Origin of the sequence: Halomonas tibetensis, assembly GCF_042643535.1 — a bacterium.
In the GTDB taxonomy this organism is placed as follows: domain Bacteria; phylum Pseudomonadota; class Gammaproteobacteria; order Pseudomonadales; family Halomonadaceae; genus Halomonas; species Halomonas tibetensis.
In genome coordinates, this window is the sequence record NZ_JBHRSQ010000007.1 from 280,285 (window position 1) to 391,611 (window position 111,327).

At 62.7% G+C, this 111,327-nt stretch carries 112 protein-coding genes, 1 tRNA gene and 1 pseudogene (2 of these 114 cut by a window edge); 71 read left to right on the forward strand and 43 right to left on the reverse strand.

The features are described from left to right. On the forward strand, positions 1-179 hold the 3' portion of the coding sequence (locus ACFODV_RS04145; RefSeq protein WP_379755063.1) for a DUF6482 family protein. 124 nt of this gene lie to the left of the window's left edge; 179 of the gene's 303 nt are visible here — the last part of the coding sequence; its start codon lies beyond the left edge, outside the window; it ends in the stop codon at positions 177-179. Positions 180-251: 72 nt separating this feature from the next. Here ACFODV_RS04145 and ACFODV_RS04150 read toward each other — a convergent pair whose 3' ends face one another. Next, positions 252-647: a thiol-disulfide oxidoreductase DCC family protein gene (locus ACFODV_RS04150; protein WP_379755066.1), complete on the reverse strand. Its 396-nt coding sequence runs from the start codon at positions 645-647 to the stop codon at positions 252-254. Then, positions 644-2,239, reverse strand: coding sequence for a cryptochrome/photolyase family protein (locus ACFODV_RS04155; RefSeq protein WP_379755069.1), 1,596 nt, complete (start codon positions 2,237-2,239; stop codon positions 644-646). Before ACFODV_RS04155 ends, ACFODV_RS04150 begins: the two co-directional genes overlap by 4 nt. Positions 2,240-2,363: 124 nt before the next feature. Here ACFODV_RS04155 and hemH point away from each other — a divergent pair, with 124 nt between their 5' ends. Beyond that, complete coding sequence (gene hemH / locus ACFODV_RS04160) at positions 2,364-3,464, forward strand: ferrochelatase (protein ID WP_379755072.1); 1,101 nt, start codon at positions 2,364-2,366, stop codon at positions 3,462-3,464. A gap of 23 nt (positions 3,465-3,487) precedes the next feature. Here hemH and ACFODV_RS04165 read toward each other — a convergent pair whose 3' ends face one another. From ACFODV_RS04165 to ACFODV_RS04190, 6 genes are read right to left on the reverse strand one after another with little or no spacing between them, the layout of a single operon-like run. Next, a complete protein-coding gene (locus ACFODV_RS04165) occupies positions 3,488-3,943 on the reverse strand; it encodes a Na+/H+ antiporter subunit G (RefSeq protein WP_379755075.1) in 456 nt (151 codons plus the stop codon). Positions 3,944-3,953: 10 nt separating this feature from the next. Further along, entirely contained in the window at positions 3,954-4,223 is a 270-nt protein-coding gene (locus ACFODV_RS04170) for a K+/H+ antiporter subunit F (RefSeq protein WP_379755078.1), read from the reverse strand. Beyond that, positions 4,217-4,714: a Na+/H+ antiporter subunit E gene (locus tag ACFODV_RS04175; RefSeq protein WP_379755080.1), complete on the reverse strand. Its 498-nt coding sequence runs from the start codon at positions 4,712-4,714 to the stop codon at positions 4,217-4,219. Before ACFODV_RS04175 ends, ACFODV_RS04170 begins: the two co-directional genes overlap by 7 nt. After that, the gene (locus ACFODV_RS04180) at positions 4,711-6,252 is read right to left on the reverse strand and encodes a monovalent cation/H+ antiporter subunit D (protein WP_379755083.1); all 1,542 of its coding nucleotides are present in this window, start codon (positions 6,250-6,252) and stop codon (positions 4,711-4,713) included. The genes ACFODV_RS04175 and ACFODV_RS04180 overlap by 4 nt, the downstream gene beginning before the upstream one ends. Then, complete coding sequence (locus tag ACFODV_RS04185; protein ID WP_379755086.1) at positions 6,249-6,590, reverse strand: Na+/H+ antiporter subunit C; 342 nt, start codon at positions 6,588-6,590, stop codon at positions 6,249-6,251. Before ACFODV_RS04185 ends, ACFODV_RS04180 begins: the two co-directional genes overlap by 4 nt. Next, positions 6,590-9,400, reverse strand: a complete 2,811-nt coding sequence (locus ACFODV_RS04190; protein WP_379755089.1) for a monovalent cation/H+ antiporter subunit A — start codon at positions 9,398-9,400, stop codon at positions 6,590-6,592. The genes ACFODV_RS04185 and ACFODV_RS04190 overlap by 1 nt, the downstream gene beginning before the upstream one ends. Before the next feature lie 381 nt (positions 9,401-9,781). Between ACFODV_RS04190 and ACFODV_RS04195 the strand changes: the two genes are divergently transcribed. From ACFODV_RS04195 to rloA3, 13 genes are all read left to right on the forward strand, one after another. Next, complete coding sequence (locus ACFODV_RS04195; protein WP_379755593.1) at positions 9,782-12,112, forward strand: putative monovalent cation/H+ antiporter subunit A; 2,331 nt, start codon at positions 9,782-9,784, stop codon at positions 12,110-12,112. Continuing rightward, entirely contained in the window at positions 12,105-12,536 is a 432-nt protein-coding gene (locus ACFODV_RS04200) for a Na+/H+ antiporter subunit B (protein ID WP_290787982.1), read from the forward strand. The genes ACFODV_RS04195 and ACFODV_RS04200 overlap by 8 nt, the downstream gene beginning before the upstream one ends. 30 nt (positions 12,537-12,566) lie before the next feature. After that, positions 12,567-12,914: a Na+/H+ antiporter subunit C gene (locus ACFODV_RS04205; protein ID WP_290794044.1), complete on the forward strand. Its 348-nt coding sequence runs from the start codon at positions 12,567-12,569 to the stop codon at positions 12,912-12,914. After that, positions 12,911-14,488 carry a Na+/H+ antiporter subunit D gene (locus ACFODV_RS04210; protein ID WP_379755093.1) on the forward strand — a complete coding sequence of 526 codons (1,578 nt, stop codon included), beginning with the start codon at positions 12,911-12,913 and terminating at the stop codon, positions 14,486-14,488. Before ACFODV_RS04205 ends, ACFODV_RS04210 begins: the two co-directional genes overlap by 4 nt. Beyond that, positions 14,485-14,958, forward strand: coding sequence for a Na+/H+ antiporter subunit E (locus tag ACFODV_RS04215; protein ID WP_379755096.1), 474 nt, complete (start codon positions 14,485-14,487; stop codon positions 14,956-14,958). The genes ACFODV_RS04210 and ACFODV_RS04215 overlap by 4 nt, the downstream gene beginning before the upstream one ends. A 21-nt stretch (positions 14,959-14,979) precedes the next feature. Continuing rightward, the gene (locus tag ACFODV_RS04220) at positions 14,980-15,249 is read left to right on the forward strand and encodes a monovalent cation/H+ antiporter complex subunit F (protein ID WP_379755099.1); all 270 of its coding nucleotides are present in this window, start codon (positions 14,980-14,982) and stop codon (positions 15,247-15,249) included. Next, positions 15,242-15,646, forward strand: a complete 405-nt coding sequence (mnhG, locus tag ACFODV_RS04225; RefSeq protein ID WP_379755102.1) for a monovalent cation/H(+) antiporter subunit G — start codon at positions 15,242-15,244, stop codon at positions 15,644-15,646. Before ACFODV_RS04220 ends, mnhG begins: the two co-directional genes overlap by 8 nt. A 138-nt stretch (positions 15,647-15,784) precedes the next feature. Then, a complete protein-coding gene (locus tag ACFODV_RS04230) occupies positions 15,785-15,937 on the forward strand; it encodes a DUF2256 domain-containing protein (protein ID WP_379755105.1) in 153 nt (50 codons plus the stop codon). After that, positions 15,934-17,346: a DASH family cryptochrome gene (locus ACFODV_RS04235; protein ID WP_379755108.1), complete on the forward strand. Its 1,413-nt coding sequence runs from the start codon at positions 15,934-15,936 to the stop codon at positions 17,344-17,346. Before ACFODV_RS04230 ends, ACFODV_RS04235 begins: the two co-directional genes overlap by 4 nt. Continuing rightward, positions 17,339-18,895: a cryptochrome/deoxyribodipyrimidine photo-lyase family protein gene (locus ACFODV_RS04240; protein WP_379755111.1), complete on the forward strand. Its 1,557-nt coding sequence runs from the start codon at positions 17,339-17,341 to the stop codon at positions 18,893-18,895. The genes ACFODV_RS04235 and ACFODV_RS04240 overlap by 8 nt, the downstream gene beginning before the upstream one ends. After that, positions 18,892-19,347: a DUF3429 domain-containing protein gene (locus ACFODV_RS04245; RefSeq protein ID WP_379755114.1), complete on the forward strand. Its 456-nt coding sequence runs from the start codon at positions 18,892-18,894 to the stop codon at positions 19,345-19,347. The genes ACFODV_RS04240 and ACFODV_RS04245 overlap by 4 nt, the downstream gene beginning before the upstream one ends. 70 nt (positions 19,348-19,417) lie before the next feature. Then, the gene (locus ACFODV_RS04250; protein ID WP_379755117.1) at positions 19,418-20,701 is read left to right on the forward strand and encodes a lytic murein transglycosylase; all 1,284 of its coding nucleotides are present in this window, start codon (positions 19,418-19,420) and stop codon (positions 20,699-20,701) included. Positions 20,702-20,739: 38 nt separating this feature from the next. Further along, complete coding sequence (gene rloA3, locus ACFODV_RS04255) at positions 20,740-21,300, forward strand: retropepsin-like aspartic peptidase RloA3 (protein ID WP_379755120.1); 561 nt, start codon at positions 20,740-20,742, stop codon at positions 21,298-21,300. 21 nt (positions 21,301-21,321) lie between these two features. Here rloA3 and ACFODV_RS04260 read toward each other — a convergent pair whose 3' ends face one another. Further along, positions 21,322-22,035, reverse strand: a complete 714-nt coding sequence (locus ACFODV_RS04260; RefSeq protein WP_379755123.1) for a 16S rRNA (uracil(1498)-N(3))-methyltransferase — start codon at positions 22,033-22,035, stop codon at positions 21,322-21,324. A gap of 110 nt (positions 22,036-22,145) precedes the next feature. On the opposite strand from ACFODV_RS04260, the gene phaR reads away from it, so the two are divergent. The 6 genes from phaR to coq7 all read left to right on the forward strand — a co-directional run bounded on the left by phaR (position 22,146) and on the right by coq7 (position 26,611). Beyond that, positions 22,146-22,598, forward strand: coding sequence for a polyhydroxyalkanoate synthesis repressor PhaR (gene phaR, locus ACFODV_RS04265; RefSeq protein ID WP_379755126.1), 453 nt, complete (start codon positions 22,146-22,148; stop codon positions 22,596-22,598). A gap of 128 nt (positions 22,599-22,726) precedes the next feature. Then, the gene (gene purD, locus ACFODV_RS04270) at positions 22,727-24,019 is read left to right on the forward strand and encodes a phosphoribosylamine--glycine ligase (RefSeq protein ID WP_379755129.1); all 1,293 of its coding nucleotides are present in this window, start codon (positions 22,727-22,729) and stop codon (positions 24,017-24,019) included. Positions 24,020-24,085: 66 nt separating this feature from the next. After that, entirely contained in the window at positions 24,086-24,526 is a 441-nt protein-coding gene (locus tag ACFODV_RS04275) for an acyl-CoA thioesterase (protein ID WP_379755132.1), read from the forward strand. Further along, positions 24,526-25,398 carry a phosphoribulokinase gene (locus ACFODV_RS04280; RefSeq protein WP_379755135.1) on the forward strand — a complete coding sequence of 291 codons (873 nt, stop codon included), beginning with the start codon at positions 24,526-24,528 and terminating at the stop codon, positions 25,396-25,398. The genes ACFODV_RS04275 and ACFODV_RS04280 overlap by 1 nt, the downstream gene beginning before the upstream one ends. Before the next feature lie 57 nt (positions 25,399-25,455). Then, the gene (locus ACFODV_RS04285; protein ID WP_379755138.1) at positions 25,456-25,797 is read left to right on the forward strand and encodes a histidine triad nucleotide-binding protein; all 342 of its coding nucleotides are present in this window, start codon (positions 25,456-25,458) and stop codon (positions 25,795-25,797) included. A 169-nt stretch (positions 25,798-25,966) separates the two neighbouring features. After that, positions 25,967-26,611 (forward strand): 2-polyprenyl-3-methyl-6-methoxy-1,4-benzoquinone monooxygenase, encoded by a 645-nt coding sequence (coq7, locus tag ACFODV_RS04290; protein WP_379755141.1) that lies wholly within the window; start codon positions 25,967-25,969, stop codon positions 26,609-26,611. A gap of 32 nt (positions 26,612-26,643) precedes the next feature. Here the strand turns inward: coq7 and ACFODV_RS04295 are convergent, their stop codons facing one another. The 3 genes from ACFODV_RS04295 to ACFODV_RS04305 all read right to left on the reverse strand — a co-directional run bounded on the left by ACFODV_RS04295 (position 26,644) and on the right by ACFODV_RS04305 (position 28,809). Beyond that, on the reverse strand, positions 26,644-27,063 hold the full coding sequence (locus ACFODV_RS04295) for an OsmC family protein (RefSeq protein ID WP_379755144.1): 420 nt from the start codon (positions 27,061-27,063) through the stop codon (positions 26,644-26,646). Between the two features lie 64 nt (positions 27,064-27,127). Then, complete coding sequence (gene murU, locus ACFODV_RS04300) at positions 27,128-27,790, reverse strand: N-acetylmuramate alpha-1-phosphate uridylyltransferase MurU (RefSeq protein ID WP_379755147.1); 663 nt, start codon at positions 27,788-27,790, stop codon at positions 27,128-27,130. Further along, positions 27,787-28,809 carry an aminoglycoside phosphotransferase family protein gene (locus tag ACFODV_RS04305; protein WP_379755150.1) on the reverse strand — a complete coding sequence of 341 codons (1,023 nt, stop codon included), beginning with the start codon at positions 28,807-28,809 and terminating at the stop codon, positions 27,787-27,789. The genes murU and ACFODV_RS04305 overlap by 4 nt, the downstream gene beginning before the upstream one ends. Positions 28,810-28,967: 158 nt before the next feature. Between ACFODV_RS04305 and ACFODV_RS04310 the strand changes: the two genes are divergently transcribed. The 8 genes from ACFODV_RS04310 to ACFODV_RS04345 are packed head-to-tail and all read left to right on the forward strand — an operon-like array spanning position 28,968 to position 36,791. Continuing rightward, positions 28,968-31,409: an LPS-assembly protein LptD gene (locus ACFODV_RS04310; RefSeq protein ID WP_379755153.1), complete on the forward strand. Its 2,442-nt coding sequence runs from the start codon at positions 28,968-28,970 to the stop codon at positions 31,407-31,409. Between the two features lie 40 nt (positions 31,410-31,449). Continuing rightward, positions 31,450-32,124, forward strand: a complete 675-nt coding sequence (locus tag ACFODV_RS04315; RefSeq protein WP_379755156.1) for a SurA N-terminal domain-containing protein — start codon at positions 31,450-31,452, stop codon at positions 32,122-32,124. After that, a complete protein-coding gene (pdxA, locus tag ACFODV_RS04320) occupies positions 32,124-33,167 on the forward strand; it encodes a 4-hydroxythreonine-4-phosphate dehydrogenase PdxA (RefSeq protein ID WP_379755159.1) in 1,044 nt (347 codons plus the stop codon). Before ACFODV_RS04315 ends, pdxA begins: the two co-directional genes overlap by 1 nt. A gap of 21 nt (positions 33,168-33,188) precedes the next feature. Beyond that, positions 33,189-34,019 carry a 16S rRNA (adenine(1518)-N(6)/adenine(1519)-N(6))-dimethyltransferase RsmA gene (gene rsmA / locus ACFODV_RS04325; protein WP_379755162.1) on the forward strand — a complete coding sequence of 277 codons (831 nt, stop codon included), beginning with the start codon at positions 33,189-33,191 and terminating at the stop codon, positions 34,017-34,019. After that, the gene (gene apaG / locus ACFODV_RS04330) at positions 34,016-34,414 is read left to right on the forward strand and encodes a Co2+/Mg2+ efflux protein ApaG (RefSeq protein ID WP_379755164.1); all 399 of its coding nucleotides are present in this window, start codon (positions 34,016-34,018) and stop codon (positions 34,412-34,414) included. Before rsmA ends, apaG begins: the two co-directional genes overlap by 4 nt. Before the next feature lie 29 nt (positions 34,415-34,443). Then, entirely contained in the window at positions 34,444-35,265 is an 822-nt protein-coding gene (locus tag ACFODV_RS04335) for a symmetrical bis(5'-nucleosyl)-tetraphosphatase (protein ID WP_379755167.1), read from the forward strand. Between the two features lie 47 nt (positions 35,266-35,312). Next, complete coding sequence (gene glpE, locus ACFODV_RS04340; protein ID WP_379755170.1) at positions 35,313-35,633, forward strand: thiosulfate sulfurtransferase GlpE; 321 nt, start codon at positions 35,313-35,315, stop codon at positions 35,631-35,633. 9 nt (positions 35,634-35,642) lie between these two features. Next, entirely contained in the window at positions 35,643-36,791 is a 1,149-nt protein-coding gene (locus ACFODV_RS04345) for a polynucleotide adenylyltransferase (RefSeq protein ID WP_379755173.1), read from the forward strand. A 6-nt stretch (positions 36,792-36,797) separates the two neighbouring features. Here ACFODV_RS04345 and folK read toward each other — a convergent pair whose 3' ends face one another. Both folK and folB read right to left on the reverse strand, forming a co-directional pair. Further along, positions 36,798-37,316, reverse strand: a complete 519-nt coding sequence (gene folK / locus ACFODV_RS04350; RefSeq protein ID WP_379755176.1) for a 2-amino-4-hydroxy-6-hydroxymethyldihydropteridine diphosphokinase — start codon at positions 37,314-37,316, stop codon at positions 36,798-36,800. Next, positions 37,316-37,681 (reverse strand): dihydroneopterin aldolase, encoded by a 366-nt coding sequence (gene folB / locus ACFODV_RS04355; protein ID WP_379755178.1) that lies wholly within the window; start codon positions 37,679-37,681, stop codon positions 37,316-37,318. Before folB ends, folK begins: the two co-directional genes overlap by 1 nt. Positions 37,682-37,902: 221 nt before the next feature. Here folB and plsY point away from each other — a divergent pair, with 221 nt between their 5' ends. Then, the gene (plsY, locus tag ACFODV_RS04360) at positions 37,903-38,490 is read left to right on the forward strand and encodes a glycerol-3-phosphate 1-O-acyltransferase PlsY (RefSeq protein WP_379755181.1); all 588 of its coding nucleotides are present in this window, start codon (positions 37,903-37,905) and stop codon (positions 38,488-38,490) included. Between the two features lie 68 nt (positions 38,491-38,558). On the opposite strand, the gene tsaD is transcribed toward plsY, so the two are convergent. Next, positions 38,559-39,602: a tRNA (adenosine(37)-N6)-threonylcarbamoyltransferase complex transferase subunit TsaD gene (gene tsaD / locus ACFODV_RS04365; RefSeq protein ID WP_379755184.1), complete on the reverse strand. Its 1,044-nt coding sequence runs from the start codon at positions 39,600-39,602 to the stop codon at positions 38,559-38,561. Between the two features lie 261 nt (positions 39,603-39,863). On the opposite strand from tsaD, the gene rpsU reads away from it, so the two are divergent. The 3 genes from rpsU (at position 39,864) to rpoD (ending at position 44,190) form a co-directional block, all read left to right on the forward strand. Beyond that, complete coding sequence (gene rpsU / locus ACFODV_RS04370; RefSeq protein WP_017430978.1) at positions 39,864-40,079, forward strand: 30S ribosomal protein S21; 216 nt, start codon at positions 39,864-39,866, stop codon at positions 40,077-40,079. Positions 40,080-40,237: 158 nt separating this feature from the next. After that, positions 40,238-42,094, forward strand: coding sequence for a DNA primase (gene dnaG / locus ACFODV_RS04375; protein ID WP_379755187.1), 1,857 nt, complete (start codon positions 40,238-40,240; stop codon positions 42,092-42,094). A gap of 260 nt (positions 42,095-42,354) precedes the next feature. Next, positions 42,355-44,190 (forward strand): RNA polymerase sigma factor RpoD, encoded by a 1,836-nt coding sequence (gene rpoD, locus ACFODV_RS04380; RefSeq protein WP_379755190.1) that lies wholly within the window; start codon positions 42,355-42,357, stop codon positions 44,188-44,190. 99 nt (positions 44,191-44,289) lie between these two features. Here rpoD and ACFODV_RS04385 read toward each other — a convergent pair whose 3' ends face one another. After that, a complete protein-coding gene (locus ACFODV_RS04385; RefSeq protein WP_379755193.1) occupies positions 44,290-44,946 on the reverse strand; it encodes a hypothetical protein in 657 nt (218 codons plus the stop codon). Between the two features lie 445 nt (positions 44,947-45,391). Here ACFODV_RS04385 and ACFODV_RS04390 point away from each other — a divergent pair, with 445 nt between their 5' ends. The 5 genes from ACFODV_RS04390 to ACFODV_RS04410 all read left to right on the forward strand — a co-directional run bounded on the left by ACFODV_RS04390 (position 45,392) and on the right by ACFODV_RS04410 (position 50,161). After that, positions 45,392-46,165, forward strand: a complete 774-nt coding sequence (locus tag ACFODV_RS04390) for an ABC transporter ATP-binding protein (protein ID WP_379755195.1) — start codon at positions 45,392-45,394, stop codon at positions 46,163-46,165. Next, positions 46,162-46,908, forward strand: a complete 747-nt coding sequence (locus ACFODV_RS04395; RefSeq protein WP_379755198.1) for an ABC transporter ATP-binding protein — start codon at positions 46,162-46,164, stop codon at positions 46,906-46,908. The genes ACFODV_RS04390 and ACFODV_RS04395 overlap by 4 nt, the downstream gene beginning before the upstream one ends. A gap of 94 nt (positions 46,909-47,002) precedes the next feature. After that, positions 47,003-48,223, forward strand: coding sequence for an ABC transporter substrate-binding protein (locus tag ACFODV_RS04400; protein WP_379755202.1), 1,221 nt, complete (start codon positions 47,003-47,005; stop codon positions 48,221-48,223). A gap of 58 nt (positions 48,224-48,281) precedes the next feature. Further along, complete coding sequence (locus ACFODV_RS04405; protein WP_379755205.1) at positions 48,282-49,169, forward strand: branched-chain amino acid ABC transporter permease; 888 nt, start codon at positions 48,282-48,284, stop codon at positions 49,167-49,169. A gap of 2 nt (positions 49,170-49,171) precedes the next feature. Then, the gene (locus ACFODV_RS04410; protein ID WP_379755208.1) at positions 49,172-50,161 is read left to right on the forward strand and encodes a branched-chain amino acid ABC transporter permease; all 990 of its coding nucleotides are present in this window, start codon (positions 49,172-49,174) and stop codon (positions 50,159-50,161) included. A 67-nt stretch (positions 50,162-50,228) separates the two neighbouring features. Here the strand turns inward: ACFODV_RS04410 and ACFODV_RS04415 are convergent, their stop codons facing one another. Next, complete coding sequence (locus ACFODV_RS04415) at positions 50,229-51,125, reverse strand: LysR family transcriptional regulator (protein WP_379755211.1); 897 nt, start codon at positions 51,123-51,125, stop codon at positions 50,229-50,231. 122 nt (positions 51,126-51,247) lie between these two features. On the opposite strand from ACFODV_RS04415, the gene ACFODV_RS04420 reads away from it, so the two are divergent. The 3 genes from ACFODV_RS04420 to mtgA all read left to right on the forward strand — a co-directional run bounded on the left by ACFODV_RS04420 (position 51,248) and on the right by mtgA (position 54,107). After that, a complete protein-coding gene (locus tag ACFODV_RS04420) occupies positions 51,248-52,357 on the forward strand; it encodes an S-(hydroxymethyl)glutathione dehydrogenase/class III alcohol dehydrogenase (protein ID WP_379755214.1) in 1,110 nt (369 codons plus the stop codon). A gap of 36 nt (positions 52,358-52,393) precedes the next feature. Further along, entirely contained in the window at positions 52,394-53,251 is an 858-nt protein-coding gene (gene fghA / locus ACFODV_RS04425; protein ID WP_379755217.1) for an S-formylglutathione hydrolase, read from the forward strand. 151 nt (positions 53,252-53,402) lie between these two features. Then, on the forward strand, positions 53,403-54,107 hold the full coding sequence (gene mtgA, locus ACFODV_RS04430; RefSeq protein WP_379755220.1) for a monofunctional biosynthetic peptidoglycan transglycosylase: 705 nt from the start codon (positions 53,403-53,405) through the stop codon (positions 54,105-54,107). Between the two features lie 65 nt (positions 54,108-54,172). On the opposite strand, the gene ACFODV_RS04435 is transcribed toward mtgA, so the two are convergent. After that, the gene (locus tag ACFODV_RS04435; RefSeq protein WP_379755223.1) at positions 54,173-55,102 is read right to left on the reverse strand and encodes a DMT family transporter; all 930 of its coding nucleotides are present in this window, start codon (positions 55,100-55,102) and stop codon (positions 54,173-54,175) included. Positions 55,103-55,538: 436 nt separating this feature from the next. On the opposite strand from ACFODV_RS04435, the gene ACFODV_RS04440 reads away from it, so the two are divergent. From ACFODV_RS04440 to ACFODV_RS04455, 4 genes are all read left to right on the forward strand, one after another. Then, positions 55,539-56,807: a TRAP transporter large permease subunit gene (locus tag ACFODV_RS04440; protein WP_379755226.1), complete on the forward strand. Its 1,269-nt coding sequence runs from the start codon at positions 55,539-55,541 to the stop codon at positions 56,805-56,807. A gap of 128 nt (positions 56,808-56,935) precedes the next feature. After that, positions 56,936-57,319: a DUF4168 domain-containing protein gene (locus ACFODV_RS04445; protein ID WP_379755229.1), complete on the forward strand. Its 384-nt coding sequence runs from the start codon at positions 56,936-56,938 to the stop codon at positions 57,317-57,319. Positions 57,320-57,506: 187 nt separating this feature from the next. After that, on the forward strand, positions 57,507-59,429 hold the full coding sequence (locus ACFODV_RS04450) for a DUF294 nucleotidyltransferase-like domain-containing protein (RefSeq protein WP_379755232.1): 1,923 nt from the start codon (positions 57,507-57,509) through the stop codon (positions 59,427-59,429). After that, entirely contained in the window at positions 59,429-60,151 is a 723-nt protein-coding gene (locus ACFODV_RS04455) for a 3'-5' exonuclease (RefSeq protein WP_379755235.1), read from the forward strand. Before ACFODV_RS04450 ends, ACFODV_RS04455 begins: the two co-directional genes overlap by 1 nt. 58 nt (positions 60,152-60,209) lie before the next feature. Here ACFODV_RS04455 and ACFODV_RS04460 read toward each other — a convergent pair whose 3' ends face one another. From ACFODV_RS04460 to ACFODV_RS04475, 4 genes are all read right to left on the reverse strand, one after another. Then, on the reverse strand, positions 60,210-61,877 hold the full coding sequence (locus tag ACFODV_RS04460; RefSeq protein WP_379755238.1) for a BCCT family transporter: 1,668 nt from the start codon (positions 61,875-61,877) through the stop codon (positions 60,210-60,212). Positions 61,878-61,968: 91 nt separating this feature from the next. Next, on the reverse strand, positions 61,969-62,394 hold the full coding sequence (locus ACFODV_RS04465) for a universal stress protein (RefSeq protein WP_379755241.1): 426 nt from the start codon (positions 62,392-62,394) through the stop codon (positions 61,969-61,971). A 192-nt stretch (positions 62,395-62,586) separates the two neighbouring features. Continuing rightward, positions 62,587-63,750 (reverse strand): PQQ-dependent sugar dehydrogenase, encoded by a 1,164-nt coding sequence (locus ACFODV_RS04470; protein ID WP_379755245.1) that lies wholly within the window; start codon positions 63,748-63,750, stop codon positions 62,587-62,589. A 130-nt stretch (positions 63,751-63,880) separates the two neighbouring features. Then, the gene (locus tag ACFODV_RS04475; protein WP_379755248.1) at positions 63,881-64,756 is read right to left on the reverse strand and encodes an AEC family transporter; all 876 of its coding nucleotides are present in this window, start codon (positions 64,754-64,756) and stop codon (positions 63,881-63,883) included. Between the two features lie 178 nt (positions 64,757-64,934). Between ACFODV_RS04475 and ACFODV_RS04480 the strand changes: the two are divergent. The 3 genes and pseudogenes from ACFODV_RS04480 (at position 64,935) to ACFODV_RS04490 (ending at position 67,182) form a co-directional block, all read left to right on the forward strand. Then, positions 64,935-66,165 (forward strand): annotated as a pseudogene (locus ACFODV_RS04480) (ABC transporter ATP-binding protein). Between the two features lie 209 nt (positions 66,166-66,374). Continuing rightward, positions 66,375-66,451 (forward strand) — tRNA-Ile (locus ACFODV_RS04485). A 272-nt stretch (positions 66,452-66,723) separates the two neighbouring features. Then, positions 66,724-67,182, forward strand: coding sequence for a general glycosylation pathway protein (locus ACFODV_RS04490; RefSeq protein ID WP_379755251.1), 459 nt, complete (start codon positions 66,724-66,726; stop codon positions 67,180-67,182). A 78-nt stretch (positions 67,183-67,260) separates the two neighbouring features. Here ACFODV_RS04490 and ACFODV_RS04495 read toward each other — a convergent pair whose 3' ends face one another. The 8 genes from ACFODV_RS04495 to ACFODV_RS04530 all read right to left on the reverse strand — a co-directional run bounded on the left by ACFODV_RS04495 (position 67,261) and on the right by ACFODV_RS04530 (position 78,823). Then, entirely contained in the window at positions 67,261-67,647 is a 387-nt protein-coding gene (locus ACFODV_RS04495; RefSeq protein ID WP_379755254.1) for a DUF302 domain-containing protein, read from the reverse strand. Between the two features lie 202 nt (positions 67,648-67,849). Next, positions 67,850-68,590 (reverse strand): hypothetical protein, encoded by a 741-nt coding sequence (locus ACFODV_RS04500; protein WP_379755257.1) that lies wholly within the window; start codon positions 68,588-68,590, stop codon positions 67,850-67,852. 20 nt (positions 68,591-68,610) lie between these two features. Continuing rightward, on the reverse strand, positions 68,611-72,009 hold the full coding sequence (locus ACFODV_RS04505; RefSeq protein WP_379755260.1) for a two-partner secretion domain-containing protein: 3,399 nt from the start codon (positions 72,007-72,009) through the stop codon (positions 68,611-68,613). 66 nt (positions 72,010-72,075) lie between these two features. Next, the gene (locus ACFODV_RS04510) at positions 72,076-73,761 is read right to left on the reverse strand and encodes a ShlB/FhaC/HecB family hemolysin secretion/activation protein (RefSeq protein WP_379755263.1); all 1,686 of its coding nucleotides are present in this window, start codon (positions 73,759-73,761) and stop codon (positions 72,076-72,078) included. 1,127 nt (positions 73,762-74,888) lie between these two features. Next, positions 74,889-75,908, reverse strand: coding sequence for a fatty acid desaturase (locus tag ACFODV_RS04515; protein WP_379755266.1), 1,020 nt, complete (start codon positions 75,906-75,908; stop codon positions 74,889-74,891). A 277-nt stretch (positions 75,909-76,185) separates the two neighbouring features. After that, complete coding sequence (locus tag ACFODV_RS04520) at positions 76,186-77,280, reverse strand: GGDEF domain-containing protein (RefSeq protein ID WP_379755269.1); 1,095 nt, start codon at positions 77,278-77,280, stop codon at positions 76,186-76,188. Next, positions 77,253-77,750, reverse strand: a complete 498-nt coding sequence (locus ACFODV_RS04525; RefSeq protein ID WP_379755271.1) for a hypothetical protein — start codon at positions 77,748-77,750, stop codon at positions 77,253-77,255. Before ACFODV_RS04525 ends, ACFODV_RS04520 begins: the two co-directional genes overlap by 28 nt. Continuing rightward, positions 77,747-78,823 carry a sensor domain-containing diguanylate cyclase gene (locus tag ACFODV_RS04530; protein ID WP_379755274.1) on the reverse strand — a complete coding sequence of 359 codons (1,077 nt, stop codon included), beginning with the start codon at positions 78,821-78,823 and terminating at the stop codon, positions 77,747-77,749. Before ACFODV_RS04530 ends, ACFODV_RS04525 begins: the two co-directional genes overlap by 4 nt. Before the next feature lie 242 nt (positions 78,824-79,065). Here ACFODV_RS04530 and ACFODV_RS04535 point away from each other — a divergent pair, with 242 nt between their 5' ends. Then, entirely contained in the window at positions 79,066-79,785 is a 720-nt protein-coding gene (locus ACFODV_RS04535) for a Crp/Fnr family transcriptional regulator (RefSeq protein WP_379755277.1), read from the forward strand. Between the two features lie 159 nt (positions 79,786-79,944). Here ACFODV_RS04535 and ACFODV_RS04540 read toward each other — a convergent pair whose 3' ends face one another. From ACFODV_RS04540 to ACFODV_RS04550, 3 genes are all read right to left on the reverse strand, one after another. Continuing rightward, positions 79,945-82,587: a chemotaxis protein CheB gene (locus tag ACFODV_RS04540; protein WP_379755280.1), complete on the reverse strand. Its 2,643-nt coding sequence runs from the start codon at positions 82,585-82,587 to the stop codon at positions 79,945-79,947. 21 nt (positions 82,588-82,608) lie between these two features. Next, positions 82,609-83,211 carry a PAS domain S-box protein gene (locus ACFODV_RS04545; RefSeq protein WP_379755283.1) on the reverse strand — a complete coding sequence of 201 codons (603 nt, stop codon included), beginning with the start codon at positions 83,209-83,211 and terminating at the stop codon, positions 82,609-82,611. 122 nt (positions 83,212-83,333) lie between these two features. Beyond that, on the reverse strand, positions 83,334-83,480 hold the full coding sequence (locus tag ACFODV_RS04550; RefSeq protein ID WP_379755287.1) for a hypothetical protein: 147 nt from the start codon (positions 83,478-83,480) through the stop codon (positions 83,334-83,336). Between the two features lie 63 nt (positions 83,481-83,543). Here ACFODV_RS04550 and ACFODV_RS04555 point away from each other — a divergent pair, with 63 nt between their 5' ends. From ACFODV_RS04555 to ACFODV_RS04620, 14 genes are all read left to right on the forward strand, one after another. Then, positions 83,544-84,260, forward strand: a complete 717-nt coding sequence (locus ACFODV_RS04555) for a Crp/Fnr family transcriptional regulator (protein WP_379755290.1) — start codon at positions 83,544-83,546, stop codon at positions 84,258-84,260. A gap of 184 nt (positions 84,261-84,444) precedes the next feature. Then, positions 84,445-85,824, forward strand: coding sequence for a type I restriction-modification system subunit M (locus ACFODV_RS04560; protein ID WP_379755293.1), 1,380 nt, complete (start codon positions 84,445-84,447; stop codon positions 85,822-85,824). 136 nt (positions 85,825-85,960) lie between these two features. After that, positions 85,961-86,941, forward strand: coding sequence for an Abi family protein (locus ACFODV_RS04565; protein WP_379755296.1), 981 nt, complete (start codon positions 85,961-85,963; stop codon positions 86,939-86,941). After that, on the forward strand, positions 86,938-87,708 hold the full coding sequence (locus ACFODV_RS04570) for a restriction endonuclease subunit S (RefSeq protein ID WP_379755299.1): 771 nt from the start codon (positions 86,938-86,940) through the stop codon (positions 87,706-87,708). The genes ACFODV_RS04565 and ACFODV_RS04570 overlap by 4 nt, the downstream gene beginning before the upstream one ends. Beyond that, positions 87,698-88,831 carry a Fic family protein gene (locus ACFODV_RS04575; RefSeq protein WP_379755302.1) on the forward strand — a complete coding sequence of 378 codons (1,134 nt, stop codon included), beginning with the start codon at positions 87,698-87,700 and terminating at the stop codon, positions 88,829-88,831. Before ACFODV_RS04570 ends, ACFODV_RS04575 begins: the two co-directional genes overlap by 11 nt. Positions 88,832-89,043: 212 nt before the next feature. Continuing rightward, complete coding sequence (locus tag ACFODV_RS04580; protein WP_379755305.1) at positions 89,044-89,340, forward strand: hypothetical protein; 297 nt, start codon at positions 89,044-89,046, stop codon at positions 89,338-89,340. Positions 89,341-89,351: 11 nt separating this feature from the next. After that, the gene (locus tag ACFODV_RS04585; protein ID WP_379755308.1) at positions 89,352-90,020 is read left to right on the forward strand and encodes an SOS response-associated peptidase; all 669 of its coding nucleotides are present in this window, start codon (positions 89,352-89,354) and stop codon (positions 90,018-90,020) included. Positions 90,021-90,046: 26 nt separating this feature from the next. Continuing rightward, positions 90,047-90,571 carry a hypothetical protein gene (locus ACFODV_RS04590; RefSeq protein ID WP_379755311.1) on the forward strand — a complete coding sequence of 175 codons (525 nt, stop codon included), beginning with the start codon at positions 90,047-90,049 and terminating at the stop codon, positions 90,569-90,571. Positions 90,572-90,710: 139 nt separating this feature from the next. Next, on the forward strand, positions 90,711-91,622 hold the full coding sequence (locus ACFODV_RS04595) for an Abi family protein (RefSeq protein ID WP_379755314.1): 912 nt from the start codon (positions 90,711-90,713) through the stop codon (positions 91,620-91,622). Positions 91,623-92,060: 438 nt separating this feature from the next. After that, on the forward strand, positions 92,061-94,151 hold the full coding sequence (locus ACFODV_RS04600) for a DEAD/DEAH box helicase family protein (RefSeq protein ID WP_379755317.1): 2,091 nt from the start codon (positions 92,061-92,063) through the stop codon (positions 94,149-94,151). A gap of 21 nt (positions 94,152-94,172) precedes the next feature. Then, on the forward strand, positions 94,173-94,535 hold the full coding sequence (locus ACFODV_RS04605) for a hypothetical protein (protein WP_379755320.1): 363 nt from the start codon (positions 94,173-94,175) through the stop codon (positions 94,533-94,535). A gap of 108 nt (positions 94,536-94,643) precedes the next feature. After that, positions 94,644-95,033 (forward strand): DUF4149 domain-containing protein, encoded by a 390-nt coding sequence (locus tag ACFODV_RS04610; protein WP_379755323.1) that lies wholly within the window; start codon positions 94,644-94,646, stop codon positions 95,031-95,033. Between the two features lie 8 nt (positions 95,034-95,041). Continuing rightward, positions 95,042-95,515 (forward strand): DUF427 domain-containing protein, encoded by a 474-nt coding sequence (locus ACFODV_RS04615; protein WP_379755326.1) that lies wholly within the window; start codon positions 95,042-95,044, stop codon positions 95,513-95,515. Between the two features lie 10 nt (positions 95,516-95,525). Continuing rightward, positions 95,526-95,945 carry a hypothetical protein gene (locus ACFODV_RS04620; protein ID WP_379755329.1) on the forward strand — a complete coding sequence of 140 codons (420 nt, stop codon included), beginning with the start codon at positions 95,526-95,528 and terminating at the stop codon, positions 95,943-95,945. A gap of 120 nt (positions 95,946-96,065) precedes the next feature. Here ACFODV_RS04620 and ACFODV_RS04625 read toward each other — a convergent pair whose 3' ends face one another. The 3 genes from ACFODV_RS04625 to ACFODV_RS04635 form a co-directional block, all read right to left on the reverse strand. Further along, a complete protein-coding gene (locus tag ACFODV_RS04625) occupies positions 96,066-96,764 on the reverse strand; it encodes a hypothetical protein (RefSeq protein ID WP_379755331.1) in 699 nt (232 codons plus the stop codon). A gap of 178 nt (positions 96,765-96,942) precedes the next feature. Further along, positions 96,943-97,512 (reverse strand): pyridoxamine 5'-phosphate oxidase family protein, encoded by a 570-nt coding sequence (locus tag ACFODV_RS04630; RefSeq protein WP_379755334.1) that lies wholly within the window; start codon positions 97,510-97,512, stop codon positions 96,943-96,945. Beyond that, positions 97,502-98,026, reverse strand: coding sequence for a hypothetical protein (locus ACFODV_RS04635; protein ID WP_379755337.1), 525 nt, complete (start codon positions 98,024-98,026; stop codon positions 97,502-97,504). The genes ACFODV_RS04630 and ACFODV_RS04635 overlap by 11 nt, the downstream gene beginning before the upstream one ends. Positions 98,027-98,324: 298 nt before the next feature. Here ACFODV_RS04635 and ACFODV_RS04640 point away from each other — a divergent pair, with 298 nt between their 5' ends. Next, positions 98,325-99,494 (forward strand): alpha-hydroxy acid oxidase, encoded by a 1,170-nt coding sequence (locus tag ACFODV_RS04640; protein WP_379755340.1) that lies wholly within the window; start codon positions 98,325-98,327, stop codon positions 99,492-99,494. A gap of 72 nt (positions 99,495-99,566) precedes the next feature. On the opposite strand, the gene ACFODV_RS04645 is transcribed toward ACFODV_RS04640, so the two are convergent. The 5 genes from ACFODV_RS04645 to ACFODV_RS04665 form a co-directional block, all read right to left on the reverse strand. After that, positions 99,567-99,845 carry a TIGR03643 family protein gene (locus ACFODV_RS04645; RefSeq protein ID WP_379755343.1) on the reverse strand — a complete coding sequence of 93 codons (279 nt, stop codon included), beginning with the start codon at positions 99,843-99,845 and terminating at the stop codon, positions 99,567-99,569. Between the two features lie 116 nt (positions 99,846-99,961). Beyond that, positions 99,962-100,651, reverse strand: a complete 690-nt coding sequence (locus tag ACFODV_RS04650) for a pirin family protein (protein WP_379755346.1) — start codon at positions 100,649-100,651, stop codon at positions 99,962-99,964. A gap of 63 nt (positions 100,652-100,714) precedes the next feature. Next, positions 100,715-100,960, reverse strand: coding sequence for a hypothetical protein (locus tag ACFODV_RS04655; protein WP_379755349.1), 246 nt, complete (start codon positions 100,958-100,960; stop codon positions 100,715-100,717). Positions 100,961-101,086: 126 nt separating this feature from the next. After that, positions 101,087-102,820 carry an isocitrate/isopropylmalate family dehydrogenase gene (locus tag ACFODV_RS04660; RefSeq protein ID WP_379755352.1) on the reverse strand — a complete coding sequence of 578 codons (1,734 nt, stop codon included), beginning with the start codon at positions 102,818-102,820 and terminating at the stop codon, positions 101,087-101,089. Between the two features lie 126 nt (positions 102,821-102,946). Then, on the reverse strand, positions 102,947-104,197 hold the full coding sequence (locus tag ACFODV_RS04665) for a threonine ammonia-lyase (RefSeq protein ID WP_379755355.1): 1,251 nt from the start codon (positions 104,195-104,197) through the stop codon (positions 102,947-102,949). Between the two features lie 189 nt (positions 104,198-104,386). Between ACFODV_RS04665 and ACFODV_RS04670 the strand changes: the two genes are divergently transcribed. Both ACFODV_RS04670 and ACFODV_RS04675 read left to right on the forward strand, forming a co-directional pair. Next, the gene (locus ACFODV_RS04670) at positions 104,387-104,521 is read left to right on the forward strand and encodes a hypothetical protein (protein ID WP_379755358.1); all 135 of its coding nucleotides are present in this window, start codon (positions 104,387-104,389) and stop codon (positions 104,519-104,521) included. Further along, on the forward strand, positions 104,521-104,994 hold the full coding sequence (locus ACFODV_RS04675) for a phosphatidylglycerophosphatase A family protein (protein WP_379755361.1): 474 nt from the start codon (positions 104,521-104,523) through the stop codon (positions 104,992-104,994). The genes ACFODV_RS04670 and ACFODV_RS04675 overlap by 1 nt, the downstream gene beginning before the upstream one ends. Before the next feature lie 2 nt (positions 104,995-104,996). Here the strand turns inward: ACFODV_RS04675 and ACFODV_RS04680 are convergent, their stop codons facing one another. Continuing rightward, positions 104,997-105,551, reverse strand: coding sequence for a gamma-glutamylcyclotransferase (locus ACFODV_RS04680; RefSeq protein ID WP_379755364.1), 555 nt, complete (start codon positions 105,549-105,551; stop codon positions 104,997-104,999). A gap of 154 nt (positions 105,552-105,705) precedes the next feature. Here ACFODV_RS04680 and ACFODV_RS04685 point away from each other — a divergent pair, with 154 nt between their 5' ends. The 5 genes from ACFODV_RS04685 (at position 105,706) to ACFODV_RS04705 (ending at position 110,429) form a co-directional block, all read left to right on the forward strand. Then, complete coding sequence (locus tag ACFODV_RS04685; protein ID WP_379755367.1) at positions 105,706-106,272, forward strand: NnrU family protein; 567 nt, start codon at positions 105,706-105,708, stop codon at positions 106,270-106,272. A gap of 163 nt (positions 106,273-106,435) precedes the next feature. Then, positions 106,436-107,551, forward strand: a complete 1,116-nt coding sequence (locus ACFODV_RS04690; RefSeq protein WP_379755370.1) for a substrate-binding domain-containing protein — start codon at positions 106,436-106,438, stop codon at positions 107,549-107,551. Further along, the gene (locus ACFODV_RS04695) at positions 107,548-108,729 is read left to right on the forward strand and encodes an ABC transporter ATP-binding protein (protein ID WP_379755373.1); all 1,182 of its coding nucleotides are present in this window, start codon (positions 107,548-107,550) and stop codon (positions 108,727-108,729) included. Before ACFODV_RS04690 ends, ACFODV_RS04695 begins: the two co-directional genes overlap by 4 nt. Then, positions 108,722-109,609 (forward strand): ABC transporter permease, encoded by an 888-nt coding sequence (locus ACFODV_RS04700; RefSeq protein WP_379755376.1) that lies wholly within the window; start codon positions 108,722-108,724, stop codon positions 109,607-109,609. The genes ACFODV_RS04695 and ACFODV_RS04700 overlap by 8 nt, the downstream gene beginning before the upstream one ends. 31 nt (positions 109,610-109,640) lie before the next feature. After that, on the forward strand, positions 109,641-110,429 hold the full coding sequence (locus ACFODV_RS04705; RefSeq protein WP_379755596.1) for an ABC transporter permease: 789 nt from the start codon (positions 109,641-109,643) through the stop codon (positions 110,427-110,429). Positions 110,430-110,435: 6 nt separating this feature from the next. Here the strand turns inward: ACFODV_RS04705 and ACFODV_RS04710 are convergent, their stop codons facing one another. Beyond that, positions 110,436-111,327: the 3' portion of a LysR family transcriptional regulator gene (locus ACFODV_RS04710; RefSeq protein ID WP_379755379.1), read on the reverse strand. It continues 11 nt past the right edge of the window; the window shows 892 of its 903 coding nt (coding positions 12-903); the start codon falls outside the window, past its right edge; it ends in the stop codon at positions 110,436-110,438.

Sequence of the window (111,327 nt, forward strand, 5' to 3'; positions counted from 1 at the left end):
TGCTGACCCGTCAGGGAAAGCCGGTATTGTTTCGTTCATTGGATGACGTCTATCTGGAGTTAAAGCGTGCCGGTATTCACCGAGCCTATCTGGTGCAACATGTGCCCCACGACGAGATGATCGGTCGCGAGGCGCACTACCATGACCCGCTCTCTTCGCGCATGCCGCTGGTATTCTGAGTCAACGCACGTTGATATATTCCCGACAATGCTCAAGTTTCTCGTGAGTCCCGAACTGGACGAGTGACCCGATTATTTTTGCTGCCGCTTTTCTATCCAGCGCCCCAGGCGTAGCCGGCGGCGAGCGAACCAGCGATACCCTGCATCCATTAGCGGTGCGATACCTGGAATGCAGCTCAACCATACCAGCCGCCGATAGCCGAGTACGGCATACAGCGCGCGGCTGGCATCCATTCCGATGAACCAGCGTCCACCACCATCCTGCAGATGAAGCCGACCCATCATGGCGTCGAAACTTTTGCCCACTGCTTCAGCGTCAAAGTCTGCCGCCTGGATATCCACCAGCGCCACCCGCTCACGGCGAGGATGCCGCGAGAGCCAGACGACCTCTCTCTGGCACAGCGGACAGTGGCCGTCGTGGTATAGGGTCACCGGTTCGCGTGCATGCAGGGTGTCGCGTCGATTCATGGGGTCTCCTCACGGTAACCGGCCAGGTGAATGTCGCGTTGTCCCTGACTGTTATCGTGCCAGGCGGTTGTGCGCGGCAGGCTAGCAAGAAAGCGTTCGGCCTGGTCGCGGATGGCTTCACGCTTCTCTTCTTTCATCTTGGCAAGGGAGCCGTAGATCAGCTTCATGCGCGGGTTGGCCGAGAGCGTCTCGGCGTGACGCTCAAGAAAGTGCCAATAAAGACTGTTGAGGGGGCAGGCGCCCTCACCGGTGACTTTTTTGGGATCGAAGCGGCAGTGCCGGCAGTGATCCGACATGCGATCGATGTACTTGCCCGAAGCACAGTAGGGCTTGGAGCCCATCAAGCCGCCATCGGCGTGCAACACCATGCCAAGCACGTTGGGCAGCTCCACCCACTCGTAGGCATCGGCGTAGACGGCCAGATACCAGTCACCCAGGGCTTCGGGGGAGACGTCGCAGAGCAGGGCGAAGTTGCCGGTGACCATCAGCCTTTGGATGTGATGGGCATAGGCGTTATCTCGGGTCATCTCGATGGCTCGCCGCAGGCAGCGCAGCTCGGTATCGCCGCTCCAGTAGCAGGCAGGAAGCGGTTGGTTTGCCCCCAGGGCGTTGCCGCGCTTGTAGTCGGGCATCTGCGTCCAGTAGAGGCCGCGGACATACTCCCGCCAACCCAGTATCTGGCGGATAAACCCTTCCACCGCATTGAGCGGGGCTCGCCCCTCGAGATATTCACGCTCGGCAGCTTCGCACAGCTCTCGGGGCGATAGCAGCCCCATGTTGAGCGCCGGGGCGAGTCGCGAGTGAAACAGAAAGGGCTCGCTGTCGCTGATGGCATCCTGGTAGCGGCCGAAGTCGGGCAGCAGGTGGTCGATGAAGTGGCGAAGATCCACCAGCGCCTGGCGCCGTGTCACCGGCCAGTGGAAACCCTCCAGGGTGCCGAAGTGGTCGCCGAAGTGTTCTGCCACCAGAGCGAGCACCGCCTGGGTGATGGCGTCTTGGCCATGACGTGGAGGCTCGGGTACCGCCAGGTTGGCAGGTACCGGCTTGCGGTTGTCGTGGTCGTAGTTCCACTTGCCACCGGCGGGTTTGTCATCCTCCATCAGCAGGCCGGTGCCACGACGCCGCTCACGATAGAAGTACTCCAGACGCAGGGACTTGCGACCTTTCGCCCAGGCGGCGAAGTCGTCCGGTGTGGTAAAGAAGCGGTCATCCTCCAGCAGCCTCCAGGGCAGGGTAGCCATGTCGCGCGCCTGAATGTCATGCCAAAGTCGCCACTCGCCGGGACGCACGGTGCGAATCTCGTCACAGCCATACAGGGTGGCCAGGCGTTCCGCTTCAGGGATCAGCGCCTGGACATTGTCGGTGTCGTCCAGAGCGCTGTAGTGAATTCGGTAACCTCGCTCGCGCAGTTCCTGGGCGAAGTGCCGCATGGCCGCCAGGATCATGGCGATCTTCTGGGGATGATGGGGCACGTAGGTGCCTTCCGCGGCCACCTCGCAGAGTGCCACCACGGCCCCATCGGGCAGGTCGCGCAGGCTGGCCAGGTCGAGTGTGAGCTGGTCGCCGAGTACCAACACCAGGGGGCGGGACATGGACTAGCCTCAAGTTGTACAAGTTTGATAGATGGTACAACTTAATGCCCGCCGCCGCGAGGGCCTGATACACTAGAGATCGATCTCGACCAAACCCCGCGCGCATCGACCAAGGAGCCAACCCATGACCAACGCGACCACGGACTCGGCCAACCCCGACATGAACTCTCCCGGTAGCGGCCGCCTGGCCCACGCGGACAGTGACCATCCGCCGGTCCCGCGCGCGAGAGTGGGCGTACTGCTCGCCAATCTGGGCACGCCGGATGCCACCGACTACTGGTCGATGCGCCGCTACCTGAGCGAGTTCCTCTCCGACAAGCGAGTGGTCGACTACGCAGACTGGAAGTGGCAGCCGCTGCTGCAGCTGATCATCCTGTCGCGGCGGCCCTTCAAGTCCGGCGAGGCCTATCGGAGCATCTGGAACACCGAGAAGGACGAGAGCCCGCTGCTGACCACCACCCGAGAACAGACCCGCAGGGTGGCAGAGGGTTTACAGGCGATGTATGGCGACCAGGTAATGGTCGACTTCTGCATGCGCTACGGCAATCCCTCCACCGACAGCGTGATCAAGCGCATGCAGACGGCTGGCTGCGAGAAGATCCTGTTCTTCCCGCTTTATCCGCAGTACGCCTCGCCGACTACCGCCACCGCCAACGACCAGGCGTTCCGCACCCTGATGACGCTCAAGTGGCAGCCCGCCCTGCGGACCGTGCCTGCCTACTTCGATCATCCGCAGTATATCGAGGCATTGGCCAACACTGTGCGCGAGGCCTACACGGCCGCCGCAACGCCGCCCGAGGTGCTGGTCGCTTCCTACCATGGCGTGCCCAAGCGCTATCTGCTGGAGGGAGATCCCTACCACTGCCAGTGCCAGAAGACGACGCGGCTGCTGCGCGAGACGCTGGGCTGGGAGAAGGAAGCGATCCAGACCGCCTTTCAGTCCAAGTTCGGACCCGAGGAGTGGGTGGGACCGGCCACCGTGGAGCATGTGGCGGACCTGGCCCGGCAGGGCAAGAAGCACATCGCGGTGATCTCGCCGGCGTTCTCTTCCGACTGCGTGGAGACCCTGGAGGAGATCGAGGAGGAGATTCGCGATGCCTTCCTCGAAGCCGGCGGCGAGACTTTCACCTATGTACCTTGCCTCAACGAGCGCGACGACCATATAGACGCGCTGCTCGCCATCATCGACAACGAGCTGTCCGGCTGGGTCTCTCCCCGAGCATGACGGCTGTCAGTCCTGCCCCGGTGCTAGCGGGGCAGGCGTGACTTCCGACGGGACTTCATCTGCAGGGACTTGCGGCGTGTGCGCCAGGGATGGCGAGCCTTGGCGGGACGCGCCACTCGGCTCTGTCCCACGTCCTCGTCGCGAAGCTCCGGCAGCGAACCACGGGTGCCGGTGATGAAGCGCAGGTGCATGTGCAGGCCGGTCTTGGCCAGCATGTGGCCGGTCACCGGTGCGGTGATGAACAAGAACAGGGTGATCAGCAGTTCCTGCACGTGGAACTCTCGCTGGGTCACCGTGAAATAGAGCATCGAGGCGATCAGTATGCAGCCAATTCCCAGGGTGGTGCCCTTGGTCGGGCCGTGCAGGCGCATGAAGAAATCCTTGAGCTGCAGCATGCCCAGCGAGCCGGTGAAGGCGAACACGCCGCCTGCCACCAGCAGGAGGGCGACGACGCCTTCGGCCAAGAGGGTGAAGGTCATGTTTGCTTCCTCACTCGATGATGTCGCCGCGCAGCAGATAGCGACAGATTGCCATGGTGCCGACGAACCCCAGCATCGCGATCAGTATCGCCGCCTCGAAGTAGGTCTTGGTGTTGAGCCATAGCCCCAGCAGCACGATAAGCGCAATGGAATTGACGTAGAGGGTATCCAGGGCCAGCAGGCGATCGGGGACATCGGGGCCCATGGCCAGGCGCACGACATTCATCGCCATGGCCGCGACGATGAGACCCAGGCTGATCATCAGCGCGATGTCTAGCATTCGAAGATCTCCTTCAGCGGACGCTCGTAGCGCTCATGTATCTCGCGCACCAGCGCCTGTTCGTCCTCCATGTCGAGCACGTGGATCAGCAGCGATGAGCGATCCAGGCGGACATTGGTGGAGACGGTGCCCGGGGTCATGGTCACGGTGTTGGCCAGCAGGGTAATGGTCAGAGGCTCCTTGACCTGCAGGGGATATTCGATGAAGCCAGGGTGGGGTTCGCGCTTTGGCGACAGGATCAGCAGGCTGACCTGGATGTTGGCCCTGACGATGTCATAGAGCACCACGAGCACGAACCGGACCAGCTTGAGGGGATGCCTGACCCGGGGCAGTGGATCCCAGAAGCCTTTGGTGAGTTGGGGAATGACCACCGCCAGGAAGGCACCGAGGATCAACTGGCCGGGGGCAATGCTGCGCACCAGCAGCAGCCAGACAACCAGTAACACCAGTGACAGGGTGGGGGTGGGCAGCAGGCGACCCATGGCTTTCATGGTGACTCTCCCTCGTCAGTGGCGAGCCGGCCGAACTGCAGGGCAGGCGCCTCGCCGAGTAGCCGGAAGATCACGACCTGCGGCTCCGCCAGCTGTTCGGCGGTGGCCCGGGCATAATCGCTGACCGGGCCGGCGAAGCCCACCAGCAGCGGCGCGCTGGCCAGCAGCCAGAGCACACCGGCAAGCTGTGGGCGCGTGACTCGGCCGCTGTCCACCTGACCCTTGTGGCTAGCCCAGAAGAACACCGAGCCGGCCCGGGACATGGCGATCAGGGCGGACAGCCCGGCCAGCAGCAGCAGCGGCCATAACCAGAGCCGGGCGGCCCCGTCGGCGGCCTGCATCAGCAACAGCTTGCCCAGGGAGCCGGCCAGTGGCGGCAGCCCGGCCACCGCCACCGCGGCGACCAGGAACATGCCGCCCAGCAGGTGGCGCTGATGGAGGCGGCGGCCGCGCACCAGTCGTGTGCCCGCCTTGCCGCGCTGCTGGCTGATCAGCTCGGCGATCAGATAGAGGGCGCCGCACGCCAGGGTGGTGTGGGGCAGGTAATAGAGCAGGGCGCCGACCGCCTCGGTCGACCCCAGGGCCTTGCCGGCCAGCAGGGTGCCCACCGAGACCAGCACCAGATAGGCCACCAGGTTGCGCAGGTCGCGTGCGGCGAGCACGCCCACGCCGGCCAGGGCGATGGTGGCCAGACCCGACCACCACAGCCAGGTGGTGATTGCCTCGGCGGCGGGGGTGTCGCCGAAGATGAGAGACTGTACGCGCAAGATGGCGTAGAGCCCGACCTTGGTCATGATCGCGAACAGCGCGGCCACCGGTGCCGGGGCAGCAGCGTAGGTGCGTGGCAGCCAGAAATAGAGCGGCAGCAGGGCCGCCTTGAGGCTGAATACCACGATCAGCAGCAGAGCGCCGGCGGTCACCAGCGCCGTCTGATCGCCGTCCATGACCGCCACCCGACGCGCCATGTCGGCCATGTTGAGGGTGCCGGTGGCACCGTAGAGCACGCCGAGTGCCACCAGGAACAGCGCCGAACCCGCCAGGTTCAGGATCACGTAGTGCAGCCCGGCACCGATGCGCTCCTTGCCGCCGCCATGCATCAGCAGGGCATAGGAGGCCAGCAGCAGGATCTCGAAGAAGACGAAGAGGTTGAACAGATCGCCGGTGAGAAAGGCGCCGTTGAGACCCATCAGCTGCAGCTGGAAGAGGCCGTGGAAGTTGCTGCCTTTGATATCCTCGCCGGCGCAGGCGAACAGCACGCAGCCCAGGGCCAGGACCGCGGTCAGGGTGAGCATCAGCGCGGACAAGCGGTCGAGCATCAGCACGATGCCGAAGGGGGCCTGCCAGTTGCCCAGGGCGTAGAAGAGCATTTCACCGCTGGCCGCCCGGGAGAGCAGCCAGGCGCTGACCAGCACCTGGGCCACGCACAGCGCAATGCTCAACTGACGACGACGGGAATCACTGGCCTGGCTGACCAGCAGCAGGACCACGGCGCCGATCATCGGGATCAGGACCGGCAGGGTGACCAGGTGCTGGATCATTTGGCGTCTCCCGCCTCACCCTGTTGGCCGTCGACGTGGTCGCTGCCCAGTTCGCTGCGCGCCCGAATCGCCAGGATCACCACGAAGGCGGTCATGGCGAAGCCGATGACGATAGCAGTGAGCACCAGTGCCTGGGGCAGTGGGTCGGCCGGGCTGATCGACTCGCCGATGACCGCCGCGGCGTGGGTATGCAGGCCGCCGGTGGAAAAGAGGAAAAGGTTTACCGCATACCCCAGCAGGGCGAGGCCGACGATGACCGGGAAGGTGCGTCCGCGCAGCAGCAGGTAGATGCCGCAGGCGGTAAGCACGCCGACTACAAGCGAGAACAGGGCTTCCATCAGCGTTCCTCCAGCGTCGGGCGGTGGATCGTGGTGACCCGGCCCAGGTTGATCAGGATCATCAGTGTGGCGCCGACCACGGCCAGGTAGACCCCCAGGTCGAAGAGCATCGCCGAGGCCAACTCGATCTCGCCGATCAGCGGGATGTAGAAGTGACCGAAGGCAGAGGTCAGGAAGGGGTAGCCAAACAGCCAGCTGGCCATCCCGGTGGCCACGGCGATGGCCAGGCCGGAGACCGCCACCACCGGGTATGAGACCGGCAGACGTTCGCGTGTCCAGTCATAGCCTCGGGCCATGTACTGGAGGATCAGTGCCACCGCGGTGATCAGGCCGGCAATGAAGCCGCCGCCGGGCTGGTTGTGGCCGCGCAGGAAGATGTAGACAGAGACCAGCAGTGCCAGGGGCAGCAGAATCTGGGCCACCACGGCGAGGATCATCGGGTGGCGGTGCCGCGACCAGCGGACGCCTTCGACGTTGCCCGCCGGCATGAACAGCTTCATGCGGTTGAGCAGCTTGAAGGTGGCCAGGCCCGCCAGGGTCAATACGGTGATCTCGCCAAGGGTGTCGAAGCCGCGGAAGTCCACCAGGATGACGTTGACCACATTGGTGCCGCCGCCTCCGGGAAGTGCCTCGCGCAGGAAGTAGTCGGCAATGGAGATGGTTTCACGGGTCAGCAGCGCATAGTTGAGCATTGCCACCACCAGGCCCAGCGACACGGCAAGCAGCAGGTCGCGCAGGATGCGTCGACCCGAAACCAGCAGCGGCGGGCGCTGGGGCAGGAAGAACAGCGCCAGGATGAACAGGATCATCGACACCACCTCCACCGAGAGCTGGGTCAGCGCCAGGTCGGGGGCGGAGAAGCGCACGAAGGTGAGCGAGACGGTGAGGCCTACCACCGAGAGCATCAGCAGCGAGACCAGCCGCCAGCGGTGGCTCAGGGCGCTGCCGATGGCGCCGAACACCATCAGCGCCGCCCCCAGCACCAGCATCGCATCCACCGGCTGGAGACCCAGCGGGCCGGTCAGGGCATCCAGGTTGGCCAGCCCCACCGCCACCATGACCAGGGCGCACAGCAGGAGCAGCGCCTGGTAGCGCTGCAGGGAGCCATTTTCCAGGCGCTGGGTGAGCCACAGGGCCGCCTTGACCACCCGCAGTACGGCGGCCTCGAAGATTCGTCCGGCATCCCGAGCCGGAAACAGCGCGGCGATGTCGGCCAGCCGCTTGTGCTGGCGCAGCACCAGTACCCCGGCAGCTACCGCTACCAGACTCATGGCCAGCGGAAGGTTGAGGCCGTGCCACAGCGACAGGGCGATCAGCGGCGTGGTGTCCCCCTGTACGGCGAGACTGGCGGCGTTGACCAGGGGCGCGGCCAGGATCATGGGGAACAGGCCCACCGCCAGGCTCATGACGGCCAGGAACAGCCCGGGTGCCAGCATCCCGCGGGCCGGATCGTGCACCTCGAGCGGCGGCTGGGCCTTCTGCTCACGGGTCAGCTTGGGTGCCGCGAAGAACAGGCTCCAGATGAGTCGCAGCGAGTAGGCCACAGAGAGGGTGGCCGCCAGCATCACCAGCAGGGGGATCAGGGCGCTCAACGCCCCCAGCACGTTGTTGAGCAGGCTCTGCTCGAAGAGCATCTCCTTGGAGAGGAAGCCGTTGAAGGGCGGGAAGCCGGCCATGGCGGCACCGGCCAGGATCGTCATGGTGCCGGTAAGCGGCATCATCGACCACAGGGCGCCCAGGCGGTCGATGTCACGGGTGCCGGTCTCGTGGTCGATGATGCCCACGCTCATGAAGAGCGCCGCCTTGAAGGTGGCATGGTTGAGGATATGAAACACCGCGGCGACGATGGCCAGCGGGCTGCCCAGACCCAGCAGCAGAGTGATCAGGCCCAGGTGGCTTATCGTCGAGAAGGCCAGGATGCCCTTGAGATCGCGCTCCAGCAAGGCAAACCAGGCGGCATAGAGCATGGTGGCGAGGCCCACCAGGGAGAGGGATACCGCCCACAGTTGGCTATCGCCCAGCGCCGGGGTGAATCTCGCCATGAGGAAGACGCCGGCCTTGACCATGGTGGCCGAGTGCAGGAAGGCCGATACCGGGGTGGGAGCGGCCATGGCATGGGGCAGCCAGAAATGAAAGGGGAACTGGGCGGATTTGGTGAAGGCGCCGAACAGCACCAGGGCCAGGATCAACGAGTAGTGATCCGAGGCGCGGATAAGGTCGCCGGCGGCCAGCACCTCGCTCATGTCGAAGCTGCCCACCGTCTGGCCGATCAGCAGCAGGCCTGCCAGCAGCGCCAGGCCGCCGGCGCCGGTCACCGCCAACGCCATGCGCGCCCCGCGCCGGGCATCGCTGCGGTGGCCCCAGAACCCGATCAGCAGGAATGAGGTAATGCTGGTCAGCTCCCAGAACAGCCACAGCAGAAGCAGGTTGTCGGCCATGGCGATGCCGATCATGGCGGTCATGAACAGCATCATGTAGGAAAGGAAGCGGCCGTCATCCTCATCGGCACTCAGATAGTGGCCGGCGTAATAAAGGATCAGGCTGCCGATGCCGAGGATCAGCAGGGCAAACAGCATCGTCAGCCCATCGATGCGAAGCGCGAGATCGAGACCCAGCAGTGGCATCCAGGTCAGCGAGAAGCGGGCAATTTCACCGTCCATCACCGCCGGCCCGTGGAGCAGCACCAGGCCCAGCGCGAGCAGTGGAGCGATCAGGGTGGCAAGGGTGCAGGCGCGGCGGCCATAGCGAGATGTGAATACCGGCACCAGGGCACCGAGTAGGGTGAGGAGGGGTATCCACAGAAGTGCCATCGGTCAGCTCGTCCACGCAATGGCGGGGGGACGCAGTTGGCCAGGCCGGGCACCGAAGGAAAAGGGGTGCGCTGGGGCCCAGGCAGCACGTCACCGCCTGGCTCGTCTTTCATCGACGGATGCAGCGTCGTCGAAGCGTTGGCGCGCGACAAAGGGTTGCGCCGAAAACGACAGGATAATCATTCACTAATGATAAAACGCCGCCTTTCGTTTAAGGTGTGGTCACGCCCTTACTTGCCACTCGCCGGCGTGAGTCTATAGGCTTTCACTATTGTTATAAAGGCTGCTGGGTGCTGCGCTGCGTCATCCATTAGGCGAATGCTCGTGCATGCTCCGTCCCCACCGCTGGGCGGCTGATCAAGATCAGGAGAACGTCGTGTGATGCAATTAGCCGTGCTGTCGGGGTTCGTGCTGGCCGCCTTCGCGCCCCTTTTCCATCGCTGGTTTGGTGATCGTGCCAGCTTCGTGTTCGCCGCTTACCCGGCGGCGCTGGCGCTGTGGTTCCTGAGTCAGCTGCCGGCGGTGATGGCGGGCGAGACCCTGGTCCTCGCCATGGAGTGGGTGCCTTCCCTGGGCATGAGCCTGACCTTCGTGGTCGACGGGCTATCGCTGCTGTTTGCCCTGCTGGTTACGGGGATCGGCACCCTGGTGCTCATCTATGCCGGGGGCTATCTGAAGGGGCACCCGGACCTCATGCGCTTTCACCTGGCGATACTGGCCTTCATGGTCTCCATGCTGGGGCTGGTGCTGGCCGACGGACTGTTCACCCTGTTCGTGTTCTGGGAGTTGACCAGCATCACCTCCTACCTGCTGATCGGCTTCAATCACACCGATCTCGAGGCTCGTAAATCGGCCCGCCAGGGGCTCTTCGTCACCGTGGCGGGGGGGTTGGCGTTGATGGCGGGGCTGGCGATGCTGGGTGTGGCCGGGGATAGCTGGTCGCTGCGCGAACTCAATGCCATGGGTGATGTGCTGCGCGAGCACGACCTCTACACACCGCTGCTGATCTGCCTGCTCCTCGGCGCATTCACCAAGTCGGCGCAGTTCCCTTTCCACTTCTGGCTACCCAACGCCATGGCGGCACCCACGCCGGTCTCCGCCTACCTTCACTCGGCCACCATGGTCAAGGCGGGTATCTACCTGTTGGCGCGATTGCAGCCGAGCCTGGGCGGTACCGAGATGTGGACGGTGACGCTCTCGGTGGTGGGGGCGCTGACGATGTTCACCGGCGCCTTCCTGGCCATTCGCCACACCAACATCAAGAAACTGCTGGCCTACTCCACGATCATGGCGCTGGGCACCCTGACCATGCTGCTGGGCATCGGAACCGAGGGGGCGTTGATCGCCTTCGTCACTTTCCTGCTGGCCCACTCCCTCTACAAGGGCTCACTGTTCATGGTGGCCGGCATTCTCGACCATGAGACCGGCACCAAGGACGTCACCGCCATGGGGGGGTTGCGCCCGCTGATGCCGATCACCGCGGTGGTGGCCATGGTGGCGGCCCTGTCACTGGCGGGGGTACCACCGCTGTTCGGCTTCATCGGCAAGGAACTGATGTTCGAGTCGGTGCTCGAGGCAAGCGCCTGGGGATGGCTGGTCCTCCTGCTGGCCTTCAGTGCGGCGATCCTGACCATCGCCGTGGCGGCAATCGTGGCGCTGCGACCCTTCTTCGGGCAGCGTCGGCAGACCCCCCGGGTGGCCCACGAGGCGCCGGCTTCCATGCTCCTGGGGCCGGCGGTGCTGGCCGCGCTCTCACTGGTTCTGGGGCTGCTGCCGGTGCTGGCAGGGACCGGGCTCTTGACCGCGGCGGCCTCGGCGGTGGCCGGTACGCCGGTTGAGGTCAAGCTGTCGCTGTGGCACGGCATCAACTTGCCGCTGCTTATGTCGCTGGTCAGCCTGGCGCTGGGTTATCTGCTGTTCAAGCGCTGGGATCGCGTCCGGGCGCGGTTGGCACGTCTCGACCCGCTGCTCTCCCGCGGCCCGGAAGCCGGCTACGATGCCCTGATGGACGGCGTGGTGGTGGTCTCCGAGTGGCAGACCCGGGTGCTGCAGAATGGATATATGCGAAACTACATCCTGGTGATGATCCTTACCCTGATCGCCCTGATCGGCAATTCGCTGCTGCTGCGCCACGCGCCCCAGTTCCATATTGCTCTGGATGTCCAGTTCCACGAGGTCGTCGTGGTCGGCACCATGGTGATGGGTGCCCTGTTTGCCACCATCTCCCGCTCGCGGCTCGGTGCCGTGGTGTCGGTGGGCATCATGGGCTTCTCCATCGCGCTGCTCTTTATTCTGTTCAGCGCGCCCGATCTGGGCATCACCCAGTTGCTGGTGGAGACCCTGACGGTGATCCTGCTGGTGCTGGTGCTGTTTCGACTGCCGCGCTTCTCGAGCCTCTCCACTCCCCTGGAGCGTGTGCGCGACGTGGCGGTGGCCGGTAGCCTGGGTGGGCTGATCACCCTGCTGATTCTCACCTCCTGGAGTATCGACCAGTTCGTGCCGATCTCCGACTACATGATTGCCAACAGCGCGCCGCTGGCCCATGGGCGCAACATCGTCAACGTGATTCTGGTGGACTACCGAGCGCTGGACACCCTGGGTGAGATATTCGTGCTGGCCCTGGCCGCCATCGGGGTCTTCGCCATGCTCAAGCTGCGCGCCCCGGAGAAGCCGAAGAAGAACGCCCCGGCCAAGGAGAACGCCGATGGTTAAGTCCGGCACCATCATCCTCAACACGGCGGCCCGGCTGTTGATGCCGCTGCAGCTGCTGTTCTCCATCTTCCTGCTGCTGCGCGGTCACGATGAGCCCGGCGGCGGCTTCATCGCCGGCCTGGTCGCGGCTGGCGCCTTCACCCTCTATCTGTTTGCCTTCGGGGTCAGTGCCACCAAGGAGGTGCTGCGCATGCTCGATCCCCGAGACCTTATCGGGATGGGGCTGCTGCTGGGCATGATCTCGGTCGTGCCGGCCTGGTTCATGGGCGAAGCCTTTCTCACGGCCCAGTGGTGGACCATCCCCGGTATCGACTTCAAGGCCTCGACGCCGCTGATCTTCGATATCGGCGTCTACCTGGCCGTGCTGGGCTCGGTGCTTACCATGGTGATGACGCTGATGGAGGTGGACAAGGATGAGCCCTGAGAACGCCGCCCACCTGACAGGAGATGCCTCATGGAACCCTTGATGGCCGTCGCCATTGGCTTCATGTATGCCGCCGCGATCTTCCTGATGCTGCGCCGCTCCATCGTCAAGCTGGTGATCGGATTGATGCTGCTGACCAATGCTGCCAACCTGCTGATCTTCACCTCGGCGGGGATGACCCGCGGCGCGCCGCCGCTCATTCCCGAGGGCATGCTGGCGCCGGAGGGAGTAGTGGCCGACCCCTTGCCCCAGGCGGTGGTGCTGACCGCCATCGTGATTGCCTTCGGCGTGCTGGCCTTCGCCGTGGTGCTGATTCGCCGGGCCTACGAGATCGTCAAGGCCGATGACCTGGACAAGATGAAGGATACCGATACGTGAGGCCTGAAGTCGCACTTCCCGTCCTCCTGCCGCTGCTGTCGGGTGCCATCTCGCTGCTGTTCTGGCGTTCGCGCCCCATGCAGCGCTTCACTGCCGTGGCCGGCAACCTGGCGCTGCTGGCGGTAGCGCTGTGGCTGTTTATCTCGGTGTATCAGGAAGGCTACGTGACCATCCAGATGGGCGGCTGGGAGGCCCCCTACGGCATCACCCTGGTGGCCGACATGCTCAGCGCGGTGATGATCGTGCTCACCGGACTGATCGGCATGGCCCTCGCCATCTACTCGCTGGCCTCCACCGGGCCGGATCACGAAAAGTTCGGCTACTACCCGCTGATGCACCTGCTGCTGGCCGGGGTCTCCGGCGCCTTCCTCACTGGGGACATCTTCAACCTCTACGTGTGGTTCGAGGTGATGCTGGTGGCCAGCTTCGCGCTGCTGATCCTCGGCGGCGAGAAGGCGCAGATGGAGGGGGCCATCAAGTATGTCACCCTCAACCTGCTGGCCTCGGTGATCTTCCTCACCGCCATCGGCCTGCTCTATGGCATGGTGGGTACCCTCAACATGGCCGACATCGCCCTGCGCCTCCACGAGGCGGAACATCAGGGCATGGTGGAGGTGCTGGCGGTGATGTTCATGGTGGCCTTCGGCATCAAGGCGGCGGCCTTTCCGCTGTTCTTCTGGCTGCCGGCCTCCTATCACACGCCGCCGGTGGCAGTGTCGGCACTGTTCGCCGGCCTGCTCACCAAGGTGGGGGTCTATTCGCTGTTCCGGGTCTTCACCCTGATGTTCGACGAGACCATGGACTACACTCAGGATCTGCTGATCTGGGGGGCCGCCCTGACCATGGTGACCGGGGTGCTGGGCGCGGCGGCCCAGTACGAGTTCCGTCGCATCCTGTCGTTTCATATCGTCAGTCAGATCGGTTATATGATCCTCGGCCTGGCACTCTATACGCCGCTGGCGATCGCCGGCGGCGTTTTCGCGATCATGCACAACATCGTGGTCAAGACCAACCTGTTCCTGATCAGCGGCATCACCCGGCGTCTGCAGGGCACCTATCAGCTCAAGAAGATGGGCGGCCTCTACAAGGAGCGCCCCTGGCTGGCCGTGGCCTTCTTCCTCTCCGCCTTCTCGCTGGCCGGGATCCCGCCGCTGTCCGGCTTCTTCGCCAAGTTCGTGATCGTGCGCGCCGGCATCGAGGCCGAGGCCTATGTGGTTACCGGCATCGCCCTGGCGGTTGGCTTCATGACCCTCTACTCCATGGTCAAGATCTGGAACGAGGTATTCTGGAAGTCGCTGCCGGAGGATAATCTGGTGCCCGAACGCGAGACCGTGGTGGGCGACGACGGCCGCATGGTCAAGCCCAACCTGTGGCTGATGACCATGCCGGTGGGGGTGCTGGCCGCGATGTCGCTGCTGATCGGCATCTTTGCCGAACCGCTGATGGGCTTGATGAATACCATCGGCGAGCAGCTGTTGAACCCGCAGGGCTACATCGATGCTGTGCTCGGCGATAACGTGGATATCATCGAGGCCCTCATCGAGACGCCGGCATCCGAGGAGGTGAGCCCATGACCGGCGCCATCTGGAACCTTCTGCTGGCCCTCGCCTGGGTGGTGCTGAGCGGGGATTTCACCGGACTCAACCTGGTAGTGGGGCTGGTATTCGGCTACATCGCCCTGCTGCTGATCGAGCCTCAGGTGGAATCCCTCAAGGGCTATCCGGCGCGAATTCCGAGAATCCTGGGTTTCATCGGCTTCTTCATCAAGGAGCTGCTGATGGCCAACCTCAAGGTGGGCTTCGATATCCTGACCCCGCCCTGGCATATGAAGCCCGGCGTGATCGCCATGCCACTGGAGGCCCGCACCGAGCTGGAGATCACCATGGTGGCCAACCTGATCTCCCTGACCCCCGGCACCCTGAGCCTGGACGTTTCCGACGACCGCAAGGTGCTCTACATCCACGCCATGTTCCTCGACGATGAGGAGGAGCTGCGCCGCAACCTCAAGGAAATGGAATACCGTGCCCTGGAACTGTTTCGCTGAGACTGGCCGCGAGGTGCCGACATGGATATCGTGATCCTGATCAGTCAGGTCATCATGAGCCTGGCCCTGATCCTGTGTTTCGTGCGCGTGGTGCGCGGGCCGAGCCTGCCAGACCGGGTGGTGGCCCTCGAGCTGTTTGCCAGCATCATCGTGGGTCTGGTGGGTGTCTACGCCATCCAGTCCGACGTCTCGAGCTTTATCGATGCCGCCATCGTCATCGCCCTGATGGGCTTTCTGGCCGCCATCGGTTTCGCCCGTTTCCTGGAACGGGGAGGACCGCGCGATGATTGAGTTTATCAAGGGAACCTTAATCATCGGCGGCGCGCTGCTGATGCTGCTGGCCTCGCTGGGGATCCTGCGCCTGCCCGACCTGCTGACCCGCATGCATGCCACCACCAAGGCCGCGGCCCTGGGGGTGATCCTGATCATGCTGGCGGTGGCGATGCATTTCGCCGAGGTGGGGGTAGCGGCGCGCGCCTTCGCCATCATCGTGTTCATCCTGATGACCGCGCCGGTGGCGGCACATGTGATCGGCCGGGCCGGCTATTTCGTCGGCTCCAAACTATGGAGCGGCACGGTCAAGGACGAACTGCGACCCAACTACGACCCGCTGACCCATGAACTCAAGAGCGGCCGTGAAACCGAGGCCAATGCAAGGCGCGAGCCGAAGCAGACCGACCCCTCCTGAAGCATCGCATCGCCCTGTTACTGAAGGCCGCCCCTGGGGCGGCCTTCTGCCGTCATGGGCCCGGAAAAGGGCCAGGGCTTTAAGTTATACACTTATTGTACGATAATGAAGTCCTGTCCATGATGATAGGCTTCTACCGTGCATTGCAAACTACACCTGCCCAGCAAGCCCTGCGGCCACTGCCAACGACCCTTTGCCTGGCGCCGCAAGTGGGCGCGCTGCTGGGAAGAGGTGCGCTACTGCAGTGAGCGCTGTCGGCGCGAGGCGCGTCGCCCAGGAGTTACTCCATGAGCCTGACACTCATCTGGCTGCGCCACGATCTGCGCCTGGCAGACAACCCGCTTTTTCAGTTCGAGACGCCGCCAGAGCACTTGATGTGCGTCTATGTGCTCGATCGCTCCTGGCTGACGCCGCTGCAAGGGCTCGATGTCCCGCGGATCGGTCCTGCCCGGCTGCGCTTTCTGTGGGAGAGCCTGATTGCCCTGCGCGGTGAATTGCTCAAACGCGGCAGTGACCTGCTGGTTCGCGTTGGTGATCCGGAGACGGAAGTGGCCGAGCTGGCCGCCCACCACGGGGCCCGCCAGGTGCGGGTGCGTCGCGAGGCGGGCTGGGACGAGACCCAGGCCACGGCGCGGTTGGAAGAACGGTTGGGAGAGGGCGTCGCGCTTTGGCAGTCCGACGGTGGGCTGCTGTTCAACGAGGCCTGCCTGCCGATGCCGGTGAGTGCCCTGCCGGTTGGCTTCTCGGCCTTTCGGCGCAAGGTGGAACGTACCGGAACAGTACCCGACGCCGCCCCGGCACCGGTGACCCTGCCGCCCTGGCCCGATGCGGCGCCGCGAGGCTTTCCGGCGCTGGTCAAGGTGTGCAGCAGGGCGGCTACCTGGACGTGCGATGGTCGCGCCGGTCTACACTTTGCCGGCGGCGAGGCGGAGGGTCTTGCACGCCTCGACCACTACCTCTGGCAGAGCGGCGCCGTCTCCCGCTACAAGAAGACCCGCAACGGCCTGCTCGGTGCCGATTTCTCCACACGATTCTCACCCTGGCTGGCCCACGGCTGCATGTCGGCACGCCAGGTGCATGATGCGGTGCGCGCCTGGGAAGCTCAGCACGGCGCCAACGAATCGAGCTACTGGGTCATCTTCGAGCTGCTGTGGCGCGATTATTTTCACTGGGCGGCACGTCAGGAGGGACCGTCGCTGTTCGGCGTGCGCCGGCTTCCCCAAGCCGATGAGCCCTTCCGGGCCTGGTGCGAGGGCCGCACCGGCCTGCCCTTCATCGACGCGGCCATGGGGGAGCTCGCCGTTACCGGCTGGCTCTCCAACCGGGCACGCCAGAACGTGGCGAGCTATCTGGTGCATGAACTGGGGGGTGACTGGCGCATGGGGGCGGCCTGGTTCGAGCATGCGCTGCTCGATTACGACGCGGCCAGCAACTGGGGCAACTGGCGCTACGTGGCCGGCGTCGGCCGTGACCCGCGAGGGCATCGCTTCGATGTCCTCTGGCAGGCCGAGCGCTACGACCCCGATGGGGCCTACGTGGCGCACTGGCTACCTGACATCGCCAAGTTGCCCGCCGGGAGCGCTCGCCATCGGCCCTGGTCGGTGGCCCCCGAACACTTCTCTCCGCCCCTGACCGTGCCACAGGTTGTCCCGGAGGCCGGTCAGTCCTCCCTGATTCCACCGGGTGTCCAGGGTGCCTAATCCGCCGGTCCAGGTGGTCTGGTTCAAGCGCGACCTGCGCACCCACGACCACTCGCCGCTGGTGAAGGCCTGCGCGGCGGGCGAGGTTCTGCCGCTCTACGTGATCGAACCGGGACTGTGGGGGGAGCCCGACAGCGCCCAGCGACACTGGGACTTCATCGCCGAGAGCCTGGATGAGCTGTCAGACGACCTGATGTCGCTGGGTCTTCCGCTTTGCGTCGTGGAGGGGGACATCTCTAACGTGCTCTCGAGGGTTATCGCGTGCTTGGGTCCGATCACTTTGTACTCCCACCAGGAAACCGGTAATGCCTGGACCTTCGCCCGGGACCGACGCGTGTCTGCTTGGTGTCGCAAACATCGCGTGTCCTGGCACCAGTGTCGGCAGCAGGGCGTGGTTCGCGGCCTCGGACAACGTCGCGGCTGGGTAGGGCAATGGGAAGCGCTGGTCGAGGCGCCCCTCGCGTCGCCATCGCCGGCATCGCCACCCGCCGGCTGGAAAGGCTTGCCCTGCCTACCGCGTGAGCAGTGGAGGTGGCGTGCACTGGGAGTCGGCCGCGAGGCCTGTCCTGGCCGTCAGTCTGGCGGCCGGCGCGCAGGCCTGGCCACTTGGCGCTCCTTTCTGGCCGGCCGCGGTGAGCGCTTTCATCGTGATATTGGCAGTCCCGAGCGGGCTCGAAACGCCAGCTCCCGGCTGTCCCCCCACCTGGCCTGGGGCACCCTGTCGCTGCGCGAGGTGGTAAAGGAATTGCGCCTGGCGCGATCCGAGCGCCGTGGCGAGGCCGAGTGGGGCAGGGCGCTTGCGGCGCTGGAATCCCGGCTGCATTGGCACTGCCACTTTATCCAGAAGTTGGAAAGCCAGCCCGACCTCGAGCATCAAACGATGCACCCCGCCCTGAAAGGCCTTCGGGAGCACCCGCACCCTGGAAGGCTGGCTGCCTGGTGCGAAGGTCGTACCGGCGTGCCTCTGGTCGATGCTGGCATGGTAGCGCTGCGCGAAACCGGTTGGCTCAACTTTCGCATGCGGGCAATGCTGGTTTCCTTTGCCACCTTCGGACTGGGGCTCCCCTGGCGGGAGCCGGCTCTGCATTTGGCTCGGCTCTTCGTCGACTACGAGCCCGGCATCCACTACCCTCAGGTGCAGATGCAGGCGGGGCTCACCGGAACCAACGCCCTGCGCGTTTACAATCCGCTCAAGCAGGCCGATGAGCGTGATCCCCAGGGGCGCTTCGTGATGCGGTGGCTCCCCGCGCTGGCCGGTCTGCCCGAGGCCTGGCGCCAGCGCCCCTGGGCACTGCCGACCGCCGAGCGCGCCGAGTTGGGGTTCGTTCCGGGGCGGGATTATCCGCTGCCAGTGCATGACTTCGAGGCGGAATCGCGGCGTTGGAAACGTATCATTCATGACGCCCGGCAAACCCCGGAGGCGCGTCGGGACAGCGACGTGCTACTCGATCGACTCTCCAGCCGCCGTGGCACTCGGCCCCGGCGCCTAGTGCCTCCTCCGTCTCCCCAGCTTTCGCTCTTTTCCGAACCCGATCAGGAGACGTCATGACTGCCGCCTGCTTTCCTCGACTGCCATGGGGCCTCGGTCTCGCCGGTCTGATTCCGTTTCTGGCGCTGTCGAGTGCATCCTGGCTGGCGCCGATGGCCTGGCAAGTCATCGCCGTTCCAGCTTTTCTCTATTACAGCGCCGTGATTCTCTCGTTTCTGGGCGGAGTGCAGTGGGGCGTTGCAATGTCCCTGGAGTCCGACGACAGCGGGGGATTCCGGTCTCGACTGGCCCTGAGCATGGTCCCCAGTCTGATCGCCTGGCCGGCACTGCTGCTGCATCCGGTCATCGGGGCTTGGGTGCTGATTGCCGGCTTCCTGCTGGTGCGCCTTCACGAGTGCGGAAAGATGAGCCGTGAACTGCTGCCCGTCTGGTACCAGTCACTGCGTAACGTGCTGACGGCGGTGGTGGTGGTCTGCCACGGGCTGGTGATCTGGCGACTCGCTTACGGGTAGATGGGGCTGGTGGCGTCGCCGATTCTGGGCGATGATCGCCCCTGACCCTGCCATGGAGAGCGCAAGCGTGATGAAACGGACCCTAATCCTGGGCCTGCTGCTGGGCCTGACGGCTGGCTGTCAGAGTGGCCCGGCTCGACAAGCCAATGCGGCGGATGAGCCATCCCCCGAATCTAGCCAGACGGCGGCGTCCGCGCAGTCAGGCACAATCGCTGCTACGGCCGTACCTGCATCTCCCGCCGACTTCGACGGCTGGTTGGCCCAGTTCCGCCGGGAGGCTCGCCGAGAAGGCATTTCCGAGGCGACCCTGGCCGGCGCCCTGGATGGCGTCCGCTATCTCCCACGTGTGATCGAGCTCGACCGCTCCCAGCCGGAGTTCGTGCGTCCCATCTGGCAGTACCTGGATAGCGCTGTCTCAACTCAGCGAGTGACCCAGGGCCGAGACAAGCTGGCTGAGCACCGCGATACCGCACGCCGCATGCAGGACCGCTATGGGGTACCCGCTGAAGTCATCGTGGCGATCTGGGGCATCGAGAGCAACTACGGCGGCAATTTCGGCAGCTTTTCCACCCTGGAGTCGCTGGCGACCCTGGCCTATGACGGTCGCCGCCGCGACTTCGCCCGGGGTGAGCTGCTCGCTGCCCTGCGCATCATCGAGAAGGGCGATATCGCCCCACAGCGCATGATCGGCTCCTGGGCCGGCGCCATGGGCCATACCCAGTTCATTCCGTCGAGCTTCGAGGCCTACGCTGTCGACGGCGATGGCGACGGTCGCCGTGACATCTGGGGCAGCATTCCCGACGTCATGGCCTCCACCGCCAACTACCTGGCCCGGGCTAACTGGCGAGCCGGCGAGCCATGGGGAGTAGAGGTCGCGATCCCCGACGGCTTCGATTATGCCCAGGCAGAGCTTGCCACCCGTCGCAGTGCCCGGGAGTGGGCAGAGCTTGGCGTGCGGCCGATCGCTGGCGGCAGTTTGCCAGCGTTCGACGCCGCCTCGGTGATCGTGCCGGCGGGTGCTCGTGGTCCCTCTTTTCTGGTAGGCCCCAACTATCGGTCGATCCTGCGCTACAACAATGCCACCAGCTATGCCCTGGCGGTGGGTACTCTGGCCAACGAAATTGCCGGTCGTGGCGGCATCCTGGCCGGCTGGCCTCGAGACGAGCAGCCGCTTAGCCGTGCCCAGGTTCGAGAGATGCAGCGATCGCTCAACGCCCGCGGCTTCGAGGTGGGCACCCCTGATGGCATCATGGGCCCCAACACCCGGCGCGGCCTGCGTGCCTACCAGCGCACTATCGGTACGGCGCCGGACGGCTTCGCTACGCTGAGCCTGCTGGAACGTCTGACCCGATGATGTCTTGATGCCCCGGTTTTCTGTTAGGGAGTAAGCCAATGAAACGAGTGGCTAATACGCTGATGCTGGTGGCGGGGTTCCTGATGCTCGGCGCGGCTCCCGCAGCGCTGGCCGACAAGGTGTTCGGCTGGGTGGAGCGCGCCACCATCGAGCCATGGGGGGTGGCGGTCAAGGCAAAGCTGGACAGCGGTGCCCTGACATCGTCGCTGGATGCCCGTAATATCGAGACGTTCGAGCGTGAGGACGAGGAGTGGGTGCGCTTTCGTCTCAAGCTGGAGGATACCGCCAGCGGCGAGGTCTTTTCCGAGGATCTCGAGCTGCCGCTCTATCGCGATTTGCGCGTGCGCGGCGCCGGAGGCAGCGATGAGCGTCCGGTGGTACTGATGAAGGTCTGCCTGGGCGATACCATTTATGAGGAGCAGTTCAGCCTGCGCGATCGCGAGGAGATGAACTATCCGCTGCTGCTGGGACGGCGCACTCTCGCTCACCTGGGGCTGCTGGATGTGCGCGAGACATTCCTGCAGCGCCCGAATTGCAACGAGGAATCGCGGCTTCGCGAGCATGAGCCGGGCGAATCGGAAAAGGGCCACGACGGCTAAGTCGTCGATGTGCTCCCGGCATTAGAACAGACGTGCCAGCAGAGCGGTGACCGCGGTCTCTACCCGCAGGATTCGGGGCCCCAGATGGATCCCCTCGCAGCCGGCCTCGAGCAATTTTTCCACCTCCCACGGAATGAATCCTCCCTCAGGCCCCACCAGGAGCAGGGTGGGAGTTTCTATCCCTCGAGGGCAGGCAGTGGCCATGCCCGGATGGGCCAGCAGGCCTCGCCGCTGCTTGAGCAGGCCAGGCAGGCGATCCTCCACGAAGGGGCGGAAGCCCTTCTCCAGGGTGACCGTCGGCAGCAGAGTGTCACGAGCCTGCTCCAGCCCCAGCACCAGGTGCTGATGGATCTTCTCCGCGGCGAGTTCGGGCGATTGCCAGTAGCTCTTCTCCACCCGGCGGGTGTGCAGCAGAGTGATCGACTTCACGCCCAGGGCGGTGACATGCTCCAGGCTTCTCGCCAGCATGCGCGGGCGCGGCAGGGCCAGCACCAGATGCACCGGTAGGGCTGGCGGCGGCGATTGGTCGAGTCCCTCCAGGGCAAAGGTGGCCTCCCGGTCATTCAGAGTGAGCAACTCCCCCTGACCGATGCCGCCACCCATGACGCCAAGGGTGAGGCGGTCACCGGAGGCGGCACGATGCACCTCGCGCAGGTGGCGCAGCCGGCGCGGGTCGGTTACCCGGGCCAGGCGGTGGTTCTCGATATCCTCCGGAGCAAGCAGGATCAGGTTCATCGGAGCCTCGCGTTAGCGGTAATGTCGTGCATGGCCTTGCATGGATGGTGTCGCGGTGCACAATGGTCGCATGGGAGCAGTTGCCCCCACATTGACCGAGGAGCAGCGCCGTGCGCGTGATTCGCAAGTATGCCAACCGCAGGCTCTATGATACCGAACAGAGCCGCTATGTGACGCTAGAGGATCTGCGCAAGCTGATTCTCGACGAAGTGCCGTTTCGGGTCGAGGACGCCAAGAGCGGCGAGGATCTGACGCGCACAATCCTGCTGTCGATCATCATCGAGCAGGAGCAGGCCGACGGTGATTCGGAAGTGTTCTCCAACGATCTGCTGGCGCAGTTCATCCGCGTCTACGACATGACCCAGCCGCTGCCGCTGGCGCGCTATCTGGAACAGGGCACCCAGCTTATGCTGGAGCAGCAGAAGCGCGTGAAGGACCAGTGGCAGCAGGCCATGCGCCATACCCCAATAGAGCTGATGCGCGAGCTGACCGAGGAGAACATGAAGTTCTGGCAGAAGACCATCGGCCAGGCCGGCACCCAGGACGACGACGAGAAGTCGTGAAGTGACCGGCAGAGATGGGGCGGGCGTCGGCACTTTCTGACATAATGCCGCGACTTTTCCCGTGGCCCGGCGGGAGATCGCCATCGGGTATCGGGGAAGACTTCGGTTTGCAGAACAAGGTGTAACGGATGAAGGTGTTGATCATCGGCGGCGGTGGCCGCGAACATGCCCTGGCCTGGAAGGTGGCTCAGTCACCCCTGGTGACGTCTGTCCTGGTGGCGCCCGGCAATGCCGGAACCGCCCGGGAGCCGGGCATGGCCAATGTCGACATCGCGGTGGATGACCTCGATGGCCTGGTGGCCTTCGCCGGCGACGAGGGTGTTGACCTGACCATCGTTGGACCCGAGGCGCCGCTGGTGGCCGGCGTGGTCGATCGCTTCCGCGATGCGGGGCTGGCGATTTTCGGTCCCGCCGCCGGTGCCGCGCAGCTGGAGGGCTCCAAGTCCTTCACCAAGGACTTTCTGGCCCGCCACGCTATCCCCAGCGCAGACTATCGGACCTTCACCGAGGTCGCGCCGGCGCTCGGGTATCTCTCCGACAAGGGTGCCCCCATCGTCGTCAAGGCCGACGGCCTGGCCGCCGGCAAGGGGGTCATCGTTGCCATGACCCTCGACGAGGCCGAGGCAGCGGTGCGGGACATGCTCGAGGCTAACGCCTTCGGCGATGCCGGCGCTCGGGTGGTCATCGAGGAATTCCTCGACGGCGAGGAGGCCAGCTTCATCGTCATGGTGGACGGCGAGACCGTGCTACCCATGGCCACCAGCCAGGATCACAAGCGGGTGGGCGAGGGTGATACCGGCCCCAATACCGGCGGCATGGGCGCCTACTCCCCGGCACCGGTGGTCACCGATGAAGTGCATGACCGGATCATGGATCGGGTCATCCTGCCCACGGTGCGCGGCATGGCCGAGGAGGGTCATCCCTACACCGGCTTCCTCTATGCCGGCCTGATGATCGATGCCGAGGGCAACCCCAGGGTGATCGAGTACAACTGCCGCTTCGGCGATCCCGAGACTCAGCCGATCATGCTGCGCCTTGCGTCCGACCTCGCCGAACTCTGCCTGGCCGGCGCCACCGGCAAGCTGGCTGGAAAGACCTGCGACTGGGATCCTCGCGCCGCGGTGGGCGTGGTGCTGGCCGCAGGCGGCTACCCCGGCAGCTATCGCAAGCATGACCCCATCGAGGGCATCGAGGCCGCCGAGGCCACCGGCTGCAAGGTATTCCATGCCGGCACTGCCGATCAGGACGGCCAGCTGGTCACTGCCGGCGGGCGCGTTCTCTGTGTCACTGCCCTGGGCGAGGGCGTCTCGGCCGCGACCGAGCAGGCCTATAGAGGCGTCGACGCCATTCACTGGGAGGGCGTGCTGTGCCGCCGCGACATCGCCTACCGGGCCATTGCTCGAGAACGCGGCGAGCGCTGAGCTGCCACGATCCCCAGCGGGACCATCCTTCTCGATTCAGTACAAGACAACTATAAGGAGGCGAGCATGGAGCGCGTCAGGCTCGAGTTTCCCGAGGCGGACATCGTGCACCGCCATCCGCTGACGGTGCGTGTCACCGATATGAACTACGGCCGCCACCTGGGGCACGACACCCTGGTGTCGTTGCTCCATGAGGCACGCATCCAGGCTTTCGGTGCCCTGGGGCTCACCGAGTGGGACATGGGCGGCTATCCTAGCGTGGTGGCGGATCTCGCCGTGCAGTACCAATCCGAGGCCCGCTGGCCCGATGCCCTGGTGGTGGAGACGGCAATCCAGATGCCCACCGGACGCGCGATTACCGTTTACCACCGTGTCTGCCATGCTGAAGGCGGCCGCCCCGTGGCGACGGCCCGGCTCAACGTGATGCTGATCGACCCGGTTGCAGGGCGTCCAGTGGCGGTGCCCCAGGCCGTGGCGGCGGCGCTTGCCGGAGCAGAGGGCGCCTGATGTCCCGCGAATATCCGATCATCGCCGTGACCGGTTCCTCCGGGGCCGGCACCACCACAGTCAAGCGCACCTTCGAGCGTATGTTTGCCCGAGAGGATGTCCACGCCGCCGTTGTCGACGGCGACGCCTTCCACCGCTACACCCGGGAAGAGCTGGCGCGGATCTTCCGCGAAGAGCCAGAGCGGAAGGACGAACTCTCCCACTTTGCCGTGGAGGCCAATCTGCTCGACGAACTCGAGGCGCTGTTCCAGGAGTATGGCGAGCAGGGCAGCGGTACCTTTCGCCACTATATCCACGCCGAGGACAAGCAGATGATCGAAGCCGGCTATCGAGTCGGCACCTTTACCGAGTGGCAGCCGCTGCCCTTTGGCACCGACCTGCTCTTCTACGAGGGGTTGCACGGTGGTCTGGTTACGCCCGAGCACGATGTCGCGCGCCATGTAGACCTGTTGGTGGGCGTGGCGCCGACCATCAACCTGGAGTGGATCCAGAAGATCGTGCGCGATACCAAGCTTCGCGGCCACTCCCAGGAGGCGGTGATCGACACCATCCTCGGGCGTATGGATGACTACGTGCGTTACATACAGCCGCAATTTTCCCGCACCCATATCAATTTTCAGCGGGTACCCACGGTGGACACCTCCAACCCCTTCGAGGTGCAGGACATCCCTGCTGACGCTGAATCCTTTGCGGTGATCCGCTTCCGTGAGCCGGCCACCGTGGACTTCCCCTACCTGCTGGCGATGATTCCGGATGCCTTCATGAGTCGCCCCCACACCCTGGTGGTGCCGGGCGCGCGGGTGTCCCTGGCCATGGAGCTGATTCTCGCACCGCTGGTGCGCCATCTGCTGGCCCAGCGCCGCTTTCGCTAAGCCCTGAAAAACCGAGCCCTGAAGAAAAAAGCCAAGCCCCGAACAAGGAGAGACGCCATGGCCTGCCTGTTCTGCAAGATCATCAATCGAGAGATTCCCGCCGAGATCGTCTTCGAGGATGACGAGGTGCTGGCGTTCGAGGACATCGCTCCCCAGGCGCCGACCCATCTGCTGGTTATCCCCAAGCGCCATGTTGCGACCCTCAACGACCTCGAGGAGAGCGACCAGGCCCTGGTCGGCCGTCTACCCATCGTGGCCGCCAGACTGGCCAGGGAGCGTGGCTTCGCCGATGAGGGTTACCGAGTGGTGATGAACTGCAACGACGACGGCGGCCAGACGGTCTACCATATTCATATGCACCTGATGGGCGGTCGTCGCTTCACTTGGCCGGCTGGCTAGCCGACGCTCTGCGGACAACCGCGCGAGATAAAGCGCTCTACGCATCGGGTGCTGTTCCCTTCGACGCCACCGCCAGGTGGCGTCGGTCGTGCCGGGCAGCGCTTCTGATGGCAAGAGCCCTCCGCTACAATGGGGTATCCATTCCGGATCGAGGCGCGACGAGGTCGTTATGAACCGCAATTCCTCACGAAGCGACACCCTGATCCACCAGTTCGATACCGTGCTGCGCACTTTGGTGCCCCATGCCGCCCAGGCGTCTCGATCATCCCCGGCCACTCCCGAGGTGCATGACGACCCCATGGACGAGGAGGAGTGCCGCCACGCGGCCGGGCTGATGCGTATCAACCACACCGGTGAAGTGTGTGCCCAGGCGCTCTACCAGGGCCAGGGGCTGACCGCCAAGCTGTCCGCTGTACGTAGTCAGATGAGGGAGGCGGCCAGGGAGGAGATCGACCATCTGGCCTGGTGCGATGAGCGTCTCGAGGAGCTGCATGATCGGCCCAGCCTGCTCAATCCGCTCTTCTATGCCGCGTCCTTTGGCATCGGTGCCGTGGCAGGGGGCGTGGGCGACCGCTTGAGCCTTGGCCTCGTGTCCGCCACCGAACAGCAGATGGGCCGCCATCTGGAGGAGCACCTGGTGGAACTGCCGTCCGCGGACCGGCGCTCCCGGGCGGTGCTGCGTCAGATGGCCATCGACGAGGCCCACCACGCCCAGTTGGCGCTGGAAGCCGGCGGCGCCCGCTTCCCCGCCCCGGTCAAGTTCGGCATGTCGCTGATGGCCAAGGTGATGACCAAGAGCGTCTACCGAGTCTAATTCCTGCTTTCGGATCAGCGTTGAGAGCTGGCTTATTCCTCCACAATCGTGAAGGAGTGGGTCACCTCGACGCCGCCCTTTACCAGCATGATCGAGGCGCTGCAGTACTTCTCTGCGGAGAGCTCCACGGCACGTGCCACCTGCTTCTCCTTCAGTCCCTTGCCACTCACGGTGAAGTGCACGTGGATCTTCGTGAATACGCTGGGCGTGGTGTCGGCGCGCTCCGCCTCTAGGCTGGCCACGCAGTCGGTCACCGGGGCTCGAGCCTTTTCTAGGATGTTGAGGATGTCGAAGGAGGTGCAGCCGCCCAGGCCCATCAGCAGCAGTTCCATGGGGCGCGGGCCGGTGTTGTGCCCGCCGTGGTCGGGCGGGCCGTCGATTACCACGCTGTGACCGCTACCGCTCTCGGCAACGAACTGACGACCATCGGTCCATTTCACAGTGGCTTTCATGATTCGGGGTTCCTTTTCGATTATCGGAAAACGGGGGGCAGCATAGCACTCCCGTTGAGGAGGCTCAGCCCCGAAGGCGTCGGTCCAGTTCGACCAGCCGCTCGGGGGTGCCCACGTCGACCCACTGGCCGAGGTGGTGGTGGCCGCCCACGCGTCCCTCCGCCATGGCGCGGCGCAGCAGGGGCGCCAGGGCAAAGACGCCTGGAGACTCCTTGGCCACCAGCGTCGGATCGAGCAAGCTGATCCCGGCGAAGGTGAGACGCGGTTCGCCCTCGGCGTGAATCCGACCGTCATGCGTCAGGTGAAAGTCGCCCCCCGGATGGTGATCGGGGTTGTCCACCAGGGTCAGCTGGGCCAGGTCGCCGTCGCGAAGCGTGAGATGGGTCGGGTTCAGATCGCACCAGACGTCGCCGTTGACCAGCAGGAAGGGCGCCTCGCCCAGGAGGCCCAGCGCCTGGCGGATGCCGCCGCCGGTCTCCAGCGGCAGCTCCTCACGGCTCCAGGCGATGCTTACCCCGTAGTCGGCGCCGTCGCCAAGGGCTGCCATGATCTGCTCGGCCCGGTAGCTGACGTTGATCACTATCTCGACGATGCCCGCTGATCGCAGGCGTGCCAGGTGGTGAACGATGAGCGGCTGACCGGCCACCGGCAGCAGTGGCTTGGGGCAGCGGTCGGTCAGGGGACGCATGCGGGTGCCGAGCCCCGCGGCGAGGATCATCGCCTTCATGGCGTACTCTCCAGCCTTGCCATCAGCGCAGGGCGGAAGGTCTCGGCCAGCCACCCCTTGAAGGCCTCGTGGCCTTCAAGCCCCGCCAGGCTGTCTTCCAGGTGGGTGAGGAAGTGCGGCAGCCGCGCGAGATAGCCGGATTTGGCGTCGCGCAGGGTCAGCCGGCAGAAGATCCCCAGCACCTTCAGCGAGCGCTGGGCGGCCATGGCCTGGGCCTGGGCCAGAAAGGTTTCGGCATCGACCCGGGAGAGAAGACGGCCGTCTGCCGCGGCGCGCTGCCGGAAGCCCTCTACCCAGGCGGCGAAACAGGTGGCGTCGAAGTGGCAATAGCGTCCGCGCAACAGCGAAATCAGATCGTAGCTGATTGGGCCGGCCACGGCGTCCTGGAAGTCGATCAGATGTAGGGCATTGCCCTGGACCATCAGGTTCATCGCGTCATAGTCGCGGTGCACGGTAACCACTGGCTGGGCCAGGGCCGAGGCGACCAGTTTCTCACGTAGCGCCGCCCAGCCCGGCGGTGTCTCCATGCCCAGCCACTCACCCAGGCACCACTCGGGGAAGAGGTCGAGTTCGCGGCCCAGCAGGTCGGCATCGAAGGAAGGCAGCTCGTCCGGCCCCGCCCGATTCTGCAACTCATGGATCAGCGCTATGGCGCGCTCGTGCCAGCCCAGTGTCATGGCGTCGGCTTCGCTGCCGAGGCAGGCCTGTAGGGGGGTGTCGCCCAGGTCATCGAGCTCGAGGAACCCCTGGGACAGGTCGACTTCGTGAAGCGTAGGCACCGCCAAGCCGGCGGCGGCCCAGCGCCGGGCGATGGACACGAAGGGGCGGCTATTCTCCTGCTCCGGCGGGGCGTCCATCAACATGCGGGTGGTGCCGTCCGGAAGATGCAGCCGGTAATAGCGGCGGAAGCTGGCGTCGCCGGCGGCCAGGCGCAGGTCGACCATCTGCCGGGAGAGGCCGTGGCGCTGGGCGGCCCACTGGCTGAGGAGGTCGAGGCGCGAAGGGTCGGCATCGGACATGGTGGGCGGGCTCCTGAGTGGTGTGAAAGGTTCCGGTGGCGAGTCGGTTGACGGCTGGTGGGGGGCGCCGCATGCTGAGTGCATCATGGCCCGCCGGCAGCACAGGTGCGATTCGGCCTGTATAATACCGACTCACCCCGCCAAGGACATCGAGGAACATGGGTAATCGACTCTCATGGACGGCTCTTGCCGGCCTGGCGACTCTGAGCTTGGGCGGCGCTCCCTTTGTTTCGGCCGCGCCCGATTCCCTTCCGGCCGAGTCCCTGGATTTCCGTCCCTGGGGCGACGACCGTTCCGCCGGTGCGCTGTGTCGAGGCGTTTACGTGATGCCCGACTATCGCCTTCCCGAGCCACCTCCGGGCCAGGTGGCCAGCGAGTCAAACAGCGCCAACTATGGCGAAGATGGCGAGACGATCCTGCTCGGCGAAGTGGTCCTGCGCCGTGATACTGCCCAGCTCGAGACGCCCGAGGTGCGGGTGCCCGGCAGCCGTGAACGCGCTTTTGCCAAGGGCCCGCTGGCGCTGCGCGACTTGAACCTGCTGGTGCGTGGCGACGCTGCCGAACTATCGTTGGTCAGCGACGCCGCGCGTATCGATAACGCCCACTACGTTATTCATGATCGCCACCTGCGTGGCGATGCTGTTCAACTCGAGCGCCTGGAGGACGGTCGCTACCGGCTCACCTCGGCAAGCTTTACCACCTGTGACCCGGGGGACAATTTCTGGCGGCTGGTGGGAGGCGACGTGGTGCTCGACCGTGAGCGAGGTTTGGGTACCGCCCGCCATGCTCGGCTGGAAATGGGGGGGGTGCCGGTTTTCTACTGGCCCTGGGTACGCTTCCCCATCGACGACCGTCGCCAAACCGGCTTCCTGTGGCCGGCGGTAGGGGTCTCCAGTGGTGATCTGGACTACGCCCAACCCTTCTACTGGAACATCGCGCCCAACCAGGACGCCACCATCACTCCGCGCTGGATCACCGATCGTGGCATGTTGCTGGGCGGCGAGTACCGTTATCTGCTGCCCAGCGACGCTGGGCAGATTGAGGGGGCCTTCCTCGGCAGCGACGACGGCGGCTCCAGCGACAACCCCAACGATGCCGCCCGCCGCTTCGAAGGCGAGGACCGCTGGTATGTCGACTACCGCCATGCCGGAACCCTCAATACCCGCAGCCGTTACCAGCTGCGCTACGGGGGGGCCAGCGACGGGCGCTATTTCGACGACTTCGGAAGCGATTTCTCCGATCAGAACACCTCCGCCATGCCCCGTCTGGCGCAGATCGACTATCGCGGCGACGTCTGGCGACTCGACGCCCGAGCCCAGGGTTTCCAGAAGCTCGACGACCCCCTGGCCGATCGTGATAAGCCCTTCTACCGGCTGCCGAGTCTCTCCGCCAGCGCGCGCTGGCGCCAGGGCGGCTTCTACCAGCAGTGGGGCTCCAACTATAGCTACTTCTGGCGCGACGTGGATCAGAACGAGATTCCCCTGGACCGTGAGTCTGCGGTGGGCTCGCGACTGCATCTCTCACCGGCGGTCGGCTGGCGAGTGGACGAGCGTTGGGGACATCTGGAGCCTCGACTGGAGTGGCTGGCCACTGCCTATGAGCTCGACTACGGCGCCCGCCGCAATGTCGAAGACCGCGACACCAGCCTGACCCGCGAGGTGCCGATCGTTTCCCTCAACGGCGGGCTTATCTTCGAACGCGAGCTGGCGCTCGGCGGGCGCGGCTACCGCCAGACCCTGGAGCCTCGCGCCAACTACGCCTATGTGCCGGCCCGGGATCAGTCGGAGTTTCCCGACTTCGACACCAGCGAACGTGCCTTTTCCTGGAATCAGCTTTGGTCACCGTACCGGTTCTCTGGCAGTGATCGGGTAGGCGATCTCAATCGTCTCTCTCTGGGCGTCGACTCGCGTCTGCTGGAAGATGCGCGCGGCCGGCAGCGCCTCGCCGTGGGGTTGGGTCAGGCCTACTATTTTGAGGATCGCACCATCGATATGGTGGGCGATCCCGATGTGATTCCCGATCGCGACCGCGACTTTCCTGGCTGGTACCGAGCCACCCGCGACCGCTCTCCCCTGGTGGCCCGTGCCGACTGGCAGGTCACCGACCGATGGCGCACCCGCTGGCAGTGGCTTTATGACGATAGCCTCGAGCAGACCGAACGCACCTCCGTGGATCTTCAGTACCGATCCCCGGCGGGCCATGCGTTGAACCTCGGCTACCGCTGGGAACTCCAAGGCTTCGATCCCTCGGCGGAGCCAGGGGATGATGAGTTCCGTGATTTCAACCGTGAAGAGTACGACCTGTCGTTTGCCTGGAAGGCTAACCGTCGCGTCGATCTGATCGGTCGTTTCCTTTACGACAACACCAACGACCGCGCCCTGGAGCAGCTGGCGGGTGTGCAGTGGAACGACTGCTGCTATGGTCTACAGCTGGTCTGGCGGGAGTGGATCGACGACAACGACACGGCGATCGCGATCGACGACTTTACCGATCGCGGTATCTTTCTGCGTTTCGTGTTCAAGGGCCTGGGCGGCGTGGGCCGCGAGGCAGACAGCTATTTCGAGCAGGCCATACCTGGCTATCGCTCCACCGCCTTTTGACCGTGCGACACCTGCTGTTGCCAACTTCTAGAGAGGAAAGATGAAACAGAAGCAGACAGTGAGCCGCCGACGTACCGCCGTGCTGGCCGCCGGCCTGGCCATGGCGCTGGGTCTCGCCGCGGTGCCGCTGAGCCTCCAGGCTCAGCAGTTCCAGTCAACTCAGCGCCAGGCGCTGGACCGCATCGTGGCCGTGGTCAATCAGAGCGCCATCATGGCGAGCGAGTTGGAGGAGCGAGTGATTCAGACCCGCAGCCAGCTCGCCACACAGCAGATCGACCTGCCCCCGGAGCGAATACTGCGCGAGCAGCTCCTCGAACAGATGATCCTCGAGGAGATTCAGCTGCAGATGGCCCGCGAGGCCGGACTCACCATTGACGATACCGAGCTCAACCGACAGGTAAGGTCCATCGCCGAAAGCAACGGCATGAGTCTGGAGCAGTTCGCCGACGCCTTGGAGACCGATGGTCTGGCACTGGCCACCGTTCGCGAGGATATCCGTCGCGAGCTGGTGCTGCGTGAGCTGCAGCAGCGCCAGGTCGGCAGCCGCGTCAATCTCTCCGAGCGGGAGGTAGAACGCCTGATGGAGCAGGAGGGTGCCAGCCGACAGCAGGCTCAGCAGGCGCTGTTTCAGCGTCGGGCCAACGAGGAGTTGGAGGTCTGGCTGCAGGAGATCCGCTCTCAGGCCTTCGTCGACAATCGGCTCGACGACCGCTGATGTCTGTGTCTCCGGTGCTGGCGCTGACCACCGGTGAGCCCGCCGGCATCGGCCCGGAGTTGGCCGCCATGCTGGCTGTGGCGCCGGTGGCGGGCTCTCGGGTGGTGGCAGTGGGAGATCCGGAACTGCTGGCCGAACGTGCCGCTCGGCTGGGCCTGGCCCTCGAGATTGTTGAACTGGCTCAGCATGAAGCGGTGCCTGCGGCGGCACCTGGCCGACTGCTCGTGTGGCCGGTAGCGCTGCGTGCGCCGGCGAGGCCAGGCGTACTGAACACCGCCAATGCCGACTACGTGCTCGAGACCCTGGACGTGGCGATCGCCGCCTGCCGGGACGGTCACGCAGCGGGCATGGTCACCGCGCCGCTGCACAAAGGGGTGATTCTCGACGCTGGGCATGCGGGGTTCAGGGGGCATACCGAGTATCTGCGCGACGCCTGTGGCGTGGAAGAGGTGGTGATGATGCTCGCCACCGATTCTGCCCTGCACGCCTTACGCCCCGGCTGGCGGGGTCCTGCTGCGCTGCGCGTGGCGCTGGCCACCACCCATCTTCCGCTTCGCGAGGTGGCCGACGCCATCACCGGCGAGAGCCTGACGCGGGTGCTGCGCATCCTCGATATCGACCTGAAGCGCTGGTATGGCCTAACCGCGCCGCGCATCGCAGTGTGCGGGTTGAACCCCCACGCCGGTGAGGGAGGTCATCTGGGACGCGAGGAGCTCGAGGTGATCGAGCCGGTGCTCGCGGCGTTGCGCGCCGAGGGGCTGAGGCTTGACGGCCCGCTGCCCGCCGATACCCTGTTCACGCCACGCCATCTCGAAGGCGTCGATGCGGTGCTGGCCATGTATCATGATCAGGGCCTGCCGGTGCTCAAGTACGCCGGTTTTGGCAGTGCGGCCAATATCACCCTGGGGCTCCCTTTCCCGCGCACCTCGGTGGATCATGGCACCGCCCTGGACCTGGCCGGCAGCGGCCGCGCCGACCCCGGCAGTCTGAGGGTGGCCGTGGCCCTGGCCGCCCAGATGGCCAGCCGCAGCATCATCCAATAGCGATAGAAGGACACCCCCTGAATGTCATCTCGACCCCCGGCTCACCGGGCTCGCAAGCGCTTCGGCCAGAACTTTCTGCGCGACCGCGGCATCATCTCGCGCATTGTGCGCGCCGTCGGGCCTCGCCCCGGCGAGCGCCTGGTGGAGATCGGTCCCGGCCAGGGCGCCCTCACCGAACCGTTGCTGGAGGCTGCCGGGGGATATCTCGAGGTGATCGAGCTCGATCGGGACCTGATCCCCGGGCTGCGGGTGCAGTTCTTCAACTATCCCGACTTCGTGATTCATGAAGGCGACGCCCTCAAGTTCGACTTCCGCTCCCTGCGGGGGGAGGGCGAGCCGCTGCGGGTAGTGGGAAACCTGCCCTATAACATCTCTACTCCGCTCATCGCCCACCTGCTCCAGGCAGGCGACGCCATTGCCGACATGCACTTCATGCTGCAGAAGGAGGTGGTGGACCGCTTGGCCGCCGCGCCCGGCGGGCCCGACTGGGGACGGCTGTCGGTGATGGCCCAGTACCGCTGCCAGGTGGAGTCATTGTTCATGGTGCCGCCAGAGGCCTTTGTGCCGCAGCCCAAGGTGGATTCCGCCATTGTGCGCCTGACGCCCCATGCAGAGCTGCCGCACCCGGCGTCCGACGAGACGCTGCTCTTCACCCTGGTCCGCGAAGCCTTCGGCCAGCGCCGCAAGACCCTGCGCAACAACCTCAAGGGACGCATTGCGGTAGATGACCTGGAGGCGTTGGGCATCGACCCCGCCCGTCGACCCCAGACCCTGACGGTGGAAGAGTTCGTGCGTATCGCCAACCACCTGGCCGCCATCGGCGCCAAGGGTGCCGAGGAGGTGCCTCAATGACCCCTATGTTGCCGGAGGCTTTGCAGAGTCAGATCAATGTCGACGTCGAGCCTGAGTACCGCGAGGAGGAGTCTGCGCCGACCGAGGGTCGCTTCGTGTTCAGCTACACGGTGACGGTGCACAACGCCTCACGCCACAGCATTCAGCTCATGGCCCGCCACTGGAAGATCACCCAGGGCAGCGGCAATGTGCAGGAGGTGCGCGGCAAGGGGGTGGTGGGGCAGCAGCCGATGATCGGACCAGGGCAGCAGTTCCGATACACCAGCCGGGCGATTCTCGATGGTCCGGTAGGCGTGATGGAAGGCGACTATACCTGCGTGGACACTGCCAGCCAGCGCCCCTTCGAAGTGGCCATCTCGCCCTTCCGCCTGGCCAGTCCCAATCAGGTGCACTGAATCCCCCAAGTCTGAAACAGGGAGAGTCCATGAACACCTATGCGATCGGCGATCTTCAGGGCTGTCATGCCGAATTCGTTGACTTGCTCGAGGCCATCGACTTCGACCCCGGCCGGGATCGGCTGTGGCTGGCCGGCGACATTGTCAATCGCGGGCCGGGGTCGCTTGATTGCCTGCGCGAGGTGACGGCGCTGGGTGATGCCGCGGTGACGGTGTTGGGCAACCATGACCTGCATCTGCTGGCGGTAGCCCGGGGTGGGGCGGCCCTCAACCGCAAGGACACCCTGGATGATATTCTCGCCGCCCCGGACCGCGAAGCGCTGCTGGACTGGCTGCAGACCCGTCCACTGCTGGTGCGCGAGACGCTGGGTCACGACACCCTGATGGTCCACGCCGGCTTGCTGCCCCAGTGGTCGCTGGATCAGGCCGCCCGGCTTGCCGGCGAGGTCGAGACGGTGCTCGACAGCGAGCGCGCTGGCACCTTCCTTGCGCGGATGTACGGTAACGCACCAGCGCTTTGGTGTGACGATCTCGACGGCATCGACCGGCTGCGCGGGATCGTCAACGTCTTTACGCGGATGCGCTTCATCGACGCCGCCGGCAGGCTAGACTTTGCCGCCAAGGAGGGGCTCGACAGCGCGCCGTCGGGCTTCGCTCCCTGGTTCCAGTACCCTCGCGCCGACGACGTCCAGCTTCTCTTCGGTCACTGGGCCGCCCTGGAAGGAAAGACCCCGGATAGTCGCATCAACGCACAGGCTCTTGACACTGGCTGCGTCTGGGGCGGCTCGCTTACCGCCTTGAACCTCGCGAGCGGAGAACGTACCAGCGTGCCCAGCCGTAAACGCAACTGATGCCGGCCGTTGTCCTGCCATGAAAGACACTACGACGAGAGGTCACCATGAGCTTTCAGCACCTCGCTATCCCGACCCTGCAGGCCTGGCTTGATGAGGGTCGCGATCTGGCCCTGGTCGATATACGCGATCCCATGAGCTTCTCTCAGGGTCACATCCCCGCCAGTCGTCGCCTCGGCAACGACAGCGTCGATGTCTTCCTCGATGAAACGCCGGCTGAACGGCCGGTGGTGGTGGTTTGCTATCACGGCCACTCCAGTCAGCAGGCTGCCGCCTGGTTGGCCGGGCAGGGGCTTGCCGAGGTCTACAGCCTGGACGGTGGCTTCACCGAGTGGCAGCTACGTCATCCCGACCGTGTGGAGGCCTGACGCGTGGGCATGAAACGGGATCCTGCCGTGGATGGCCTGGAGGTCTACTGCGTAGGAGGAGCGGTACGCGATGCGCGCCTCGGCTGGCCGGTGTACGACCATGACTGGGTGGTGGTGGGTGCCACGCCGCAAGAGATGCGCCGTCGAGGCTTCAAGCCAGTGGGGCGCGATTTTCCGGTCTTCCTGCACCCCGAAAGTCATGAGGAGTACGCCCTGGCGCGAACCGAGCGCAAGGCCGGCCATGGTTATACCGGTTTCGTTGTGCACGCCAGTCCCGAGGTGACTCTGGAGGAGGACCTGGTTCGCCGGGATTTGACCATCAACGCCATGGCCGAGACCCCCGAGGGCGAACTGATCGACCCCTATGGCGGCCTGTCCGACCTGGAGGCGCGAGTGCTTCGCCACGTGTCGTCGGCCTTCGTGGAGGATCCGCTGCGGGTGCTGCGCGCCGCGCGCTTCCTGGCGCGCTACGCCGGGCTGGGCTTTACCATCGCCGAGGAGACCCGGGGGCTGATGCGCCAGCTGGTCACGAGCGGCGAAATTGGCCACCTGGTGGCCGAGCGGGTATGGACCGAGACCGAGAAGGCGCTCTCCGAGCCCTGGCCGGAGGTCTATTTTCAGACCCTGGCCGATTGCGGTGCCCTGGCGGTACTGACGCCTGAACTGGCTGACGACTCGGAAGCCCTGGACGACGCCCTGGGTCGGCTCCACTGCCTGCCGGAAGAAATCGGCGGCGAGGTTAGGGCACGCTGGCGCTGGGCGCGACTGACGGAGCATCTGGATGAGGCAGCACGCTGTTCTCTTGCCGAGCGGTTGCGTCTGCCCAAGGCGCATGCGGCGCTGGCCCGCCAGGCGGCCCTGACTCGCGATCTGTGTCGGGAAGCCCAGGCAGGACCACTCACGGGGGAGCGGATCCTGGCCTGGTTGGATGCCATTGACGCCTGGCGGCGCAGCGAGCGGGTGGCGCCTCTGCTCGGTCTAGTAAGCCTGGAGGCGCCGGCGCTGGCTGACGATCTGGCACTGGCCTGGCGGCTGTCCGCACAGATACTGCCCAAGACCCTGATAGGGGAGGGCTTCCAGGGCCGGGAACTTGGCGAGGAGCTGACGCGGCGTCGCCGTGAGGCCATCGAGGCGGCGCTGGCTCCTCCTGTACCTTGAGCCGGGTCAGTCGGCTTGTGAGATCACTCTTCCGGCCCAGGTAAAGTCCACCGCCCACAGGCGCTGGTCGCCGGGCTCAAAGCCATCCCATAGTGCCGCATAGGTCTCGCCGCTCTGGGGATGTTTGACCTCGGGAAGCAGCTCGGCCAGGGGCTTGAGCACGAAAGCGTGGTGGGTGATCTCGTCACGAGGCAGGGCGACGCCGTCGTGTTCTCCAACCCGCTCTCCTACGGTAAGCAGGTCGATGTCCAGGGTGCGCGGGCTGAACTTTGGGCTGCCCTTGGAGCGGCCATTGGCGAATTCCAGCCGCTTGCACCAGGCCTGCAGCTCACCCACCGACCAGTCGCTCTCGAAGGCGGCCACCAGGTTGTAGAAGTTGCGCCCGTCCTCGAATCCTACCGGTTCACTCTCGAAGACACGCGAGATCTCCAATTTCCCGAAGGTGTTCGCCAAGGCGTCCAGGCAGGCATCTACGTGGTGGTCGCGTTCGATATTACTGCCGATGCTCACCGTGACCTGAACCATTACGCGGCTCCCGTTCGGATGCCGCGCTCGATCTGCACGCCGACAGTCGTCGCAGCGGGCACTGCGCCGGGCTTGCGTACGGTTAGCCGCAGCCAGGGGATGGTGAACTCCTCGCGCAGGGTGTCTGCAAGCCGCTCGGCGAAGGTCTCCACCAGGGCGAAGTCGTGCGCATTGGCGAAGGCGTCGATGTGCTCGCTGATGGCGGCATAGTCCAGCGTCAAGGCGACATCATCGCCGGCCGCCGCCGCACAGATATCGTGGGCCATCGCCAGGTCGAGCACCAGGCGCTGGGTGATGGTGCGTTCCCAATCATAGACTCCGATGACAGTGTCGACGCAGAGGGATTCGATCAGCACTAGATCCATGGTGGGATTCCGGGCGGGTGCGTGGCGAATGTGGCAAAGATTGTACGCGAGGGGCCGATCCGCGAATACCTCGGCGGCCGTGCAGGCGAGGGTTATCGCCGGGAGGGGGGATCGCATCGCATTGCTCCGGCGCCCTTCGCGCTATGCCGCCCTGACAGCTCCGCTGGGCTCACCGATGTCGGGCTGTCAGAATGAGCCTGATTCCCCTCTGGAGGCCGGCCATGGAGGCGCCACTAATCCTGTTGCTGCCGCTGGTGCTGCTGGGCTATCTCAGCGGCAGTTGGCTGGGTGCCCTGACCGTCTGTCGTTTGGCCGGCGCAGATGATCCGCGCCTGGCCGGTTCCTTCAACCCCGGTTTCTCCAATGTGCTCAGGCTATATGGACGTCGCCTGGCACTGGCCACCTTGCTGGTGGATGCCGGCAAGGGAATGCCGGTGCTGGTGCTGGCGATCCTCCTGGAGCTGCCTCCCTGGGCTCAGGGCGTGGTAGGTCTGGCCGTGCTCATGGGCCATAGCTACCCACTCTGGCATCGCTTTCGCGGTGGCAAGGCAGTGGCCAGTGCCTTCGGTATAATGCTCGTACTAACCCCCGGTGTTGCTCTGGTTTGCGCCACACTGTGGGCGCTGCTCGCCTGGCGGGTACGTACCGCCGCCGTGGCGTCGCTGGCCAGTGCGGCCGTCGCCCCCATGGCCAGCCTGTGGCTCGCCCCGGACTACGTCATCGTGGTGATTGGCTTTACCTTGCTGGTGCTGGCGCGCCACGTGCTCAATATCCAGCGGCTTGGCCGGGGCGACGAACCGGGGCTTTAGCCTTGTCTGGCGTGTGCCGAGGACGGCAGGGTTTCGCCCCCGGGATCGCGAGTCTCGTTACCCGGCCTTCAGGCAGGGGAGGAGGAGGGAGCTTCCAGCCTATCCATTGGCCAGCGCGGCACCGCCTTCATCACGCCGATATCGTCGTGTTCGCCGGACAGCAGTCTCTGCGCTCCCACGTAGGCGATCATCGCCCCGTTGTCGGTGCAGAACCGTCCGCGGGGATAGTAGGCCCGGGCGTCACGCTTGGCGCACTCCTGCTCCAGCCGCTCGCGCAGGCGCACGTTGGCACTCACGCCGCCGGCCACCACCAGGCGCTTGAGACCGGTCTGGTCCAAGGCGCGACGGCATTTGATCACCAGGGTGTCCGCTACCGCCTCTTCGAAGGCGCGGGCTACATCGGCGCGGGCCTGATCGTCGAGGGCGCCACGGGCGTCCAATTGACGGATGGCGGTAAGAGTGTGGGTCTTGAGACCCGAGAAGCTGAAGTCGAGCCCTGGGCGGTCGGTCATCGGCCGCGGGAATCGGAAACGCGTGGCGTCACCGCCTTCTGCCAGTCGCGCCACCAGGGGGCCGCCCGGGTAGTCCAGGCCAAGCATCTTGGCGGCCTTGTCGAAGGCCTCGCCGGCGGCGTCGTCCACGGATTCGCCGAGCAGGGTGTAGTACCCGAGGCCGCGCACTTCGACCAGCTGGGTATGGCCGCCGGAGACCAGCAGGGCCACGAAGGGGAAGTCGGGGCGCTCCTCCTCCAGCATGGGGGCCAGCAGATGCCCCTCCATATGATGGACACCCAGCACCGGTATGCCCAGAGCGCGAGCCATGCCGTGAGCGGTGGCAGCGCCCACCATCAGAGCGCCTACCAGCCCGGGGCCGGCGGTATAGGCGATGGCGTCGAGTTCGTCGCGGGAAAGTCCGGCCTCGTCGAGCACCTGCTGAATCAGCGGCAGCAGGCGACGGGTGTGGTCCCGGGACGCCAGTTCCGGCACGACGCCGCCGTATTCCGCATGCATGGCAATCTGGCTGTAGAGGGCGTCGGCCACGAGGCCTCGCTCGGTGTCGAAGAGGGCGACGCCGGTCTCGTCGCAGGAGGTCTCGATGCCCAGTACGCGCATGGTGTCGGCTCGGTTGTTCAGGACAATCAGGCATTCTACGTGGTTTGCGGTGGTAAAGCATTTGCAAAGGGAGAAGGGCGGGACTAGACTACTGTGCGCTGCAATACTGGGTCGTACACCCAGGTGGCGAACTCCCGCGACCGTCTCTGCCTTCCGGCTCGCTACCCTGCGTTCCGGGCGAATTTTTCGTCGCGAAAGCTGCCACCCACAGGGGTGTGCGTACTAACCGAACTCTAGTTACCTAAGGTAGGTGAGTGCTTAATGCCTTCTGTTAAAGTACGTGATAACGAGCCGTTTGACGTCGCACTGCGTCGTTTCAAGCGTTCCTGCGAAAAAGCCGGTGTTCTCTCCGAGGTACGTCGTCGCGAGTCCTACGAGAAGCCCACCGCGGAGCGCAAGCGCAAGGCGGCAGCTGCCGTCAAGCGTCACGCCAAGAAGCTTCAGCGTGAGCGTAAGCGTTTCGAACGGCTCTATTGATCCGTGCTGGAGATGACCGGGGCTTCGGGCCCGGTCATCTCAGGAGGATGCCAAGCGGCCGCCACCCGGCGGTCGCTTGTTTTTCGGGGTGTCGATATCCAACAGATGCCGGCATTCTGCAGCGATCGCATCGCGGCTTGTCGAGGTGATCCGATTTCATGGCAGGACAGATTCCCCAGCGCTTTCTCGATGACCTGATGGCCCGCGTCGACGTGGTCGAGGTGGTGGGCGAACGGGTCAAGTTAAAGAAGGCCGGTCGCAATTACTCCGGACTGTGTCCCTTCCATCAAGAGAAAACGCCCTCGTTCACCGTCAGTGCTGATAAGCAGTTCTATCACTGCTTCGGCTGTGGCGCCCATGGCAACGCCCTGGGCTTCTTGATGGAGTACGACAAGCTGCGCTTCCCCGAGGCGGTGGAGCAGCTGGCTGGGAGGCTAGGTCTGGAGGTGCTCCGTGAGGGTGCCGACGATCCTCGCGCCCAGGCACGAGAGCGCAAGCGCAAGGAGGGGGTCAATCTGCTTGAGCTGGCGGCCAGCTTCTTCCGCGAGAGGCTGAAGATGCCTGAGGGAGAGGGAGCTCGGCAGTATCTTGAACGGCGTGGCCTTTCCCCGGATGTGCAGCAGATTTTTGGCATCGGTTACGCCCCGGATGACTGGGAGGCGCTCAAGCGCCACCTTACCGAGCGTGGCATCAGCGATGCGGTACAGGTGGAATATGGCCTGCTAGTGCACCGCGAGGAGAGCGGGCGCACTTATGACCGTTTTCGAGACCGGGTGATGTTTCCGATACGCGACGTCAAGGGGCGTACCATCGCCTTTGGCGGGCGGGTGCTGGGCGATGCCAAGCCCAAGTATCTCAACTCTCCCGAGACCCCGGTGTTTCACAAGGGGCGTGAACTTTATGGCCTCTACGAGGCGCGTCAGGCAGATCATCGTCTGGAGCGGGTGGTAATCGTCGAGGGCTACACGGATGTGGTGGCTCTGGCCCAGTTCGGTATCCGCAACGCGGTCGCTACCCTGGGCACTTCCACCAGTGAAGAGCACCTGACCCGGCTGTTTCGCATGGTGAGCGAAGTCGTGTTCTGCTTCGACGGCGACCGCGCCGGGCGCCAGGCAGCAACACGGGCCCTGGAGACGGTGCTCCCGCTGATGATTGACGGGCGCCAGGTGCGCTTCCTGTTCCTGCCCGAGGGAGAGGATCCCGACACCCTGGTACGTCGCGAGGGAGCCGAGGCGTTTCAGGACCGCATCACCTGCGCCAATCCGCTGTCGGAATTTCTCTTCGACCAGGCGGCGGCGGGACGAGATCTGGCCCGCATCGAAGATCGCGAGCGCTATGCCAGTCAGGTGCTGGCGGCGCTGGCCAGGCTGCCGGAGGGCGTACTCAAGTCGCTGTTGCTCAGTGAGCTTTCGCGGCGAACCGGCGTGGAGGCGTCGAACTTCAGCGCCCTGCTGGCGAGGGCCAAGGCTACCGCTGTCGAGCCTGCTCCGGTCCGGGATATGGCCAGCAAGGATGGAGCGGCCCAGGCCGCTGGCATGCCCGAAACGGCCCCGCCGCTGGGAGAGCGCTCTCCGCCCACGGCCCGTTCAGGCGGGGCGCTAAGCCTTGCCGCTCGCGCCTTGCAGCTGCTGGTGCACGAGCCGTCGCTGGTGGCGCAACTACCGGAAGAGGACGGATGGTGTCCCGAAGATGACCCCGACGGGCGCCTGTGTCGTGAAGTGGTCCGCCTGCTGAGGGCGGGACGCTACCGCAGTGCTCAGGTGTTGCTGGCCCACTTTCATGGCAGCGCTGAGGGCGAGCGCCTCGCGGTCTTGGCCCGCCGTGAGCTGCTGATCCCGAAAGAAGCGCGCGGCGCCGAATTGGAGGGGTTGGTCAACCACTTTCGCCGCACTCGGCAGCGACGTTCTCCGCAGGAAGAGATCGATGCGCTGCTGGCCAGGGAGCGGGGCGGCGAGCGATTGTCACGGGAAGACAAGCAGCGGCTGATGGCCCTGCTTACTGAACTGCATGGCTGACTCCAGGGTCAATCGTGATTATTCAGAGGGTCAATCGTGATTATTCAGATTGGCCTTGGGGTTGATTTTTCTCCTACCATCACCACATAGGAGAGATCGTCTAAAAACGGCGCAACCTGACAAACTAACACACCTGATTGACCGCGCAAATAGAGCAAACTGGCAGAAATAGGCGTTACGGCGCTATACTGTTTGGCTTCACGAGTTTCTCCACCCAGCGCTTCAGGTGCTTCATTCTTCTTCGTCGAGATAGGGTTTCTATGGCTGGAAATGCGCAGCAGCAGTCACGTCTGAAGGAGTTGATCGCGCGCGGCAAGGAACAGGGCTACCTGACCTACGCCGAGGTCAACGATCATCTACCCGAGGATATCGCCGACCCCGATCAGGTGGAAGACATCATCGGCATGATCAACGACATGGGTATCAGCGTCGTCGAGGAAGCGCCCGATGAAGACACCCTGATGATGTCGGATCATTCCACCGACGAGTCCGCTGCCGAGGAAGCTGTGGCGGCACTGGCTGCAGTGGAGAGCGACGTAGGCCGAACCACCGACCCGGTGCGTATGTACATGCGCGAGATGGGAACCGTGGAATTGTTGACCCGCGAGGGTGAGATCTTGATCGCCAAGCGCATCGAGGAGGGTACTCGCGAGGTCATGTCCGCGCTTGCCTATCTCCCTGGCGCTGTCGAGTCGATTCTCGATGCCTACGACACCACCCAGAACGAGGAGGCCCCCGGTCGGCTTTCCGACCTCTTCTCCGGCTTTATTGATCCCGATGAAGGGATACCCGGTGTGGCCGAGGCAGAGGTGCCCGAGGAGGAGCCTCAAGACGAAAGCGATGCCGACGAGGAGGATGGCGAAGCGGAAGAAGAGAGCGTCGGCGGCCCCGATCCCGAGGAAGCCCGAGCCCGCTTCGAACAGATTCGTGAGCAGAACGCCGCGGTTCAGGCTGCTATCGAGGCGCACGGACGCCATGCCAAGGAGGCCCAGGAAGAACTGGCGCGTCTGGCCGAGCTGTTTTCCCCGATCAAGCTGGTGCCCAAGCATTTCGAACGTCTGGTGAACCAGGTGCGCATCAGCGTCGAGCAGGTGCGTGCCCAGGAAAAGGCGGTGATGCAGCTGTGCGTCAAGAAGGCACGGATCCCCCGCAAAACCTTCATCAAGGCTTTCCCCGGCAGCGAGGCCGATGCAGGATGGCTTGACGCCTTCGGCAAGGACTTCCCGAAGTACGCCGATCGTCTGGAGCCGCTGCGCGTTGATATCATGCGCGCTCAGCGCAAGATTGCCTTCGAGGAGGCGATGGTTCGTCTGCCGGTACAGGAGATCAAGGAGGTCAACCGGCGCCTTTCCATCGGCGAGGCCAAGGCACGCCGCGCCAAGAAGGAAATGGTCGAGGCTAACCTGCGGCTGGTGATCTCCATCGCCAAGAAGTATACCAACCGCGGCCTGCAGTTCCTGGACCTGATCCAGGAAGGCAACATCGGCCTGATGAAGGCGGTGGACAAGTTCGAATATCGCCGCGGCTACAAGTTCTCTACCTATGCCACCTGGTGGATTCGCCAGGCGATCACTCGCTCCATCGCCGACCAGGCGCGCACCATCCGTATTCCGGTGCACATGATCGAGACCATTAACAAGCTCAACCGGGTCTCCCGGCAGATGCTTCAGGAGATGGGCCGCGAGCCCACCCCCGAGGAGTTGGGCGAGCGTCTCGAGATGCCCGAGGACAAGGTGCGAAAGGTGCTCAAGATCGCCAAGGAGCCGATCTCCATGGAAACCCCCATTGGTGACGACGACGATTCGCACCTGGGTGACTTCATCGAGGACGGCACCATGATCCTGCCCATCGACTCCGCTACCGGAGAGGGGCTGATCGAGGCGACACGTAACGTGCTCGGCGGCCTCACCGCCCGTGAGGCAAAGGTGCTGCGCATGCGTTTCGGCATCGACATGAATACCGACCACACCCTCGAGGAGGTCGGTAAGCAGTTCGACGTCACCCGCGAGCGGATTCGTCAGATCGAAGCCAAGGCGCTGCGCAAGCTCCGCCATCCCAGCCGCTCCGAGCCGCTACGCTCCTTTCTGGACGAATAGCAGCTAACACCCGGCCGTCATGAAAAGCCCCTGCAGGCATTGCCTGCAGGGGCTTTTTGCTGGTGCGCAGGACGCCCCAGGAAGGCCTGCATGCTGATGTCAGCTTGCGCGGCGTGCCATCGCCCAGCGCCGAGCCAGTAGCGTCAGCTCGATCACCGCGATCAGGATCAGCGCGTAGCCAAGCAGTTCCACCACTTCCTCGGCGGCGTCCTTGAAGGTGCGCACGTAGTGCTCTTGAAGCACGGCCTCCCAAAAGTCGCTGCGGCCATAGAGGCGCGAGAAGACGAAGGTGGTCAGCACCCCGGCGGCGAACAGGCCGAAGGAGAAGCTGTTGGCGTAGTTCGCGAATTCCGCAGCAAAATGCTGTCGTTCTCGGATTACCCAGTACAGCACCGGCACGATCACCAGAGCTACCAGCACCTTCCAGGTGTGGCGAGCCACCCAGGTGTCCAGAAAATAGTCCTGCTCGCGGATCAGTGAGGCGAACACGAAGCCGAACATCAACAGGCTGACAGTGGGCAGTACGTTGAGAACCTGGCGAGTATAGAGAAGTAGCACCGAGGCAAGCGCCAGCACGGCTGTTTGGGCGAGTTCGGTGAAGCCGTACTCTGAGAAGCGCACGTCGGGGAAGTGCTGCGCTTCGATAAAGGCGCCCTGAGCCAAACCCGCGATAAACAGGATATAGAGCGCGGCGCGGAGGCAAGTCGCGGTGAAGTTGATCGGCCAGGGGTGGTCGGGGGGGGGAGTCTGGGTCATGACAAGAGGGATTCCCTAGGATCGCGTGCAGTAGTGCTTGTGATTCTAATCGGTTGGCTTCCGGCTGCCCATGATCGCCTGATCGGCAATGTCGTCATCGACGACGGGTGTCGTCTGTCACCTGGGCCGTATACGACGCGAAACCGAGCTGTTCGGGAAATGCCTTGTGCATCAAGGGAGTGACGCACCTGGAATGTTTGTTTGCAAGCTATTGAAAAGCCAGGCCCTACGCCATTGGTCGAGTCATGCCCATCGGGCTATTGCCGAGTCGCGCTGACTCATCTAGTTTACGTTAACGTAAAGTGCCGGAGCGCCTCGCAGCACAGGTGCCCGACCAGTCCGATACCGAGATGGCCACAACAATGACAACGACAATGACAACGGCATACAACGACAACAACAGCACCAACGGCGGATCGTTTACACGATCCTGAGAGGACGTCACATGACTCAGGACTTCATTCTGGAGACTCGGGGGCTGACCAAGGAATTCCGCGGCTTTACCGCCGTGGACGATGTCAACCTGCAGGTTCAGGAAGGCCATATCCACGCCCTGATCGGCCCCAATGGGGCCGGTAAGACCACCGTCTTCAACCTGCTCACCAAATTCTTGCCACCCACTCGCGGCGAGATTCTCTATCGCGGCAAGGCGATCACCGGCATGAAGGCTAACGAGATCGCCCGCCTGGGTCTCGTACGTTCCTTCCAGATCTCCGCGGTGTTCGGCCACATGACGGCCATGGAAAACGTGCGCGTGGCCCTGCAGCGGCCCATGGGCACTTCCTTTCACTTCTGGAAGTCCGAACGCAGCCTCGACCACCTCAATGATCGTGCCATCGAGCTTCTCGACGAGGTAGGCCTGCGCGAGTATGCCGACGTGCTCACCGTGGAGATGCCCTACGGGCGCAAGCGCGCTCTGGAAGTGGCCACTACCCTGGCCATGGATCCCACGATGATGCTGCTCGACGAGCCGACCCAGGGCATGGGCGCCGAGGACGTTGACCGCATCGTCGAGTTGATACGCCGCGTGGCCAAAGGGCGCACCGTGCTGATGGTGGAGCACAATCTCAGCGTGGTGAGCCGACTGTGCGATCGCATCACCGTGCTGGCCCGCGGCGCAGTGTTGGCCGAGGGCGACTACGCCACGGTCTCTGCGGACCCGCTGGTCAAGGAAGCTTACATGGGCAGCGAAGCGGCGGAAGAGGAGGCCAGCGCATGAACCAGCCAGCCGAGAGCCTGACAGACCACCAGCACCACGATGCCGCCGAGATGTTGCGGGTCAGCGATCTGCACGCGTTTTATGGCGAGTCCCATATCCTCCATGGCGTCGATTTCGACGTGAAGCGCGGCGAGTTGGTCACCCTGCTGGGGCGTAACGGTGCCGGTCGTAGCACCACGCTCAAGTCGATCATGAACATGGTCGGCCGGCGTACCGGCTCGATCATGATCAACGGCAACGAGACCCTCAACATGAGGCCTCACCACATACCACGGCTGGGTATCGGCTACTGCCCCGAGGAGCGTGGTATTTTCGCTAGCCTCGACGTCGAAGAGAACCTGCTGCTGCCGCCTACGGTTCGCTCTGGTGGCATGTCGATCGACGAGATATACGAGATGTTCCCCAACCTCTACGAGCGCCGACGCAGCCCGGGCACGCGGCTCTCCGGGGGTGAACAGCAGATGCTGGCCATGGCGCGCATCCTGCGCACCGGGGCGCGGCTGCTGCTGCTCGACGAGATCACTGAGGGGCTGGCGCCGGTTATCGTCCAGGCGCTGGGCCGTGTGCTGGTCAAACTCAAGGAACGCGGCATGACCATCGTGTTGGTTGAGCAGAACTTCCGCTTTGCGGCACCGCTGGCCGACCGCCACTTCGTGATGGATCACGGCCTGATTGTCGAGGAGATCTCGGCGGCTGAGCTGCCGAGCAAGCGCGAGCATCTGCACACCCTGCTGGGCGTGTGAATCGGCGCCGCCGCTGTTTTTCGCAGTGGCAACAACAAACGCAACACCCGTCGTAACAACAACAAAGCCCCGTTTCGGGGCAGAGGAGAGCCACATGACCTTCATCAAGAAGAGCCTCACCACCGCCGTCGCTCTGGCTGCTACCGCCGCCATGGCTACCACCGCCCAGGCCCAGATGAGCGACGGCGAGATCCGCATCGGCTACCTGGCCGACATGTCTGGCACCTACCGCGATCTGGCCGGTCCCGGTGGTCTGGAAGCCCTCAACATGGCCGTTGAGGACTTCGGCGGCAGTGTTAACGGCACCCCGATCGAAGTTTTCAGCGCCGACGACCGCAACAGCGCCGACGTGGGCGCCAACACCGTGCGCGAATGGTTTGATACCCGCAACGTCGATCTGGTGGCTGGTATGGTGGCCTCCTCCGTGACCATCGCCGCGACGCGGGTGATCGAGGAGAACAATGGCCTGGGTATTGTCTCGGGTTCTGCCGCCTCCAGCATCACCAACGAGCACTGCACCCCGAATCACATCCACTGGGTGTATGACACCTACCCGCTGGCCAACGGTACCGCTAAGGCGATCGTCGATCAGGGTGGCGACAGCTGGTTCATGCTGACCGCCGACTACGCCTTCGGCCATGCGCTTGAGGGCGACGTGAGCAAGGTAGTGGAAGAGAGCGGCGGCGAAATCGTCGGTGGCGTGCGCCACCCGTTCCCCACCAACGACTTTTCCTCCTACATCCTCCAGGCCCAGGGCTCCGGGGCCAAGATCATCGGCCTGGCCAATGCCGGCGCCGATACCGTCAATGCCATCAACACCGCCAGCCAATTTGGTGTGGTCGAGGCAGGGCAGCAGCTCGCCGGCTTGCTGGTGTTCCTGAACGACGTCTATGCCATGGGCCTGCCGACCACACAGGGTCTGCTGCTGACCACCGGCTGGTATTGGAACATGGACGATGAGTCCCGCGAGTGGGCCGAGCGCTACTACGAGCGCATGGGCCGCATGCCGACCATGGTTCAAGCCGGCATCTACTCCAGCACGATGAATTATCTGGAGACCGTGGCCGAGTTGGGTAGCGATGACCCTGAGGCGGTGCGCGCGGCCATGGGCGAGAAGCCGATCAACGATTTCTTCTCACGCAACGGTCGTGTTCGCGAAGATGGACGCATGGTTCACGACATGTTCCTGGCTCAGGTTAAGTCGCCTGCCGACAGTGAGCACGAGTGGGACCTCTACGAGATCCTCGCCACCATCCCCGCCGAGGAAGCGTTCCGTCCGCTCTCCGAAAGCCAGTGCGAGCTGGTACAGAACTGAAGCGCGCAAGACCGGCGGCGGCGCAAGCCGCCGCCCCCTCTGACGGGAGATTCCTGACATGACGATGATATTCGGGGTGCCGGCGGCGGTATTCCTCGGCCAGCTGCTGCTGGGCCTGATCAACGGCGCCTTCTACGCCCTGCTCAGCCTGGGCCTGGCGGTGATCTTCGGCCTGCTGAAGATCGTCAACTTCGCCCACGGCGCCATGTACATGCTGGGGGCCTTCGCCACCCTGCTGGGCATGCGCTATTTGGGCATTAACTACTGGGCGGCGCTGCTGCTGGCGCCGCTCTTTGTCGGCCTGTTCGGCATGCTGCTCGAGCGGACGATGCTGCGTCGCATCGCCCACCTGGACCATCTCTACGGCCTGCTGCTGACCTTTGGCCTGGCGCTGATCTTCGAGGGTACGCTGGTCAACTTTTTCGGCGTCTCGGGGGCACGCTACCCGACACCCGAGTTGCTGCAGGGCGGTTTCCAGCTGGGCTTCATGTTCCTGCCCAAGTATCGCGCCTTCGTGCTGCTGGCAGCCATCGTTGTGTGCGTGTTCACCTGGTTCATGATCGAACGTACCCGGCTCGGCGCCTATCTGCGCGCCGGTACCGAGAATCCGGGGCTGATGCAGGCCTTCGGGGTCAATGTGCCTCTGTTGATTACCCTCACGTACGGCTTTGGCGTGGCCCTGGCTGCCTTCGCCGGGGTGTTGGCCGCGCCGCTCTATCCGGTGTCGCCCACCATGGGCTCCAGCCTCTTGATCGTGGTCTTCGCCGTGGTGGTGATCGGTGGCATGGGCTCGATTCTCGGCGCCGTACTTACCGGCTTGGGCATGGGCCTGATCGAAGGCCTGACCAAGGTGTACTACCCCGAGGCGGCCAACACCGTGATCTTCCTGGTGATGATCCTGGTGCTGCTGATTCGACCCGCCGGCCTGTTCGGCAAGGAGGCATGACCATGTCCGTGACTCAGACACAGACGCTGACCCCCTCCATGAAGCGTCAGCGCCGAGCCGATATGCGCCGTAACGCTCTTTACCTGGTGCTGATTGCCATCGGTCTGGTGGCGCCCTTCGTGGCCTATCCGGTGTTCCTGATGAAGGTGCTGTGTTTCGCGCTGTTCGCCTGCTCCTTCAACCTGCTGCTTGGCTACGCGGGGCTGCTTTCCTTCGGGCATGCGGCTTTCCTGGCCACCGGCGGCTATATCACCGGTTACCTGCTGGCTAGCCACCCGGGACTGACCCCGGAGCTGGGCATTATCGCCGGGACTCTGGTTGCGGTGGCGCTGGGGGCGGTATTCGGTGCCCTGTCGATCCGTCGCCAAGGCATTTACTTTGCCATGGTGACTCTGGCGCTGGCCCAGCTGGTGTTCTTCGTCTACGTCCAGTCGCCCTTCACCGGCGGTGAGGATGGCCTGCACGGAGTGCCACGTGGTCACCTGTTCGGCTTCATCAGCCTGAGCAGCAACCTGGCGATGTATTACTTCGTTTTCGCCATCTTCCTGATCGGTTTCGCGATCATCCAGCGGGCCGTGCATTCGCCCTATGGGCAGGTACTCAAGGCGATCCGCGAAAATGAACCGCGCGCGGTGTCGCTGGGCTACAACGTCGATGCCTACAAGTGGGTGGCCTTCATCCTCTCCGCGGGCCTGGCGGGCCTGGCCGGCTCCACCAAGACGGTGGTGTTCCAGCTGGCCTCGCTGACCGATGCCCACTGGCACATGTCCGGTGAGGTAATTCTGATGACCCTGCTGGGCGGGGTAGGCACGCTGTTCGGCCCGATGGTCGGTGCCGGCATCGTGGTCAGCCTGCAGCATCTGCTGGCGCAGTCACCGCTGGGTAACTGGGTGGGGCCGATTCTCGGGGTGATATTCGTGGTCTGCGTGCTGAGCTTCCGTAGCGGCATCGTTGGCGAGATCCTCAAGTCCTACCGCAAGAACTTCAAGTGAGCTACCGGTCAGCCGCGTCAGGCTGACACAGCTCCTCATGCTTCGGGCGCCCTGCGGGGCGCCTTTTTCATGATGAGTGCTGGCCGGGCAGTCGGTTCGACAGGTTGGCGACCAGGTGGTCGAGGAAGCGATGAACTTTTGGCGAGCGCTGTCGGTGGCGGGGGAAGACCGCCCATACTGCGGTATCGGCATGGCGGTAGGCATCCAGCACCGAGATCAGCGCGCCGCTGGCGAGGTGTTCCTCTACGTAATAGTCGGGAAGCTGTGCCAGCCCCAGCCCCTTGAGCGAGGCGTCCAGGAGGGCGGGCCCGGAGTTGGCCTGCCAGGCACCCCGCACGCGTACCTCTCGGCGCACGCCCTCCACGGCGAAACGCCAGTGGTCTCGGCTGCCCACCAGACAGCGGTGATGGACTAGCTCTGCCAAGGCGTGGGGCTGGGAGATGTGCGCGAAGTAGGCGGGAGCCCCGACCACGTATTCGTGCCGCTCGCAGAGCCGTCTTGCCACCAGGCTGGAGTCCTCCAGGCGGCCCATGCGGATGGCGATATCGAAGCCCTCATCGATGATGTCCACCTGGCGATTGGTGAACTGCATGCGCACCTCGAGCCGCGGGTGCTCGAGAAGGAAGTCGTTGACCAGAGGCGCGATGAAACGCTCTCCGAAGGTGGTGGCCGAGGTCAGGCTGAGCAGGCCCCGGGGCCGCGCCTGGAGGTCATTGAGGGCGGCTTCGGCCTCACGGAAACCGTCGAATAGCTGGCGGCATTGATGGTAGTAAAGCCGACCCTCGTCGGTGAGATGGATCTGGCGAGTGGTACGGTAGAGCAATGCGGTGCCCAGCTGGGTCTCCAACTGGCTGACCAGTCGGCTGACGTGGGAGGGGGATACCGACAGCTCACCGGCGGCAGCGGCAAAAGTGCCCAGGCGCACCACTGCCACGAAGGCTTCGATACGATCCCAGCGCTGCATGGCGTCTCCTGACCTATTGTTGCTGTGTGGCAATAATGTTGTGCGTTTGGTGCAGTTTATCTTAGGTGGCGGTGTTGATTAGACTGCAGTCAGACATTTTCCATAAAGTGAGGAGATTCATCATGAAGTCACGCGCCGCTATCGCGCTGGAAGCCGGCAAGCCGCTGGAATTGGTCGACATCGACGTAGAGGGTCCCAAGGCTGGTGAGGTGCTGGTCAAGATCGCCGCTACCAGCGTCTGCCACACCGACGCCTTTACACTTTCCGGTGCCGACCCGGAGGGGAATTTCCCGGCCGTGCTGGGCCACGAAGGAGCCGGCATCGTCCAGGAAGTTGGTGAGGGGGTGACCAGCGTGCGCCCCGGTGACCACGTCATCCCTCTCTATACCGCTGAGTGCGGCAAGTGCAAGTTCTGCCTCTCTGGCAAGACCAACCTATGCGGCGCGGTGCGCGCCACTCAGGGCAAGGGCCTGATGCCCGACGGCACCAGCCGCTTTTCGCTGGATGGGAAGATGCTGCATCACTATATGGGCACTTCCACCTTCAGCGAGTTCACCGTGGTGCCCGAGGTCTCCCTGGCAGTGGTCTCCCAGCAGGCACCACTGGACAAGATCTGCCTGCTTGGCTGCGGCGTGACCACCGGCATCGGTGCAGTAATGAACACCGCCAAGGTGGAGCCGGGCTCCACCGTGGCGGTCTTCGGCCTGGGCGCCATCGGCCTGGCGGTGATCCAGGGGGCGCAGATGGCAAAGGCTAGCCGTATCATTGCCATCGATGTGAATCCGGAAAAGTTCAAGCTCGCCGAGCAGTTCGGCGCCACCGAGTTCGTCAACCCCAAGGAGTACAGCGATCCGATCCAGGAGGTGATTGTCGACCTGACCGATGGCGGCGTCGACTATTCCTTCGAGTGCATCGGCAACGTCAATGTCATGCGCTCGGCACTGGAGTGCTGCCACAAGGGCTGGGGCGAGTCGATCATCATCGGCGTGGCCGGAGCCGGTGAGGAGATCTCCACTCGCCCGTTCCAACTGGTGACCGGCCGGGTCTGGAAGGGCTCCGCCTTCGGCGGGGTCAAGGGGCGCACGGAACTGCCGGGCTATGTCGAGCAGTATATGAAGGGCGAGATCAATATCGACGACTTCATTACCCATGACATGCCGTTCGCGCAGATCAACGAAGCCTTCGAACTGCTGCATGCCGGCAAGAGCATCCGCACCGTGCTTCACTTCTAATACGCACTCGCTGCCGTGCGACTGAGGGCTTTTATTATGACCATGACGGAAAATCTCGAGCTGGTATCGGCCAACAAGAGCTTCGGCGGCTGGCACAAGCGCTACCGCCATCGTTCCCGGGCGCTGGACTGCGAGATGGTCTTCGCCATCTACCTGCCGCCCCAGGCCGAGACCGAGCGGGTGCCGCTGCTTTGGTGGCTCTCCGGGCTGACCTGCACCGACGAGAACTTCATGCAGAAGGCCGGTGCGCACCGTCTGGCCGCCGAGCTGGGCATTGCCATCCTTTGCCCGGATACCAGCCCGCGAGGTACCGACCTGCCCGGCGAGCACGACAGCTACGATTTCGGCTCCGGCGCCGGCTTCTACGTCAACGCCACCCGGGAGCCGTGGAAGAAGCACTACCGGATGTACGACTATGTCACCGAGGAGCTGCCCTCGGTGGTGCGCCAGCACTTCCCGGTCAATGGCCGCGAGTCGATCAGCGGCCACTCCATGGGCGGCCACGGCGCGCTGATCATGGCCCTGCGTCGGCCCGGCCACTACCGCTCGGTGTCGGCCTTCTCCCCCGTCGTCAACCCCTCGGAGTCCCCCTGGGGCCAGAAGGCCTTCGCAGAGTATCTGGGCGAGGATCGCGGCAAATGGACTCAGTACGATGCCTGTGAGCTGGTGGCCCGTGGCGCCTCCAGCCAGTCGCTGTTCATCGACCAGGGCGAGGCCGATGACTTCCTCGAGGAGCAGCTCAGGCCCGAGCGGCTGGAAGCGGTGTGCGCCGAGCACGATCACCCGCTGACTCTGCGGCGTCAGCCCGGCTATGACCATAGCTACTACTTTATCGCTTCGTTTATCGAGGACCATCTGCGCTATCACGCCGAACGCCTGCACAAGAAGCGCTAGGGCGTTGAGGCTAGGGCGTCGATGCTAGGGCGTTGAGGCAACGCCGGCCGCTTGTCTCACGGCTCGGACGACGAGTCCGTATACTGACGGCCTGGCATTCGGCACGCGGGGGCGAGCGGCAGTGGGGCAAAAGAGAGAGGCAAGAGGCAGCATGATCCGGGCCTGGGGTCGCTGGCTATGGGGTTGGCTGTGGCGCACGCTGCTGGGCTTCATGCTGCTTTCGGTGCTGCTGGTGCTGTTGTTCCGTCAGGCGCCGGTGTTCGGTTCCATGGTGATGGTCGAGCGCAAGGTGCAGTCGTGGATCGCCCGAGAGCCCATTGATATTCGCCACCGGTGGCGCCCTTGGGGCGAGCTCTCCGACCACGCCAAGCTGGCGGTGATCGCCGCCGAGGACCAGCGCTTCCCCGAGCATCGCGGCTTCGACCTGGTGGAGATGCGTCGTGCCTGGGAGTCGAACCGCGCCGGTGGCAGCCTGCGCGGGGCCAGCACTCTGACCCAGCAGACGGCCAAGAACCTCTTCTTGTGGACCGGGCGTAGCTGGGCACGCAAGGGGTTAGAAACCTGGTTCACGCTGCTGATCGAGGCCCTGTGGCCCAAGCAGCGTATTCTCGAGGTCTATCTCAACATCGTCGAGTGGGATAGCGGCGTGTTCGGCCTGGAGGCCGCGGCCCAGCACTACTTTGGCGTCACGGCAGGGCAGCTCAATGCCGTTCAGGCCAGTCGCCTGGCGGCCATCCTTCCGAACCCGCGGGCCTGGGATGCGGCTCGCCCCGGCCCCCACGTGGAACGACGCAGCACCTGGATCCGCCAGCAGGTGAACAACCTGGGCGGTGCAGCCTATCTTGAAAGGCTCTGAAACCCTGACTCATTCATCCGAGAGCCATCTGCCATGCCCCGGCGCTGTTCCTTTCGGCAAGAGACCTAGGCGCCATCCCGCTGCTTGCCGATTGGCGCTGGCTTGCCCCTGACCACCAGCGCCACGCCGGCGATGGCAAGGGCCATGCCGGCAAGCGACACCGGCGGCAGGGCCTCGTCGAACAGCCACCAGGCCTGCAGGGCGGTGACCGGCGGCACGAGGTAGAAGAGGCTCGCCACCCGCGAGGCCTCTCCGCGTTTGATCAGCGCCATCAGCAGCAGAATGGCGGCGATGGAGAGCACCATCACCAGCCAGCCCAGCGTGAGGGCGAAGGTGGGCGTCCAGGTGACGCTGCGCTCCTCGAAGAGTAGGGCACCAAGCCCCAGCAGCGCACCCGCCGACAGGTACTGCACCACGGTGCCCGATAGCAGCGGCATGCCGGTGCAGTAGCGCTTCTGGTAGAGGGTGCCACCTGAGATGCCGACCAGAGCCACCAGGATGGCCAGCAGGGCACCTGCGCCGAAGCCCTGGAACAGCGCTCCGCCGGGATCCAGCTTTCCGCCGAGCACCAGGGCCACACCGACCAGACCCAGCAACAGCCCGAGCCACTGGCGTCGGCTCAGCCGCTCGCCCAGCAGCGGTCCGGCGAGCCCGGCCGTCAGCAGCGGTTGCAGCCCCACCAGAAGCGAAGCGAGCCCTGCCGGCATGCCCAGGTAGATGCCGTAGAAGACGCCGCCCAGATAGCCGCCGTGCACCAGCAGGCCGGAGACGGCGATATGCCCCCACAGTCGCGGGCCTTGAGGCCACTCGCCCGAGAGCCAATGGGCCAGCGGAATAAGCAGCGTCAGAGTCAGGGCGAAGCGGATAAACAGAAACGTGAAGGGCTCTGCGTAGGGCAAGCCGAACTTGGCGCCTATGAAGCCGGTGCTCCACAGGGCCACAAAGAGAAGCGGCATGGCGAAGAGCCAGGCCTGGCGTTGACGTTCCGATGTCATGTCGAGTGGCTACCAGGGTCAGAGGGTGTGGGCATCATCGCGACTGAGGGCTTGGGATGCCAATGTCTTGGCTCGTGCTTTGGTCGTAGGTGCGATCTTGGCGGAAAAATGGTCAGACCAAAATTTTACCTTATTGTATAAGGTGTTGCCGCCTGAAGCCGCGAGATCAGCCCAAGTTATTGCGGTGGTTTGCGTTGAAAGTCGCTATTGGCCATAGCCGGTCTTTTCGCTAGTTTCTGGAGTGGAAGACGTTTCCAAATTGAGTCGTCTTTTGCTCGGCCCCGAAGGGAAGTCGGTGACAGTTGCGTATGAGCCCTCAGGGCCTCCGCCTTCGCCTACGAAGTGCTCGTCCGCTATGCCTTCAACTCGCCGACCAACTGGGTCCATGAGTCGATGACCCTGATGTTCGGCATGCAGTATCTGGTGGCCGGGGCCTATGCCCTGCGCGAGGGGGGATGTTCGTGTCGATATCCTCTACAGTCGCGCCAGACCGCTTAACAAGGCGGCCCTGGACCTGGTGACATCAGTGTTCTTCTTCATCTTCACCATCGCGCTGCTGGTGACCGGCTGGAAATTCTTTTCCCAGTCAGTGAGTGATGCGTTCTTCTTCGGCTCAAGCTACTCCAACGAGACCTCCTTTACCGAGTGGGCCATCCAGTTCTACCCGGTAAAGTTCATGTTCTTCTTCGGCGCATTGTTACTGCTGCTCCAGGGATTCGGGCAACTGGTTCGTGACGCCCAGTCGTACCGTTACTTCTGGCGCTGGCATGAAGGGAGCCGGACCTTCGCCCGTGTGCTGCTGATCGTCGCTGCCTTGCTGGCGGCATGGGTGGTCTTCGAGATGGTCAATATTGCCGTCACCGAATACGAGAGCCTGGCTGGCAGCCTAGAGAACAGCCTGAGCAGCGTGGGCATCGGCGGATTGACTCTGGTCATGTTCGGTTCGTTGATGGTGGTGCTGGTGGCGGGTCTACCGCTGGCTTTCGTTACCGGCGGTCTGGGGGTGGCCTTCCTCTATCTGATCGGCGATCAGAACATGCTCAACCTGATGCCCTCGCGCATCTTCCCGATGATGACCAACTACCAGCTCTCGGCCATTCCGCTGTTCATCTTCATGGCCTCGGTACTGGAGAAGGCGGGGATCATCGAAGAGCTGTTCGATGTCGTCTACAAGTGGATGGGGGGGCTCAAGGCAGGCTTGGCTATTGCCACCATCATTGCCTCCACGCTGTTGGCCGCCATGGTCGGCGTGATCGGTGCAGCGGTGGTGACCATGGGCCTGATCGCCCTGCCGGCGATGCTCAAGCGCAACTATGACCCGGAGATCGCCATCGGCTCGATCATGGCCGGGGGCACCCTGGGCATCCTGATCCCGCCATCGATCCTGGCTATTATCTATGGCGTCATCGCCCAGCAGTCGGTGGGTGAACTCTACCTCGGTTCTCTGATCCCCGGTCTGCTGCTGGCCTTCATGTACGGTTTCTACTGCTGGATGCGCGGCACCTTGAACATCAAGATGGCGCCGCCGATGCCGGTCGAGGATCGGGTCGACATGAAAGAGAAGCTGCGACTGCTGCGCAACATGTTCCTCGACTGGGTCGGTATCCTGCTGCTGGCCGTGCCGATCTTCGTGCCGCTGATCAAGGGCCGGCGCTGGTCACCTGGCTGCCCAACCTGGCGTACGGTTGACGCCATGCGCCGTTAATCGATGAAATGTGGTAGGCGCTCCCTGAGGGGGCGCCTTCTTACAGCCCGTTACAACACTCTGTGAACTCGTCGCGACGGCGGGCGGTCACAGGGGGGCACATTCACAACGCAATTATAGAGGTATTCATGCAACGGATGACCGCACTTTTCTCGGCCGCACTGCTCGCCCTCGGCCTCGCTGCCACCCAGGCCCATGCACAGCAAGATTCTGCAGCTGCTTCCGAGCAGCCCCAGGCCGCCGCTCCGGCGATGGACTTTTCCGACGTCCAGCTCCAGCAGTTTGCTGATGCCTCTCAGGAAATTGCCGTGCTTTCTCAGGAGTATTCCGAGCGTCTTCACGCCGCAGAGGATGAGGCGACTCAGCAGGAAGTTCGTACTGAAGCCAACGATATGATGGTTCAGGTCGTCGAAGACAGCGGCCTCGACGTTGATACCTTCAACGCCATCGGCCAGGCCATCCAGCAGGATCCCGAACTGATGCAGCGCGTTCAGGATATGGTTCAGTCGTAAAAAACGTCGTTGAACCAACGCCGACTTTCGTCGGCAGCGTGAACGGCCACCCGCGGGGTGGCCGTTTTTCTGTGGGTGCCCCTTGCTGCGCTCATGGTGGCCGAATCATCGCGCGTCGCTGCTTTACAGCGCCCTGCCGAGCTCTCAGACTTGGCAGCAGATAGCCTGCCGGAAGGGAGCGTGACCGATGGAAGTGGAACTACTGGAAATCCGCCAGCATATGGGGCGCTTTCCGCCCTTCGATGCCCTTTCCGACGACCTGCTTGACGAGATCGCCGGCGAGGTGGAGGTCGCCTACTACCGTGCCGGCAGCGAGATCTTGACGCTTGACCAGGAGATCCATGAACTCGCTTATATCCGCAGCGGCGCGGTGGAGGTCCATCGACGCAATGGCGACCTCTACAATCGCCTGGGAGAAGGCGATATCTTCGGCCAATTCAGCCTGCTGGGTAATCATCGGGTGCGTTTCCCGGCCCAGGCGCTGGAAGACACCCTGATCTACTTCCTTCCGGATGTGCTCTTCCAGCGACTCTGCACAGAGGATGAGCACTTCGCCGACTTCGTGGAACTGCAGCGGCCGCGCCTCGAATCCGCGGTCGAACACCATAAGAAGCAGAACGACATGATGATCACCCGGGTGCGCAAGTTGCTGACCCGCTACCCGGTGATGGTGGAGGCGAGCACCACGGTGCAGGAGGCCGCTCGGCAGGTGGGTGATTCCGGCGCTTCTGCGGTGCTGGTGCTGGATGCCCCCGGCGACAACCCTCGCTACACCTTCCGCGACAGCGAAGAGCGCGCCTGGCAGGTGCGAGGCATCCTCACCGACAGCGACTTTCGCCGCCTGGTGGCAGAGGGGCGCGCGCCCGATACCCCGGTGGGTGACATAGTGGGTGATCGGCTGGTGGCGATACAGTCTGACGAATCGGTGCACGAGGCGATGCTCACCATGCTGCGCAATAACATTCACCACCTGCCGGTGATGCACCGCCGACATCCGGTGGGCATTGTGCACCTCTCCGATATCATTCGCCACGAGACACATTCCAGCCTTTATCTCGTCAGCAATATCTTCAATCAGTCCTCGGCCGAAGGGCTGGCCAAGCTGGCCCCGGATGTGCGTTCGGCCTTCGTTCGCATGGTGGAGGATGGCGCCGACTCCCGGATGATAGGCAGCGCCCTTTCCACCATTGGCCGCAGCTTCACTCGCCGCCTGCTGGAACTGGCGGAAGAGGCGCTGGGCCCGCCACCCGTTCCCTATTGCTTCATGGCCATGGGCTCTATGGCGCGCAACGAGCAGAGCCTGGTGACCGACCAGGACAACGCCCTGGTACTCGACGATGCCTTCGACCCCAAGGCTCATGACGCCTACTTCCTCGAGATGGCGAAGATCGTCAGTGACGGCCTTCACGCCTGCGGCTACACCTACTGCACCGGTGACATCATGGCCACCAACTCGCGCTGGCGGCAGCCGCTCTCCGTGTGGAAGCGCTACTTTCATGACTGGATCCGCGATCCGACCCCGGAGCGACTGCTGCACAGTTCGATCTTCTTCGACCTCGACGCCGTCTACGGCGAGAACGTCTACGTCGAGCAGCTCCAGGATCTGGTGGCCGAGCAGGCCCCGAAAAGTGCGCTTTTCCTCGCTGCCATGGCCCGCAACGCCGTCAATCGTACGCCGCCGCTGGGGTTCTTCCGGACCTTTGTAATGGAAAAGGACGGCAAGCAGAACAACTCCATCAACCTAAAGCGCCGCGGTACCGCGCCGCTCACCGATCTGATCCGGGTTCATGCGCTGGCCTGTGGCTCCCGGGCCCAGAACAGCTTCGCTCGCCTGGACGACATCGACCGCACCCAACTGCTGGCGCAGGGGGTCAGCGGGAAGCTGCGCTATGCCCTGGAGTTTCTTTCCATGGCGCGTATCCACCACCAAATGATCGACATTCAGCACGATCGAACCCCGGACAACAACATCGAGCCGGAGAACGTCAGCGACACGGAGCGCCACACCCTCAAGGACGCCTTCCAGGTGCTCAGCAACGCCCAGAAATTTCTCAAATTCCGCTATCCGGTCCCTTCCAATGCGGTGCGCCGCCCGCAAGGGTCTCAGTGATGTGGCTGCCAGGCAAAGCGCGGCAACAGGCCCCTGGCTGGCCTGACTACTTGGCCGACCGCGCTGCCAGGGCCGAACATCCGCTGCTCAACGACTATTTTTCAGCGGGCTGCCCCGATCCGGCCACTCCTATTGGCGAAGTGCCGATGGCGGCGCTGGATATCGAGACCACCGGGCTGGATCCGCGTCGCCACGCCATTGTCAGCGTCGGGGTGGTGCCCTTCAGCCTGGCGCGCATTCCGCTGCGGGAGAGGCGCTACTGGGTGCTCAAACCAGCCAGGGTGCTCACCGAGAAATCGGTGACCCTTCACCGTATCACCCATGCCGAAGTGGAAAACGCCCCCGATCTTGCCGAGATTCTGCCCGAGTTGCTCGGGCTGCTGAAGGGGAAGGTCACGGTGGTGCACTATCGCCACATCGAGCGACCCTTTCTGGATAGTGGTATCCAGGCTCGGCTGGGGGAGGGGGTGCGCTTTCCGATGATCGACACCATGTCGTTGGAGGCGCGGCTGCATCGCCAATCGCTGTGGTCGCGTTTTCGCCGCTGGCTGGGCCGCCCGCCGGTATCGATCCGCTTGCACAACAGCCGAGAGCGCTATGGTCTGCCTGCCTATCAGGGGCATCACGCGCTGGTAGACGCCTTGGCAACCGCCGAACTGCTGCAAGCTCAGGTGGCAAACCGCTATTCCCCCGAGACCCCGGTCAGCGAGCTGTGGAGCTGAACGCAGGAGGGCGGCCATTGGCCGCCCTCCTGCGTTCATGCTGCGATACCGGCTAGCATCAGCGCGGTTCGCTCATCAACCCCTTGACGATGGCGTAGCAGCCGACCAGCAGCACCAGGGTGAAGGGCAACCCGGTGGTGAGGGCGGCCGTCTGCAGGGCGGCGAGACCGCCACCGAGCAGCAGGGCGATGGCGAGCGCACCCTCGATCAGCGCCCAGAAGATACGCTGGGGCTTGGGGGCATCTACTTTGCCGCCGGCGGTGATGGAGTCGATCACCAGTGAGCCGGAGTCCGACGAAGTGATGAAGAACACGATCACCAGAATGATGCCGATGAATGAGGTAATACCACTCAGCGGCAGGTACTCCAGCATGGTGAAGAGCTGCAGCTCCAAGGCGGCATCCTGCACCTCGGTGATGCCGGAATTGACCACCTGATCGATGGCGGTCGTGCCGAAAGCGGTCATCCACACCACCGATGCCAGGGTCGGGATCAGCAACACCGAGATCAGGAACTCACGCACGGTACGGCCACGGCTGACGCGAGCAATGAACATGCCGACGAAGGGCGACCAGGCAATCCACCAGGCCCAGTAGAAGGCCGTCCAGCCTTGGCTGAAGTTGGCATCTTCGCGCCCGAACGGCATGGAGAGTGCCGGCAGATGAGTCACGTAGCCGACCAGGTTATCGAAGATACCCGTCGCGATCATCAGTGTCGGACCCACGATGATAACGAAGCCCAGCAGCAGGGCGGCGAGCACCATGTTCAACTGGGAGAGGCGCTGCACGCCCTTATCGACGCCGAGCATGATCGAGCCCAGGGCCACTAGGGTAATGCCCAGAATCAGCAGCACCAGGGTGGTGTCGCCGGAAGGAATGCCGAACAGATACTCAAGGCCCCCGGCTGCCTGGGTGGCGCCGATGCCCAGCGACGTCGTCAAGCCAAACAGGGTGGCAAATACCGCCAGGATGTCGATGACATGTCCTGGCCAACCCCAGATGCGCTCACCCAGAATCGGGTAGAAAATCGAGCGCATGGTCAGCGGCAGGCCCTTGTTGAAGGAGAAGATCGCCAGCGACAGGCCCACAATGGCGTAGGCCCCCCAGGGGTGGAAGCCCCAGTGGAAGATAGTCGCCGCCATGCCCAGGTCGATGGCACCGGCCTGATCCCCTGCGGCTGCACCCAGCGGGGCCCAGTCAGTGCGTATGCCATCTTCGCCCACGCTGATACCGCCCATGGCGGTACCGAAGTGGCCCAGGGGCTCCGCCACACCGTAGAACATCAGCCCGATGCCCATGCCGGCGGCGAACAGCATCGAGAACCAGCCCAGGTAGCCGAAGTCCGGCGTGGCATCGGCGCCGCCGATGCGCACCTTGCCCAGGGGCGTGAAGATCAGGACCAGCGCCAGGAGCGCGAAGACGTTGGCGCCGAGCAAGAAAAACCAGCCCAGGTTGGTGGTCAGGAAGCTGAACATGCTGTTGAAGATCGGCTCCATCTGATCCTGCAAGGCCAGCGTCAGGATCACGAACAGCAGAATCACGATCGAGGAAAAGATGAAGACCTTGCCGTGCAGGTCAACATTTACCCCCAGCGGCGAGGCGGTAATGTTGTCCTGCCCGATCACGTAGTCCGTGTCTATGAGGTTCGCCGCCCCCTCCGGGGCGGGGATGCCCTCGGAGCCGTTGTTCGGCTCTTTGGGTTTATCTTGATTGGGTGGTTTTGCCATCTAGCTGTCTCCCTTGCGTTGCGTAGAGTCGCGCTGAGGTTATTTCATTGCGCAAAGTATTACGTGGCGCGGGGTATTACGTGGCGCAGGTTCAGTGGTTCCTGGGACGAACCAGGAATACCGAGACATCGGTGTGGGTGGCCACCTTGCCGCCATGGGACGGCATGATAACGTCCAGGTTCTTGGGCGGATGGGTGGGCATCACCACCAGATCGGCGCCCACTTCCTTGATCACCTTGATCAGATCGTTATCGAGATCGGCGATGGGGTCGGGGCTGACGATGGTGTGGGTGCTCACCGGCTGTCCATGCACATCGGAGCGTTTCTGAGCGAAAGCTTTCAGCTTCTGAGTGAACTCCTCCGGCGTGCGGGCGACGCTGCCCGGTGCACTGGAGGTAACGCCTACGTAACAAACCTCGGCGTCGTAATGCCGCGCCAGGTCCGCTACCGTTTCAAGAGTCGGCTCGATCAATTCGATGTGGGCGAGGTCGATCGGCACCATGATCTTGTGATACATCACGTTATCTCCTTTGTCGGCTGCAATCGTTGTCGGCTGCAAGAGCCCTCGAATAAGCCTCCTTCCAGAGGGCTTATTTAGCTTAGTCGGCATCTTGTGGAACGGCGATTCAACGCCCGGCTCGACTCAGGGGCATGACTATACCTTCGTAGAGCGTTGATTCCGAACCTGCGGGGATGATTCACCGAGCTGTCAGTTCGCCGGCACCATGCGGAAGAGGCTGCCGCGGGGGGCATCGTTGAGCAGGTAGAGGGCGCCGTCGCGGCCTTGGCGCACGTCGCGGATGCGCCCGATCTCGCCGTCGAGAATCACCTCGCTATCGACCACGGCATCGCCTTCCAGCACCAGGCGCTTGAGCCGTTGGCTGCGCAGACCGCCGGCCAGCAGGTTGCCTTCCCATCGCGGAAACTGCCCGCTTGCTACCTCGGCCAGCCCGGAGGGGGCGAAACGGCCCTCGAATATGTACTGGGCGTCGCGCATGCCGGGCAGTGAATCGGCGCCGATGGGCCGGCGTGTGGAGTAATCCACCCCTAGGCTCACTTCGGGCCAGCCGTAGTTCTTGCCGCCTTCGATCAAATTGAGCTCGTCGCCGCCCAGCGGGCCGTGCTCGGTGGCCCAGGTGCGGCCGTCCGCCGTCACGGTCATGCCCTGGATATTGCGGTTCCCGCTACTGAACAGCGCGTTCAGGGCGCCATCGTCGTTAACGAAGGGGTTATCGTTCGGCACTCCGCCTCTGTCGGTAAGACGCAGCACGCTGCCGGCATGATCGCCGCGGTCCTGGGCGCGGGGCGGCTGACGGCCGCGGTCGCCGATGCTCATCATCAGGGTGCCGTCGGGCAGCCAGGCCAGGCGCGACCCATAGTGGCGGCCGGGGGCGGAGAAACGGTCCTGAACGAAGAGTTCCTCGACGCTCACCAGGGCGTCTCCTTCCAGGCGAGCGCGGGAGAGAGCGGTGGCGGTGCCGCCGCTGCCGGCCTTGCTCCAGGTGAAGTAGAGCCAGTCCTCCTCGCCGCCCTCCTGGCCGTAATCAGGGTGCAGCGCTACGTCGAGCAGGCCACCCTGGCCGTTGGCGCTGACCCGGGGCACGCCGTCCAGGTGGGTGACGTCGCCCGCCTCGCTGACATGGGCCAGGCGGCCGGGGCGCTCGCTGACCAAGAAACTGCCGTCGGGAAGCTGAGCCAGCGCCCAGGGATGTTCGAGCCCACCGGCGATTCGCTCCAGGCGCAGGTCGTGGTGCTCAGTGCCAATCCGCTCGACGGTTATTTCGGGCAGGGTCTCGGCGGCCAGCGCCTGGCCGCTGACGGCGAGCCCCCACAGCAGCAAGGCGGCGGGCAGTGTCTTCAAGTAGGCAGGCATTCCCATCTCCCCCTCGTGGGTATCGCGTGGTGCGCTTGGACCATTGCGGTGGCTTTTCCAACAGTCTAGCGACTCACAGGAGGCTCCGGCGAGGTTTAGGCGCTCAACCGCCCTTCGGTGATCGGGCCGGCTACATCAGCCAGGCCAGCAGCAGCGGCAGGTAGAGCAGCGACATCAGGGTCGAGCAGAACACCAGGCTGGCCACGTATTCAGGCTCGCGGCCGGCCTTCTGGGCAAACAGGTAGTTGAACACCGCAACCGGCATGCTCATCTGCAGCACCAGAACGCTCAAGGCCAGGGGCGGTAGCCCCAGCAGGGCACCGATGCCCCAGGCCAGCCCCGCCGCCACGGGGATGCGCAGCAGGCTGAAGCCGACCCCGGACTTGAGGCTGCGCACCTGGATGCTGGCCAGTGACACCCCCAGAGTGATCAGCATCAGCGGCACAGTGAAACCGGAGATCAGGTCGACGCTGTTGCCGAGCCAGCGCGGTAGCTCGGTGTCCGTGAGAAGCAGCCCCAGGGAAATCACGATGGCATAGACGGTCGGGGTGCGCGCCAGGGTCCTGAGGGCATTGCCCTGGCTCGCCATGACCGCGCCCACGGTGAACTGGAACAGCGAGACGGTGACCATCACCGTGATGCCGAAGGCGAAGCCGGCGCTACCAAAGGCGTAGAGCACCACCGGCAGGCCCATATTGCCGGTATTGGGGTACATCATCGGGGCCAGCACCACCCGCCAGTCGCGGCCCAGCAGGCGTGCCATCAGCGGGGTGGCGGCGGCCATGGCGGTCATCACCACGGCGGCGGCCAGCATGGTGCGCCCGACACTGCCGGCGTCGATCTCGGCATTGGCTAGCGAGGCAATGATCAGCGCCGGGGTGCCGATATTGAAGACCAGCCGGGTGACGAACTCCACCGGGTAGGGGTGGCCCAGCCGCACCCAGCCGAAGCCCAGGCCGGCGCCAGCCAGCACCGGGGCCATCACAGCGAAGAGTTCGGCGATCATGGAGAGATCCTTGGCGATTCAAAGCGCGCCATTGTCGTCAACCCGCGGGGGAGGTGGCAAGCGCCAGGGGCAATGGCGTGCTCTGGCCTTGCGCCGGGCCAATCCCCCATCAGGGAGGAGGGGCAGCATTGGCCGGCGCCCTCGGCTATGATTCGCTGGCTAAGCACAAGGATACCCCATGACGATCTCCTCCCCACCCGCGACCGCCACCCCCGCTACCGGCTCCTCCAACAGCTTCCAGGCGCTGGTGCGCCTGCTGCGCTACGCCCGCGGCTACCGGCGGCGCATCATCGCCGCCACCGGCTGCTCGATCGTCAACAAGCTCTTCGATATCGCCCCGGAGATCCTGATCGGTGTGGCCATCGACGTGGTGGTGAACCAGGAGCAGAGCTTCGTCGCGCGGCTGGGCTTCGACACGCCCCAGGCGCAGATCCTGATGCTCGCCGTGCTCACCTTCTTTATCTGGGCGGGCGAATCGATCTTCGAATACCTCTACAAGATCCTGTGGCGCAACCTGGCCCAGCGCCTTCAGGCCGATATGCGCCTGGACACGTACGAGCATGCCCAGCGCCTGGACATGGCCTACTTCGAATCGAGAAGCTCGGGGCAGCTGGTTGCCACCATGAACGACGACGTCAACCAGCTCGAGCGCTTTCTCGATGGCGGCGCCAACTCGCTGATCCAGGTGGGCGTCACCGTGGTGGCGGTGGGGGCGGTGTTCTTTGTCATCTCGCCTCTGATCGCACTGCTCGCCTTCACGCCGATTCCGCTGATCATCTGGGGCGCTTTCTACTTTCAGCGCAAGGCTGGCCCGCTCTATGCCGACGTCCGCGAGAAGGTGGGCGATCTCGGCAGCCGTCTCTCCAACAACCTGGCCGGCATCGCCACTATTGCTGCGCTTTTACGACCCCAGCGCCGGGCGGGTCTGCATCGACGGCCAGTCCATCGACGCGGTAAGCCTCGCTTCGCTGCGCGGCGCCATCGGCCTGGTCAGCCAGGACGTCTATCTGTTCGAAGGCAGCGTGCGCGACAACGTCGCCTATGGCCAGCCGGAGGCCAGCGAGGCCGAGGTGATCGAGGCGGCGAAGACCGCCGAGGCCTGGGCCTTCATCGAGGCGCTGCCCCAGGACCCCCCGATCCTGGTGCTGGACGAAGCCACCAGCGCCGTGGACAACGAGACCGAGGCCGCCATCCAGCGCTCCCTGCGGCGCATTGGCCACGGCCGCACCGTGATCATGATCGCCCATCGCCTCTCCACCATCGTCCATGCCGACGAGATCGTGGTGATCGAGGTCGGCCGGGTGGTGGAACGCGGCACCCACGAGACGCTGCTTGCCGCCGACGGCCGCTACGCCGCCCAGTGGCGGGTACAGACCGGGGCGTTGGCGAAAGGAGAGCCGCCTGGCTGAGTCAGTGGAATAGGGGACTCATAATCCCCTGGTACCGGCATGAAATGCTTCCGGGGTCTGGAATTAGCGCCTGACCAGCACGGCATCAAGGAAGTGCCGTTGGCAGCGAAAGTCAGTGCCACAGGCAGTGCGAGAAGCGCACAAGCTATGGCCACCCTCATCGCCATTCGCTATCATATGCCGGCGCTTTGGCGTACCTTCCTTCGAAAGGGCCTATAGCTCAGTTGGTTAGAGCAGGGGACTCATAATCCCTTGGTCGTAGGTTCAAGTCCTACTGGGCCCACCATTGAAATCATATAGCTACATCATTTTTATGTCTTGTTGCGTTTTCTGAAGAGATGCTGATCGGGCGTCGTAACTTGTTGATTTACTTTGTTGCATTTTATATATTTTCTCCTGGATTCCCCCTCGAATCCTGAGGATGTGCCACCTGACGTTCTCCCATCCGCTCATCAATATCTTCAGCATTCACTGGGTATAGGGTCCCGGATGAATGAGAATCAAGGAGCCGAAATTTAACAGCAATACATTCCAAAAACATTGGCGGATCGGAGAAAAATGAATAAGGCAAAAAATATTTCTGATTTTGTAGGCCGTTTTGTTTACGGGCTTATCAGTTTGAGCTTGGGGCTTATCAGCCTGACCATGATGGGCGTTGCTTTATGGGATATATGGCTCTCTTTACACGAAAGAACATTACTTATTGCAGCTCTTCTTAATGCCATCGGCTTGATCGTGATTGGAATGGCTGTCTTTGATGTATCCAAATATTTATTGGAGGAGGAGGTTTTCAGCAGTAGTGCCAAGAAGACGCCCGCAAAACAGAGAGAAGCACTGTCAAAGTTTCTCGTAATAATTGCCATTGCCGTAAGTTTGGAGTCTTTGGTGTTCTTGTTTGACGCCGGCACAAAAGACATTACAAAATTGATATATCCCACTTTCTTGTTGATTTCAGCTATTTTGATGGTGGTTGGCCTTGGTGTATATCAGAGATTGACACGTGACGAAGCAAAATAGCCATAGCACTAAAAATTATCATTGTTGTAGAGCTTGAGCCCAGGGTTAATTGGAATCGTATTTTCAACGGTTTACTGGTCAGATCGCCTGAACAACTTCAGAAAGCATGTCCCTGACTTTTGCGGCAATCGGCTTGAGCTCATCATTATCAATGGCAGACATGGAAACCACGGGGTCCACTGCGCTGACCTCGACGCCTTCCGGAACCTCACGAAGAATGACATTGCAGGGCAGCATCGCCCCCACCCGAGCTTCAACACCAATGGCTTCCCATGCCATGCCAGGGTTGCAGGCGCCCAGGATGAGATATGCCGGCATGTTCTTATTCAGCTTTTTCTTCATCGTGGCCCTTACGTCAATTTCCGTCAGCACGCCGAAGCCGTAATCGCTAAGCGCCTTGCGCGCCCTTTTATCAACATCTTCAAAATCGGTATCTTTGATAATTCGATTGATCGTGTATGTCATAGTCTTCTCCAAATATTCAGAAGTTCTGGGATTATTTCCCGAGTTTGATCGCTCTCAAGCGCAATGCGCTAAAATGTGGCAGTGTTGCGATGATCAGTGTAGCGTAAGATGCGTGTTTTCACTCGGAAGAATCTTTATTGGCAAAGCGATTCGTCACCGTGTGTAACGAATGACCCGGTAGTGATGTGCCGCGAAGTTCGGGTCACTTCACCTCGTAATAAGATGCAAAAACAGCATGATTCGAGCGGGTTTCTGGCAGGACATAGACGACGCCATTCGAGTGCCTGAAGGCGGGGCTTATCACGGTTTCATAGAACGTTTTTGGCACATTGATGCAGCCATACGTAATCCTTTTTTCGTCTACCTGGAGTGACTCTAGCCGCTCCTGCCGACGCTCCCTGGGGGTGCCAGCAACGACCGGGTGAAGGGAAATGGCGGTTTCATAATCCACCCAGAGAATCTCGCCGCCTTTGAGATTTCGCCCCAACGAGGCTACGAAGCGACCTGCCGGTGTCGTACGGTCATCTGGCGGAATGCTCCCTAATGCTAACTCGCCGATCCCTGGGGCCGAATCATCACCCACCGCCAGGCCAAGAAGGGCGGATGCTTCTCCATGAAGTTGGCCGTGGGCGTCGAACATAAACACGACGGCCTTGCGCTTATCGACGATCATGAATGGCATGCCGAGATTATCTCCCGAGTCGATGATCCAGTTAACGGTGGATCTCACCTCTTCTGACGCATGTTCGAAAGTGGATCGTTGTGCCGAATCTGCCCCGTCATGGATATTCGCTTGTGCGAGCAGTGGCACCGAAAGGGCAAGGACTAGCCACCACAGACCTAGGGTTTTCGTGCGATTCAAGGTCATGCCTCCTGCGTCGATATTGATAGTGCGTACGTCACGCAGAATGGCTACCAGCGCCATCACAGCACGGGTAGCCATTTTTGACTCAGGCGCCAGGTTTAGAAGCGGTCCTGCTTGGGCTCATAGACCGGCGGTACATAAGCATCCCTGGACGGCGCGAGATCGTTTTCCGGCAATGGTTCTACCCTTTCAAGCTGCTCGGTTGGGATATTGACGGCACCGGTCGCGAAGGTCAGCTCCAGCCCTTCGTTATTGTCCTCGGGCGAGCCGCCATTTTCATCCACCAAGGGGATGTCGGGTCTGAGAGCCTCCTCTGGCAAGGTCGGTTCTTCAGGAGTAGCGACGTCGGGCTCGACAGGCGTTGGCTCAGAGGTCGGCTCGGGCGTTGGCTCAGAGGTCGGCTCAGGCGTTGGCTCAGAGGTCGGCTCGGGCGTCGGCTCGGGCGTTGGCTCAGGGGTCGGCTCAGGCGTTGGCTCCGGCGTCGGCTCAGGGGTTGGCTCGGACGTCGGCTCAGGCGTCGGCTCGGGCGTCGGCTCAGGGGTCGGCTCGGGCGTCGGCTCGGGCGTCGGCTCGGGCGTTGGCTCAGGGGTCGGCTCGGGCGTTGGCTCTGGCGTCGGCTCAGGGGTCGGCTCGGGCGTTGGCTCTGGCGTCGGCTCAGGGGTCGGCTCGGGGACAGGATTGACGACCAATTCTCCAGGGGCATAAGTGATGTCGTAGTTGGTGGCTACGAAGGTCTCGCCATCGGCATCGCTGGCTTCGATCGCATAAGGACTGCCATCAACAGTGGCGCTGGCGACTGTGCCATCGCTGTTCAGGTTGACGCTGCCGACGCTCTCGCCATTGACGAGACCGTCGGACGTAAAGGCCGTTGGCGAGAGTATCAGGGTTTCACCGAACATCTTGCTGTCATCATTGGCGGTGATTAACAGGGGTGCCGGGGTAACCATCAAGGCGCCGTCGACATACGCAATGATGTAGTTGTCAGGATCGAAGGTGCCGCCCGTGGCATCGGCGGGAGTAATGGCGTAAGGGCTGCCATCCACGTTGGCGGTGGCGACCGTGCCGGCGCTGGTCAGGGTGACGTCGGTCACTGTCTCGGCATTCACCAGCCCGTCAGCGGTAAATGCATCGGGCAATAATGGGAAGGTTTCTCCGTAGACCTTGGTGCCGTCATCAGCCGTGATGGTCAGCGGTGCCGGCGTGATATCCGCCCGGGTGAAATAGGTCCCAGGCGTGGTCTCGTAGGGGGTAAAGAGGTCATACACGGGATCGTTAAAGCTTGCCTCATAGGTGATCGGCTTCTCGACGCCCACATCCTTGGTGTCGAACAGGGCGTTGCTGACTGTGCCCAGCGTAACGGGCGGCTGTGTGCTGGTGATGTCGGGCTCGAGGCCACTGACGGTCGCGTCGCGGGTGCCGTCATAGACCTTGTCGTCGCCCAGCCCGAATACCCAGGCCTTGGCGTCCAGGGCACCGCCCCCGGTCAGGTTGTCGTTGTAGGCGAGGATCTCGGCGTCAGTAGCGGCATAACTGGCGGGATTGAAGCGAATGCTCAGATCGCCCGTACCGATGGTGATGCAGTTGCTACCACAGGTAATAAGTGCGGTGCCGCCAACGATAGCGCCAGGGCCGGTGCCGTCATTGTCGGCAATCAGCGTGACATCGCCGGTCGTCACCGTAATCGGCGCCGCCACACTGACATTCTGACCGGCGATCGCGGTCAGGTTGCCGGTGGTGATCGTGGCCGCCGCCGCCAGGGTCACGTCATTTTTCGCGTCGAAGGTGAGGTTGCCGGTGGTGGTCGTGATGGCGGCGTTGACGTTCACGTCACGCTCGGCATTGGTTATCAGGCTACCATCCGTGCCGGTAATCGCCGCGTTGATATTGACGTCGCGATCGGCGTTAACGGTTAATGTTGTCGGCGCCACCCAGGTGACGGCGTCCATGAATGTGATATCACCATTGCCGGTACCGCTGGCACCGGTGTTTTCCGTGGTCACCGTAATATTGCTGCCGCCCAGGCCGGTGACCAGGTCGGCGACGTTGATATTGGCCGCGTTGACCCCGGAGTTTGGCGCGAAGACATTGCCGGTTTCGGTGGCGCCCGAGGTGGCCGCATTGGAGATGGTGATATCGGCCGGGTCGAGCAACCACATACCCACGTCTCCATTGGGCGCGCGGGTATCGATCCTGATATCCGCCACGTCCAGCCAGCCACCGGAGGTCTCGATCAGGCCGCCGTCACCGGACTGTGACCCACCACGTGCGCTGATGCTGCCATACGCGCGGGTCGAATTGTCTGCCCACAACACCGCGGTGCCGCCGTCACCCGTCGTGATGGCATCCGCATTGATAGTGCTCCCGGCGCTCATGTAGGTCGCGCTGGCGTTCTGCACAGCGGGATCCTTGCCCTGGTAGCCGCCACCGACCAATACGCTTCCGCCGCCGGCATCGCCCGAGGCATCCATCACCGCATCATAGAGGCCGACGTGACGGGCGGTCGCCGTGACGCTACCCCCGGTTTCCCCGGCATCGGCGCCGGACACATCAAGGGTGCCACCCACATTCAGGGTGCCGCTCTGCCTATCACCCGTCAGCACGATGGTGCCATTGCGGTTTTCGATGCTCTGGGCGCGGACCGCTCCGGTGTTGTTGACCGAGGACTGGAACAGGTCTCCCGCCGACTGAGCGGTCATCAGCACCTTGCCGCCATCGGCCTGAATCATCCCGCCGTTCTGCACGAGGGCATCCAGCGCACCCTGGTTGACGGCGACATTCAGCAGGCCGTCGCCCGCCACGTCGAGAGTGATGGCGTCGCCCGCCGCCAGCGCCACGGTACCGAGGTTGGCCTGAAGGGTGCCCTGGTTGCTGACATTGGCGCCGAGCAGGGCGATATGGCCGCCGTCGGCATTGAGCGTGCCCTGGTTGACGATGTTGCCGTCCCCCGCGCCTACGAAGTCATAGCGACCGGCCATGAAATCGCTGTCGCTGATGGCCAATGTTGAGGCCACCAGACCGCCGACGTTGACCGAGGCATTCTGGCCGAAGAGCACGCCGTTGGGGTTGATCAGGAACACGCTGCCGTTGGCCGTGAGGGTGCCCATGATGGCAGAGGGGTCTGACCCCAGAACTCGGTTGAGGGTGGTCGCGCTGCTGTTGGGCTGGGCAAAGTTGACCGCCTCTCCCGACGCAATATCAAACCCTTGCCAGTTGATGGCGGCATTCTGCGTGGTCTGGGTGATTTCCATCACGGTAGCGCCGCCATCGATACTGGCACTCCCGGCCGATACCTCGCCTCCTGTCGGTAAAGCCCAGGCATGGCCAGTAACCGCCAGGAGCATCGACGCAATCAGCGGCTTGAGTGTGAATCGAGCGCCACCTGAAAAAGCGCTATAGCGACTGCTGGCAATGTTCCTGCCCCGACGCATTGCAGCCTCGGAAACCGCGACAAAGGTGCCGACACTCGGGTTCCAGATGGATTGGTAGATTCTGTTCATGATGTTTTTTCCAATGATGTTGCACGTCGGGTTGAACGGATGAGTGCCAATATGTCGAAAAAACGATCAGAAATACTTGACCAACTGTATCCAGAATTGACCATCCGAATCCGGTGCTGACGTGGCGTCTTCACTACCGAGTTTATGGGCGTAGTACGATTTAACAGAGAAGTTGTTGTAGTCCACCCAGTTGACACCCACACCGGCGCCGCTCAGTGTCCGGTCATTGTCAGCGTTGTCGTTGCCCCAGGGGTCCTTGTTGACAGTGACAGACCCTGCATCAACAAAGCCGATAAGATGCACGTTGCCAGGTACCTGTGCGGAAAGACCCGCCAGCAGCAGTCTGGCTTCCAGAGTTGCCAGATAGCCCTCGTCGGCAAAGGCTTCCCCCTGGGGATAGGCGCGCACTCCATTCATCCCGCCGAGTGACATTTTCTCCGAGCTATCGAGATTGCCTGACGCGATCTGCGCGCTGACGGCGCCATACAGCGAAAAGGTGTCGGTGAGCTTCTGCACGCGCGAGAGGCTCAACGTCAGCTTGTCGTAATGGCCGTTGGTCTTCGCCGTCATGGCATCATCATCGCGAACGGAAGGCGTTTTGATATCGATTTCACCGGTGTGCCAGTAAATGGAAGCGGCGGTCAGTCCGCCAGCACCCAAGCTATCGCGGTGGTCGCCGTGCAGACCCGCCGTTACCACTTGGGCATTCTTTTCGCTGACAAAGGAGACGCTTTCGTAGCGGTCTTCGAAGGTCTTGTAGTCGTAGCCAAGTTGCGCATAAAGATTGGTCTGGCGTGAGCGAATCAGCGGATAACGGCCGAACAGGCTAGTAATCTGTGCGTCGCCTTCCGCACCCAGATCACGAAATTCCTTCCCTAATTCATACTCGAGATGACTATAGGCCACGCCGGCCGTTGCCCGGCCAAACTGCATCTGGTAGGCGGCGCGAGCATAATCGAGGCCGTCGAAACTACTCATCACACGCAGGCTGGCCACATCGCCTCGTCCTGCCAGGTTATTGATGTGAATGGTGCCGCCTAGACGCTCTTCGCCGGTGTAATAGTTGCCGGCGTTGTCGGCATCGATACTGCCTGTCACCCGCTGTCCCGGGGTGACATCGACGATCAGGTCAGCCGCGCCCACTGAGGCACCCGGCACCAACGTCGACTGGACGTTGACACCGGGGATGTCCGATAGCAACAGGAGCCTGCTCTCGAGAGGGGCGCGACTGATCACCTCCCCATTATCGACCCCACGAAGAAGGCCGTTGGCCAGTCCGTCGGAGAGATTACTGTTGTTGCGCAGGGTGACATCGCCGTAGCGGCCTTCCACGACGGCGATCTTTACCGCGCCATCCTCGATGCTCTGTGCCGGTAGGTAGGTTTGCGCGACAAAATAGCCATTCTGGTGATAAAAATCGGTGATCCGGGCGGCCATTGCCTGCAACTCGCCCAAGCTGAGCTGCATGCCTGGCCTGAATCCGGTAAGGGCCAGCAGCTGCGTCTCGGTGTACAGGCTCTGCCCGCTCAGATGCAGTGAATTGACCTCGATCCTTGCCGTACTGTCGGCACCCGTTACCGGCACCCGTGGCTGTTGCACGTCAAGTTCCGGTTCACTTCTTTCCATGGTCGGCGATGGTGGGATCTGTTGAAGCTGGCCTCCAGCACTGGGCAGAGCCGCATCGGGAACTTGAGCGGCAACAATGCCTGAACTTAATGCTAGCAGTGCAAAAGGAATGAGCTTTTTCTTCACCGTGTTCACCTTGGAGTTTGTTGCGCTACTTTTAAGAGCCTTCGCCTGTGTGAGATGAGAGACTCCTGTTTTTCATGATTTTTGAAGCGCTTTATGCCACTGCTCTAACCTCTTCCCTAGCTAGCGCTAACCTCTTCCCTAGCTAGCTCTAACCTCTTCTCAACAACAGCGGTTTAAAAAAACTTTTATAACTATACTATGGCGGGTAAGGAGGCTTCCGTCTGTACGTTAGCGTACTGAAGCCGAGATGAGCTTTCCTGCCGACACGCCATCTGGTTGATATTGTTGGCCTGTTGCAATACGTGGGGCTGTTTATCGGTGAGGGAAAAGCTGGCGGTGAGGGAAAAGCTGTCGGGGAGACGAAAAATGTCGTTGAGGGGAAAACTGTTGGCAAGGCGTAAAATGTTGGTGAGAAGAAAGTCAGATTCGGCTTCGCTAGTGGTGATCAGTCAGCGGAGGCGCCAAGCATCAGTGCCGAGGGATTTACGGCGGGCTCGTTTTCCCCATCTTGGGCTTGTTCGGCTTGAAACGCCAGATGATTTTCTGCTTAATTCGAGCCGTCCCCGGGCTTAGTGCTACTGTAAGCAACGCCAGGCCCACAAGCGCAAGAAATATTCTTGCGCCAAGTGACTCGTGAGCAGTGACCGCCAGCAACATGACGATCGTGCCTAGCGTTAGGGAAAAGATGGATTTCACAATACTTCCTGATAACTGATGTTGGTCGGCTGTCGGCCGAAATTTTTTTGTGCCTCGCCATTCAATGCCGTTCCCGTTCAGCGGGTTGTTGACTGTCGGCGATGTTCAGTCAATATAGGCAGTAATCGCTTTCATATAAGTTAGCTGAATCCGCGCTCGTTCGCCCCAGAACTTCAAGACTTCAGCATCATATGACGTTGATTTTGTTGTTTTAAATGTATTAGAAGTGGTTTTAGTGGTTGTCATAATGGTTTTGCTCTTTGTAAAGAATCGCAGAGTTACTTTATGAGCGCAGAGCGTAACCTGCTGTTTTTTCGTTCTCTTTACTGCGCTTACCGTAATAATGAACCTTGCGGTAAAAAAACACAGTGCGCTAGCGAACACTGCGGTGGAGATGACGGCCGGCTTACCAACTACGGACTCATGACAGATCAGGCCCCCGCCTCCTTGAAGCTCACAAGGCGATGTTTCCCCTCGTCCCACAGGGCCAGGCGAACAGTGGCGAAGCTCTGCCATAGTGTGATGCGGCCGATATCCCGCAATTCGGGATAATCGCGCAAGACTTCGGGCAGTCGGTAGAAAGGAATCCGGCTGCAGAGGTGATGAACATGGTGCACGCCAATGTTGGCGGTAAACCAACGCAAGATGCGGGGCATATCGTAGTGTGAGCTGCCGTGCAGCGCCGCCTTATGGAAGTTCCAGTCGGCGCTATGCTCCCAGAAAGTGTCCTCGAACTGATGCTGGACGTAGAAGAGCCAGACACCGATCGTTCCGGCGAGCAACGTGATAGGTAGCTGCACGATCAGGAAGAGGCCGATGCCCACCAGCCACATCATGGCGGCGATGAGGACCAGAATTGCTGCATTGGTCCCCATGGTACTCAGCCAGGGCATCCTGCCTGCCCGCATGAAACCTATCGGCAATCGGTTGTCGAGCAAAAATAGGTACGCAGGGCCGAGAGCGAAGAGGACGAGAGGGTGGCGATATAGGCGGTAACGTCGCTTTTCGTTGCGAGGTAGGGCGCTAAATTCCTCGACAGTCAGGGTGTCGATGCCACCGATACGTGGACGATCTAGATTGCCGGAATGGGCATGATGGTGCCTGTGGGTATGGCGCCAGAAGTCGAAGGGGGTCAGCGTCAACACGCCGATTGCCCGCCCGACCCAGTCATTGGCGCGTCTTGAGGGGAAGAAGGCGCCATGGCTGCAGTCATGCTGGATCATGAAAAGGCGCACGAGAAAACCCGCGGCAGGCAGGGTGAACACCAGGCCGATCCAGTAACCGGCGCTCAGTGCCGCCCAGGAAAGAACCCAGAAAAAGGCGAAGGGAATCAGAGTGACCAATAGCTCAATGGCGCTGCGGGCGATGCGAGGCGTGCGGTAGTCTCCCAACGCACGCATCAGGGCGCGCGGTTCGTTGGTAATGTCGTTTTTCTGCGCAGGGGTTTCCATCTGCAGGCTCCTGTTGGGTCCAGTACGTCCCGCCGGGGTCTGCGGCCTCGGCGGGGAAGTGCTAGTGTATTCGGTGTAGGGTTCAGGGTGCGCCGATGGATAGTGATGTGTATGTGCGCTTTCGTACACTGAGGGCTGCATCGCTTGGCCTTGGTCATTAACACGCGGTGATCAGGTGATCAGTTCGCGTTCAAGCCTGCGCAATTGCACTTCCGCCATCACCCGTTCGCTGATTTCTGCCCGGTCATCCGGGTGCGGATAACAATCACTGGCGTTTTTACCGATCAGGTCCGCCTTTGAATCTGCTTCCAGGATCTCGCACACCCTGTGTGTCAACCTGAATCCATATACTGGCTCCCGTCACTACCCGATTACGCCCTAGGGCCTTGGCTTCGTAGAGGCGCTGATCACCGATACGCATCAGCGAGTCGATGTCCTCTCCGTCCTGCCCTCTCTGCGCGCAGCCCAAGCTGACTGTCACCTTCACCACTTTGTCGTGCAGCCTGATCTCAAGCTCGTGCAGGCTTGCGCGAATACGTTCGGCGATCTCGCTGGCCTGGTGAATATCGCTATCTGGTAGCAGGACTTGGAATTCCTCGCCACCCACTCGGGCCAGAAGGTCTTGGGGTCTCAAGTTGTTTTCCATGGTCGAGGTCACGTGCTTGAGCACCTGATCACCCACCTGGTGGCCGTGGACGTCGTTGACGACCTTGAAGTGATCCAGATCCAGGCAGAGAAGCGACAGGGGTATGTCGTAGCGCTTGGCCCGGGCGAGTTCCTCTTTCGCCTGTTTCATGAACTGGCGGCGATTGGCCACGCCGGTGAGCCAGTCGGTGGCAGCCTGATGGGTCAGTCGGGTATTGGCGACCTCGAGTTTCGCCAGGGCCTCCTGGGTCTGGGCCTGTTGGTCGCGCAACTGCTGCATGACCTCCGCCTGGCTGTAGACGGTACAAAAGGAGCGGGTGGTTCGGAAAGAGTGAACGACGCCGTAGCTAAGCAGTAAAAAACCGGTGATGAAGATGACATGGGCCAGCCACCACAGGTGGCTCCAATGCTCGGCGATCATAAAGGCGATCGAGGCCTGGGCGAAGATCGCCATGGAGAGCAGGTAGATGATCATCAGCGACAGGCGGATGCATCGCAGGGTAATGACGATGATACCCGCTACCAGGAGCGCGAGGGCCAAGGCTTCCATCCCCTGGATCATGCTCTCCACACTAACCAGAGGCCCCAGCACGAGTCCCGCCAACCCCAGATTGATGGCCAGGATGGTGGCCAGGGCTACCCCCCAGATGGCCGGGCGACGGCGAGCCTCGGGTGGGTCCGCCGACACGCCGAGGCGCTTCAGCGCGACCAGAAAGCAGGCGCCCATGACCAGGCGCGAGGCAGGGCCATAGGCGGTAAGCTCATCATGTCGTTGGAAAACGGGCTGAGAAGGGCATGGGGCAGGTAGACAAGGGTAAAGCCCAGGAACGCCAGGGTCAGCCAGCGCAGGAAGATCTCGCCGGAGGATAGATAGCAGCGCCAGGTGACATAGGTGACGAAGGTGCTCAGGGCGATGGCCAACAGGGAGGTCACCTCATACAGGCCATGGGCCTCGAAGCGCAGCGTGGAGTCCTGGAAGAACGCCAGATAGCCGATCGCCATCAGCGGCACCAGGGCCACCAGTACCCCCAGCAGGTACAAATAGCCCCCCGTCAGGCGCCAGGTGACGGCGTCTGACTGCCCCCCTGCATGGGGCTGGGTATCGTGTTTTGATGAATCAACGAGTCGCTGAGCCCCGCCATGCATCAGCGACCGATTCCCGAGGAGACGGCCCCACCAGGAAATGCCCTTCTTCATGATGCTTGCGGCCAGCGTTTTAGTAATTCCAGCGCGTCTTTGGTAAGGAGCGGGCGACTGAACAGGTAGCCCTGCACGACGTCGCAGCCCATTTCTTGCAGTAGATTGCGCTGGGCTTCGTGCTCGACCCCTTCGGCGACGACCTGCAAATCAAGGCCATGGGCGATGCGGATGATGCCATCTATCATATTGGCGGACCGCGAATCGTAGGTCAGGTCGTCGATGAAGCTCTTGTCGATCTTGAGTGTGTCCATCGGCAAATCCTTGAGATGGCTCAACGACGAATAGCCGGTGCCGAAGTCATCCAGTGCCAAGGTGATGTTGTGACGTCGAAACTCGCGCATGGTGTGGATGGCCTTGTCGACGTTAGCCAGCACGCTCTCCTCGGTCAGCTCCAGAGTCAGGCGGTCGGGGGCCAGCGCCTTGATGTCGTAGGCGGCCAGGCGCTTACCCAGGCAATGCAGCATGGCATCCCGGGTAGGCCTCCCGTTGACGCGGCTGATTTCGTCGAGCCTGTTCAAGCGCAGGTGCAGCACGGCCAGATAATTTTCTTCCTTTTCCGCCAGGTGGCCGAAGGTTACCAGCCAAGCACGCTGTAGCCGGGAGAGATAGCGAGAGTGCGTGTCCATGATGCACAGCGTGCCAAGCGGCTGGCCGGTGGGGCCGCGCAGCACGGTACCCATGTAGAAGCGAATGAAGGGACTGCCCACCACGACGGTGTGATGGCAGAAAAAGTCGTCTTCCAGGGTGTCCGGGACCTCCAGCATGTCCCTCGCGAGAGCGTGAACGCAGAAGGAGTCCTCGAGAGGCGTTTCACGCACTTCCACTCCGACGGAGGACTTGAACCACTGTCGATCCTCGTCGATCAGCGACACCGCGGCCATGGGCACCTTGAAGATCTCTGACATGAGATGCGTATAGCGATCGAAGTACTTGTCTGCCGGCGTGTCCAGGATGTCGAGAGAGTGGAGTTCGGCGAGTCGCTCTTTCTCGTCGAAGAGCTTGCAGACATCGTTGGGCCTGAGGGGATTCTTGAGGAAAGGCTGAATGGAGCTGATGTTAGGTTCATTCATGACAGTCCTTCTTTATTTTGTACCGTTTCATCGGTGCCGACGGGTTCCATTCGGCAGTTGCCGAGTAAGCTGTGACCAGCGTAGTGGCGTGACAGCGTCGCTTCCGTGCGCTAGCGTACGCAGTTGCTTTCCCATTGCATCGTCAGCGTCGACGAACGAGGATGGCCCACGGCGTTGGACACGGACACGTCCTCTTCCCCTGTATGTGTCAGGTTGGCACGATTGATAAAGGAGTAACCGCCATGACCCCGCAACACGATCCTCGTCAGAATCAATTGCTGGAGAGCCTGGCAACCGAGGAATACCAGCGCCTTGCGCCGAACCTCGAGCGAGTCGACTTGACGCTAGGTGCTTCGTTGGTCGAGTCCGGCCAGGCGATGCGCCATGTCTATTTTCCGACCGATTCTATCGTATCGCTGCTGTGCGTCATGGAAGATGGTAACTCGACAGAAATTGCCGTCGTCGGTACCGAGGGTATCGTCGGCATTTCGCTGTTCATGGGCGGAGAAACCACTCCGAGCCGTGCCATCGTGCAGAGTGCCGGCACCGCTTATCGCCTCAAGGGGCAATTGCTGAAGGACGAGTTCTATCGAGCCGGCCCCCTGCAGCGCCTGCTGCTGCGTTACACTCAAGCATTGCTCACTCAGATGGCGCAGACGGCGGTCTGCAATCGACATCACAGCCTGGACCAGCAGCTGTGTCGCTGGCTGTTGCTGAGTCTAGATCGTTTGCCAACCAACGAGTTGCTCATGACCCAGGAACTGATCGCCAACATGTTGGGCGTCCGGCGAGAAGGGGTCACCGAGTCAGCAGGCAAGTTGCAGAGGGCCGGCCTGATTTCCTATCATCGCGGGCGCATTACCATTCTGGACAGGCCAGGCTTGGAAGCGCGAGTCTGTGAGTGCTACAAAGTCGTGAAGAAAGAGTATGATCGTTTGCTGACCTATTCTCGTCGTGACTGAAGCCTGCTTTTCCCATCGCACTGATACGATGTGCGGTAATACATTCCCATGTAACACTCGAAACACACGATTCAATGACCCCGTAGATTCAATTTACTCGGCCATTGACCGCCATACGATAGTCGAGCGCTTTCCGCGCAGGATATCCTGGCCTTTCCGTTACGATGGCAGATCCTTGCGCAGGGCCTGCTCAAGCTCCTTGGTTGTCGTGATGTCGAGCAGGGTGATCACCACACCGTCGATCACATTGTCGAGTCGGCGGTAGGGCATGATCCGTACCGTGAACCAGCGGTCGTCGGTAGCGTGTATCTCCTTCTCGGAAAATGCCAGCGTACTCAAGGTATCAAGAGCATCATCGTTAAGTTCCGGATACTGCAGAGTAGTCGTGAGATCACTGAGAGGGCGACCGATATCGCCTTCGCGAATGCTGATGATCTTCGAGGCTCGGTCGGTGTAGCGACGGAGATTCAGATTCAGGTCGAGAAACAGGATAGCGATTTCGATACTGTTGAGCAGGTTATTCATATCGCTCTGGGCGAGCGCGAGATCGTCGAGCTTGGTCTGCATTTCCGCGTTGATGGTTTGCAGCTCTTCGTTCATGGACTGCATCTCTTCCTTCGAGGTGGTCAGCTCTTCGTTGGTCGATTGCAATTCTTCGTTGGTTGATTGCAACTCTTCGTTAGCTGACTGCAGCTCCTCCTTGGACGCGCTATTTTCCTCCCGTAGTGTCTGAATTTCATCCTGATAGTGTTGCAGCTCGTCGACATGAGACTGCTGCGTAACGGTTGCTGACGCGAGCTTGCTGGAAATATCGGCGGGGGCTGGGGCGATATCGCGGAAGATAATTATCGTCATGCCGCGCAGGGCGTTGGGTTCCCGCAACGCTTGCACGGTAACATCGACACGCTGCGTGGCTCCGCCGGGCAGTTGCACCTGCAGGCCTGGTAAATGTTGTGGTTCGCGCTGGTTTGTGGCCTGCCGCAGGGCCCTTGTGATGGGCGTCCGCAGGCCTTCGCGCACCATGGCGTGAAAATTCCAGTTGGCCTTGCCGGCAGCGGGCTCGAGGTATTTCCCCGTGCGCCCACTGATATAAACGACATCCCCCTCATCGTTGACCACCACCGCGGCGGGAGCATAGACCTGCAGTAACACCTGGTCGGCTGCCGCTTGCAGATTATCCGTTGCCGGGGAGGAGGCGTTGTTGGGGGGCACGAAAGGCTCCTTGGTCATCTTGGATAAGGGGGGAATCGACTTGACCGGCAACCGGGTGTCGCTGCTCTGTGTATTACCCTGTCGGTGATAGATACGCAGTTTGGATTGAAGGGGAGCAAACAGCCGCGTGTAGCGTCCTACCGTCTCCGAGCTACCGAGCACCAGTACACCCTTGGCGCGAAGGCTGTAATGAAACAGAGGGATGAGTTTGCGTTGCAGGCTCTGGTCGAAGTAGATCAGCAAGTTGCGGCAGGAAATCAGGTCGAGGCGGGTGAAGGGGGGATCAAGCACCACATCATGTTGGGCGAAGAGCACGCGATCACGGATATCGCTGTTGATCTGATAGCCGTTGTCGTGAGCGATGAAAAACCTTGCCAGGCGCGGTGCCGAGACGTCCTTGCTGATCTCCAGGGGATAGTGGCCGCGGCGGGCGGTGGCAATGGCGTCTGGGCTCAGGTCGGAGGCGAAGATCTGCATCGTGATGTCGTGGGGTCTTGGCAGCTTGTCCAGCGCCTCGGTGAAGATCATGGCCAGCGAGTAGGCCTCTTCGCCGGTTGAGCAGCCTACCACCCAGGCACGCAGGTGAGAGTCTTTGCGCTGGTCGTACTGACGTTTCAGCAATGCCGGCAGGGTGAACTCTGCCAGATACTGCCAGACATCAGGATCTCGAAAAAAACGGGTCACCCCGATGAGCACTTCCTTGAACAGCAGGTCGATCTCATGAGGGTTGTGCTCGAGAAAATCCGCATATAGCGCCAAGGTGGCGATTTCGTGGATTGCCATGCGTCGCTCGATCCGGCGGTGCAATGTGCTGGATTTGTAGAGCGAAAAGTCGTGCCGAGTTTGCCTCTGCAGGGTACGCAGGATGCGCTGGAAGGGCGTCGGGGCCGCTTCAGCCGCTTCAGCCGCTTCAGCCGCTTCAGCCACTTCAGGCGCCACCGAAGGCTCGGCAGGCTCGCTTGGGTCGGGCACGTCCAACCTGGGCATGCGGTCAAGGCAGGCCAGGATGCGAGCGGGCAGATCGCCAGGCGGAGCAATGATATCGGCACAGCCTGCGGTGATAGCGCTTTTGGGCATGGCATCGAACTGAGCCGAGTCGGGTTGTTGCACCGCAGTGAGGCCACCCGCGCCCTTGATCGCCTGCAAGCCCAGGGTGCCGTCGGAGCCCATGCCGGAAAGTACCACGCCAATGGCTAGATCCCCGTGGGCGCTGGCCAGGGAAGAAAACAGCACGTTGATGGGCAGACGCATGCCCCTGGGTTCCATGGGTGGTGCGAGGCTCAGCATGCCATCGGCCACGCTGAGTTCCTTGTTCGGCGGAATCACATACACGCAGTCAGGTTCGATGGGCATGCCCTGGGTCGCTTCCCGTACCGGCATCGGGGTGACGCGCTGGAGTAATTCCGGGAGCAATGCCTTATGAGTGGGGTCGAGATGCTGCACCACCACATAGGCCATGTGTTGGCGTGGCGGGACGTTAGCAAAGAACGCTTCCAGCGGCGACAGGCCACCTGCGGAGGCGCCAATGCCCAGGATGCGCAAGGCCGACGGGGGGCTGGGTGGCGATTTAGAAGGCGTCAAGGCAGCCATGGCGTGGGTCGATTCATGAAACTACTCCGCACTTGCACTCTCGCAGCAGGTTAACAGAAGGTGCTCGTGTTCTGGCGAGAGGCCGGCCAGGAACTGCAAATGCCGCGAGCCCTGTGTGCCTCGAGTTGTCTCGGCGACGCAGGAGTCTCGGGTGCCACTTTCTGCGACACGTTGCAGCAGGCCGAACAGTTGTGGCCGATCCTGCGGTTCCAGAAAGGTGTCGATGCGCTGGCCCTCCATGTCGTCCTGGCCAATGCCAAAGAGCTCGGCGGCGGCAAGGTTGCCTTGGATGACCTTGCCCTCCACATCAACGACAAAATAGGCGATGGGTGCAGAATCGTAGAGGGTCCGGTAAAGGCTGAGGTCATCCTCAAGTGCCTGCTCATTGGCAGCAATCTCTTCGTTCTGCAAGTCAAGTTCCACCTGATGGACCTGCAACTCATGAAGCAGCTTGAGGGCATCATCCGCGTGGTCGGGATGACTGGACAGCTGGTGGAGCAGACGCAAGGCGTCAATGCCCAACGACCATTGGCCTCCTGTCGGTGCTTTGCCCGTCTGCAAATGTGCGACAGCCTTGTCTCGAAGCTGTTTGTAGAGATTGGATTCGTTAACGGTTTCGGGCATGCCGAGCTCCAAGATTATTCTGCGGATACACCTACTAAACAGTAGTTTATCACGACGGGAAAATGAAAGAAGATGAGCGGCAATCCACCGGCAGGCCAATCGTCGCGTTGACGCCGCGCTGTTCAGGTTTTATCGAAGTCCTCTTCAGCCTCTTTATTCGGTACATATTTTTCTTTTATGTTTCCTACCGCACTGACGGAATATAAAAGCGGATGATAGCGTTCAAGGTGCCATCGACAGGAGCGTTTTTCCTGATCGATTTCTGACATCGGAGTTTTTACGTTTTTCTTTCCATGCGCCGATGGCCACTGACTAATGCCAGGAGCAGCCGCATGGACGTCATCACCTCTGCTTCGCCTAGCAATCGGCTTCTCGACAGCCTGCCCGAGGACGAGAGGCTCTGTTTTCTCGCCGACTGCGAGACCGTGGATCTGGAATTCGGCCGGATGGTCGCCCAGCCGGGTGAAAGTATGACGCACGCTCTTTTCCCCCTAGACTGCCTCATTTCCCTGATTGCCACCCTGGAAAGCGGTGGTCGGTTGGAAGTCGCCATGGCGGGCAATGAAGGCATGGTGGGAATTTCGTTGATGCTTGGGGCACAGAAAAGCTCGTTACAGGCGCTCGCACAAGGGGCAGGGCAGGTCTTGTGCATACCGTCATCCTGCTTCCAGGACCACCTGAAGCGGAGTCCCGAGTTGGAGGTGGTGATGAAACGCTACCTCAATGTCTTGATGAGCCAGATATCCCGATCCGCCGTTTGCGCCCACTTTCATGGGGTCGAGGCGCGTCTGGCGCGCTGGTTATTGATGACCCATGACAGGACCCGCGGAGACGAGATGCATATTACCCACGAATTTCTGTCGGGGATGCTGGGCGTGCGGCGTGCGGGCGTCACCAAGGCGGCCAAGGCGCTGCAGAGTCGCGGCCTGATCGACTACCAGCGAGGCAGGATCACCGTACTTGAGCGCCCCGGCCTCGATGAAGCCTCTTGTAATTGCTACATTGCCGATCGCGAGATTTATGCGCGCATGCGCGAACAGGTAGCCTGATTCCTGGCGCAATCTCCCACGGCTATTTCCCACGGCGAATTAGGCCGCAACGGGTTTCCGCCGATTCCCACGGCTGTGTCCCGCAACCAGCATGTCGGGTGCGTTGGCGGCTTCGTGACCTTCTCCCCGCTGTGTATGATGACTCTCACACGTCATCATCAGCATCAACACGCGGGGAAGCATCGTGAACACGGAGAGTCACTCTCAGCTGGCGGCCTTTATTTGGTCCGTGGCGGACCTGCTGCGCGGCGATTTCAAACAGTCCCAGTACGGCCGCATCATCCTGCCCTTCACCCTGCTGCGGCGCCTGGAGTGCGTGCTGGCGCCCACCAAGGCCGACGTGCTGATCAAGGGCCAGGCGGTGGAGCAGATCAAGCTTGGCAACACCCTCTCCGACGACCAGCTCCCCGGCGAGCACTTCGATTTCATGCTCTCCAACCCGCCCTTCGGCGTGGAGTGGAAGAAGGTCCAGAAGCAGGTCACCGACGAGCACAACCAGAAAGGGTATGAGGGCCGCTTCGGCCCCGGCCTGCCGCGGGTCTCCGACGGCTCGCTGCTGTTTTTGATGCACCTGGTCAGCAAGATGCGCCCCCGCCAGGAAGGTGGCTCGCGTATCGGCATCATCCTCAACGGCTCGCCGCTGTTCACCGGCGGCGCCGGCAGCGGGGAGTCCGAGATCCGCCGCTACCTGCTGCAGCACGACCTGGTGGAAGCCATCGTCGGCCTGCCCACCGATCTGTTCTACAACACCGGCATCGCCACCTACGTGTGGATCCTCTCCAACTACAAGCCCGCCGAGCGCCGCGGCCAGGTGCAACTGATCGACGCCACCGGCCGGGCCAGCAAGATGCGCAAGTCGCTGGGCAGCAAGCGCCAGTTCGTCGCCGACCGCGACATCGAAGAGATCGTGCGTCTCTACGGCGCCTGCCAGGAGAGCGAGGAGAGCAAGCTGTTCCCGGTGGAGACCTTCGGCTATCGCCGCATCACCGTGGAGCGCCCGCTGCGCCTCAACTTCCAGGCCAGCCCCGAGCGCCTGGCCAAACTCGATGACGAGAAGCCGCTCCAGAAGCTCATTGATGCCGAGCGCGAAGCTATCAAGGCCGCCAGCGCCACCCTGGACCCGGAGCAGGTGTTCACCAACCGCGACGCCTTTACCAAGGCGCTGAAGGCCGCGCTCAAGGCGGCAGGCCTCAAGCTCGGCGCCCCGGTGCAGAAAGCCATCCTCAGCGCGCTTTCCGAGCGGGATTCGGAAGCGGACATCTGCCTCGACAAGAACGGCAAGCCCGAGCCCGACACCGGCCTGCGCGACAACGAGAACGTGCCGCTGGACGAGTCGGTGTTCGACTACTTCGAGCGCGAGGTGAAGCCTCACGTGCCCGATGCCTGGATCGACGAGGAGAAGCGCGACCCGCTGGACGGACGCATCGGCATCGTCGGCTTCGAGATCCCCTTCAACCGCCACTTCTACCAGTTCACCCCGCCGCGCCCGCTGGAGAAGATCGACACCGACCTCAAGGCCTGCACCGACCGGATCAAGCAGATGATCGAGGAGCTGTCGGCATGAGGAAGGGCGCCGCTCAGCCTTGTCTTGCACAGTCATTGACAGTGAAAGGGGCATGCCCTAGCATGCCGGGTAACACACCCGCCATGCCTCTCACTGAAGCACACTTTGGCGGGTTTTTTGTGTCCGGGGGTCGAGCATGAGCGACTTCCACAAGCCTGCACACAGCATTGATGAGCAGATCGCGACGCTATGCAGCCGTGGCCTGGCGATACCCGACGAGGCTCGGGTGCGTCACTATCTGGCCAATATCAGCTATTTCCGCCTTTCAGCCTACACGCGTCCCTTCTACCAGCCAGGCCTCCAGGAGCATCGTTTTCTGGAGGGCACCTCCTTCGAGGATGTGCTGAGGCTCTATGTGTTCGATCGTGAGCTCCGCCTGCTGTTGCTTGATGCCATCGAGCGGCTGGAAGTCGCGCTACGCGCCCAGTTGACCAACACCCTAGCTGAGCACCATGGCCCTCACGGCTACCTGGATCCCGATATTTTCGATACCCGCTACAACCATGGGTGGCTGTTGGAGAAGCTGGAGAACGCGGCCAAGGGGCGAGAGATCGAGACCTTCCTGGCGCACTATCGCACGAAGTACCGATCAGCCCCCAATCAGCCGCCCATCTGGATGGCGGTGGAGCTGCTGACCTTCAAGGAAGTCTCGACCCTGCTGGCCAAACTGCGGCTTCCAAAGGATACCCAGCGCATCGAGCGCCATTTCGGCTGGAAGATGCCGGTGCTGCGATCCTGGTTCCGCAGCCTGTCTGATCTGCGCAACGTCTGCGCCCACCATGGCCGAGTGTGGAACCGCGAATTCGGTAGCCGCCCCGAGATGCCGAGAAAGGTTCCGGCCGGCTGGCCGAGCATCCCCGGTAGCATCGAGACGGGGTCTCAGGAGCACCCCGATCAGCGTCTCGACCCGCGTAGGCGCCTGTATCTCCAACTCGTGGCGATCGAGTCGCTGATGCAGGTTGTGTCGCCTACTAGCCAATGGGCCGAGCGGTTGGTGACACTGCTGGACCATTACCCTCAGGTTTCACGTCCACATATGGGTTTCCCTGGGCATTGGGATACGGAGCCTTTCTGGCGAGAAGCAGTGATGAACGCAAGGGAGGGGCTGAAGGCATGAGCTTCCCGAAATACCCTGAGTACAAGGATTCCGGCATCGAGTGGCTGGGGGAGGTGCCGGCGCATTGGGAGGTGTCAAGGCTGAAGCATGTTACGGACCGAATAATTGACTGCCCTCATGAAACGCCGGTGTATGATCCTGATGGTAATTTTTTAGTTATAAGAACAGCGGATTTGGAATATGGCGTTTTGGATCCACAGCTCATTTACCGTCTTGACGAAAGTGAATATAACTCAAGAACCAGAAGGTCTACCCTTGGTTGTGGTGATATTGTTTATGGTAGAGAGGGAGAAAGGTGGGGACATGCCGCCTTGGTTCCAGAGGATGATAAATATTGCCTTGGCCAGAGGATGATGCAGTTCATTCCTTCAGATGATATGTGTCCTGAGTTTCTTATGTGGCAGTTGAATTCTGATAATGTGTATCATCAAGGTGATGTGGATATTGTTGGTGCCACCTCTCCGCACGTTAATGTTTCCACCATAAGAAACTATTACATTTCGGTGCCCCCTAAAAAAGAGCAATTGTCTATATCAAGGTTTTTGAATGATGAATCCTCAGCATTTGACGAACTCGTTCATTCAGCAAACTCCATAGTTGCCCTGCTGCAAGAACGCCGCTCCGCCCTGATCTCTGCCGCCGTTACCGGCAAGATCGACGTCCGTGGCTGGCAGGCCGATCAACAATCCGAGCAGCCCGAGGTGCTGATGGCCGCCGAAGCGTGTGCCACTTACGGTTCAGGCAAGGAAAAGATCGATGAAGTTTGAAACCTTCCAGGCAGGCCGTTGGGTTCAGCAGTATCAGTACAAGAGCTTCAGTCCGGTCACCGTGAACCGCGAATGGAGTTGGGAGGATCCGCAGATCAATACCCTGCTGGAGCGTGCCTCTCGCGCCCTGGCGGAACTGAATGCCTTCACCCTGATCGTGCCGGATGTAGACCTGTTCATTCACATGCACATCACCAAGGAGGCCAATAACTCGTCCCGCATCGAGGGCACCCAGACCGAAATGGACGAGGCGGTGCTGGACAGCAGCCAGCTGGCGCCCGAAAAACGTGACGATTGGCAGGAAGTGCAGAACTACGTCCAGGCGATCAACGAGGCGGTCGATGAGCTGGAGCGATTGCCGCTCTCCAACCGACTGCTCAAGCACACCCACGCTATCCTGATGCAGGGGGTGCGTGGTGAACACAAGTCACCCGGAGAGTTTCGCGTCAGCCAGAACTGGATTGGCGGTAGCAGCCTGGCGGACGCCGCCTTCATTCCGCCCCATCCCAATGAGGTACCTGAGCTGATGGGGGATTTGGAGCTCTTCTGGCATAACGATAGTGTCAATGTTCCGGAGCTGGTCCGGATTGCCATCAGTCATTACCAGTTCGAAACCATCCACCCTTTTCTGGACGGTAACGGTCGGATCGGCCGGCTGCTGATTGCGCTTTATTTGGTCAACAAAGGTCTGCTGCGCAAGCCATCGCTGTATCTGTCGGACTTCTTCGAGCGCAACCGGGCCAGCTACTACGATGCGTTGACCCGGGTGCGGATGTCGAACGACATAGTGCACTGGGTCAAGTTCTTCCTGTCGGCCATCATCGAAACGGCCGGCAAGGGCAAGGCCACCTTCGAGGCCATTCTTGAGCTACGCCAGGAATTGGATCAACTAGCGTTTGGTTACGGCAAGCGTGCTGAGAATGTTCAGAAGTTACTAAAACACCTCTACAGGCGTCCAGCGGTCACGGCAGGGCAGGTCAGTGAATTGCTGGGCGTGACCCACCAGACCGCCTCTTCCCTGATCAGCAGGATGGTCGAGGACGGCATGCTCAGCGAGATCACTGGCTATCAGCGTAACCGGATCTTCGTCTTCGAGCGGTACATGAGACTGTTTCGCTCTTGACCGCGAACTCGTCGATAGGTGTAAGGCACAAGGGTCAAAATTGATATATGCCAATTCTTGCGTAAGGATGAAGCGAGTAACTTTACATATGCTGTTCTTGTGTAAGGAGGCTGCCTGAAGGTGCCAATGGGCTTCGTTCAAGCCCGGTTCGTGAAGACAATGTACCCCGGCAACCTCAACAGCTCAGGCAATGGTTACTCAATGGAGGCAGCATGACCCAGGGACGCAGTATTCGACTCTTCCTCGTGGACGGCACGCCCAACGGCCTGCTCACCGCCGAGATCATGAACTGGACCGGTCATGTACTCACCGGCCCGCGCAGCAAGCTCAGTGAGCTGGTGCAGCGCCCGGAGTGCGGCCGCACCGGTATCTATTTCCTGGTAGGCCCCGACCCCGAAAACAGCCTGCGCCCGCTGGTCTATATCGGTGAGAGTGACGATACTTACGGTGAGTGGCAGGATCGACAGGTCACCGCCGCCGCTGAGACAGCAGGCCAAGAAAATGCCTGAGGAGCTCTTCCATGTGCGGCCGCCTCGCCCTCTATAGCGATTTCCCCAGCCTGGCATGCTCCCTCAAGCTGCCGCTGATCAAGGGCGAGTTGACGCCTCGCTACAACGTCGCGCCCGGCACCTGGATCAGCGCGGTACGCCGGCATGACGGCAGCGGCCAGCTGAGCCTGGATACCCTTTGGTGGAGCTACCGGCCCCCCTGGGCCGACGACAAGGCCCCCCAGCCCATCAACGCCACCGTCGAGAAAGTCGCTACCTCTCCCTACTTCCGCGGTGCCTTCGCCCATCACCGCTGCCTGGTGCCGGCAGACGGCTGGTATGAGTGGCTAGCCGTGGGCGGCCGCAAGCAGCCCCACTACCTGACCCGCCGTGACGGCGAGCCGCTTTGGTTTGCCGGCATCTGGACGGAGCGCCCGGACGGCAAGCCTGGCTGCGCGATCCTCACCGAGCCCGCCCGAGGCGTCGCCAAGGCGATCCACCCGCGCATGCCGCTGATCCTGGATCAGCAGAGCCTCGAGCCCTGGCTCGATCCCGAGCTGACGGACCGCGAAACGATCCGCCATCTGGTTCACCATCTCCCCCACCACGAACTGACCCACTGGCCGGTGAGCACTCGGGTCAACAAACCGGAGGAGGATGACCCGGCGCTTATCGAGCCCCTCGAACCTTCCGCGCCATAGGCACCCACGACAAGGAACGTCCTATCATGACACCTCCCCAGAGCCAGTCGCGCGACGATGAGATCAAGCAGGCCATCGAGGCCTATCTGCAGGTCCGCAAGCGGATCCTGGCGATTGGCCGTGACGTGCCGGAGCGGATTGGCGGCAACGACAACATCATTGGCCGGATCGGCGAGTTCCTCGGCCTGCGCTTCCTGGAGGCGTTAGGCCAGAGGCCCGAAAAGGTCGAGGGGGCCTCCAACCCGGGTTATGACCTGGTGGAAGGCGACTGTCGCACCCAGGTGAAGGCGATCACCCACGAGAACCAGCGGGGTCGCAGCGTGCGGCTGACGCCTGGCTGGACGCAATTTTTGCTGATGGAACTGGGGGAACACTACACGCCCGACAGAATCGGGTTGCTCACCCTGGAACAGCAACAGCTGGCCCTCGATGCCGGGTTCGCCAAGACCGAAACGCCAGTGGTCAGCTTGACCATGCTGGGTGCCAAGGGACTGATAGGCAGCTATGGTCGAGTGTATGACCTTGAGGAGATCGAGGCTCTCGGCATCTGAAGCTACCTCGGCCACGATGCAGGAAGTGGTGCAAGGCTTGGCGGCGGCCGGTCATCGCTTTATACTGTTCGATAACAACACCCCCCACGCCTCTCCCTGAAGCGCACCTTGGGGGGTTACTTTTTTCTGGAGGCCGGCCTTGCAGTTCAACAAGCCCCCGCTGAGCTTAGATGATCAGCTCGACCGGCTAATCCAGCGGGGGCTGACGGTGCCGGACCGCCAGCGGGCGCTCCACTATCTGCGCCACCTCAACTACTACCGGTTGGGCGCCTATTGGCTGCCCTTCGAGGTCGATCACCGTACGCATCGCCTGCGCCCCGGCACCACCCTGGATGATGTGCTGAATCTTTACGTGTTCGACCGGGAGTTCCGGCTGCTGGTCATGGACGCTATCGAACGCATCGAGGTCTCGATTCGCACCCGCTGGGCCTACCACATGGCCCATACATACGGACCCCATTGCCATCTTGATCCGGCCCTGTTCAAGTCACCTCACCGTTCTTGGCGTCATGAGGAACGGCTGCGTGCCTTGGAAGGGGAGGTGCGGCGCAGTCAGGAAACCTTCATTCGCCATCTGAGCGCTACCTACGACGAGCCGCTGCCTCCGGTCTGGGCCCTGGTGGAGATCATGACGTTCGGCCAACTGTCCCAGTGGTACGCCAACACACGTCAGCGCCGAGATCGCAATGCCGTGGCACGCGAGTACGACTTCGATGAGAGCGTGATGACATCGGTCCTGCACCACCTGAGCACGGTACGCAACCAGTGTGCCCACCATGCTCGCCTGTGGAACCGGGAGTTCACCTTCCTTCCCAAGCTGCCAAAGGATCGGCCTGCGGCTGTGCTGGACACGCTATCCTTCGACGCTTCGCGACGTATCTACAACACCCTCACCCTGATGCTGCATCTGATGGATGTGGTGAACCCCCATCATCATTGGTGGGAACGGTTGATCGGACTCATCGATCACCACGCCATCAATGTGGCCGAAATGGGGTTCCCTGACGACTGGCGAGACCGCCCTCTATGGGCAATGCATCGTCCTAAGTAGCCTTCTCCTAATATCCCTGACGCGCTAGGCTGTTACGCATCATTACGCCGAGCGCAGGGGACTATATGGCGGACAGCAGGGAAGCCAGGTTCCAGCAGGACATCATCGACGCCATGGTGGCCGGCGGCTGGAAGACCGGCACGGCCAGCGGCTATGACCGCACCTCGGCGCTCTACACCGAGGATCTGCTCGGCTATGTGTGCGAGGCCTGGCCCGAGCGCTGGGAGAAGTTCTGCAAGGCCAACCCTCAGGCCCCCGAGCAGGTGTTCGTGAAGAAGGTGGTCCGCGAGTTGGAGCAGGCCGGCACCCTCGAGGTGCTGCGCCACGGCTTCAAGGTGCCGGGGGTGAAGTTCGACCTGTGCAGCTTCCAGCCCGACCACGGCATGAACCCCGATTCCCTGGCCCGCTACCGCGCCAACCGTCTACCTGTGGGAGCAGGTGTTCGCCCCGGACGCCTGGCTGAAGGTGCTCGGCCGCTTCCTGCACCTGGAGCAGAAGACTGTGGAGGACTTCCACGGCCGCCGCAGCGTCAAGGAAACGCTGATCTTCCCGCGCTATCACCAGTGGGAAGTGGTCAACCGGCTGATTCAGGGCACCCTGGCCGAAGGGCCGGGGCGGCGCTACCTGGTCCAGCACAGCGCTGGTTCCGGCAAGTCCAACTCCATCGCCTGGGTGGCCCATCAGCTGGCGAACCTCTACGGCGAGGAGGGCAAGAAGCTCTTCAACTCGGTGATCGTGGTCACCGACCGCACGGTGCTCGACAGCCAACTGCAGGACACCATCTTCCAGTTCGAGCACGCCCACGGCGTGGTCTGCCCGATCACCCGCGACATCGGCAACCAAAGCAAGTCGGAACAACTCGCCGAGGCGCTGGCCAGCAACACCCGCATCATCATCGTCACCATCCAGACCTTCCCGGAGCTGTTCGACGCCCTGGACAAGCGACCCCAGCCCGCCGAAGGGCACTACGCAGTGATCGCCGACGAGGCCCACTCCTCGCAGACCGGCAGCTCGGCCAGCAAGCTCAAGGCGCTGCTGGCCGCCGCGGGAGAAGCTGTTGGCGACGATGAAGGGAGCGAGGGTAGCGGCGAGCTTGAAATCAGCGCAGAGGCCATGCTGGACGCCGCCGTGGCCTCACGGCGCCCCAGCGAGCGCATCAGCTACTACGCCTTCACCGCCACGCCCAAGGCCAAGACCCTGGAGCTGTTCGGTCGGCCGGCGAACCGGCGACCTCCGGATCCGGACCTTCCACCCAGCGCCGACAACACACCCGAGCCGTTCCACCTCTACTCCATGCGCCAGGCGATCGAGGAGGGCTTCATCCTCGACGTGCTCAAGAACTATGTCACCTACAGCACCGCGTGGAAGCTGGCCCATCCCGAGGGCGAGGAGCAGGAGGTCGATTCCAAGAAGGCCTCACGGACCCTGGCCAAGTGGGTGCGCCTGCACCCCTACAACATCGCTCAGCGGGTCGAGGTGATCGTCGAGCACTACCGCGACAACGTGCGCCACCTGCTCGACGGCCAGGCCAAGGCCATGGTGGTCACCGCCAGCCGCCAGGAGGCGGTGCGCTACCAGCTGGCCATGCAGGGCTATATCCAGGAGCAGGGCTACGACGACGTTCATCCCATGGTGGCCTTCTCCGGTAGCGTGCCGCCGGACGAGCTGATCCCCGAGGAGGTGACCGAGACGAGCCGCCTGCTCAACCCCGGGCTGAAGGGCCGCGGCCTGGCCGAGGCGTTCGATACCGCCGACTTCAACGTGATGATCGCCGCCAACAAGTTCCAGACCGGCTTCGACCAGCCCAAGCTGTGCGCCATGTACGTGGACAAGAACCTCCACGGCGTGGACTGCGTGCAGACCCTCTCGCGACTCAACCGGCTGTTCCCCGGCAAGCAGACCTTCATCCTGGATTTCTATAACGACGAGCAGGAGATCCTCGACGCCTTCGCCCCCTACTACCGCAAGGCCGAGCTGGCCGACGTCTCCGACCCCAACGTGGTCTTTGATCTGCAGCGCAGCCTGGATGCCAGCGGCATCTACCATTGGCCCGAGGTGGAGGCTTTCGCCAAGGCCTTCTTCGACCCCAAGGCCCCGGCGTCGAGTCTCAGCTACCACTGCCGGCCCGGCCAGGACCGCTTCAAGCACCGTTACCAGGCGATCCTCGAGCAGCTGCAAACCTGGAAGGAAGCCCGGCGCACCGCCGAACAGCACGGCGACGACAAGGGCCTCAAGCGCGCCGAGCAGGAACTCAAGGAGGCCGGCACCACCCGCGACGAGCTCGACCTGTTCCGCAAGAACCTGCAGAGCTTCGTGCGAACCTATGAATTCCTCAGCCAGATCGTCACCTTCGACGATGCCGAGCTGGAGCAGCTCTGCGTCTTTGCCCGCCATCTCTACCCGCTGCTGCGCACCGACCGGCTGCTGGAGGACGAGGCCATCGACGTCAGCGAGCTGGAGCTGACCCACTACCGCCTCACCAAACGCGAGGAGAAACGCCTGCAGCTCGAAGAGGCCGGCGGCGACTAGGGCCTGAAGCCCGTCAGCGACGTGGGCTCAGCCAAACCCTTTGATACCGAGAAGCAGCGTTTGGCGGAGATCATCGACCGGCTCAACGACCTCTATGGCGCCGAGGTCTGCGACGACGACAAGCTGCACTTCGCCAACGGCATCGCCGACCGCATCGAGCGCGACGAATCAGTGATGGCCCAGGTGCGCAGCCACGGCGACGACCAGGTGATGCACGGCCTGTTCCCCAAGAAGGTCACCGACGCCGTGCTCGACGCCCTCAGCGACCATGAAAAGCTCTCCATGCCGCTGCTGGAAGATGAGGAGATTGGGCGTCAGTTTGCGCTGTTGATACTGAAGTTGTTGGCGGGGAGGACCGAGAGAAAACTGCAACCAGATACGTGATTTCTAGCTCATGGTAATGAAGGTCTGTTATGAATTTCCACCTCGGTGGACTGTCTTACCCCCTGAAGGCGGGGTCGCAGTAACGCTCACACCATGGAGGCAATGCGCATGTCGGTGGCCGCTCTACTCATGACCGCGCTGCTGTTTGGCGGAATGGTGCTCTTCTCTTTTGGCTTCGCCGCCTTTCTGCTGAAGACATTGCCCACAGACGTGGCGCGCGCCTCCATTCGGCGTGCCTTCCCCTATTTTTACCTGTTCGTGCTGATCGTTGCAGCGGTGGCGGGTGCGTTACTGTGGCCGGTCGATCGGGGCTCGTCGCTGCTGATGGCAATGATCGCGATCACGGTGATTCCCGCACGCGAATTGTTGATGCCGGCCATTAACCTGGCGACTGACCAGGGAAATGCTGCTCTCTTCAAGAAGCTGCATGGCTTTTCCGTGACAATAGGGCTTGCCCACATTGTCATCAACGGTTACGTGTTGACCCGTTTCCTTTGAGGTTGATCATGACATCCCTGCCTACAGAGAACGTTCAGGACTATCCGCGTCCGCCGGCGCTGGAGCCGGTTGATGTGCCACTGGCGATCTATCTGGATGACACTCTGGTCGCCCAGACGAACCGGGCCTACCGCGTCCTCGAAACCCATCATGCGCCCACCTATTACTTTCCGCCCGATGACGTAACAGACGTTCTGAGCCCGATCTCCGGCAGCAGCTTTTGCGAATGGAAGGGGATCGCACGCTATTTCGATGTTGTGGGGCAGCACCATACGGCACGCCGCGCCGCCTGGTGTTATGAGACTCCTTCGCGCCGGTTTCTCCCCATCGCCGGATACCTGGCTTTCTATGCGTCGAGCATGCAGCGCTGCCTGGTCGGTGATATCGAGGTGATTCCCCAGCCCGGGGATTTCTATGGCGGATGGGTTACGCCCAATCTGACAGGCCAGATCAAGGGGGCCGCGGGGACTCGCCACTGGTGATTGAACATCCTTGGGCGGGATGATTCCTCATGGCATCGCGCTTTGGCGACTATTCTTTCCGGATCATATGAACACAATCGATACATCAACGTTGGCAAAGCGCTTGGCAGGCGGCCATGCCTTTCTTCGAACCAGGAACGGAGACATCAAGGGGCTTGCCATCAATGCCCGTGATAACCCTGACGCGCCGGAGGTACTGATCGTGGGCCTGGGGCCCAACAAGGTGGCTAACGCAGAACGCCTGCTGGCTCATGACAAGGCAGTGCCGCTATATCTCAAGCAGGCCGTTAACGCTTGGACCTACCGTGGTGAATTCCGAGCAACAGCGTTTCTACGCGATCCGTCTGTCATCGAGCGACATCGCAGGCACCATGAGGTGAGTGAGGTGGCAGGTATCCTGTTCCTTGAAAGGGTGGACGCCAACGGGTGAGAGGGCTATCGAGTAGGTCAGCCGTATCAAGGGCGACGCCGAGAGGGATGACAAGAGACCAACGATCCATGATCGGCGGTCTCTTTAAGTATCTATTTGCGACCCTGGCGTGATGCGATCTCAAGCACCGCTGTCGGTAGCCAGGCGGTGCGAAATACCACGCAGCCTTTCGGCGGTCGCGCTCATTTCGTCAGCCAGTTCGTCGGTGAGCCTGGCTCGCTCGTCAAGATAGATCATTGCAAGCCTGCCGGTGGCATGGTCCGCATTGCGCGTGCTGCGCTGGTCCTTCGCATTCACAGACGCCTTTGCCAGTTCCGCTGCTATTCCGCTCACCGTATCCGCTAACAGGTTGACCTGGTCGATGTTGTCGCTTATGGCGTCGCACGTTGGCAGCCATTCAATCCGTCTGACCAGGGTTGGCTTCCGGGGAGGTTCGTCATGGTTCAGTGCATCGCGCAGTGCAATGCCAGGGGAGCCGTACTTGCAGCCTACCGTGCCGTCTTCGTTGCTCAGCGTGCCGGTATCATGGAGTGACGTTCCACCGTCCATGATGCGCCACTCGTACCACCCCATCTCGGGTTCGCGGTAGACCTCAATGACTCCGCTGGCATAGGGGCGCTCGATGCGATGGGTGGTGTCGTTCGGCATGAAGTCGACCAGGTTCTTGCTGAGTTTATCCAGGCCGCGGGCGTGGTGGCGGGCCTGCTCGACGTCGCCGGAGTCCATGCCTTTACGCTCCATCGACTCGGCCAGGCACTCCAGCCAGATGGTGTGAAGATCCAGCGTCGTCACAGCGGAAGTGATATCGATATGGTTCATGCATTGTCCTCTGATGCTGCGGCGAATTCCTGGCCTAAGCGTCTTCACGGGATAGGGCTGTCATCGAGCTACACCGCAGCACCGCTCTGCAAAAGATGTGGGGGGGCATTCTGTTTCTGGAAAGGGGCGATGATAGGCGCGATCCCCAGGTTCGCTAGTGACTGATGGGCCAATGGATTCATGGCACCAGCCACTGCCCCGCCCAGTCATCGGCGCGCTCGAACCTGGCGCGGCGGTGGTCAGGCCCGAGGTGCAGGGCGTCGATGGCGCGTACGGTCAGGCACAGCAGCGCGAACGATGCCGGGTCGGGCGTCTTGGTGTAGGCCAGGGCCTCGGGGATCGGCCGTCCCGGCGTTGCGGTACTGCTGTAGGCATAGCGCGAGGGCTCGGGGATGCGCGCCCAGGTATTCGCGACATCCGCGCCTGTCTGGATCGCGACCTGTGCTTCGATGCGTATCTGCAGATGCGCCGAAGGGTCCCAGACGTGCAGTGCGGCCAGGGGGTTCGCCTGGAGCTCTGCCACCTTGGCAGACTGCCGGTCCGTGTAGAGGTGCAGAGTGCCGGTGTGAGCGTTCGCTGCACGCAAAACGACCGTGCGGGCCTGGGGCAAGCCGTCGGTGCCCACGGTGGCAAGGGTGGGGTGGCGCGCGGGGGCATGGCGGTCGTGAACGCCACGGGATAGCCGCGCCCAGAGATGGGCGTGCAGCGACCCAAGCTCGGCCGCCCAGGGGTGTGGGTCAGTCGTCATTCTGCGCCTCGTTGGATGCTGCCTGGTCGCGGGCGATCTCCTGCATCTCATCGGCCGCCCGATTCAGCACTCGCGCCATCTTTGCCATCGGCGTCAGGCGGGCATCGGTGTAGATCATGCCCCGTCGGCTGTCGACACTATCCGGGTCGAGGTGCCGGCGCATCTGGCGCGCTTCGAACGCTTCCTCTTCTATCTCGCCTGCCATGCGGCGCAGCGTGCGCGTTATGCCTTGCGCCTGTGCGACGGTTTCCCGGGTGGCATGGGCACGCGCCTTCCAGGCGATGCGCACGACCTCGGAAGTCGCGCCGGGGTCAGGCAACGGCGGAAGCGTGGTGGCCAGCGCGCTGCGCAGGGTGCCGAGCGCCGTCGCATAAGCCTTGAGCTGTGTGACGTCGCCGGGCTGCAGGCCGTGGCGCTCCAGCGAGACGGCGATGGCCTTCAGGCTCTGTTGAAAGATTTCCAGCTGCTGCAGTGCCTCCAGGGCGGCGTCGGCTTCGATCGTGACGGTCTTCATCGCATCCCTGCTCCTCTGTGGGTGGATATCACCAACTAACAGGAGTTTTCATATTCGCCGGGCGTTGTCTACCGCGTTCAACAACGTAGCGTTGGATACAGGCTGGCGTGGCCACCCGGACTTGGTGCATTGTTGTCATCTCATGTGCCTGCGGCCAACATAACGACGCCAACCGCATTGCCATGATGTGCCTGCCGCCGTTCGGTGGGCTGCCTGCTCGATTCGGCCGGACCCATCCGGCCGATAGCAGCGAAAGACGCGAACAATCGCCACGGAAGTACCTGACTCAGGAGCCAATATGCCGATCTACACCAATATCGAAGATCTTCGACGTCACTATGTGCGCCGCACCCCCAAGATGTTCTATGACTACGCGGAATCCGGCAGTTGGACTGAGCAGACCTTTCGCGAAAATACGAGTGATTTCAAGCATATACATCTTAAGCAGCGCGTGGCGGTCGATATGGCTGGGCGCACCACGCAAAGTCGGATGATCGGTGAAGACGTGGCCATGCCAGTGGCACTGGCACCGGTGGGGCTGACCGGCATGCAGTCTGCCGACGGTGAAATCAAGGCGGCCCGGGCGGCCGAGGCGTTTGGCGTGCCCTTTACGCTCTCCACCATGTCGATCTGTTCGATCGAGGATGTGGCCGAACACACAACCAAGCCGTTCTGGTTTCAGGTCTATACGCTCAAGGATGACGACTTCATGCGTCGCCTCTTCGAGCGCGCCAAGGCAGTCAACTGCTCCGCGATTGTGGTCACGGTCGATTTGCAGGTGCTCGGCCAGCGTCACAAGGACATCAAGAACGGGCTATCGGCACCGCCCAAGCTGACAGCGCGCTCGATTGCCAACATGGCCACCAAGATCCCCTGGGGGCTGGAGATGCTGCGCACCAAGCGCCGCTCATTCGGTAATATCGTCGGCCATGCCAAAGGGGTAACCGATCCGTCGTCGCTCTCCACCTGGACATCGGAAGCGTTTGACGTCTCGTTGGATTGGAAGCGTATTGCCCAGTTCAAGGAGTGGTGGGGGGGCAAGCTGATCGTCAAGGGCATCATGTCCCCCGAGGACGCTCGGCGAGCCGTCGAGATCGGCGCCGATGCCATCATCGTCTCCAACCACGGCGGTCGTCAGCTCGATGGTGCCGTCAGTTCCATTCGCATGCTGCCAGCGATTATGGACGCGGTGGGTGATGATGTGGAGGTGCATCTCGATTCGGGGATTCGCTCCGGCCAGGATGTGCTCAAGGCACTGGCGCTGGGCGCCAAGGGGACCTATATCGGCCGGGCGTTCACCTATGGGCTGGGGGCAGCGGGTGAGGCAGGCGTCACCAAGGCCCTCGAGATCATCCACAAGGAGCTGGACGTCACCATGGCGCTGTGTGGAGAAACGGACGTCAAGAATCTTGGCGAACATAACCTCTATGTGCCCCAGGGCTTCGGGGATCCGACCGTCAGTCTTTGACCGCCGGCCATGCCGATCAACGGCGGCAGAGGATGCGTGCGACAGCGCATTCCACAGCTCTGGCGACGTTCCTCAGCGGGGCTTGTACTGGGTCGGACAGTAGCCGCGCGTGACGTCGTCAGGGCGCAGTGCCAGATGCTTGGTAACGCGCCCCTGCACGCGCTGCCGCCAGCGTCGAAACGAAGTGGGTTTGAGCGCATGGCGCATGACCGCCACGGTATCGGCTTCGTTCAGGCCAAACTGTGTCTCGATGGCCTCGAAGGGGGTGCGATCCTCCCAGGCCATTTCGATCACGCGGGAGCGCTCATCGGGCGGTAGCCGGCGATAGCGTCTTATAGCGGAGTGGGGCATAACGCTTCTCCTTCATGTAAACGCAGCCGCTGCCCATCGGCTGGTTATCCGTCTTATACCGGCGCTTTGGCCACTGAATCGCCCCCGAGATGTTTCAACATGTCAGCCTGAAGGCCTCAGGCCAGATCGAAGAGCAGGATTTCCGAGTCTTCCACGCCGATCGCGTCGATGGGCTCTCCCGGCTGGAAGGCGGCGGCATCGCCTGCGGAGAGCCGCTGCCCGTTGATCTCGGCCTCGCCCCTGACCACATGCAGCCAGGCATGGCGGACCGCAGGCGTCGGTGCTTTCTCGCCGGCATCGAACAGGCCGGCATAGAGGTTGACGTCCTGGTTCACGCTTACCGAGCCGTCGCGTCCCTCCTGGGAGACCACCAGCCGCCACTGCCCCTGGCGCTGCTCGACGGGAAAAGCCTTCTGTTCGTAGCCGGGGGGAATGCCACGCTGCATCGGCTCGATCCAGATCTGCAGGAAGTGCAGCTCCTTGTCGGGCGCGTTGTTGAACTCGCTGTGCCGCACGCCGGTGCCGGCCGACATGCGCTGCACATCACCAGGGCGCATGATCGCACCGTTGCCCATGCTGTCCTTGTGGGCCATTTCCCCGGTCAGCACGTAGGAGAGGATCTCCATGTCTCGGTGGGGGTGGGTGCCGAAGCCCTGGCCACCCTGAACGCGGTCTTCATTGATCACGCGCAGCTTGCGAAAACCCATGTGGTCCGGGTCGTAGTAGTCGGCAAACGAGAAGGTGTGGCGAGACTTCAGCCAGCCATGATCGGCGTAGCCGCGCTCGTTGGCATGTCGAATGATCATCGATGTTGTCTCCATGGCGCCCGACGGTCGGGGGACGTCGAAAAGTCGGAAAATTGAAAAAGCTTAGATGAAATCGGGGTCGTCGGTGCGAACGATGATATCGGTTTCGTCACCTGGCAGGGTGACGGAAAATTCCCCGCCGCCCAGGTAGGTGACCGGGTGCCCTTCGCGGGTACGCAGGGCGGGCTCGCCGCTGACGGGGCCGGAGGGGGTGAGCTCGTTAAGCTCCTTTACGCTGACCAGGATATCGATCATCAGCTCACGGCCCTGATTGTCGAAGGCCATGATGGTGCGTTCATGTTCGCTCATGGGGTGGCTCCTGCTCAACGTGTGTGGCTTTAAGTATCGGCGCTTCGGCCGGGAGAGGCGAGGGCTCCAACGCTGCGGGGCCTGCGATAAGGCAGGCCCCGATGGTGTCGGTGAAACGAGAGCCGGCTATAGCCGGCTGGCCACGGCGTCGAGGAAGCCGTTCATGTCGACCAGGGTTTCGCTTGCCGGATCGTTGGTCTTGCCCTTGAGATCGCCGGTAATGATACCGGCGTCCACGGTATCGATCAGCGCCGCCTTGAGGCGGTGGGCGTAGTCGACCAGGGCGGCGTTGTTCTGACGGTCACCCAGGGTCTCAAGGGCGTTGGCCACGGCAAACAGCAGAGCCGAGGAGTTGAAATGCGCCTGCTTGCCATCGCTCTCCAGGTAGGTGAGGTAGAGGTCGTGGGCGGTGCCGTGGGGCGCCTCGAACAGCATGGTGCCGTCCTTGCTCTCGATGATCGAGCTGGCGGTGGCCAGGCTGCCGCCCAGGGCGGCGGAGATATCGGAGAAGATGTCGCCGTCCAGGTTCTGGGCCGGGTAGAGGGCGTTGCGGGGCGGGTCGGTGATCATCTTGGTGAGCTGGCTGGAGGGCCGCATGATCATGAACGATGGCGGCGGGGTGCCGGTCTCGGCCAGCTCACGGCGCACGTCGGTGATCGCCGTGCTGAACACCTCGTCGTATTCCATGTACTCGCGCTTGAGGCCGAAGTAGACCTCCTTGCCCTTGCGCGAGGCGTCACGGAAGACCTGCAGTATCCAGTCCTTGATCGCCGCCTGATCGTTGGACATCAGCAGTATGGCGTCGCCCTTCTTGACACGGCGGGCATGCTTCTCCTCGCCGTCGACGATCACCTTGAGGATGCCGTCTTCGCTGGCGGGGGCATTGAAACTGCCGTACTGGTCACCGCCGCCGGCGCTCATGCGCGAGATGGAGACCTGGGCCTTGCGAGCGGGAATGCCGTAGAGCTTGAGCTGTTCCACCAGCTTGTAGAGCTTGCGACCGGTGGTGTTGTCCGGCACGCCCCAGAGGGCGCGCTCAGGCGGGTTGGCGACCAGCCGTGCGGCCTGGGCGTCGATCAGCTCATAGTGGTAGTTGAGCCCCAGCGCTTCCACCTGCTCGCGGTAATGCTCGTCGTAGATGGCTTCGATGGCGGCGCGCATCACGCCGTCGTAGCCGGCGATCACGGTGTCCTTGAGGCCCAGATAGATGTCGCGCTTCTCGTCGATGGCGCGCTGGAAGAAGCGGTGGGCCCAGGCCTTGACGTCGTCCACGTCGTTGGTGGCCAGCAGCCAGGGGTCGCCCTTGTTGACCTCGCGGCGGTGCAGCTCCACCGGGTTACCGCTTTCCCCGACGAACATCAGCTTGACCACGCCGGTGGCTCGGGAGAGCTCGTTGAAGCTGTCCTTGATGCCGCCGGTCTCCATGGTGTCCACCTCGATATCGCGGCCAATCCACTCGGGGCGCGAGACCGTGAGGTTGCGAAACTCGATGTCTTCACGGGTGATGTTACCGCCGATGCCCTTGCGGATGGCGCCGTTGGGCGATTTGGTGGCCAGGGGGTGAAGGCGTATGCCGTCAACCTCGGGGTGCTTGTCGAGCATCTCGCCGAGCTGGGTGCGGTTGACCGTCATGCCGGCATTCTTGATGCCGACACCGTGTTTTTTGAGCGCCTCAATGGCGTCGACGATTACCTGACCGTTGGTGACCAGGCGGTTCTCGGCAGAGAGGTCGATCTCCACCAGTGGAATATCCAGTCGTGAGGTCACGAAGGTGTCGAGGATCTTCTCGAAGGCCACCTGGGCCATCTCGTCGCCATGGAGAATGACGAGAGGGGCGTCGACGCGGATCTTGTTGCTCATCACGGTTCCCTGTTTGCGGTGATCGATCGGTGATGATCGTTACGATATTAGGTGTGAATATGGTACGCCTGCCGCCGGCGTGACGCTACGCGCACAAAGCAGTAGGGCAAGGCCGGAGGCGGTTGGCTAACCCGGCGCGCGGTTGGACCAGCGCTCGTCGGGATGCACCTCGTTGGCCGGCAGTACCGGGTCGTAGCCCTCCTGGCGCAGGGACTCGATCACCTCGCGGGTGTGCTCGCCGCCCAGGGTTTCCAGGGTGGCTTCCACCTCGGTAGCACGCAGCGAGAGGTCGGTGAAGGTGCGCTGGTGAGCGATCTGGATGACGTTCGCGCGCTGGTCGGCGAGCAGGCGGGTCAGCTCGGCCAGGGCGCCGGGTATGTCGGGAATCGCCACCCGCACCCGCACGATGCGGGCAGTTCGCACCAGGCCGCGCTGAATCACCGAGGCGAGCGCCAGCATGTCGATATTGCCGCCGCACAGGATCAGCCCCACCTTGCGGCCGCGGTAGCGTTCGGGGTCATCCAGCACCGCCGCGAGCCCGGCGGCTCCGGCGCCCTCGGCCACGCTCTTCTCGATCTCCAGCAGCAGCAGGATGGCACGTTCAATCTCGGGCTCATCGACCAGCACGATGTCATGCACCCGCTCACGCACGATGGGCAGGGTGAGCCGACCGGGCTGCTTGACGGCGATGCCCTCGGCCAGCGTGGCGTGGCCGCACTGGATCGTCTCGCCGGCCAGCGCCTGCTGCATGGCCGGGAAACGCCGGGTCTGAACACCCACCACCTCGATACCCGGCCTGAGTTCGGTGGCGGCGATGGCGTTGCCCGCGATCAGCCCGCCGCCGCCGATGGGGATAACCAACGCGTCGAGGTCGGGCACCTCCTCGAGCATCTCCAGCGCGATGGTGCCTTGCCCGGCGATGATGCGTTCATCGTCGTAGGGGTGCACAAACACCAGCTGGTGTTCGGCGGCGAGACGCCAGGCCACCTCGCCGGCCTCCGCTACACCTTCGCCCTCCAGGTGCACCTCGGCGCCCAGCTCACGGGTGTTGCGTACCTTGAGGTTGGGAGTGTGACGCGGCATGACGATGGTGGCGCGGATGCCGAGCCGGGCGGCGTGGTAGGCCACCGCCTGGGCATGGTTGCCGGCGGACATGGCGACCACGCCCCGGGCACGTTCCTCCTCACTGAGGCTCAGCAGGTGGTTGAGCGCGCCGCGCTCCTTGAAGGCGGCGGTGAACTGGTGGTTCTCGAACTTGATGTAAAGCTCGCAGCCGGTGATGCGCGAGAGGGTGTGGGAGCGCAGGAAGGGGGTGCGCTCGACGCTGCCGGAGATGCGGGCGGCAGCGGCGCGGATGTCATCGAGGGTCACGCTCATGGCAGGCGTCTCCGATGCTGCGGGTGTGGCAATCATGATGCTGTGTTGCCCTGGTGATGTCGAAGATGAGATTAGCGCTGAACTCTAAGGCGGTGTTGAGGCTCTGTGGCTGGGGTAGAGTGAATGCAGGCAGGCCTATTTTTCAGTCACCGCATTTTTTCTGTAACCGCTTTGATGGAGGAGAATTCGATGAACGCCAGCAAGATTCTGGAGCAGCTGATGCGGCAGGCGTCAGGCCAGTCGGGTAGCGCGAACGGTAGGGGCGGTAACTTGCCCGCCGAGGTGGCTACGGAGTTGGAGCACCAGGCCAGAGACGCCGGCTGATGGCAGATCCGCTGATGATGTTGGCTACCGGTTTCGGCCTGGGGCTCTCACCCTGGGCCTCGGGAACCGTGGGATCGCTTGCCAGCCTGCCGCTGGCCTGGTGGCTGTTGGGTCGAGCCCGCCGCGTACAGGTGGCGGTGACATTGGCGCTGCTGATCGCCGCGGTGCCTATTTGTCACCTGGCCGAGGAGTCCTTGGGTGGCAAGGACGACGGACGCATCGTGCTCGATGAGATTGTCGCCTTTCCGGTGGCGGTGCTGGGCCTGGCGGCAGCCCGCCAGCCGTTGGCCATGGCCTCCGCCTTCGTGGTCTATCGGGTGTTCGACAGCACCAAACCACCGCCGATAAGCCTTGCCGAGGCCGTTCCCGGCGGCGCGGGCATCGTGCTTGACGACGTTATTGCCGCGCTGATGACCTGGCTGGTGATGGCCCTCGGCCTCATGCTGTGGCGCCGGCGTCAGGCGTCGTCATGATCTCAGGTTAGGCGCCTTGCCAGGGCGAATACGTGGGAGTCTTCCACCTCGAGTTCGCGCAGCGCCTCGGCCAGGTTGAGCAGGTAGTCGCGGTTGGGGCCGCTGGGCCCATGGGCGCAGGCGATCTGCGCGGCGATGGCGTCCAATGGGGCGTCGCCGAGGAAGGCGGCGTTCTCTTCGGTGGCCAGATAGATCAGCCCCTCGGCGCTGTCGCCGTCCGAGAAGTGCAGCGCCACTACCTCACGCAGGTAGCCGTTTTTCTCGCGGACATCCAGTGGGGCCAACACCTCCGGGGTGATGCGATAGGCCATGCCGTGGCACACCGCGCCCGGCTCGCGCACCAGGGTGGCGACCCTTCCCGGGGCCTCGGGGGTGCCGCGGTGGTCGTGGGAACCCTGCCAGAAGCGTCGTGACCAGCCATGAATTGAGGCTGGTCGCCTCTCCAGATAGGCAAAATCCACTTTCCAGATCAGTGAGCCGTAGCCGAATAGCCAGATCTCATCGTGGCCGTCGAAGTGGGTCATCTGGCGGTTGAGGGCGGTGGTGTCCAGGGCCATGGTCGTCGTGCAGCCGGTGGTGGGTGGGAGCCGTCATGATGCGTTGCGCGGTGGGGAATGTCGAAGGGCGAAAGTCGAAGGGCGGTGCGCGACGCGGTCATGCGGGTGCGGTAGGCTGGCGGCTTGTCAACTTTCTACTGATGGAGTCCCTGCCATGACCGTGATGATTCTCGGCCTGTTGATCTTTCTGGGAGTGCACTCTGTGCGCATCGTCGCCGATGACTGGCGAAGCGCCCAGATCAAACGCCTGGGCGAGATGCCCTGGAAGGCGGCCTATTCGGTGGTCTCCATTATCGGCCTGGCGCTGGCGATCTGGGGCTATGGCCAGATGCGTCTCGACCCCACCTGGGTGTGGTTCCCGCCGGTGGGGCTGCGCCACGCCGTGTCGCTGCTGATGATTCCGGCCTTCATCCTGCTGGTGGCGGCCTATGTGCCGGGCAACCATCTCAAGGTGAAGCTGGGCCATCCGATGATCATCGCCGTGAAGATCTGGGCCTTTTCTCACCTGCTGGCCAACGGCCGGCTGGGCGATATCGTCTTCTTTGGCGCCTTCCTGCTGTGGGCGGTGTTCGACTTCCGCTCCGCGCGTCGCCGCCCGGCACCCGCGAGGCAGACCCCGAGCATGGCGCGAACCGCCATCACGGTGGTGGTTGGCCTGGTCGCCTACTATGTGTTCGCTTTTCACCTGCATGTCTGGGTTACCGGCGTGTCGGTGATGTGATCCCGTCGCGGTAATCTCTGCCGCCATTGAAATGGCGGCTGGGCCTTTCTCTTTATGGTGCTACGCTGATTGAGTCAATGCCGAATTGTCATCGGGAAGTCATGGTGTTGACATGTCGCTGAGCGATAACAGGTTGCGCCCTATTCATCATGGAGAGTTCGTCATGTCGATCACACGCCGCCGTTTCCTCAAAGGCAGCCTGGCCGCCGGGGCTGTTGCCAGCGTGCCTTCCTTCTACGTCAACACGGTGCTGGCTCAGGAGAAGACGCTGCGTATCTATGCCTGGGCGGGCTATTTCAACGACCAGATGCTGGCAGACTTCACCGAGAAGACCGGGATCAAGGCAACCTTCACTCCCTATGGCACCAACGACGAGCTGATGAATTCTCTGCGCGCTAGCGATGGCAGCGGTTTTGACGTGATCATGCCCACCGTGGATCGTGTGCCGGGCTACCTCGACTATGACCTGATCCAGCCGTTGGACGAGTCGCGCATCAATTGGAGCGGCGCCCTGGATAGCGCGATCGAAGGCTCCGAGACCGGCGGTGTGGTAGACGGCAAGCGCTACTTCGCGCCCAGTGACTGGGGCACGGAGGCGATCACTTGGCATCGCCGCTTTGCCGACGTCGATCGCGCCAACCTGAGCTATGCCGACCTGTGGAACCCCGAGCATGGCCAGGGCGTCACAGTGCGCGGCCACTCGGCGCTGGTCGGCATCGGTCTGTGGCTGGAGCGCGAAGGCCGGCTGCCGTTCCCGCTGCTCGACTCTTACAAGAGCGAGGAAGCGATGCGTGCCAACTTCGACGTCATTCTCGAGGAGGCGGTCAAGCACAAGTCCATGTTGGCGCAGTTCTGGAACACCGAGAACGAGGCCCAGGCCGCCTTCCGCACCAACGGTGCAGTCATCGGCCAGACATGGGACTCCACTGCCTTCCGCCTGAAGCAGGAGGGCGAGGACATCGCCTATGGCGCGCCGAAGGAGGGGGCTCTGGCCTGGATGGAAGGGTTCGTGATCCCGAAGAACGCCCGCAATCCCGATGCCGTTTACGAGCTGATCAACTGGTACTACACGCCCGAGGCGGGTGCCATGTTCGTCGAGGCCACCGGCTACAACTCGACCTCCAAGGGCGCCACCGAGTTGCTGCCCGAGGCAACGCGCAACTTTTTCACTGAATCCTACACTGATGCGGACTTGGCCAACCTTTGGTGGTGGCCTATCCAGGAGCCCTGGTACGTGGCGCTTCGCAACGAGTATCAGGACCGCTACCTTTCCGCATGACGGTTCATGGTGCCGGCACGGGAGTGGCCATGGACGGCAGCGTTCGCCTGGAGGAGGTGGTGATGCGCTTCGGCGACTTCACCGCCATCGACAAGACAACGCTCGACATCGGCTCGGGGGAGTTTTTCAGCTTCCTCGGCCCCTCGGGCTGCGGCAAGACCACTCTGCTCAACATGATCAGTGGCTTTTTGACCCCGAGCGAGGGGCAGGTGCTGATCGGCGGTGAGCCCATGGCCGGAGTGCCGGTTAACCAACGACCCACGGCGATGATCTTTCAGAACCTGGCGCTCTTCCCACTGATGACGGTGTCCGAGAACATCGAGTTCGGTCTGGAAGTGCGCGGGATCGACAAGCGTTCTCGCCGCGAGGCCTCCGAGAAATTGCTGGCGCTGGTGGCCCTGGAGGGCAGCGGGCCGAAGCAGATCAGCGAGCTTTCCGGCGGCCAGAAGCAGCGAGTGGCCATCGCCCGGGCGCTGGCCGTGGAGCCCCGGGTGCTGCTGCTGGACGAGCCGCTCTCGGCGCTGGACCTCAAGCTGCGTCAGCACATGCGTGCCGAGCTCAAGGCGATTCAGCGCAAGACCGGTATCACCTTCATCTATATCACCCACGACCAGGGCGAGGCGCTGACCATGTCCGACCGGGTAGCGGTGATGTCGGCGGGGCGCATCCAGCAGGTGGCCGACCCCGAAACCCTCTACCGCTCACCGGCCACCGGCTTTGTGGCGGCCTTCGTGGGCGAGAACAACCGGCTTCAGACGACCCTGATCGAGCGCCAGGGCGAGCGGGTGCGCCTGGATGGTGGACCCCTGGGTGAACTGGCCGGCCGTGTCGCGGCCTCATCCCCCCTCGAGAGCGGTGACCGAGCCGCGCTCTATATTCGCCCTGAGCACCTTCGCCCGGTCGATGAAAGTGCTGCCGGCCCGGTCCTTGTCGCCACGCTAGAGGCGGTTCACTTCGAGGGCGCCTGGATGGTGCTGGAGGCGAGGCTGAATGCTTCCGGGGAACTGCTCAGGGTACAGTTGGGCCACGAGATCTCCCGGCAGTATGCCGATGTCCTGGTGGCGGGGCGGCGCATGCTCTTCGGCTATAACGTCGAGGATGCGGTAGTGCTGCCGGAGGATGGTAGCCCCCGGATCGATGAGGCGACCGGCGAGGTGATGGAGGCCGAGAATGTTTAGGCAGCTTGCCGCGCGTTTCGGCAGCCCATTGGCCATGGCCATCCTCGCGCTGCTGGGTATCTGGCTGATCGTGATGGTGACTCTCCCGCAGCTGCAGATGATCGACTACTCGCTGCGCCCCAACCTTCTGCCGGCACAGCAAGGCGGGCCGGAAGATGGCTGGACCCTGACCAACTACGCCACCCTGTTCGCCAACGACATCCATCGGGCGATCTTCTTCAAGACGCTGTGGTCCAGTGTGCTGGTGACCCTGCTCACACTCGGCGTAAGCTATCCATTGGCCTGGTATCTGGCCAAGGTGGCCACTCCGAGGCAAGCGGCGCTGTGCATCCTGCTACTCATCATTCCTTTCTGGATCAACGAGATCCTGCGCACCTACTCATGGTTCATCATTCTCGCCTTTCGCGGTCCCCTCAACGAGGTGTTGATGATGCTGGGGCTGATCGACCGGCCGATCCGTTTCCTTAATGGCGATGCCGGCGTCATGGTGGGTATGGTCTACGCCTATATTTTGTTTATGGTCTTTCCGGTCTACAACGCTATCGAGAGTCTCGACGACAATCAGGTGCGTGCCGCCCGGGATCTGGGGGCCGGCACCCTGCGCACCCACCGCCGCATCGTGATTCCCCACGCCAAGCCGGGAATCGCTACCGGTTGCATCATGACCTTTATGCTGGCGGCGGGGAGCTATGCGGTGCCGGCGCTGCTTGGTTCTCCAGGGAGCCGCTGGTTTACTCAGATCATCTACAACTGGTTCTTCGAGGGCGGCAACTGGAACCAGGGCGCGGCCTACGCCTTCCTGCTGCTGGTGCTATGCATCGGCTTCATGTCGCTGGTGATGAAGGTATTCAAGGTGGGCCTGGGAGACATCGCCAAATGAGGGGAAGACGCCGGTGACGTCTCAACGCCTGATGGCGCTGGGTTTGCGCTTCTACGTGGTGGTGTTCTTCGCCTACCTCTTCTTGCCGCTTTTGGTCATGGCCGCGGCTACCTTCAACGATAGCCGATTTCCCACGGTAACCCCGTGGGACGGCACCACGCTGAAGTGGTTCGGCGAACTCGCCGCTGACAGCGGCATGTGGCAGGCCCTGGCCAACAGCGCCATCGTCGCCGTCGGGGTACTCTGCCTGGCGGTGCCCATTGGCATTGCCACGGCGCTGTTCCTCAATACCGTCTCGAGCCGTGCCAAGCCCTTCCTCTACGCGCTGATCCTGTCGCCGCTGCTCACACCGGGCGTCATCATCGGGATCTCGACGCTGATCTTCTGGCGCCAGCTAGGCGTCAGCGGGGGGATCTTCCTCACCGTGCTCGGCCAATCCACCTTTATTGCCGCCTATGTGATGCTGATGGTCACCGCGCGGCTACAGCGCTTCGATCGCACCATGGAGCTGGCCGCTTTGGACCTGGGTGCCACCCAGTGGCAGATGTTCCGGCGCATCCTGCTGCCCTATCTCAAACCGGCGATCCTCTCGGCGGGGGTGATCGCTTTCCTGCAGTCCTTCGAGAACTACAATACCTCTCTGTTCGTGGTGGGCTACGACACCACCCTGACGGTTTACATTGCCTCAAAGGTGCGCACCGGGCTGACCCCGGCGGTCAACGCTTTGGGCCTGATTTTGATCCTCGTCACCGTGCTGCTGGCCGTGGCCTATGAGGTCAAGCGACGCCGCGAGGCAGCCGGCAGCATGAAGGGAGTTTAGCTGTCCTCAGCGAGAGTCCCAAGCCATATCCAGCACTTCCAATGCCTCGGCAATCACCGCTTCCTCCCCGCGATCACGCCGCCAGATGAAGCTGAGCGCGCAGGGTAGGCGCGTCCCCTCGGCCACTACCAGTCCGCGCTCCTGGCGCTCTGCCATGGCCAGAGCGTCACGTGCCAGGCTGAGACCCACGCCGGCACGCACGAGATCGAGCATGCAGGCCTCCTGATCTACCTGGGCGACTCCGTTGGGGGTGAGGCCCAGCGGGTCGAGGGCACCCTGAAGCAGCCGGTGATGAACGGAATCCTTCGGTGTGACGATCCACGGCAGGGCGGCCAGGCTCGGCCAGTCGGTCTTCGCTAGCCGGCTCCCCCAGCCCGCCGGGGCGATGACATGGTAGTGGAAGTGGGTCAGTTCGCGGTGGGCCACCTCCGCGGCATTTCCCCCGGGGCCCTCGCCGGGCGGAGCCAGGAAGAAGCCCACGTCCAGCTCTTCGCGGCGCACGCGCTCCAGCACGCTGCCGCTCATGCCGTGGTGCAACTCGGTCTCGAGCTGAGGGGCGCGCTCCATCAGACGGCGCAGAAACGCCCCCAGGCGGATGAACTCCGGGTCGACGATGGTGCCGATCTTCAGCCGACCGCGCAGGGTGCTATGCAGGGCTCGGGCGCTCTGGTCGAAGGCGGCCACCGCCGCCAGGGCCTTCTCGGCGGCCGGCAGCAGCGCCCGGCCGTCATCGGTCAGCGAGAGTCCCTTTGGGTGTCGCTGGAACAGCGTCAGGCCGAGACTCGCCTGAAACTGCTTGAGCTTGAGGCTTACCGCGGGCTGGGTCAGGTGCATGCGCTCGGCGGCTCGGGAGACGCTGCCTTCCCGGGCCACCGTGATGAAGGCGCGCAGGGTCTGG

Bases quoted from the DNA above. Each gene is read 5' to 3' on its own strand.
- ACFODV_RS04150 (WP_379755066.1), bottom strand. From the start codon at position 647: ATGAATCGACGCGACACCCTGCATGCACGCGAACCGGTGACCCTATAC.
- ACFODV_RS04155 (WP_379755069.1), bottom strand. From the start codon at position 2,239: ATGTCCCGCCCCCTGGTGTTGGTACTCGGCGACCAGCTCACACTCGAC.
- hemH (WP_379755072.1), top strand. From the start codon at position 2,364: ATGACCAACGCGACCACGGACTCGGCCAACCCCGACATGAACTCTCCC.
- ACFODV_RS04165 (WP_379755075.1), bottom strand. From the start codon at position 3,943: ATGACCTTCACCCTCTTGGCCGAAGGCGTCGTCGCCCTCCTGCTGGTG.
- ACFODV_RS04170 (WP_379755078.1), bottom strand. From the start codon at position 4,223: ATGCTAGACATCGCGCTGATGATCAGCCTGGGTCTCATCGTCGCGGCC.
- ACFODV_RS04175 (WP_379755080.1), bottom strand. From the start codon at position 4,714: ATGAAAGCCATGGGTCGCCTGCTGCCCACCCCCACCCTGTCACTGGTG.
- ACFODV_RS04180 (WP_379755083.1), bottom strand. From the start codon at position 6,252: ATGATCCAGCACCTGGTCACCCTGCCGGTCCTGATCCCGATGATCGGC.
- ACFODV_RS04185 (WP_379755086.1), bottom strand. From the start codon at position 6,590: ATGGAAGCCCTGTTCTCGCTTGTAGTCGGCGTGCTTACCGCCTGCGGC.
- ACFODV_RS04190 (WP_379755089.1), bottom strand. From the start codon at position 9,400: ATGGCACTTCTGTGGATACCCCTCCTCACCCTACTCGGTGCCCTGGTG.
- ACFODV_RS04195 (WP_379755593.1), top strand. From the start codon at position 9,782: ATGCAATTAGCCGTGCTGTCGGGGTTCGTGCTGGCCGCCTTCGCGCCC.
- ACFODV_RS04200 (WP_290787982.1), top strand. From the start codon at position 12,105: ATGGTTAAGTCCGGCACCATCATCCTCAACACGGCGGCCCGGCTGTTG.
- ACFODV_RS04205 (WP_290794044.1), top strand. From the start codon at position 12,567: ATGGAACCCTTGATGGCCGTCGCCATTGGCTTCATGTATGCCGCCGCG.
- ACFODV_RS04215 (WP_379755096.1), top strand. From the start codon at position 14,485: ATGACCGGCGCCATCTGGAACCTTCTGCTGGCCCTCGCCTGGGTGGTG.
- ACFODV_RS04220 (WP_379755099.1), top strand. From the start codon at position 14,980: ATGGATATCGTGATCCTGATCAGTCAGGTCATCATGAGCCTGGCCCTG.
- mnhG (WP_379755102.1), top strand. From the start codon at position 15,242: ATGATTGAGTTTATCAAGGGAACCTTAATCATCGGCGGCGCGCTGCTG.
- ACFODV_RS04235 (WP_379755108.1), top strand. From the start codon at position 15,934: ATGAGCCTGACACTCATCTGGCTGCGCCACGATCTGCGCCTGGCAGAC.
- ACFODV_RS04245 (WP_379755114.1), top strand. From the start codon at position 18,892: ATGACTGCCGCCTGCTTTCCTCGACTGCCATGGGGCCTCGGTCTCGCC.
- ACFODV_RS04250 (WP_379755117.1), top strand. From the start codon at position 19,418: ATGAAACGGACCCTAATCCTGGGCCTGCTGCTGGGCCTGACGGCTGGC.
- rloA3 (WP_379755120.1), top strand. From the start codon at position 20,740: ATGAAACGAGTGGCTAATACGCTGATGCTGGTGGCGGGGTTCCTGATG.
- ACFODV_RS04260 (WP_379755123.1), bottom strand. From the start codon at position 22,035: ATGAACCTGATCCTGCTTGCTCCGGAGGATATCGAGAACCACCGCCTG.
- purD (WP_379755129.1), top strand. From the start codon at position 22,727: ATGAAGGTGTTGATCATCGGCGGCGGTGGCCGCGAACATGCCCTGGCC.
- ACFODV_RS04275 (WP_379755132.1), top strand. From the start codon at position 24,086: ATGGAGCGCGTCAGGCTCGAGTTTCCCGAGGCGGACATCGTGCACCGC.
- ACFODV_RS04280 (WP_379755135.1), top strand. From the start codon at position 24,526: ATGTCCCGCGAATATCCGATCATCGCCGTGACCGGTTCCTCCGGGGCC.
- ACFODV_RS04285 (WP_379755138.1), top strand. From the start codon at position 25,456: ATGGCCTGCCTGTTCTGCAAGATCATCAATCGAGAGATTCCCGCCGAG.
- coq7 (WP_379755141.1), top strand. From the start codon at position 25,967: ATGAACCGCAATTCCTCACGAAGCGACACCCTGATCCACCAGTTCGAT.
- ACFODV_RS04295 (WP_379755144.1), bottom strand. From the start codon at position 27,063: ATGAAAGCCACTGTGAAATGGACCGATGGTCGTCAGTTCGTTGCCGAG.
- murU (WP_379755147.1), bottom strand. From the start codon at position 27,790: ATGAAGGCGATGATCCTCGCCGCGGGGCTCGGCACCCGCATGCGTCCC.
- ACFODV_RS04305 (WP_379755150.1), bottom strand. From the start codon at position 28,809: ATGTCCGATGCCGACCCTTCGCGCCTCGACCTCCTCAGCCAGTGGGCC.
- ACFODV_RS04310 (WP_379755153.1), top strand. From the start codon at position 28,968: ATGGGTAATCGACTCTCATGGACGGCTCTTGCCGGCCTGGCGACTCTG.
- ACFODV_RS04315 (WP_379755156.1), top strand. From the start codon at position 31,450: ATGAAACAGAAGCAGACAGTGAGCCGCCGACGTACCGCCGTGCTGGCC.
- pdxA (WP_379755159.1), top strand. From the start codon at position 32,124: ATGTCTGTGTCTCCGGTGCTGGCGCTGACCACCGGTGAGCCCGCCGGC.
- rsmA (WP_379755162.1), top strand. From the start codon at position 33,189: ATGTCATCTCGACCCCCGGCTCACCGGGCTCGCAAGCGCTTCGGCCAG.
- apaG (WP_379755164.1), top strand. From the start codon at position 34,016: ATGACCCCTATGTTGCCGGAGGCTTTGCAGAGTCAGATCAATGTCGAC.
- ACFODV_RS04335 (WP_379755167.1), top strand. From the start codon at position 34,444: ATGAACACCTATGCGATCGGCGATCTTCAGGGCTGTCATGCCGAATTC.
- glpE (WP_379755170.1), top strand. From the start codon at position 35,313: ATGAGCTTTCAGCACCTCGCTATCCCGACCCTGCAGGCCTGGCTTGAT.
- ACFODV_RS04345 (WP_379755173.1), top strand. From the start codon at position 35,643: ATGAAACGGGATCCTGCCGTGGATGGCCTGGAGGTCTACTGCGTAGGA.
- folK (WP_379755176.1), bottom strand. From the start codon at position 37,316: ATGGTTCAGGTCACGGTGAGCATCGGCAGTAATATCGAACGCGACCAC.
- folB (WP_379755178.1), bottom strand. From the start codon at position 37,681: ATGGATCTAGTGCTGATCGAATCCCTCTGCGTCGACACTGTCATCGGA.
- plsY (WP_379755181.1), top strand. From the start codon at position 37,903: ATGGAGGCGCCACTAATCCTGTTGCTGCCGCTGGTGCTGCTGGGCTAT.
- tsaD (WP_379755184.1), bottom strand. From the start codon at position 39,602: ATGCGCGTACTGGGCATCGAGACCTCCTGCGACGAGACCGGCGTCGCC.
- rpsU (WP_017430978.1), top strand. From the start codon at position 39,864: ATGCCTTCTGTTAAAGTACGTGATAACGAGCCGTTTGACGTCGCACTG.
- dnaG (WP_379755187.1), top strand. From the start codon at position 40,238: ATGGCAGGACAGATTCCCCAGCGCTTTCTCGATGACCTGATGGCCCGC.
- rpoD (WP_379755190.1), top strand. From the start codon at position 42,355: ATGGCTGGAAATGCGCAGCAGCAGTCACGTCTGAAGGAGTTGATCGCG.
- ACFODV_RS04385 (WP_379755193.1), bottom strand. From the start codon at position 44,946: ATGACCCAGACTCCCCCCCCCGACCACCCCTGGCCGATCAACTTCACC.
- ACFODV_RS04390 (WP_379755195.1), top strand. From the start codon at position 45,392: ATGACTCAGGACTTCATTCTGGAGACTCGGGGGCTGACCAAGGAATTC.
- ACFODV_RS04395 (WP_379755198.1), top strand. From the start codon at position 46,162: ATGAACCAGCCAGCCGAGAGCCTGACAGACCACCAGCACCACGATGCC.
- ACFODV_RS04400 (WP_379755202.1), top strand. From the start codon at position 47,003: ATGACCTTCATCAAGAAGAGCCTCACCACCGCCGTCGCTCTGGCTGCT.
- ACFODV_RS04405 (WP_379755205.1), top strand. From the start codon at position 48,282: ATGACGATGATATTCGGGGTGCCGGCGGCGGTATTCCTCGGCCAGCTG.
- ACFODV_RS04410 (WP_379755208.1), top strand. From the start codon at position 49,172: ATGTCCGTGACTCAGACACAGACGCTGACCCCCTCCATGAAGCGTCAG.
- ACFODV_RS04415 (WP_379755211.1), bottom strand. From the start codon at position 51,125: ATGCAGCGCTGGGATCGTATCGAAGCCTTCGTGGCAGTGGTGCGCCTG.
- ACFODV_RS04420 (WP_379755214.1), top strand. From the start codon at position 51,248: ATGAAGTCACGCGCCGCTATCGCGCTGGAAGCCGGCAAGCCGCTGGAA.
- fghA (WP_379755217.1), top strand. From the start codon at position 52,394: ATGACCATGACGGAAAATCTCGAGCTGGTATCGGCCAACAAGAGCTTC.
- mtgA (WP_379755220.1), top strand. From the start codon at position 53,403: ATGATCCGGGCCTGGGGTCGCTGGCTATGGGGTTGGCTGTGGCGCACG.
- ACFODV_RS04435 (WP_379755223.1), bottom strand. From the start codon at position 55,102: ATGACATCGGAACGTCAACGCCAGGCCTGGCTCTTCGCCATGCCGCTT.
- ACFODV_RS04440 (WP_379755226.1), top strand. From the start codon at position 55,539: ATGCCCTGCGCGAGGGGGGATGTTCGTGTCGATATCCTCTACAGTCGC.
- ACFODV_RS04445 (WP_379755229.1), top strand. From the start codon at position 56,936: ATGCAACGGATGACCGCACTTTTCTCGGCCGCACTGCTCGCCCTCGGC.
- ACFODV_RS04450 (WP_379755232.1), top strand. From the start codon at position 57,507: ATGGAAGTGGAACTACTGGAAATCCGCCAGCATATGGGGCGCTTTCCG.
- ACFODV_RS04455 (WP_379755235.1), top strand. From the start codon at position 59,429: ATGTGGCTGCCAGGCAAAGCGCGGCAACAGGCCCCTGGCTGGCCTGAC.
- ACFODV_RS04460 (WP_379755238.1), bottom strand. From the start codon at position 61,877: ATGGCAAAACCACCCAATCAAGATAAACCCAAAGAGCCGAACAACGGC.
- ACFODV_RS04465 (WP_379755241.1), bottom strand. From the start codon at position 62,394: ATGTATCACAAGATCATGGTGCCGATCGACCTCGCCCACATCGAATTG.
- ACFODV_RS04470 (WP_379755245.1), bottom strand. From the start codon at position 63,750: ATGCCTGCCTACTTGAAGACACTGCCCGCCGCCTTGCTGCTGTGGGGG.
- ACFODV_RS04475 (WP_379755248.1), bottom strand. From the start codon at position 64,756: ATGATCGCCGAACTCTTCGCTGTGATGGCCCCGGTGCTGGCTGGCGCC.
- ACFODV_RS04490 (WP_379755251.1), top strand. From the start codon at position 66,724: ATGAATAAGGCAAAAAATATTTCTGATTTTGTAGGCCGTTTTGTTTAC.
- ACFODV_RS04495 (WP_379755254.1), bottom strand. From the start codon at position 67,647: ATGACATACACGATCAATCGAATTATCAAAGATACCGATTTTGAAGAT.
- ACFODV_RS04500 (WP_379755257.1), bottom strand. From the start codon at position 68,590: ATGGCTACCCGTGCTGTGATGGCGCTGGTAGCCATTCTGCGTGACGTA.
- ACFODV_RS04505 (WP_379755260.1), bottom strand. From the start codon at position 72,009: ATGAACAGAATCTACCAATCCATCTGGAACCCGAGTGTCGGCACCTTT.
- ACFODV_RS04515 (WP_379755266.1), bottom strand. From the start codon at position 75,908: ATGGAAACCCCTGCGCAGAAAAACGACATTACCAACGAACCGCGCGCC.
- ACFODV_RS04520 (WP_379755269.1), bottom strand. From the start codon at position 77,280: ATGGGCGCCTGCTTTCTGGTCGCGCTGAAGCGCCTCGGCGTGTCGGCG.
- ACFODV_RS04525 (WP_379755271.1), bottom strand. From the start codon at position 77,750: ATGAAGAAGGGCATTTCCTGGTGGGGCCGTCTCCTCGGGAATCGGTCG.
- ACFODV_RS04530 (WP_379755274.1), bottom strand. From the start codon at position 78,823: ATGAATGAACCTAACATCAGCTCCATTCAGCCTTTCCTCAAGAATCCC.
- ACFODV_RS04535 (WP_379755277.1), top strand. From the start codon at position 79,066: ATGACCCCGCAACACGATCCTCGTCAGAATCAATTGCTGGAGAGCCTG.
- ACFODV_RS04540 (WP_379755280.1), bottom strand. From the start codon at position 82,587: ATGGCTGCCTTGACGCCTTCTAAATCGCCACCCAGCCCCCCGTCGGCC.
- ACFODV_RS04545 (WP_379755283.1), bottom strand. From the start codon at position 83,211: ATGCCCGAAACCGTTAACGAATCCAATCTCTACAAACAGCTTCGAGAC.
- ACFODV_RS04550 (WP_379755287.1), bottom strand. From the start codon at position 83,480: ATGTCAGAAATCGATCAGGAAAAACGCTCCTGTCGATGGCACCTTGAA.
- ACFODV_RS04555 (WP_379755290.1), top strand. From the start codon at position 83,544: ATGGACGTCATCACCTCTGCTTCGCCTAGCAATCGGCTTCTCGACAGC.
- ACFODV_RS04565 (WP_379755296.1), top strand. From the start codon at position 85,961: ATGAGCGACTTCCACAAGCCTGCACACAGCATTGATGAGCAGATCGCG.
- ACFODV_RS04570 (WP_379755299.1), top strand. From the start codon at position 86,938: ATGAGCTTCCCGAAATACCCTGAGTACAAGGATTCCGGCATCGAGTGG.
- ACFODV_RS04575 (WP_379755302.1), top strand. From the start codon at position 87,698: ATGAAGTTTGAAACCTTCCAGGCAGGCCGTTGGGTTCAGCAGTATCAG.
- ACFODV_RS04580 (WP_379755305.1), top strand. From the start codon at position 89,044: ATGACCCAGGGACGCAGTATTCGACTCTTCCTCGTGGACGGCACGCCC.
- ACFODV_RS04585 (WP_379755308.1), top strand. From the start codon at position 89,352: ATGTGCGGCCGCCTCGCCCTCTATAGCGATTTCCCCAGCCTGGCATGC.
- ACFODV_RS04590 (WP_379755311.1), top strand. From the start codon at position 90,047: ATGACACCTCCCCAGAGCCAGTCGCGCGACGATGAGATCAAGCAGGCC.
- ACFODV_RS04610 (WP_379755323.1), top strand. From the start codon at position 94,644: ATGTCGGTGGCCGCTCTACTCATGACCGCGCTGCTGTTTGGCGGAATG.
- ACFODV_RS04615 (WP_379755326.1), top strand. From the start codon at position 95,042: ATGACATCCCTGCCTACAGAGAACGTTCAGGACTATCCGCGTCCGCCG.
- ACFODV_RS04625 (WP_379755331.1), bottom strand. From the start codon at position 96,764: ATGAACCATATCGATATCACTTCCGCTGTGACGACGCTGGATCTTCAC.
- ACFODV_RS04630 (WP_379755334.1), bottom strand. From the start codon at position 97,512: ATGACGACTGACCCACACCCCTGGGCGGCCGAGCTTGGGTCGCTGCAC.
- ACFODV_RS04635 (WP_379755337.1), bottom strand. From the start codon at position 98,026: ATGAAGACCGTCACGATCGAAGCCGACGCCGCCCTGGAGGCACTGCAG.
- ACFODV_RS04640 (WP_379755340.1), top strand. From the start codon at position 98,325: ATGCCGATCTACACCAATATCGAAGATCTTCGACGTCACTATGTGCGC.
- ACFODV_RS04645 (WP_379755343.1), bottom strand. From the start codon at position 99,845: ATGCCCCACTCCGCTATAAGACGCTATCGCCGGCTACCGCCCGATGAG.
- ACFODV_RS04650 (WP_379755346.1), bottom strand. From the start codon at position 100,651: ATGATCATTCGACATGCCAACGAGCGCGGCTACGCCGATCATGGCTGG.
- ACFODV_RS04655 (WP_379755349.1), bottom strand. From the start codon at position 100,960: ATGAGCGAACATGAACGCACCATCATGGCCTTCGACAATCAGGGCCGT.
- ACFODV_RS04660 (WP_379755352.1), bottom strand. From the start codon at position 102,820: ATGAGCAACAAGATCCGCGTCGACGCCCCTCTCGTCATTCTCCATGGC.
- ACFODV_RS04665 (WP_379755355.1), bottom strand. From the start codon at position 104,197: ATGAGCGTGACCCTCGATGACATCCGCGCCGCTGCCGCCCGCATCTCC.
- ACFODV_RS04670 (WP_379755358.1), top strand. From the start codon at position 104,387: ATGAACGCCAGCAAGATTCTGGAGCAGCTGATGCGGCAGGCGTCAGGC.
- ACFODV_RS04675 (WP_379755361.1), top strand. From the start codon at position 104,521: ATGGCAGATCCGCTGATGATGTTGGCTACCGGTTTCGGCCTGGGGCTC.
- ACFODV_RS04680 (WP_379755364.1), bottom strand. From the start codon at position 105,551: ATGGCCCTGGACACCACCGCCCTCAACCGCCAGATGACCCACTTCGAC.
- ACFODV_RS04685 (WP_379755367.1), top strand. From the start codon at position 105,706: ATGACCGTGATGATTCTCGGCCTGTTGATCTTTCTGGGAGTGCACTCT.
- ACFODV_RS04690 (WP_379755370.1), top strand. From the start codon at position 106,436: ATGTCGATCACACGCCGCCGTTTCCTCAAAGGCAGCCTGGCCGCCGGG.
- ACFODV_RS04695 (WP_379755373.1), top strand. From the start codon at position 107,548: ATGACGGTTCATGGTGCCGGCACGGGAGTGGCCATGGACGGCAGCGTT.
- ACFODV_RS04700 (WP_379755376.1), top strand. From the start codon at position 108,722: ATGTTTAGGCAGCTTGCCGCGCGTTTCGGCAGCCCATTGGCCATGGCC.
- ACFODV_RS04705 (WP_379755596.1), top strand. From the start codon at position 109,641: ATGGCGCTGGGTTTGCGCTTCTACGTGGTGGTGTTCTTCGCCTACCTC.